The sequence below is a fragment of the Brevibacterium sp. 1718 genome (assembly GCF_051131255.1).
Classification (GTDB): domain Bacteria; phylum Actinomycetota; class Actinomycetes; order Actinomycetales; family Brevibacteriaceae; genus Brevibacterium; species Brevibacterium sediminis.
This window is the reverse complement of record NZ_CP186550.1, coordinates 1-115,343: the sequence shown is the minus strand read 5'-3', so window position 1 is coordinate 115,343 and position 115,343 is coordinate 1. Positions and strand designations below refer to the sequence as shown.

100 protein-coding genes and 3 tRNA genes are annotated in these 115,343 nt (G+C 65.6%); 49 read left to right on the top strand and 54 right to left on the bottom strand.

Going from position 1 to position 115,343, the window contains the following annotated elements; genetic code table 11:
* Positions 1-259 precede the first annotated feature (259 nt).
* The 3 genes from ACOZ9V_RS00515 to ACOZ9V_RS00505 all read right to left on the bottom strand — a co-directional run bounded on the left by ACOZ9V_RS00515 (position 260) and on the right by ACOZ9V_RS00505 (position 5,455).
* Positions 260-1,654 carry an NAD-dependent succinate-semialdehyde dehydrogenase gene (locus tag ACOZ9V_RS00515; protein ID WP_434592693.1) on the bottom strand — a complete coding sequence of 465 codons (1,395 nt, stop codon included), beginning with the start codon at positions 1,652-1,654 and terminating at the stop codon, positions 260-262.
* A 343-nt stretch (positions 1,655-1,997) separates the two neighbouring features.
* Positions 1,998-4,436, bottom strand: a complete 2,439-nt coding sequence (locus tag ACOZ9V_RS00510) for a transketolase-like TK C-terminal-containing protein (protein ID WP_434592690.1) — start codon at positions 4,434-4,436, stop codon at positions 1,998-2,000.
* A 2-nt stretch (positions 4,437-4,438) separates the two neighbouring features.
* The gene (locus ACOZ9V_RS00505; protein ID WP_434592687.1) at positions 4,439-5,455 is read right to left on the bottom strand and encodes a 1-aminocyclopropane-1-carboxylate deaminase; all 1,017 of its coding nucleotides are present in this window, start codon (positions 5,453-5,455) and stop codon (positions 4,439-4,441) included.
* Between the two features lie 170 nt (positions 5,456-5,625).
* Between ACOZ9V_RS00505 and ACOZ9V_RS00500 the strand changes: the two genes are divergently transcribed.
* The 8 genes from ACOZ9V_RS00500 (at position 5,626) to ACOZ9V_RS00465 (ending at position 13,151) form a co-directional block, all read left to right on the top strand.
* Positions 5,626-6,285 carry a GntR family transcriptional regulator gene (locus tag ACOZ9V_RS00500; RefSeq protein WP_434592684.1) on the top strand — a complete coding sequence of 220 codons (660 nt, stop codon included), beginning with the start codon at positions 5,626-5,628 and terminating at the stop codon, positions 6,283-6,285.
* A 143-nt stretch (positions 6,286-6,428) separates the two neighbouring features.
* Positions 6,429-7,463, top strand: a complete 1,035-nt coding sequence (locus ACOZ9V_RS00495) for an alpha/beta hydrolase family esterase (protein WP_434592681.1) — start codon at positions 6,429-6,431, stop codon at positions 7,461-7,463.
* Positions 7,464-7,546: 83 nt separating this feature from the next.
* Positions 7,547-8,260 (top strand): FadR/GntR family transcriptional regulator, encoded by a 714-nt coding sequence (locus ACOZ9V_RS00490; RefSeq protein WP_434592678.1) that lies wholly within the window; start codon positions 7,547-7,549, stop codon positions 8,258-8,260.
* Entirely contained in the window at positions 8,257-9,069 is an 813-nt protein-coding gene (locus ACOZ9V_RS00485) for a creatininase family protein (RefSeq protein WP_434592675.1), read from the top strand. The genes ACOZ9V_RS00490 and ACOZ9V_RS00485 overlap by 4 nt, the downstream gene beginning before the upstream one ends.
* Before the next feature lie 127 nt (positions 9,070-9,196).
* Positions 9,197-10,741 (top strand): AbgT family transporter, encoded by a 1,545-nt coding sequence (locus ACOZ9V_RS00480; RefSeq protein WP_434592672.1) that lies wholly within the window; start codon positions 9,197-9,199, stop codon positions 10,739-10,741.
* 339 nt (positions 10,742-11,080) lie between these two features.
* A complete protein-coding gene (locus ACOZ9V_RS00475; protein ID WP_181271166.1) occupies positions 11,081-11,695 on the top strand; it encodes a DUF6230 family protein in 615 nt (204 codons plus the stop codon).
* Positions 11,695-12,312: a DUF6114 domain-containing protein gene (locus ACOZ9V_RS00470; RefSeq protein ID WP_181271167.1), complete on the top strand. Its 618-nt coding sequence runs from the start codon at positions 11,695-11,697 to the stop codon at positions 12,310-12,312. The genes ACOZ9V_RS00475 and ACOZ9V_RS00470 overlap by 1 nt, the downstream gene beginning before the upstream one ends.
* Entirely contained in the window at positions 12,309-13,151 is an 843-nt protein-coding gene (locus ACOZ9V_RS00465) for a hypothetical protein (RefSeq protein WP_139909609.1), read from the top strand. The genes ACOZ9V_RS00470 and ACOZ9V_RS00465 overlap by 4 nt, the downstream gene beginning before the upstream one ends.
* A gap of 96 nt (positions 13,152-13,247) precedes the next feature.
* Here the strand turns inward: ACOZ9V_RS00465 and ACOZ9V_RS00460 are convergent, their stop codons facing one another.
* From ACOZ9V_RS00460 to eat, 6 genes are read right to left on the bottom strand one after another with little or no spacing between them, the layout of a single operon-like run.
* Complete coding sequence (locus tag ACOZ9V_RS00460) at positions 13,248-14,051, bottom strand: type 1 glutamine amidotransferase (RefSeq protein ID WP_181271168.1); 804 nt, start codon at positions 14,049-14,051, stop codon at positions 13,248-13,250.
* A gap of 29 nt (positions 14,052-14,080) precedes the next feature.
* Positions 14,081-14,857, bottom strand: coding sequence for a 3-oxoacyl-ACP reductase (locus ACOZ9V_RS00455; protein ID WP_139467685.1), 777 nt, complete (start codon positions 14,855-14,857; stop codon positions 14,081-14,083).
* A gap of 43 nt (positions 14,858-14,900) precedes the next feature.
* The gene (locus ACOZ9V_RS00450; protein WP_181271169.1) at positions 14,901-16,268 is read right to left on the bottom strand and encodes an aldehyde dehydrogenase family protein; all 1,368 of its coding nucleotides are present in this window, start codon (positions 16,266-16,268) and stop codon (positions 14,901-14,903) included.
* Complete coding sequence (locus ACOZ9V_RS00445; RefSeq protein ID WP_181271170.1) at positions 16,265-17,035, bottom strand: gamma-glutamyl-gamma-aminobutyrate hydrolase family protein; 771 nt, start codon at positions 17,033-17,035, stop codon at positions 16,265-16,267. Before ACOZ9V_RS00445 ends, ACOZ9V_RS00450 begins: the two co-directional genes overlap by 4 nt.
* Positions 17,016-18,434, bottom strand: coding sequence for a glutamine synthetase family protein (locus tag ACOZ9V_RS00440; protein WP_181271171.1), 1,419 nt, complete (start codon positions 18,432-18,434; stop codon positions 17,016-17,018). The genes ACOZ9V_RS00445 and ACOZ9V_RS00440 overlap by 20 nt, the downstream gene beginning before the upstream one ends.
* 47 nt (positions 18,435-18,481) lie before the next feature.
* Positions 18,482-19,918 carry an ethanolamine permease gene (gene eat, locus ACOZ9V_RS00435; RefSeq protein ID WP_139467681.1) on the bottom strand — a complete coding sequence of 479 codons (1,437 nt, stop codon included), beginning with the start codon at positions 19,916-19,918 and terminating at the stop codon, positions 18,482-18,484.
* 188 nt (positions 19,919-20,106) lie between these two features.
* Between eat and ACOZ9V_RS00430 the strand changes: the two genes are divergently transcribed.
* Positions 20,107-20,853, top strand: a complete 747-nt coding sequence (locus ACOZ9V_RS00430) for a FadR/GntR family transcriptional regulator (protein WP_219922266.1) — start codon at positions 20,107-20,109, stop codon at positions 20,851-20,853.
* A gap of 72 nt (positions 20,854-20,925) precedes the next feature.
* Positions 20,926-21,735, top strand: a complete 810-nt coding sequence (locus ACOZ9V_RS00425; RefSeq protein WP_139467680.1) for a MerR family transcriptional regulator — start codon at positions 20,926-20,928, stop codon at positions 21,733-21,735.
* A 132-nt stretch (positions 21,736-21,867) separates the two neighbouring features.
* On the opposite strand, the gene ACOZ9V_RS00420 is transcribed toward ACOZ9V_RS00425, so the two are convergent.
* Positions 21,868-22,335 (bottom strand): DUF2871 domain-containing protein, encoded by a 468-nt coding sequence (locus tag ACOZ9V_RS00420; protein ID WP_181271172.1) that lies wholly within the window; start codon positions 22,333-22,335, stop codon positions 21,868-21,870.
* Between the two features lie 145 nt (positions 22,336-22,480).
* Between ACOZ9V_RS00420 and ACOZ9V_RS00415 the strand changes: the two genes are divergently transcribed.
* Positions 22,481-22,966, top strand: coding sequence for a hypothetical protein (locus ACOZ9V_RS00415; protein ID WP_139467678.1), 486 nt, complete (start codon positions 22,481-22,483; stop codon positions 22,964-22,966).
* 115 nt (positions 22,967-23,081) lie between these two features.
* Here the strand turns inward: ACOZ9V_RS00415 and ACOZ9V_RS00410 are convergent, their stop codons facing one another.
* Complete coding sequence (locus ACOZ9V_RS00410; RefSeq protein ID WP_181271173.1) at positions 23,082-24,608, bottom strand: 8-oxoguanine deaminase; 1,527 nt, start codon at positions 24,606-24,608, stop codon at positions 23,082-23,084.
* 450 nt (positions 24,609-25,058) lie between these two features.
* Between ACOZ9V_RS00410 and ACOZ9V_RS00405 the strand changes: the two genes are divergently transcribed.
* On the top strand, positions 25,059-26,669 hold the full coding sequence (locus ACOZ9V_RS00405; RefSeq protein WP_139467676.1) for a nucleobase:cation symporter-2 family protein: 1,611 nt from the start codon (positions 25,059-25,061) through the stop codon (positions 26,667-26,669).
* Between the two features lie 165 nt (positions 26,670-26,834).
* Here ACOZ9V_RS00405 and ACOZ9V_RS00400 read toward each other — a convergent pair whose 3' ends face one another.
* The 5 genes from ACOZ9V_RS00400 to ACOZ9V_RS00380 all read right to left on the bottom strand — a co-directional run bounded on the left by ACOZ9V_RS00400 (position 26,835) and on the right by ACOZ9V_RS00380 (position 32,026).
* Positions 26,835-28,127: an HNH endonuclease signature motif containing protein gene (locus ACOZ9V_RS00400; protein WP_181271174.1), complete on the bottom strand. Its 1,293-nt coding sequence runs from the start codon at positions 28,125-28,127 to the stop codon at positions 26,835-26,837.
* A complete protein-coding gene (locus tag ACOZ9V_RS00395; protein ID WP_434592659.1) occupies positions 28,124-29,047 on the bottom strand; it encodes a hypothetical protein in 924 nt (307 codons plus the stop codon). Before ACOZ9V_RS00395 ends, ACOZ9V_RS00400 begins: the two co-directional genes overlap by 4 nt.
* 172 nt (positions 29,048-29,219) lie before the next feature.
* Entirely contained in the window at positions 29,220-29,897 is a 678-nt protein-coding gene (locus ACOZ9V_RS00390; protein ID WP_139467674.1) for an HAD family hydrolase, read from the bottom strand.
* A gap of 151 nt (positions 29,898-30,048) precedes the next feature.
* Complete coding sequence (locus tag ACOZ9V_RS00385; protein WP_181271176.1) at positions 30,049-30,798, bottom strand: M50 family metallopeptidase; 750 nt, start codon at positions 30,796-30,798, stop codon at positions 30,049-30,051.
* Between the two features lie 121 nt (positions 30,799-30,919).
* Positions 30,920-32,026 carry a Gfo/Idh/MocA family protein gene (locus tag ACOZ9V_RS00380; RefSeq protein WP_229664023.1) on the bottom strand — a complete coding sequence of 369 codons (1,107 nt, stop codon included), beginning with the start codon at positions 32,024-32,026 and terminating at the stop codon, positions 30,920-30,922.
* A 202-nt stretch (positions 32,027-32,228) separates the two neighbouring features.
* Here ACOZ9V_RS00380 and ACOZ9V_RS00375 point away from each other — a divergent pair, with 202 nt between their 5' ends.
* The 3 genes from ACOZ9V_RS00375 to ACOZ9V_RS00365 are packed head-to-tail and all read left to right on the top strand — an operon-like array spanning position 32,229 to position 34,588.
* Positions 32,229-33,143 (top strand): PhzF family phenazine biosynthesis protein, encoded by a 915-nt coding sequence (locus tag ACOZ9V_RS00375; RefSeq protein WP_181271177.1) that lies wholly within the window; start codon positions 32,229-32,231, stop codon positions 33,141-33,143.
* Positions 33,140-34,111: a methyltransferase family protein gene (locus ACOZ9V_RS00370; RefSeq protein ID WP_181271178.1), complete on the top strand. Its 972-nt coding sequence runs from the start codon at positions 33,140-33,142 to the stop codon at positions 34,109-34,111. Before ACOZ9V_RS00375 ends, ACOZ9V_RS00370 begins: the two co-directional genes overlap by 4 nt.
* 45 nt (positions 34,112-34,156) lie before the next feature.
* The gene (locus ACOZ9V_RS00365) at positions 34,157-34,588 is read left to right on the top strand and encodes a YdeI/OmpD-associated family protein (protein WP_181271179.1); all 432 of its coding nucleotides are present in this window, start codon (positions 34,157-34,159) and stop codon (positions 34,586-34,588) included.
* On the opposite strand, the gene ACOZ9V_RS00360 is transcribed toward ACOZ9V_RS00365, so the two are convergent.
* Positions 34,589-35,014 (bottom strand): VOC family protein, encoded by a 426-nt coding sequence (locus ACOZ9V_RS00360; protein WP_181271180.1) that lies wholly within the window; start codon positions 35,012-35,014, stop codon positions 34,589-34,591.
* A gap of 98 nt (positions 35,015-35,112) precedes the next feature.
* Here ACOZ9V_RS00360 and ACOZ9V_RS00355 point away from each other — a divergent pair, with 98 nt between their 5' ends.
* Positions 35,113-35,595 carry a MarR family winged helix-turn-helix transcriptional regulator gene (locus tag ACOZ9V_RS00355; RefSeq protein WP_181271181.1) on the top strand — a complete coding sequence of 161 codons (483 nt, stop codon included), beginning with the start codon at positions 35,113-35,115 and terminating at the stop codon, positions 35,593-35,595.
* Between the two features lie 81 nt (positions 35,596-35,676).
* Here ACOZ9V_RS00355 and ACOZ9V_RS00350 read toward each other — a convergent pair whose 3' ends face one another.
* The 4 genes from ACOZ9V_RS00350 to ACOZ9V_RS00335 all read right to left on the bottom strand — a co-directional run bounded on the left by ACOZ9V_RS00350 (position 35,677) and on the right by ACOZ9V_RS00335 (position 39,844).
* A complete protein-coding gene (locus ACOZ9V_RS00350) occupies positions 35,677-36,150 on the bottom strand; it encodes a VanZ family protein (protein ID WP_434592651.1) in 474 nt (157 codons plus the stop codon).
* An 80-nt stretch (positions 36,151-36,230) separates the two neighbouring features.
* On the bottom strand, positions 36,231-36,698 hold the full coding sequence (locus tag ACOZ9V_RS00345) for a VanZ family protein (protein WP_229664022.1): 468 nt from the start codon (positions 36,696-36,698) through the stop codon (positions 36,231-36,233).
* Positions 36,699-36,841: 143 nt separating this feature from the next.
* Positions 36,842-37,921: an NAD(P)-dependent alcohol dehydrogenase gene (locus tag ACOZ9V_RS00340; RefSeq protein WP_172173058.1), complete on the bottom strand. Its 1,080-nt coding sequence runs from the start codon at positions 37,919-37,921 to the stop codon at positions 36,842-36,844.
* A gap of 132 nt (positions 37,922-38,053) precedes the next feature.
* Positions 38,054-39,844: a bifunctional 3'-5' exonuclease/DNA polymerase gene (locus ACOZ9V_RS00335; protein WP_181271183.1), complete on the bottom strand. Its 1,791-nt coding sequence runs from the start codon at positions 39,842-39,844 to the stop codon at positions 38,054-38,056.
* Positions 39,845-40,005: 161 nt separating this feature from the next.
* Between ACOZ9V_RS00335 and ACOZ9V_RS00330 the strand changes: the two genes are divergently transcribed.
* Positions 40,006-41,379 carry an FAD-binding oxidoreductase gene (locus ACOZ9V_RS00330; protein ID WP_181271184.1) on the top strand — a complete coding sequence of 458 codons (1,374 nt, stop codon included), beginning with the start codon at positions 40,006-40,008 and terminating at the stop codon, positions 41,377-41,379.
* Here ACOZ9V_RS00330 and ACOZ9V_RS00325 read toward each other — a convergent pair.
* Entirely contained in the window at positions 41,361-42,632 is a 1,272-nt protein-coding gene (locus ACOZ9V_RS00325; RefSeq protein ID WP_181271185.1) for an MFS transporter, read from the bottom strand. The genes ACOZ9V_RS00330 and ACOZ9V_RS00325 overlap by 19 nt on opposite strands.
* A gap of 193 nt (positions 42,633-42,825) precedes the next feature.
* Here ACOZ9V_RS00325 and ACOZ9V_RS00320 point away from each other — a divergent pair, with 193 nt between their 5' ends.
* The 9 genes from ACOZ9V_RS00320 to ACOZ9V_RS00280 all read left to right on the top strand — a co-directional run bounded on the left by ACOZ9V_RS00320 (position 42,826) and on the right by ACOZ9V_RS00280 (position 51,953).
* Positions 42,826-43,383 (top strand): TetR/AcrR family transcriptional regulator, encoded by a 558-nt coding sequence (locus ACOZ9V_RS00320; RefSeq protein WP_181271186.1) that lies wholly within the window; start codon positions 42,826-42,828, stop codon positions 43,381-43,383.
* Between the two features lie 127 nt (positions 43,384-43,510).
* Positions 43,511-43,945 (top strand): YciI family protein, encoded by a 435-nt coding sequence (locus tag ACOZ9V_RS00315; RefSeq protein ID WP_181271187.1) that lies wholly within the window; start codon positions 43,511-43,513, stop codon positions 43,943-43,945.
* A 10-nt stretch (positions 43,946-43,955) separates the two neighbouring features.
* Entirely contained in the window at positions 43,956-45,209 is a 1,254-nt protein-coding gene (locus ACOZ9V_RS00310; protein WP_181271188.1) for an RNA polymerase sigma factor, read from the top strand.
* A gap of 84 nt (positions 45,210-45,293) precedes the next feature.
* Positions 45,294-46,256, top strand: coding sequence for a mevalonate kinase (mvk, locus tag ACOZ9V_RS00305; RefSeq protein ID WP_181271189.1), 963 nt, complete (start codon positions 45,294-45,296; stop codon positions 46,254-46,256).
* Complete coding sequence (gene mvaD, locus ACOZ9V_RS00300) at positions 46,253-47,269, top strand: diphosphomevalonate decarboxylase (RefSeq protein WP_181271190.1); 1,017 nt, start codon at positions 46,253-46,255, stop codon at positions 47,267-47,269. Before mvk ends, mvaD begins: the two co-directional genes overlap by 4 nt.
* On the top strand, positions 47,266-48,396 hold the full coding sequence (locus ACOZ9V_RS00295; protein WP_181271191.1) for a phosphomevalonate kinase: 1,131 nt from the start codon (positions 47,266-47,268) through the stop codon (positions 48,394-48,396). The genes mvaD and ACOZ9V_RS00295 overlap by 4 nt, the downstream gene beginning before the upstream one ends.
* Positions 48,386-49,546, top strand: a complete 1,161-nt coding sequence (fni, locus tag ACOZ9V_RS00290) for a type 2 isopentenyl-diphosphate Delta-isomerase (RefSeq protein WP_181271192.1) — start codon at positions 48,386-48,388, stop codon at positions 49,544-49,546. The genes ACOZ9V_RS00295 and fni overlap by 11 nt, the downstream gene beginning before the upstream one ends.
* Positions 49,543-50,646, top strand: coding sequence for a hydroxymethylglutaryl-CoA reductase (locus tag ACOZ9V_RS00285; RefSeq protein WP_434592641.1), 1,104 nt, complete (start codon positions 49,543-49,545; stop codon positions 50,644-50,646). Before fni ends, ACOZ9V_RS00285 begins: the two co-directional genes overlap by 4 nt.
* The gene (locus tag ACOZ9V_RS00280) at positions 50,643-51,953 is read left to right on the top strand and encodes a hydroxymethylglutaryl-CoA synthase family protein (protein WP_181271194.1); all 1,311 of its coding nucleotides are present in this window, start codon (positions 50,643-50,645) and stop codon (positions 51,951-51,953) included. Before ACOZ9V_RS00285 ends, ACOZ9V_RS00280 begins: the two co-directional genes overlap by 4 nt.
* A gap of 179 nt (positions 51,954-52,132) precedes the next feature.
* Here the strand turns inward: ACOZ9V_RS00280 and ACOZ9V_RS00275 are convergent.
* Positions 52,133-52,216, bottom strand: a tRNA-Leu gene (locus tag ACOZ9V_RS00275).
* Positions 52,217-52,763: 547 nt separating this feature from the next.
* On the opposite strand from ACOZ9V_RS00275, the gene ACOZ9V_RS00270 reads away from it, so the two are divergent.
* The 7 genes from ACOZ9V_RS00270 (at position 52,764) to pknB (ending at position 62,436) form a co-directional block, all read left to right on the top strand.
* Positions 52,764-53,624, top strand: coding sequence for a DUF3662 and FHA domain-containing protein (locus ACOZ9V_RS00270; RefSeq protein ID WP_181271195.1), 861 nt, complete (start codon positions 52,764-52,766; stop codon positions 53,622-53,624).
* Entirely contained in the window at positions 53,621-54,130 is a 510-nt protein-coding gene (locus ACOZ9V_RS00265) for an FHA domain-containing protein FhaB/FipA (protein WP_181271196.1), read from the top strand. The genes ACOZ9V_RS00270 and ACOZ9V_RS00265 overlap by 4 nt, the downstream gene beginning before the upstream one ends.
* The gene (locus ACOZ9V_RS00260) at positions 54,127-55,551 is read left to right on the top strand and encodes a protein phosphatase 2C domain-containing protein (RefSeq protein WP_181271197.1); all 1,425 of its coding nucleotides are present in this window, start codon (positions 54,127-54,129) and stop codon (positions 55,549-55,551) included. The genes ACOZ9V_RS00265 and ACOZ9V_RS00260 overlap by 4 nt, the downstream gene beginning before the upstream one ends.
* Positions 55,551-57,146, top strand: a complete 1,596-nt coding sequence (locus ACOZ9V_RS00255; RefSeq protein WP_181271198.1) for an FtsW/RodA/SpoVE family cell cycle protein — start codon at positions 55,551-55,553, stop codon at positions 57,144-57,146. The genes ACOZ9V_RS00260 and ACOZ9V_RS00255 overlap by 1 nt, the downstream gene beginning before the upstream one ends.
* On the top strand, positions 57,143-58,612 hold the full coding sequence (locus ACOZ9V_RS00250) for a peptidoglycan D,D-transpeptidase FtsI family protein (protein ID WP_139909578.1): 1,470 nt from the start codon (positions 57,143-57,145) through the stop codon (positions 58,610-58,612). Before ACOZ9V_RS00255 ends, ACOZ9V_RS00250 begins: the two co-directional genes overlap by 4 nt.
* Positions 58,609-60,429, top strand: a complete 1,821-nt coding sequence (locus tag ACOZ9V_RS00245) for a protein kinase domain-containing protein (protein ID WP_181271199.1) — start codon at positions 58,609-58,611, stop codon at positions 60,427-60,429. The genes ACOZ9V_RS00250 and ACOZ9V_RS00245 overlap by 4 nt, the downstream gene beginning before the upstream one ends.
* A gap of 117 nt (positions 60,430-60,546) precedes the next feature.
* The gene (pknB, locus tag ACOZ9V_RS00240; protein ID WP_181271200.1) at positions 60,547-62,436 is read left to right on the top strand and encodes a Stk1 family PASTA domain-containing Ser/Thr kinase; all 1,890 of its coding nucleotides are present in this window, start codon (positions 60,547-60,549) and stop codon (positions 62,434-62,436) included.
* A 91-nt stretch (positions 62,437-62,527) separates the two neighbouring features.
* Here pknB and ACOZ9V_RS00235 read toward each other — a convergent pair whose 3' ends face one another.
* From ACOZ9V_RS00235 to ACOZ9V_RS00220, 4 genes are all read right to left on the bottom strand, one after another.
* Complete coding sequence (locus tag ACOZ9V_RS00235) at positions 62,528-63,040, bottom strand: GyrI-like domain-containing protein (RefSeq protein ID WP_139467643.1); 513 nt, start codon at positions 63,038-63,040, stop codon at positions 62,528-62,530.
* 159 nt (positions 63,041-63,199) lie between these two features.
* Positions 63,200-63,844 carry an anthranilate synthase component II gene (locus tag ACOZ9V_RS00230; protein ID WP_181271201.1) on the bottom strand — a complete coding sequence of 215 codons (645 nt, stop codon included), beginning with the start codon at positions 63,842-63,844 and terminating at the stop codon, positions 63,200-63,202.
* Positions 63,841-64,008, bottom strand: a complete 168-nt coding sequence (locus ACOZ9V_RS00225) for a hypothetical protein (protein WP_167443994.1) — start codon at positions 64,006-64,008, stop codon at positions 63,841-63,843. The genes ACOZ9V_RS00230 and ACOZ9V_RS00225 overlap by 4 nt, the downstream gene beginning before the upstream one ends.
* Before the next feature lies 1 nt (position 64,009).
* Positions 64,010-65,155 carry a class E sortase gene (locus ACOZ9V_RS00220; RefSeq protein WP_229664021.1) on the bottom strand — a complete coding sequence of 382 codons (1,146 nt, stop codon included), beginning with the start codon at positions 65,153-65,155 and terminating at the stop codon, positions 64,010-64,012.
* A gap of 264 nt (positions 65,156-65,419) precedes the next feature.
* On the opposite strand from ACOZ9V_RS00220, the gene ACOZ9V_RS00215 reads away from it, so the two are divergent.
* Positions 65,420-66,142, top strand: a complete 723-nt coding sequence (locus tag ACOZ9V_RS00215) for a cell division protein CrgA (RefSeq protein WP_181271202.1) — start codon at positions 65,420-65,422, stop codon at positions 66,140-66,142.
* Positions 66,143-66,573: 431 nt separating this feature from the next.
* Here the strand turns inward: ACOZ9V_RS00215 and ACOZ9V_RS00210 are convergent, their stop codons facing one another.
* The gene (locus tag ACOZ9V_RS00210; protein WP_181271203.1) at positions 66,574-67,275 is read right to left on the bottom strand and encodes a rhomboid family intramembrane serine protease; all 702 of its coding nucleotides are present in this window, start codon (positions 67,273-67,275) and stop codon (positions 66,574-66,576) included.
* Between the two features lie 38 nt (positions 67,276-67,313).
* Positions 67,314-67,856: a peptidylprolyl isomerase gene (locus ACOZ9V_RS00205; protein ID WP_139467639.1), complete on the bottom strand. Its 543-nt coding sequence runs from the start codon at positions 67,854-67,856 to the stop codon at positions 67,314-67,316.
* A 175-nt stretch (positions 67,857-68,031) separates the two neighbouring features.
* Between ACOZ9V_RS00205 and ACOZ9V_RS00200 the strand changes: the two genes are divergently transcribed.
* Complete coding sequence (locus ACOZ9V_RS00200) at positions 68,032-68,772, top strand: hypothetical protein (RefSeq protein WP_229664020.1); 741 nt, start codon at positions 68,032-68,034, stop codon at positions 68,770-68,772.
* A gap of 204 nt (positions 68,773-68,976) precedes the next feature.
* Here ACOZ9V_RS00200 and ACOZ9V_RS00195 read toward each other — a convergent pair whose 3' ends face one another.
* Together ACOZ9V_RS00195 and argS are read right to left on the bottom strand one after the other, a co-directional pair.
* Positions 68,977-70,263 (bottom strand): MFS transporter, encoded by a 1,287-nt coding sequence (locus ACOZ9V_RS00195; protein ID WP_308423771.1) that lies wholly within the window; start codon positions 70,261-70,263, stop codon positions 68,977-68,979.
* Complete coding sequence (gene argS / locus ACOZ9V_RS00190) at positions 70,260-71,999, bottom strand: arginine--tRNA ligase (RefSeq protein ID WP_181271204.1); 1,740 nt, start codon at positions 71,997-71,999, stop codon at positions 70,260-70,262. Before argS ends, ACOZ9V_RS00195 begins: the two co-directional genes overlap by 4 nt.
* Before the next feature lie 87 nt (positions 72,000-72,086).
* Between argS and ACOZ9V_RS00185 the strand changes: the two genes are divergently transcribed.
* A complete protein-coding gene (locus ACOZ9V_RS00185; RefSeq protein ID WP_229664019.1) occupies positions 72,087-75,413 on the top strand; it encodes a S41 family peptidase in 3,327 nt (1,108 codons plus the stop codon).
* Positions 75,414-75,638: 225 nt separating this feature from the next.
* Here ACOZ9V_RS00185 and ACOZ9V_RS00180 read toward each other — a convergent pair whose 3' ends face one another.
* The gene (locus ACOZ9V_RS00180; RefSeq protein WP_229664018.1) at positions 75,639-76,277 is read right to left on the bottom strand and encodes a hypothetical protein; all 639 of its coding nucleotides are present in this window, start codon (positions 76,275-76,277) and stop codon (positions 75,639-75,641) included.
* A gap of 226 nt (positions 76,278-76,503) precedes the next feature.
* Between ACOZ9V_RS00180 and ACOZ9V_RS00175 the strand changes: the two genes are divergently transcribed.
* The 5 genes from ACOZ9V_RS00175 (at position 76,504) to ACOZ9V_RS00155 (ending at position 81,865) form a co-directional block, all read left to right on the top strand.
* Entirely contained in the window at positions 76,504-77,337 is an 834-nt protein-coding gene (locus ACOZ9V_RS00175) for an enoyl-CoA hydratase-related protein (RefSeq protein WP_181271206.1), read from the top strand.
* A gap of 62 nt (positions 77,338-77,399) precedes the next feature.
* Positions 77,400-78,545, top strand: a complete 1,146-nt coding sequence (locus ACOZ9V_RS00170) for an acyl-CoA dehydrogenase family protein (RefSeq protein ID WP_181271207.1) — start codon at positions 77,400-77,402, stop codon at positions 78,543-78,545.
* Positions 78,546-78,686: 141 nt separating this feature from the next.
* Positions 78,687-79,451 (top strand): SDR family NAD(P)-dependent oxidoreductase, encoded by a 765-nt coding sequence (locus ACOZ9V_RS00165; RefSeq protein ID WP_181271208.1) that lies wholly within the window; start codon positions 78,687-78,689, stop codon positions 79,449-79,451.
* Positions 79,452-79,545: 94 nt separating this feature from the next.
* Positions 79,546-81,240, top strand: a complete 1,695-nt coding sequence (locus ACOZ9V_RS00160) for an AMP-binding protein (protein WP_434592622.1) — start codon at positions 79,546-79,548, stop codon at positions 81,238-81,240.
* Positions 81,230-81,865 carry a TetR/AcrR family transcriptional regulator gene (locus ACOZ9V_RS00155; protein ID WP_181271210.1) on the top strand — a complete coding sequence of 212 codons (636 nt, stop codon included), beginning with the start codon at positions 81,230-81,232 and terminating at the stop codon, positions 81,863-81,865. The genes ACOZ9V_RS00160 and ACOZ9V_RS00155 overlap by 11 nt, the downstream gene beginning before the upstream one ends.
* Here ACOZ9V_RS00155 and ACOZ9V_RS00150 read toward each other — a convergent pair.
* The 3 genes from ACOZ9V_RS00150 to ACOZ9V_RS00140 all read right to left on the bottom strand — a co-directional run bounded on the left by ACOZ9V_RS00150 (position 81,862) and on the right by ACOZ9V_RS00140 (position 85,242).
* The gene (locus ACOZ9V_RS00150) at positions 81,862-82,863 is read right to left on the bottom strand and encodes an IS481 family transposase (RefSeq protein WP_434590937.1); all 1,002 of its coding nucleotides are present in this window, start codon (positions 82,861-82,863) and stop codon (positions 81,862-81,864) included. The genes ACOZ9V_RS00155 and ACOZ9V_RS00150 overlap by 4 nt on opposite strands.
* Before the next feature lie 310 nt (positions 82,864-83,173).
* Positions 83,174-83,974, bottom strand: a complete 801-nt coding sequence (locus tag ACOZ9V_RS00145; RefSeq protein WP_434592618.1) for a family 1 encapsulin nanocompartment shell protein — start codon at positions 83,972-83,974, stop codon at positions 83,174-83,176.
* Positions 83,971-85,242, bottom strand: a complete 1,272-nt coding sequence (locus ACOZ9V_RS00140; RefSeq protein ID WP_181271212.1) for a Dyp-type peroxidase — start codon at positions 85,240-85,242, stop codon at positions 83,971-83,973. The genes ACOZ9V_RS00145 and ACOZ9V_RS00140 overlap by 4 nt, the downstream gene beginning before the upstream one ends.
* 186 nt (positions 85,243-85,428) lie before the next feature.
* Between ACOZ9V_RS00140 and ACOZ9V_RS00135 the strand changes: the two genes are divergently transcribed.
* From ACOZ9V_RS00135 to ACOZ9V_RS00120, 4 genes are all read left to right on the top strand, one after another.
* A complete protein-coding gene (locus tag ACOZ9V_RS00135) occupies positions 85,429-85,893 on the top strand; it encodes a DUF488 domain-containing protein (protein WP_181271213.1) in 465 nt (154 codons plus the stop codon).
* Positions 85,890-86,408, top strand: coding sequence for a DinB family protein (locus ACOZ9V_RS00130; RefSeq protein WP_181271214.1), 519 nt, complete (start codon positions 85,890-85,892; stop codon positions 86,406-86,408). Before ACOZ9V_RS00135 ends, ACOZ9V_RS00130 begins: the two co-directional genes overlap by 4 nt.
* A gap of 83 nt (positions 86,409-86,491) precedes the next feature.
* Positions 86,492-87,142 carry a TetR/AcrR family transcriptional regulator gene (locus ACOZ9V_RS00125; protein ID WP_434592613.1) on the top strand — a complete coding sequence of 217 codons (651 nt, stop codon included), beginning with the start codon at positions 86,492-86,494 and terminating at the stop codon, positions 87,140-87,142.
* On the top strand, positions 87,139-88,446 hold the full coding sequence (locus tag ACOZ9V_RS00120; protein ID WP_434592610.1) for an MFS transporter: 1,308 nt from the start codon (positions 87,139-87,141) through the stop codon (positions 88,444-88,446). The genes ACOZ9V_RS00125 and ACOZ9V_RS00120 overlap by 4 nt, the downstream gene beginning before the upstream one ends.
* A 12-nt stretch (positions 88,447-88,458) precedes the next feature.
* Here ACOZ9V_RS00120 and ACOZ9V_RS00115 read toward each other — a convergent pair whose 3' ends face one another.
* Positions 88,459-88,953 carry a winged helix-turn-helix transcriptional regulator gene (locus ACOZ9V_RS00115; protein ID WP_181271217.1) on the bottom strand — a complete coding sequence of 165 codons (495 nt, stop codon included), beginning with the start codon at positions 88,951-88,953 and terminating at the stop codon, positions 88,459-88,461.
* A gap of 76 nt (positions 88,954-89,029) precedes the next feature.
* Here ACOZ9V_RS00115 and ACOZ9V_RS00110 point away from each other — a divergent pair, with 76 nt between their 5' ends.
* Entirely contained in the window at positions 89,030-90,394 is a 1,365-nt protein-coding gene (locus ACOZ9V_RS00110) for an MFS transporter (protein WP_434592607.1), read from the top strand.
* Between the two features lie 18 nt (positions 90,395-90,412).
* Here the strand turns inward: ACOZ9V_RS00110 and ACOZ9V_RS00105 are convergent, their stop codons facing one another.
* The gene (locus ACOZ9V_RS00105) at positions 90,413-90,790 is read right to left on the bottom strand and encodes a VOC family protein (RefSeq protein ID WP_434592604.1); all 378 of its coding nucleotides are present in this window, start codon (positions 90,788-90,790) and stop codon (positions 90,413-90,415) included.
* A gap of 101 nt (positions 90,791-90,891) precedes the next feature.
* Here ACOZ9V_RS00105 and ACOZ9V_RS00100 point away from each other — a divergent pair, with 101 nt between their 5' ends.
* A complete protein-coding gene (locus ACOZ9V_RS00100) occupies positions 90,892-92,265 on the top strand; it encodes an aldehyde dehydrogenase family protein (RefSeq protein WP_181271220.1) in 1,374 nt (457 codons plus the stop codon).
* Between the two features lie 139 nt (positions 92,266-92,404).
* Here the strand turns inward: ACOZ9V_RS00100 and ACOZ9V_RS00095 are convergent, their stop codons facing one another.
* The 3 genes from ACOZ9V_RS00095 to ACOZ9V_RS00085 all read right to left on the bottom strand — a co-directional run bounded on the left by ACOZ9V_RS00095 (position 92,405) and on the right by ACOZ9V_RS00085 (position 94,393).
* Entirely contained in the window at positions 92,405-93,142 is a 738-nt protein-coding gene (locus ACOZ9V_RS00095; protein ID WP_181271221.1) for a DUF4097 family beta strand repeat-containing protein, read from the bottom strand.
* A 46-nt stretch (positions 93,143-93,188) separates the two neighbouring features.
* Positions 93,189-93,824, bottom strand: a complete 636-nt coding sequence (locus ACOZ9V_RS00090) for a TetR/AcrR family transcriptional regulator (protein ID WP_434592600.1) — start codon at positions 93,822-93,824, stop codon at positions 93,189-93,191.
* A gap of 122 nt (positions 93,825-93,946) precedes the next feature.
* Positions 93,947-94,393, bottom strand: a complete 447-nt coding sequence (locus tag ACOZ9V_RS00085; protein ID WP_181271223.1) for a MarR family winged helix-turn-helix transcriptional regulator — start codon at positions 94,391-94,393, stop codon at positions 93,947-93,949.
* 168 nt (positions 94,394-94,561) lie between these two features.
* On the opposite strand from ACOZ9V_RS00085, the gene ACOZ9V_RS00080 reads away from it, so the two are divergent.
* A complete protein-coding gene (locus tag ACOZ9V_RS00080; protein ID WP_139467614.1) occupies positions 94,562-95,776 on the top strand; it encodes an MFS transporter in 1,215 nt (404 codons plus the stop codon).
* A 13-nt stretch (positions 95,777-95,789) separates the two neighbouring features.
* Here ACOZ9V_RS00080 and ACOZ9V_RS00075 read toward each other — a convergent pair whose 3' ends face one another.
* The 5 genes from ACOZ9V_RS00075 to ACOZ9V_RS00055 form a co-directional block, all read right to left on the bottom strand.
* Entirely contained in the window at positions 95,790-96,464 is a 675-nt protein-coding gene (locus ACOZ9V_RS00075) for a metal-dependent transcriptional regulator (RefSeq protein WP_139467613.1), read from the bottom strand.
* A 10-nt stretch (positions 96,465-96,474) separates the two neighbouring features.
* Positions 96,475-97,782, bottom strand: a complete 1,308-nt coding sequence (locus tag ACOZ9V_RS00070) for a sodium:proton exchanger (protein WP_434592595.1) — start codon at positions 97,780-97,782, stop codon at positions 96,475-96,477.
* Between the two features lie 140 nt (positions 97,783-97,922).
* Positions 97,923-100,484, bottom strand: a complete 2,562-nt coding sequence (locus ACOZ9V_RS00065) for an excinuclease ABC subunit UvrA (protein ID WP_181271225.1) — start codon at positions 100,482-100,484, stop codon at positions 97,923-97,925.
* Between the two features lie 145 nt (positions 100,485-100,629).
* Complete coding sequence (locus ACOZ9V_RS00060; RefSeq protein ID WP_434595451.1) at positions 100,630-102,078, bottom strand: MDR family MFS transporter; 1,449 nt, start codon at positions 102,076-102,078, stop codon at positions 100,630-100,632.
* A gap of 249 nt (positions 102,079-102,327) precedes the next feature.
* Positions 102,328-103,200, bottom strand: coding sequence for an endo alpha-1,4 polygalactosaminidase (locus tag ACOZ9V_RS00055; RefSeq protein ID WP_434592592.1), 873 nt, complete (start codon positions 103,198-103,200; stop codon positions 102,328-102,330).
* A 188-nt stretch (positions 103,201-103,388) separates the two neighbouring features.
* Here ACOZ9V_RS00055 and ACOZ9V_RS00050 point away from each other — a divergent pair, with 188 nt between their 5' ends.
* Positions 103,389-103,982, top strand: coding sequence for a CHAP domain-containing protein (locus ACOZ9V_RS00050; RefSeq protein ID WP_434592589.1), 594 nt, complete (start codon positions 103,389-103,391; stop codon positions 103,980-103,982).
* 82 nt (positions 103,983-104,064) lie between these two features.
* Here the strand turns inward: ACOZ9V_RS00050 and ACOZ9V_RS00045 are convergent.
* The 9 genes from ACOZ9V_RS00045 to dnaA form a co-directional block, all read right to left on the bottom strand.
* Positions 104,065-104,137: transfer RNA gene (locus ACOZ9V_RS00045), tRNA-Ala, on the bottom strand.
* A gap of 171 nt (positions 104,138-104,308) precedes the next feature.
* Positions 104,309-104,382: transfer RNA gene (locus tag ACOZ9V_RS00040), tRNA-Ile, on the bottom strand.
* A 149-nt stretch (positions 104,383-104,531) separates the two neighbouring features.
* Positions 104,532-105,392: a DUF3566 domain-containing protein gene (locus tag ACOZ9V_RS00035; RefSeq protein ID WP_229664213.1), complete on the bottom strand. Its 861-nt coding sequence runs from the start codon at positions 105,390-105,392 to the stop codon at positions 104,532-104,534.
* Positions 105,389-107,956 carry a DNA gyrase subunit A gene (gene gyrA, locus ACOZ9V_RS00030; protein ID WP_139909532.1) on the bottom strand — a complete coding sequence of 856 codons (2,568 nt, stop codon included), beginning with the start codon at positions 107,954-107,956 and terminating at the stop codon, positions 105,389-105,391. Before gyrA ends, ACOZ9V_RS00035 begins: the two co-directional genes overlap by 4 nt.
* A 141-nt stretch (positions 107,957-108,097) precedes the next feature.
* Positions 108,098-110,095: a DNA topoisomerase (ATP-hydrolyzing) subunit B gene (gyrB, locus tag ACOZ9V_RS00025; RefSeq protein ID WP_139467608.1), complete on the bottom strand. Its 1,998-nt coding sequence runs from the start codon at positions 110,093-110,095 to the stop codon at positions 108,098-108,100.
* Positions 110,096-110,314: 219 nt separating this feature from the next.
* Entirely contained in the window at positions 110,315-110,827 is a 513-nt protein-coding gene (locus ACOZ9V_RS00020; protein ID WP_101546518.1) for a DUF721 domain-containing protein, read from the bottom strand.
* Positions 110,824-111,960 (bottom strand): DNA replication/repair protein RecF, encoded by a 1,137-nt coding sequence (recF, locus tag ACOZ9V_RS00015; protein WP_172173137.1) that lies wholly within the window; start codon positions 111,958-111,960, stop codon positions 110,824-110,826. Before recF ends, ACOZ9V_RS00020 begins: the two co-directional genes overlap by 4 nt.
* The gene (dnaN, locus tag ACOZ9V_RS00010) at positions 111,961-113,100 is read right to left on the bottom strand and encodes a DNA polymerase III subunit beta (RefSeq protein WP_172173149.1); all 1,140 of its coding nucleotides are present in this window, start codon (positions 113,098-113,100) and stop codon (positions 111,961-111,963) included.
* 557 nt (positions 113,101-113,657) lie between these two features.
* Positions 113,658-115,343, bottom strand: a complete 1,686-nt coding sequence (dnaA, locus tag ACOZ9V_RS00005) for a chromosomal replication initiator protein DnaA (RefSeq protein WP_181272177.1) — start codon at positions 115,341-115,343, stop codon at positions 113,658-113,660.

The following is a 115,343-nucleotide window of genomic DNA, read 5'->3' as shown; positions in this document are numbered from 1 at the left end:
GAGAGGCGTTTCAGACTCTGAGATTCACGGTCGCTCGCCCCTGCTGCCCGCGAGCGGATGTCTCCTGCGGGTGGATTCACCGCGACATCCGCGCAGAGTTCGAGGTGGATCCACCCGCAGGGAACACCCCGGCCCATGCAGAAAGGGCTGGCCCACATGCAAGACCATGAAAAACGGGCTGGGTGTCGAGAAACGCATGCGCACACGCGTTTCTCGACACCCAGCCCGTTTCTCGACGAAGGCTGAGGCCAAACCCCAGTCAGTCAGCCACGTAGTACATGCGCTTGTTGACGAACTCATCCATGCCGTAGGGGCCGAGTTCGCGGCCGAAGCCCGAGCGCTTCGTGCCGCCGAACGGGATCTCCGCACCCTCTCCGGCAGGGGTGTTGACGTTCGACATGCCGACATCGAGGCGCTGAGCGAGCTTCGCGGCACGCTCCTCGTCCTTGGCGAACACCGCGCCGCCGAGGCCGAAGCGCGAATCATTGGCCAGGGCCAGTGCTTCGCCATCGCTGCTGACCTTGTACACGGTGGCCACGGGGCCGAAGAGCTCTTCGCGGTAGGCGTCCATCTCCGAGGTGACTCCGGTGAGCACGGCCGGCGAGACGTACGCGGATCCGTCGGTGGCGAGCTCGCCGCCGACGAGGGTCGCACCCTGCTCGACGGCACGGTCGAGCTGCTTGCGCAGGTTCTCGGCAGCCGAACGCGAGGACAGGGGCGAGTACTTGCCGTCGCCCGCCTCGGCGGGGGTGCCCTTCTCCCAGGACTGGGCGCGCTCGGTCAGACCGGACACGAAGTCGTCGTAGATGTCGTCCATGACGATCATCCGCTTGTTCGCGTTGCAGACCTGGCCGGTGTTGTACAGGCGGGTGCCCCATGCGGTGTCGACGGCCTCGTTCATGTCGTCGGTATCGAGGATGATGTACGGGTCGGAGCCGCCGAGCTCCAGCACGGCCTTCTTGAGGTACTTGCCGGCCGTGGCGGCCACGGCCGATCCGGCGCGCTCGGAACCGGTCAGGGACACGCCTTCGACGCGGTCGTCGGCGATGATCGTCTCGATCTGCTCGTGCGTGGCGTAGATGTTGGAGTACACGCCTTCGGGGATGCCGGCTTCCTTCATGATCTCGGCGATCTTCGCCGAGGAGCGGGGGCAGATCTCCGCATGCTTGAGGATGATCGTATTGCCGAGCACGAGGTTCGGTGCGGCGAAGCGGGCGACCTGGTAGTAGGGGAAGTTCCAGGGCATGATGCCCAGCAGCGTGCCGACGGGGCGGCGCTGGATGAAGGCCTTGCCGCCGGACATCGATTCGATCGGCTCGTCGGCGGCGAACTTCGGTCCGTTGTCGGCGTAGTAGTTGAAGATCGCCTCGCAGAACTCGGCCTCTTCCTCACCTTCGGCGGTGGGCTTGCCCATCTCCTCGGCGATGATCTTCGCGAGCTCTTCCTTGCGCTCGCCGAAGAGAGCGGCGACCTTGTTGACGATCGCGGCGCGTTCCTCGATCGTCTTCTCGCGCCAGCTCAGGTAGCCCTTGTGTGCGGATTCGAGGACCTGCTGGACCTCTTCGTCGGTGGCATTGTCGAACTTCTCGACGACTTCACCGGTGGCCGGGTTCTCGACACGGTAGCCGCCTGCAGCACTGCCTACGTTGCTCATTCCAGACTCCTTTGACTTGTGCGCGCCTGTTGGCGCCGCTGAAGCAATTGCATACCTGTTTGCCGCCCGAATCGACGGAATGCGTATGCCTGCCACCCACGCTATCAATACGTGACCCGCGCAACAAGTGCCGAAACCTGGGGGAATCCTCAGTCCCCGATCGTCCGTGGCCCCCTCGCCGAGGCGGTGCGGATTCCGAATCGGTCACGACGAAATCCGAACCGCGCTCGCGAGGAGAGAACTCCGGCCTCGATCGGGGACCACCCTCCTCGGCGAGGGGCCCGCTCCGGTCCCTGTTCATCGAACCAGAGGACCGAAACGGTTCACCTCGCGTCGCGGGAACTCACCGCCCCACGAGGTCGAGTCCGGCGCGCACGATGGAGTCCGTGTCGATCCCGTGGATCGCATAGGCCTCCCCCACCGAGGATGCCTGACCGAATTCGGTGACCCCGAGGTTCCGTGTGCGGTCCCCGCGCACTCCGGAGAGGAACGCGAGAGTGTGCGGGTGCCCGTCGAGGACGGTGACCAGCGGTGCCGGATGTTCTGCGGGGAAGAGTTCGTCGGCGATGGCCGAGCGGACACTCGAGCGGACCCGAGACCGATCCTGCACCGACCGGAACACCTTCGACGGTGAGCTGAGGCAGACGATTCCCGCCCGCACACCCAGGGATTCCAGTCGGGCCGCCGCCGCGATCACCTCGGTCATGATGGCCCCGGCGCCGACGAGGGTGACCTCGTCCTCGGCGGCCGGTCTCGTTGTCAGCCGGTAGCCGCCGGCGATGACCTGATCACGGCGGCGTTCCCGCAGCAGCGGATCTTCGGGCACATCTGCGAGCTCCTGCGCTACCGGTCTCGTCGTCAGTCGGAAGTAGGCGGAGTCGCCGTCCGGGTCGGCGAGTTCGCGCAGCGCTTCGAGCAGGGTCCACTCGAGGTCCTGGGCGAAGGCCGGCTCCCAGCTCGTCAGGCCCGGGATCTCCAAGGTCACCGACGGTGTGTTGAACGACTGGTGGGCCCCGCCTTCGGGCGCAAGCGATACCCCTGAGGGCGTGCCGACCATGATCGAACGCCCACCCGCGTAGAGGCTGAAGGTCCAGGGCTCGAGAGCACGGTTGATGAAGGGATCGTAGATCGTGGCGATCGGCAGCAGCGGCTGTCCCCAGCGCTGCCCGGTCGATCCGAGCTCCCCGGCCAGGGAGACGAGATTGACCTCGGCGATGCCGAGTTCGATGTGCTGTCCGCTCGTGCCCTCCTGCCACCGCAGCACCCGTTCCCGATCGTCGGAGAACCAGTCATGCCGGCCCGCCGGTGACCAGATTCCGGTCTTGTTGATCCATCCGCCGAGGTTCGTCGACGTCGCGACGTCCGGCGACAGGGTCACAACCCGCTGGGCCACCTCGGGGGCGACGTGCTTGAGGTCGGAGAGGAACCGGCCCAGCGCCGCCTGCGTGGAGATCTGCGGTCGCGGAGTGAATCCCAGCTCGGCAGGCACTGCGGCCACGGCATGGTCGGTGACCGGCTCCCGTCGCAGCCGCCGCGCGGTTTCGGCACAGAACCGGCCGGCCGGGGTGTCCGGAGCGAAGGCGACCCACGGATCGTCCAAGTCCATCCCCGAGGCGGCCGCGAGCTCGCGCATCTGCGCTTCGGTCAGCTGCGCGGCATGGTTGCCGGGATGGCCCTCCGTGGCCAGCCCCTTGCCTTTGATCGTGTAGGCGAAGACCACCGTCGGCCGGTCGTCGTCGATCGCGTCGAACGTCGACACGAGCTGGCCGAGGTCATGTCCACCCAGGTCACGGATGAGGGAGGCGAGACCGTCCGCGTCGAAGCCGTCGATGACCGCGGACAGGGCGGTCGCCTCGGTGTCGGTGAGTCCCGTGAGCAGCCGGTCGTGGATCTCGGACGGGTGGGCGCGCAGCAGCCGCTGGTATTCGGGATTGGGCATCTGCACGAGCCGCTTCTTGAGCGCCTCGCCGCCGGGGGCCGCGAACACGGCTTCGAGTCGGCGCCCCCACGGGCAGGTGAGCACCTGCCACCCGGCGGCATCGAACATGCCCTGCAAACGGCGGATCTGGACGTCGGGGATGACCCGGTCGAGCGACTGCCGGTTGAGGTCGACGATCCACACGATCTCGCCGAGGCTGCGCACCTCCGGATCGATGATCGCCTCCCACACCGCCCCTTCGTCCATCTCCGCGTCGCCGAGCAGGGAGTAGAACCGGCCGACTTCCGGGGTCTCGGGGAACCGGTCGGAGACGTAGCGGTGGGACAGGGCTGCCCAGATGGGAGCGGTCGCGCCGATGCCCACGGATCCGGTGGAGAAGTCCACCGTGTCCGGGTCCTTCGTCCGCGACGGGTAGGGCTGGAGTCCCCCGCGGCTGCGCAGGGTGTCGAGGAATTCCTCGCCGAGGTCGCCGAGCAGATAGTTGATCGCGTGGAGGACGGGCGAGGCATGCGGTTTGACCGAGACGCGGTCGATGGCGCGCAGTCGGGTGAACCACAGCGCCGTCATGATCCCGGTCATCGAGGCCGACGAGGACTGATGGCCGCCGACCTTGACCCCGTCCGGGTTGACCCGGCCGCGGTTGGCACGGTCGATGATCGAGGTCGCCAGCCACAGTACGCGCTGGGCGATCTCGTCGAGGATCTCATCATCTCCCGAGGTCGAGGCGCGCAGCGGACGGTCGTTCGTCCCCGGCGGGCTGACCTGCAGGGAGGTCTCGAATTGGTGGCGGTCCGTGTCCTGTGCGGTCGACTCCTGTGCTGTCGGCTCCTGTGCGGTGCTCATCGTCAGAAGATCGAGGAGTAGGCGTTGAGTGCGAGCTGTCCGCCGAGGTGGGCGTAGAGGACCGTCGAATCCGCCCCGATGGTGCCGTCTCCGACGAGGTCGAGGAGTCCGGCCATCGACTTGCCCTCGTAGACGGGGTCGAGGATGACGCCTTCGAGCTGGGCGGTGGTGCGGATCGCGTTCACGGTCGTCTCGTCGGGGATGCCGTAGGCCGGGCCTTCCCAGCCGGTGCGGATATCGACGTCGTCGGCGGTGATCTCACGCCCGAGGCCGATGAGTTCGGCAGTGGTGTTCGCGATCCTCTTCACCTGGTCGCGGGTCTTCTCGATCGTGGCCGAGGCATCGATGCCGATGACCTTGCGCTTTGGTCCGCCGGCGGCTTCGAGGGCGGCGAATCCGGCGATCATTCCGGCGTGCGTCGAGCCGGTCACGGTGCACACGACGATGGTGTCGAAGAAGACGCCGAGCTCCTTCTCCTGTTCGGCGACCTCATAGGCCCAGTTCGCGAAGCCGAGTCCGCCGAACTTGTGCTCGGAGGCGCCGGCCGGGATCGGGTAGGGCTTGCCGCCTGATTCTTCGACCTCGGCCAGGGCGTTCTCCCAGCTCGAGCGGATGCCGATGTCGAATCCGGCCGAGTCGAGGCGGACGTCGGCTCCCATGATGCGCGACAGTTCGATGTTGCCGACCTTGTCGTTGACCGGGTCCTCCCAGTCGACCCAGCGTTCCTGCACCAGGCGCGCCTTCAGTCCAAGGTGAGCGGCAACGGCGGCGACCTGGCGGGTGTGGTTGGACTGGTAGCCGCCGATGGACACGAGAGTGTCCGCACCCGAGGCGAGAACGTCGGGAACGATGTACTCGAGCTTGCGGGTCTTGTTGCCGCCGAAGGCGAGTCCTGAGTTGACGTCTTCCCGTTTGGCCCAGACACGGGCCCCGCCGAGGTGGTCGCTCAGTCGCGGGAGCTCGTGCACGGGGCTCGGCCCGAAGGTGAGTGGGTAGCGTTCGAAGTCGGTGATGGCCATGATGTCCTCTGTTCTCTGGTGCGTTCGCTACGGGCGACCGCTCTCTCGTGCGATGTGTCCTGGATCGCAATATGCAATATATTGCATTCTGCTGGTGGTTACAATGAGTCAGAGTTCGAGTCCCATCCCGCGGGACGAGACCTGCCCACTCAGAGACAAGGTGACCGAGCGTGCCGATCCCCACGGATTCCCCCGCCCCGCAGCGCAGCCTGCTGCGCGATGACGTCTATCGGTCGATCCGCGACGCCATCGTCCGCGGCCAGCTCGCCCCCGGCGAACAGCTGCGCGATCAGGAGCTCGGCGCCTGGCTGCAGGTGTCCAGAACTCCTGTGCGCGAGGCGCTTCAACGTTTGGCACAGGCCGGACTCGTCGTGGCGGAGCCGGGCCGGATGACGCGCGTGGCCCCAGAGGATCCGGAACTCATCCTCGCGGCCCGGCAGATCGCCGCCGAACTCCACGGCCTGGCGATCGACCTCGCCTTCCCCGCCCTCGACGCGGCGGCGCTGGGTGAGATGGAGCAGGCGAACGGCCGATTGAGCGCGGCCCTCGCAGTCGGCGACGCCGAGGCGGCGATCGCCGCCGATGACGATTTCCACGAAGTGGCCCTCACCCGATCCGGCAACCCCCTCATTCCCGATCACCTCGAGGTCGTCACCGCCACTCTGCGCCGAGCGGAGTTCCTGCACTTCGAATCGGTGAAGGGATCGGCCTCACCGGAGCAGCACACCGAGATCATCGCCGCCATCCGCGCCGGTGAGCATGCGCATGCCGTCGCACTGACGAAGGCGAACTGGTCAACCATCGAAGGGGATTCGCCGCAGACGGCCTGAGTCGAACACCTTCCGACCGCGGATTCCGAATCGGCAACACCACTGCCTCCTCGACGACGCCACCGTCATAGCCAATTCATTTAGTCATCTGATGACTTGTGCTAGAGTCCTCACCACGATCACCGACGATCAAAGGACTGACGATGTCATCAATGACGAAACGCATCACGACCACCCTGCTCGCGACCGCCGCGAGCGCTGCTCTGCTGACGGGTACAGCTGCAGCCCCAGGAATGGCCGCCACCGCACAGACCGCACAGACCGCGCCTGCGGATTCTGCCGCCGCTCAAACCATCGGCAAGAAAGCATCGACAATGCCGGCCGCCCCGTCGGCCGGCTGCGGCACCGAGCAGAAGCCCGGCAACGACGAGAAGACGATCTCGACGGAAGACGGCGAGCGCAGCTACCGGATCAACATCCCGCGCGACTACGAGCTTGAGACTCCCCTGCCGCTCGTCCTCGGGTTCCACGGCAACGGTTCCGACGGCGCCGAATTCCAGAACTACACGGGGCTGCCGACCCTGCCCACGATCACCGTCTTCCCCGACGGCGACCTCAATGACGGCAAACGTTCCTGGCAGGGTGCTCCTTACGCCAGCGGTGCCGATGACGTCACGTTCGTCGCCGAGCTGCTCGATTCGATCGAATCCGAGCACTGCATCGACCTCAATCGGGTCTATGCCACCGGCAAGTCGAACGGCGGCGGCATGGTCTCCGTCCTCGCCTGTCACCTGCGCGATCGCTTCTCCGCATTCGCTCCCGTCGCCGGCGCCTACTATCCGCAGTCGACGGAGGGCTGCGATTTCTCGACGCCCACACCGATGCTCGCGATCCACGGCACCGGGGACGCGACAATGCACTACGAGGGCGGCCACCGTCAGGGCGAGGACTACCCGGGAGTCCGCGAGTGGATCCAGCCATGGGCGGAGGCCTCCGGCTGCGCGAGAACGAAGGAACGCCAGGTCGGCCGCAAAGGCGAAGACGTTGTGCGCACCCAGTGGACGCGGTGCGACGCCTCCGTCGAGCTCTACACCGTCGCCGACGGCGGCCACGTCTGGCCCGGTGAGGTCGTCTACAGCGGAGGCGGATACGTCACGAAGAACTTCTCGGCCACGAGCACGGTCTGGGACTTCTTCCGCAGCCACCCGGGAACAACGCAGGGGCCCACCCAGAAGTGACCAACCAGGCCCGCCCCAGAAGTGACCGTTGACACACATCACGCAAAGTGATTAGATGACTTAAACACTTGAAGGAGAGCACCATGACGTCCACCGTCGGACTCGTCGAACGCCTCACTCGCGAAATCGTCGACACCATCCGCACCGAGAACCTCCAGCCCGGGCAGACCCTGCCCTCGGCGAAGGTCCTTGCGGCACGCTTCGAGGTCACCGTTCCCACCGTCCGGGAGGCCCTGCGCCGGCTCGAGGCCACGGGTTCGGTCGAGCTCAAGCACGGATCGGGCACCTACGTCCGCGAAGCGATCAACCGCCGCATCCTCGACAACCCGCACTATGTGCCCGTCGATCTCGCGGCGGCCATCGAGCTCCTCGACGCCCGCATCGCGATCGAGCCCGGAATCGCCGAGCTCGCAGCGACGGTCCAGGCTGCGGATGCCGTGGCCTCCATGGAGTCCGCGCTCGACAATGCCCTCCAGGTCGAGACCGCGGTCCCGGCCGGTCATTTCCACGTCGAACTCGCTCGCGCCTCGGGCAACCGCGCTCTGCACGAGATGCTCGTGTCCCTGCTGGCCATCCATTCGCGGACCCAGCAGGCTGCGCGCACGAGCTATGACCGCCTGCGCGACCACGACGAACACGCGGATATCCTCGATGCGATCCGCCGCGGCGACGGCTTCGAAGCCTCCCACCGCACCCGCAAGCACCTCGAGGCGATCAAGGCCGCCGTCCTCGCCGACTGGGCTGACGATACAGACCAGACCGGTGATGCCGACATCATCGGAGGATCCCAGCGATGAGCCGCCCGACGATCTCCGAGATCCGCCCGCATATCCGCGACTACGCCGAACTCACCTCTTTGGAGGTCGAACTCGCGAAGGATCGAAACAGCCTGCTCGTCCTGCCCGTCGGCGCCTGCGAACAGCACGGTGACGGACTTCCTCTGGGCACCGACAACATCCGAGCCGCTCACGTCGCACGCGCAGTCATCGACGCGCTCATCGACGGCGATCAGGTTCGGGCGGGCAGCGCCTTCGTCCTGCCGAGCATCGACTACGGGGTCTCCCCGCATCACCGCTTCCTGCCCGGCACGATCAACATCGGTCCGCAGCTGTTCATCGACCTCGTCTCCTCGATCGTGCGTCAGCTCGCCGATGCCGGATTCGACAGACTCCTCGTCATCACCGGCCACGGCGGCAACCTCGCCGCGCTCGGCGTGGTCCAGCAGTCCCTGCTCGCCACCCATCCGGACTTCGTCTTCGCCTATGCTCCGGTCTCAGCATTGGCCACCGAGGCGACCGCCCAACTGCCGCGCACCGAGGTCAGCGGCCACTGCGGAGAGTCCGAAACCTCGCAGATGCTCGCCATCGACGAATCCCTCGTCGACTCGGGCCACCTCAACTCCGGCGCCACCCGGCTCGACGATCTCGACCCACGTGCCCGACTCTCACGAACGAAAACACCGTCAACAGCGGTGACATTCGACCGCTACGCCGACAACGGCGTCCTCGGCGATCCGCGGACCGCCACGGCCGCGGCCGGGGAGGACATCCTCGGCGAGGTCGTCGACCGACTCGTCGCCTACTGTCAGGAGCTGCAGAGACTGTGACACCCGCTTCTCACTGACCGGCCGCTCGGCCCGCACCCCACCACAGAACACCCGATTCCAGCGCCGTAATCACCGTGCCCTGGTGGACCCTGCCCGAAAATCCCGCCTGGACTCTCAGGAGCTCACAATGAAACCGACCCAGACCACCGATACCGTGCAGACCGACGAGCAGGAGAAGCTGCCGCTGGTCATCCGCGCCCTCAACGTCATCGAAGTCGTCGGCAACAAGCTGCCGAACCCCTTCTGGCTGTTCTGGATCCTCGCAGCCATCCTCGCCGTATTCAGCCTCGTCCTCTCCCTCGCCGGCGCGGGAGTCGAAGATCCCGGCACCGGGGACTGGACCCCGGTGAACAACCTCCTCAGCGGCGACGGCATCGCCATGGCCGTGAACACCGCGCTCGACGCCTACGAGACCTTCCCACCACTCATCACGATCATGGTCGTCATCATGGGCGTGGCCCTGGCCGAGCGCACCGGCCTGCTGTCGACGGCGATGAAGGTCTCGATCGCCCGCGTCCCGGCCGGACTCATCGTCTTTACGGTCGCGTTCATGGGCACGGTCTCCCACGTCGCCTCGGCGGCGGCCTATGTCATCCTCGTGCCGCTCGGCGGAATGGTGTTCAAGGCCGTGGGCCGCTCCCCCGTCCTCGGCGTCATCGTCGCGTACACCTCGATCGCCTCCGGCTACGATGCCAGCCCGATCCCGACGCCCAACGATGCGATCTTCGCGGGCATCACGACGGCCGCAGCGAACATCATCGACCCCGACTACATCGTCACCCCGATCGGCAACTGGTACTTCAACATCGCCAGCTCCGTCCTGCTGGCCATCGTCATCACGATCGTCACCGAGCTGGTGCTCATGAAGCGCGACAACCTCGAAGCCGACGAGGATGCCGAACACGAAGACCTCGTCATCACCGACAAGGAGCGCAAGGCCCTGCGCCTGGCCATGTTCGCCGTCATCGCTGCGGTCATCGCCATCGTCGTCCTCGTCGTCCCAGACGGCGCGCCCCTGCGCGGCGACGGGCCCTTCGGCGAGTCGCCGTTCCTCACCGGAATCGCCTTCCTCATCGCCATGCTCTTCGGCATCGGCGGCATCGTCTACGGCTTCCGCGAGGGCACCATCGAGACCTGGTCGGACGTGCCGAAGCTCATGGGTCAGGGGCTCGCCTCGATCTCCGGGGTCCTCGTCCTCTTCTTCGCCATCGCCCAGTTCCTCGAGTACTTCGAGTGGACGAACATCGGCATGCTCGTCTCGGTCTCCGTGTCCGAACTCTTCACCGGCCTCGGCCTGCCGACGTGGGTGGTGTTCATCCTCGTCCTGCTCGTGCTCTCCGTCGTCAACGTGCTCATCACATCCGGTTCGGCGATGTGGGCGATCATGGCCCCGGTCATCGTGCCGCTGCTCATGCTGCTCGAGGTGCCGCCGGAGACCTCACAGGCGATCTTCCGCATCGCCGACTCGGGGTCGACGGCCATCACCCCGATGAGCCCGTACTTCATCCTCGCACTCGGCTTCATGCAGAAGTATCAGAAGAGCGCCGGCATCGGCACGCTCGCCTCGCACACCCTGCCCTTGGCCGTGTGCATGACGATCAGCTGGAGCCTGCTGTTCTTCCTGTGGTGGGGTCTGGGCATTCCGCTCGGTCCCGATGCGCCGGTGCGCTGAGTGCGTCGATCCAGCTGAGTTTTGAAAGTTTTGTTCACGAACGACTTCCCTTCGGATTCCGTCGTCTCGGGCGGGGCCGACGGGGCGTCGCTCGTGGTTCAGATCTCTCCCACGGCTGCCATTGACGCATCGTCTGACCTGGGCCGATGATGAACGCGATGATCCGACAAGACTGCTTGGAACCTGGCCGCACGACCGTTCGCACCCGCGCCCTTGCGAGCCTCGTCGACAAAAGATGTTGACGCTCAAACTTCACCCGCGATACTGTCGGGTAACACCCCGTAGTAACTTACGTCACACGCTGATGCCCACCAAGCCTTCGGTGGTCAAGGAGGATCAATGAAGTTCCGCAATCCCAGCCTCATCCGCAGGCTCGTCTCATCCCATGCCGGTCGCATCGCCATGGTCGCAATTCCCACGGGTGTCGTCTCAGCCATGCTCATGGGCGGGGTGGCCCAGGGCGCGGTGCCGGTCTCGTTCGCCATCTCCGGCACTCAGTTCAAGATTGCCTCGTCGCAGCTCGAGGGAACCGGATTCTCCCAGTACAGCGGAGTCGCCAAGGACGCCGAGGGCGGCGAACACGCCGTCGTCACCGCGAACATCAAGGATGCGACCCTGGAGAACCTCTGCCAGTCTGCCGTCCAGGAGACTCCTCTGGGCAAGGTGGGCATCCTCATCAAGGCCGGCGGAAAGGGCACCCCCGCCTCGGCGAAGGATCTGCAGATCGGCATGACCGGCCTCAAGGGCGACGCGGAATTCAAGAACATCCGCATCGGCGTCGATGCCTCCGACGTCAATACGAAGGCCAAGGGAAGCAAGGGCGACTTCGCCCAGGATTCCGACACCATCTCGATCGAGGACCTCAAGCAGGATTCCTGGTCGACCACGGCCTCGGTCTTCACCCTCAAGGACATGTCGCTGAAGCTCACCGACGGATCTGAGCAGTGCGACTGATGAGGGACTCAGCAGCCAACGGGCAGCCGACCGATGAACGGGGGGCCGCCGAACAGGAGGACACCGTGCAGAAGACGAGCCTGCTTGCGCTGTCCCGGCGGAGTCGACGCGCCAACGAACAGAGCGACCACACCGAATCCGGCGTCGAGACGGCAGAATTCGCCGTCCCGGCGCCGGAGACGGGGGATGCTGACAACAGCGAGGGAGCCGAGATGACCGAAGGCGCCGAGAAGAAGCGCCAGGGGTTCAAGCACTGGCGTCGGCAGCGGCCCTTCATCGGAGGCGTGCTTGCCGTCCTCGGCGGAATCGAGCTCTTCTTCTCCGGTCAGCTGGACCTCGGCAATATGCAGATCCAGTTCGGCATCGAGGGTCTGCAGGCGACGGTGGTTCCGATCGCCATCGTCGTCCTCGCTCTGCTGTCGATCTTCCGTCCCACGCATCATGTGTTCTACGGGATCATCGCTCTCGTCCTCGCAGTCTATTCACTCATCGGAGTGAACCTCGGCGGGTTCATCATCGGCATGCTGCTGTCCACCATCGGCGCGATCCTCATCGTCGCATGGATGGGACCGCGTGGGCCGAAGGAGTCCGAAGCCGCTGAGGGGGAGACTGCATGAGGGCACCCAGCCGCCGCACGGCCTCAATCCTCGCGGCAGCTGTCCTGATCCTCCCGACGACTCTCGGGGCGGGTTCGGTCGCAGCCGCCCACTCGTCACCGCTGTGCTCACTCGTGGGCACCTGCGATGACGAGGATTCCGCAAAGGCCAAGGACTCCGCACCTGCGGGGAGCCTGTCGCCCGGAATGCCGGTGAAGCCCAGTGATCCACCGACGTCGGATCCCTCGCTGCCCGCACCGGGCCCCACGGATGAACCGAGCGAGGAACCGACGGAGGAGCCGTCCGACGAACCTACGGATCCGGGTGGTCTGGGACTCGATGAGCCCAGCGACGACCCGACCGAGGACGAGGATGATGACTCGGAGAAAGAGGGCAATGGTGAGTTCCCGTCCGATGCACAGATGGATGAGAACGCACCGGTCTTCACGAAGACTCCGGCCGCAATGGGTTCGGAAGGACTCTCGTTCAAGGGCCTGAAGGGCATTTCGTTCGTCTCGGTGCCCACCGCTGACGGCGGGTCCATCGTGACTCTGAAGCTGCAGGCCGAAGAGATTTCGATCGAAGGCTTCTCGCTGACGGTGAAGCCGCCGGACGAGGAGTATGGACTGGTGACGACGGCCGATACGATGACGCTGAAGGGCGATGTCACCGTGTACATCGGCTCGATCACCGCCACGACGAAGGACGGAAAGTCGCTCACCCTGGGACCGGAGACGCCGCCGCCCATGGATGACGTCGAACCCGGATTGCTGCGAGTGACGATGGGGCTCGTCGGCTCGACCGCCGATGGGATCTACTACACCAACACCGATCAGAAGCTCAAGAAGGCCGAAGACTGACCCACCATCGCCGAGGTGGTTCCTCCTTCACCGTGAGGAGGAACCACCCGACGGGCCAGGCTCAGACCAGAAAGGCCAGGCCCGAAGGCCGCGGACTCAGTCCGCGGCCTTCGGGCTTTGCTGTCTGCATTCCGGCTTGCTTTCCCGGCCTACCCGACCCCGGCTGGCCAGGAATTCCACGAAGGCACTGGCCAATCGCCTGCCGTTGTCGACGAGTGCTGCGTCGTGAGCCTCGACCTCAGCGATGATCGAGTCCTCGGTCTTGCCGGCCGGCAGGGCCAGGTCATTGCCGTCCAGCCAGCGCGCGATCTGCGCGGCATCGGTCTCCGGGTGGAACTGGGTGCCCCACGCGAATTCGCCGAGGCGGAAAGCCTGGACCGGGGCGTCGGAACCGGTGATCAGGAGTTCGGCTCCGGGCGGCAGCGCCATCTCCTCCTGATGGAAGAGCACGGAGGGCAGCGACTCCCCTTCAGTCTCCCCAGCACCGGTTGAACCACCACCGGCCAGCGCCCCGAACACCGGGTCGGATGCCCCCGCCGAGGTGACACCCAGTTCGTAGATCCCGATCTGCGGGTGCGCCCGCCGCCAGATCGGAGCATCACCTGCGACGGCAAGCATCTCCCCGCCGAGGCAGATGTTGAGGCTAGGGAACTCCCCCGCGATCGACCGGCGAAGCAGATCCCTGACCTCGGGGAACCAGGGATTCTCATCGTCCTCGGTGGGCCCCGCGGATCCGCCGAGGACGATGAGCGCGTGGAACGCACCGAGCTCCGGGATGACCTCGCCGAGGTACGGACGGGCCACGACCACCTCGGCGCCGGCTTCGATCAGCCATTCGCCGAACCTCTGCGGTCCAGTGCCACGTTCGTGTTCGATGGCAAGGATTCTCACGGAAGTCATGGCCCCATCTTCTCACCCTCCGTGCGCCTCTATTCGGCGGTGACGTAAGCCGAGGAGATGCCGCCGTCGACAGTGAAGGTCGAGGCGTTGACGAAGGAGGAGTCGTCGCTGGCGAGGAAGGCCACGGCGGCAGCGATCTCCTCAGGTTCGGCGAAGCGCCCACCGGGGCAGTGGACGAGTCGCCGCTGCGCCTGCACGGGGTCCGAGGCGAAGAGCTCACGCAGCAACGGGGTGTTCACCGGTCCCGGGCACAGTGCGTTGACGCGGATGCCATCCTTCGCGAACTGGACGCCGAGCTCACGGCTCATCGACAGGACTCCGCCTTTCGACGCCGAGTAGGAGATCTGCGAAGTCGCCGCTCCCATGAGCGCGACGAACGACGCCGTATTGATGACCGACCCCGATCCCTGCTTGACCATGTGCTCGAGGGCGTACTTGCTGCAGAGATAGACGGAGGTGAGGTTGACCGTCTGCACCCTCGCCCAAGCCTCGATGTCGGTGGTGAGGATCGAATTGTCGTCGGTCGGGTTGATGCCTGCGTTGTTGAAGGCGACGTCGACGCGTCCGAAGTGCTCGACAGAGCGGGCGAACAGGTTCTTCACCTCCTCCTCATCGGCTACGTTGACTCGCACGAAGAGTCCGCCGAGCTCGTCGGCGACCTCGGGTCCACGCACTTCGTCGAGGTCGCCGATGACGACCTTCGCGCCTTCTTCGGTCAGACGGCGGGCACTGGCGAGTCCGATGCCCGAGGCACCGCCGGTGATGACGCAGATCTTGTCCTTGAGTCGATTTGCCGCAGTGGTCATGATTCTCCTGATGATCGTGGTGATGAGGTGGCAGGTGGATGGGTCAGAGCGCTGGCCGGGTCGCGAAGAAGACGTTCTTGACCTCGGTGAATGCGGACACGGCGTCGGGGCCGAGTTCGCGGCCGAGTCCGGACTGCTTGAATCCGCCGAACGGGGTCGAGTAGCGGACCGAGGAGTGCGAGTTCACCGACAGGTTGCCGGCCTCGACTCCGCGGGAGACCCGCATTGCCCGGTCCAGATCGTTCGTCCAGATTGAGCCGGAGAGTCCGTATTCGGTGTCGTTGGCGATGCGCAGGGCATCCGCTTCGGTATCGAAGGGGACGACGGAGAGAACGGGGCCGAAGATCTCCTCGCGGAAGTCGGCCGTCGCTGTGTCGGGCGGGGTGAGCACTGTCGGCGGAAACCAGAAGCCCGGGCCTTCGGGGGCAGAGCCGGTGAAGGCCACCTCGGCGGCAGCCACATAGCCGGCGACCTTCTCCCGGTGAGCTGCAGTGACCAGCGGACCCATGTCCGTGTCCTCGCGGCTCGGATCCGCACAGGCGAAGGACCCGACGGAGGATTCGAGTGCGGCCATGAAGTCGTCGTAGATCCCGCGCTGGACGAGCAGCCGGGACCGGGAGCAGCAGTCCTGGCCGGAGTTGTCGAAGACGCTTCCGGGGGCGGCGGCCGCGGCGGCCACGACATCGGCGTCGTCGAAGACGATGTTCGCGTTCTTCCCGCCGAGTTCGAGAGTGAGGTTCTTCACCTGCGCTGCACAGCCGGCCATGATCCGCTTGCCCACCTCGGTGGATCCGGTGAAGACGACCTTGCGTACGGCCGGGTGGGTGACGAAGCGCTCCCCGACGACGGATCCCTTGCCGGGGATGATCTGCAGAACACCCTCGGGCAAGCCCGCTTCGAGGGCGAGCTCGCCGATGCGGATCGCGGTCAGCGGCGTGATCTCGGCGGGTTTGAGGACCACGGTGTTCCCGGCTGCCAGGGCAGGGGCGAAGCCCCATCCGGCGATCGGCATCGGGAAGTTCCAGGGGACGATGACACCGACAACGCCGAGCGGTTCGGCGAAGGTGATGTTCACTCCCCCGTCGACGGGGATCTGCCGACCGAAGAGCCTCTCCGGCACCGCTGCGTAGTATTCGAGGACGTCGCGGACGTTGCCGGCTTCCCATCGGGCGTTCCCGATCGTATGTCCGGCGTTGGCCACCTCGAGCCGGGCGAGCTCTTCGTTGGCCGCGTCGACCTTGTCGGCGAAGCGCCGCAGGAGCCGGGCGCGATCGGCGGGGGCGACGGCGCGCCAGGATTCGAAGGCCCGCGCCGCCTTCTCTATCGCCCGGTCCGTCTGTTCGAGGTCGGCGAGTTCGACGTCGGCGATCGTCTCTTCCGTCGCCGGGTTGATGACCGTGTAGGTGCTCACTTCGGTGCTCTCCTTGTTCCTCTGTCTGTCGCGTGTCGTCGTGCCGCTTGAACGAGGGCACGGACGACTCGGTCGTCATCGGGGTCGTGTTCGGGATGCCATTGGACGGCGAAGAGCCATCCTCCGTCAGCCGGGTCTCCTGTCTGATCCACGGCCGGGTCCGGTTCGATGGTCTCGACGAGTCCCTCGGGACTGCGGCCGGTCGCACGCAGACCGGCGCCGAGGCGGTCGATCCCCTGATGGTGATAGCAGGGTGCAGTGGTCGCCTCGCCGAGGATCTCCCTGGCCCGTGACCCTGCTTCCGTGGTCACCGTGACCTCGCCGTAGACGCCGGGGGCCGGCTGATAGTCGGAATGTCCGAGCGACTCCGGCAGATGCTGGATCAAGGTGCCTCCGGCGGCGACGTTGATGACCTGCATCCCGCGGCAGATGCCGAGCACAGGCAGGCGGCGTCGCCGCGCGGCCGCCAGGAGCATCATCTCGCTCGAGTCGCGGAACGGGTGGGACACGGTCGTTTCGTGCGGATCCTGACCGTATTCGGACGATCCGACGTCGGCTCCTCCGGCCAACAGCAGGCCGTCGACACGGTCGAGGGCCGCAGGGGCCTGTCCGTGGGGCGGCAGCAGCACGGGGATCGCCCCGGAAGCGGCGACCATGCGCACATAGTCGCCCGGGATGAGAGCCGCCTCGGTGTCCCAGACTCCCCACTGGGCCTGCTGCATGTAGCAGCTGATGCCGATGACGGGGTCAGAGTCGTTCGAACCCACGGAGCCTCTCCCAGTCGGTGACAGTCGCGTTGTAGGCCTCCAGTTCGATGTCGGCCGCGTGGACGTAGTGGCGGACGACGTAGTCGCCGAACGCGTCCTCGGCGATCTGCGATCCGTCCAACCGGTCGCGGGCACCCTGGAGGGTGGTGGGCAGTCGGGAGGCACCGGCGGTGTAGGCGTTGCCTTCCGTGATCGCGGGCAGTTCGAGGCCTTTCTCGATCCCGTGGAGTCCCGCCGCGATGAGAGCCGCAGTGGCGAGGTACGGGTTGAGATCGGCCCCGCCGACTCGGCATTCCACGCGCAGGGAGGGTCCCGAGCCGACGACGCGGAAGGCGCAGGTGCGGTTGTCGAAGCCCCAGGCGACCGCGGTCGGTGCGAACGAACCTTCGACGAAGCGTTTGTACGAGTTTATGTTCGGGGCGAAGAAGTACGTGAAGTCCTCGATGCAGGCGAGCTGACCGGCGATGAACTGCTCCATGAGGGTCGAGAACCCATGCTCGCGGTCACCGGACATGACCATATCGCCCTCAGCCGAGCGGAAGCTCAGGTGGATATGGCACGAGGAACCCTCCTTCTGGTCGTATTTGGCCATGAAAGTGATCGATTTCCCGTGCTGGGCGGCGATCTCCTTCGCCCCGTTCTTGTACACCGCGTGGTCGTCGCACGCCTTGAGGGCGGGCTGGTAGCGGAACGTGATCTCGTGTTGGCCGAAGTTGCATTCGCCCTTGGCCCCTTCGACGAAGAGCCCGGCCCCGGCCATCGAATTGCGGATGTCGCGCAGCAGAGGTTCGACTCGGGCGGTGCCGAGGAGGGAGTAGTCGACGTTGTACTGGTTCGAGGGCGTAACTTCGGTGTACTTCGAGGCGAAGGCTTCTTCGTAGCTCGAGTCGAAGGTGATGAACTCGAGTTCGGTGCCGACATGGGCGCTCAGCCCATGGTCGGCAAGGCGGGCGAGCTGGCGCTTGAGGATCTGACGTGGGGAGGGCGCCACCTCGGCGCCGGTGGTCGTCAGGAGGTCGCAGTTGACCATCGCACTGCCCGGCTGCCAGGGCAGGAGGCGCAGGGTCGCAAGGTCGGGCTTCATCACCATGTCGCCGTATCCGGTCTCCCAGGAGGAGACCTCGTAGCCGTCGACGGTATCCATGTCGACGTCGACGGCGAGCAGGTAGTTGCAGCATTCGGAGCCGTGGTCCATGACGTCTTCGAGGAAGAACTGGACGCCGAGTCTCTTGCCCTGCAGGCGACCCATGTGATCGGTGATGGCAACGACCACGGTGTCGATCGTGCCCTCGGCGGCGAGTCGGCGGAGTTCGTCGACGGTGAGCGGTTCGGCCTGGATCGACCCTCTGGAGGTCCTCTGCTCCGAGGTGGGCGAGGTGGGTACCGGAATCTCGGTCATGCGGCGTTCCTTTGCTGTGCGGGGTGGTTGAAGGTGGGTCGTGCGGGCTACTTGAGGCCCTTCTCGGCGGCCTCGATCTGTGCAAACTCCTCTTCCGGTGCGCTCGCGACGAGGTGGTGGCGGGAGTAGAACCAGAAGTAGGCGAGCGCGATGAGGAAGACTCCGGCGGCGATGCCGGCGGCGAGGATGTCGACGAAGAAGGTGGCGATGACGGCCACCGATGCGAGTACGAGGGCGATGGAGGTGGTGACGATGCCGCCGGGAGTGCGGTAGCCGCGGGGCAGATCGGGTTCCTTGACGCGCAGGCGGATGTGGGAGAGGTTGAGCAGGACGTAGGAGACCGTGGCACCGAAGACCGCGACGTTGAGGAGGACTCCGCCGTTGCCGTCGACGGCGATCGCGAGGATGAAGCCGATGGTGCCGGGGACGATGAGGGCGAGGACCGGGGTCTTGCGTTTGCCCGTCAGGGACAGCCACTTGGGCAGGTAGCCGGCGCGCGAGAGGGCGAAGAGCTGACGAGAGTAGGCGAAGATGATCGAGAAGAAGCTCGCGATGAGCCCCGCCAGGCCGGCCCAGTTGACGAAGGTCGCAAGGACGGAGTTCTCGCCGTAGATCGTGCGCAGGGCTTCGGGCAGCGGATTGTCCGATTCCCCCATCGCCGAGGCGCCTGCGAGTCCGGGGACGAGGAGGAGCATGAGGGCGCCGAAGACGACGAGCACGGCCATTGCCGTGATGATGCCGCGCGGCATGTCCTTCTTCGGGTTCGCCGATTCCTCGGCGGCCAGCGGGACGCCTTCGACGGCGAGGAAGAACCAGATACCGAAGACGAGCGAGGCGAGCAGGCCGGAGATGCCCATCGGCATGAATGCCGATGACCCGAGGGCGCCGGTGGGTTCGATGTCGAAGAGATTGCTGGCATCGAAGTGGCCGACCGCGGCGACCACGAAGACGATGAGGGCGATGACCGCGACGGCGGTGATGACGAACATCAGCCGCAGGGCCTCACCGACTCCCCATAGGTGGATTCCGATGAAGACCGCGTAGGCGACGAGATAGATCGTCCAGGTAGGCACCGATTCGGGCAGAATGCCGAGCGCCTGGACGTAGCCGGCGATGAAGGTCGAGATCGCGGCCGGAGCCATCGTGTACTCGATGAGGATCGCCATGCCGGTGGCGAATCCGCCCAGCGGGCCGAGCGCTCGGCGGGCGAAGCCGTAGCCTGCACCGGCAGTCGGCAGAGTGGAGGAGAGTTCGGCGAGGCCGAAGACCATGCATACGTACATGAGTCCCATGAGGAGAAAGGCGATGAGCAGGCCGCCCCAGCCGCCTTCGGCCAACCCGAGGTTCCAGCCGGAGAAGTCTCCGGAGATGACGTAGGCGACGCCGAGGCCTGCGAGGAGGATCCAGCCGGCCGCGCCCTTCTTCAACTGTCGCTTCTCGAGGTAGTGCTCATCGACATTGCCGTATTCGATGTTCTTGCTCATGGCTGCCCCTCGGGGTTCTGGTGAGTCTCGATCTCGTCGTGGTCGAACAGTCGCCCAATGGATCGTTACCAGACCATTAGACTGAGACGAATGTAATCTGACTCACAGACGACTGTCAAGGATTTTCCGCGAGAGTGGAAGAATCAACGAAGACGAGTTGAGTTGCGAGACCAGGAGAGGAGGCAGACTTGGACAGAGCAGAAGAGCCGGGCGGCCCAGGGACCGCGGGCAGCCAACCCCGCCCGGGAGGCAAGCATGCGCGCGGCGGAAATGTGTTCGAACATACGATTGCGGAGCTGCTGCGGGCGATCCGTCTCGGCAAGTACCTCGTCGGCGACAAACTGCCGGCCGAGCGCGAACTCGCCGCCCAGATCCGGGTCTCGCGGGCGACCCTGCGGCAGGCGCTCATCGAGCTTCAGACTGCGGGCATCGTCACTTCCCGTCGCGGTCGCTATGGCGGCACCTTTGTGACACGACTGCCGTCCGCCGACACCGATGAGCGCATCGACCCCGGCGAGCTCGATGATGCCGTCCGGTTTCGCTTGGTTCTCGAGACAGCCGCGGCCCGCATCGTCGCCGAGCAAGACCTCTCTCCGAACGAGGTCGCTGCCCTGACCGCAGCGGAGACGGATTGTCGTACGGTGTTCGCCTCCGCCGAACAGTTCCGCGTGCTCGATGCCAGATTCCACCTCATGATCGCCGAACTCACGCACATGCCGTCACTCATCTACGCCTCAGCGAGCACTCGCGATCGGGTCAACGCCCTGCTCGACCGGATCCCCTTCATCCATACGAACGTCGAGCACTCCTGCGATCAGCACCGAGAGATCGTCGACGCCATACTCGCCTCTGACCCTGATCGTGCCGCCGATCTCGCCGCACAGCATGCGGAAGGCACCGAGAAGCTGCTGCGCGGATTCCTCGAACAGAGGTGAGACCAGCGGCGAATGCTCTTGAACCTGACACCGTGTCAGGTGGTGGACTGTCGATGACGACGAGGAGAGCACATGAGGATCGGTGAATTCGCGCAGCTGGGGCAGGTATCGGTGCGCATGCTCCGCCACTATGAGTCGATGGGTCTGTTGGCTCCGGATTCGGTCGAACCGTTCTCCGGACACCGCAGCTACACGGTGGCGCAGCTGCCGCGCCTCAACAGAATCATGGCGCTCAACGCCCTGGGGATCTCGCTGCGGAAGATCGCCGAACTGATAGACGCCGACCTCAGCACGACCGAGCTGACCGGCATGCTCAATCTGCGTCGTCATCAACTGCGAGCCGAGCAGTCGGCTGCAGCCGCGAAGCTGGCCGAAGTCGAATTTCGGCTGGCACTCATCGAAGGGACTGCTATGAACCATCCGGACTGCATCATCAAAGAACTGCCTGCAGAGAGGGTACTCGGACAGACGGTCGTTCTCGGCGAGCCGCCGTTCGACACTTCTGAGATCGGACCGCTGTTCGGCAGTGTTGCCGACCGTCTCGCGGAAGCGGGGATCCGACACGCAGCCGGCGTCGGCATCTACTCCGACGCCGGACACGGGACCGAGGTCACCTGCGGGTATCGCACGGAAACAGCTCAGGATCTTGCGGATCTGCAGGTCACAGAGCTGGAGGCGTGCACTGCGGCGACTCTCATCCACGAGGGGTCGATGAGCCGCATCGGCGCCGGCTGGCAGCACCTTTCCAAGTGGTGCATCAGTCAGGGGTATTCCCTGACCGGCCCGTGCCGCGAGGTCTACCTCGAAACAGGTCACGACACCGCAGACGAATCCGACCAAGCTGGATGGATCGTCGAGCTCCAGCAGCCGATCATCGTGTGACGGTGACGTCCGAGGGAGCGGGGTTCCATTCCCTCATTCAAGGCGAACCGCGTCTGTCGGTTCGTGTACGGATCGACAGTCTCGGTTCGCCTTGAACGACGCTGCGGAACCGCCTCGGCGACGGTGTCCCGGTCAGCGCGACGGCGAAGTCGCCTCCGCGCCTTCGGTCACAGCCTTATCGGCTACAGCCTTGCCGACCACGACCTTCTTCCGCAGGGCGAGGAAGAACAGGACGAGGCTGACGGACAGGGCGATGTGACCGAGGCCGGCGATTCCGGCGATCATGGCGTTCGACTCTTCGCCGAGGACGGTGAGCGAGCCGTGCCAGACCATCATTGACGCGGTGAGGATCACGCCGACGTTGTAGAGCCAGAAGAACCACGAGAACAACTTCGTGCCGGAGAGTCCGAACACCTTGTCGAGGGCGAGGACGATGAGAAGGACGATGAAGCCGAGTGTGAGCAGGTGGGTGTGGACGAGGCCGAGCTGCGTGAACTCGCCGGAGGGGAAGTCGTTGGCCTTGGTGAACTCGCGGTAGAACAGTCCCGAGAGGACGCCGATGATCATGTACGTGAACGCTGCATTGAATATCTTCTTCATGCTTCCACTTCATCAGCACGCGGGCGCGGTTTCCTGACCCACAGGATTGAACTGCATCCCCAACTTTCGATTGATGTTCCATCACACAGGGTCCTGAGGCCCCGAAAATCGGTTCCGGAGCTCGTGATCCCGCTAGCCTGGAGGCATGGCCATGGAGAACTTGCTCGCGAAGATCGACCGCCTCGCCGGCGGCAGGAAAGCCGGAATCGTCGTGCCCTCGGACGGCCTCGCACACCCGAAGACCAAACGCGCCTTCGCGTGGATCACCTGGCTGCTCGTGTTCGAACTCGTGCTCGGCTTCGGAGCCGTGGTCTACGCAGTGCTCATCGCCCGGGCCGGGGAACCGGTGCCGTTCGCCGTGTGGATGCGCACGATCGTCGTCCTCGGCATGACCGTGACCCTCTTCTACTTCTTTTGGCGCGCAACGAAGGGCTTCTACTGGGGATACCAGCGCCTGCGCCTGTTCACGCAGATCTTCCCCGTCATCACCCTCGTCATGGCCGCGATCCCCGGCCTCTACCCGGTCTGGATGATCACCGAGCAGATCGTGTTCAGCCTGGTCATGATCGGCGTCGGCGACTTCCTCACCGGCGACCACCTGCGCGAGGTGTTCCGCAAACCCGAGGACTGAGCGGGCGGCATCCTCCTCGTGCCCGGGCCGGTACCGGAGGCCCATCGGATGAGGCCCCGGACCACGACCACCGAGGCGGCACCCGCCCACCACGTCATCCGACCTCAGCCGGAACTCACCCTGCAACGAGGCGGCGCGCCTCCTCCTGATGCGCAGCGATGAGCGCTTCTTTGTCGAGCGCGTGCCCGTTCGCGCCGATGGCGTGGCCGTCGACGACCCGCCACTGACCGCCGACCATCACGCGATCGGCCTTCTCTGCACCGCAGAGGACGAGTGCGGGGATCGGGTCGTGCGATCCGGAGAAGGCGAGGCCGTCGAGGCGGAACATTGCGAGGTCGGCCTGCTTGCCCACCTCAATGGTGCCGAGATCGTCGCGTCCGAGTGCCGCCGCCGATCCCTTCGTCGCCCAGTCGAGGACGCGGCCGCAGGTGACCGCCTCGGCGCCGTAGCGCAGACGTTGGATGTAGAGCGCCTGCCGGACCTCGCGGATGAGGTTCGAGGCGTCATTCGACGCGGATCCGTCGACACCGAGTCCGACGTTGACTCCGGCGTCCTCGAGTTCGACGGCGCGGGCGATTCCCGAGGCCAGCCGCATGTTCGAAGTCGGGCAGTGGGCGACGGAGACCCCGGCGGCGCCGAGGCGGCCGATCTCCGAATCGTCGAAGTGCACACCGTGCGCCAACCAGGTCCGCTCCCCCAGCCAGCCGACGGATTCGAGGTAGTCGACGGTGCGCAGGCCGAAGGTCTCGCGGCAGAAGTCCTCTTCGTCGATGGTCTCGGCCAGGTGGGTATGGAGGCGGACATCGAGTTCCGCAGCGAGTGCGGCGGATTCGCGCATGAGCTCGGTGGTCACGGAGAACGGGGAGCACGGGGCGAAGCCGATCTGGATCTGAGCGCCGGGCCCACGTTGGTGGTAGGTCTCGACGAGACGGCGGGAATCGTCGAGGATGACCTCCGAGTCCTGGACGGTCTGCTGAGGGGGCAGTCCGCCGTCGTCCTCGCCCAGTGACATCGACCCGCGAGTCAGCATGGCACGCATGCCGAGTCTCCGGACGACGTCGACCTGGATGTCGATGGCCTCGTCCATGCCGGTGGGGAACAGGTAGTGGTGGTCGGCGGCGGTCGTGCATCCGGATTCGAGGAGTTCGGCCATCGCCACGGTCGTGGCGAGTTCGAGCGCGCGCGGGGTCAGCCTGGCCCAGACCGGATAGAGGTTCTGCAGCCATCCGAACAGCGGCAGGTCGGCGACGGGCGCCCATGCACGGGTCAGCGTCTGGTAGAAGTGATGATGGGTATTGATCAGCCCGGGAGTGATGACATGCGCTGAGGCGTCGATGACTTCGAGGGCAGCCGTGTCACCGGCGGTTCCGCCGGCCCCGGATGAAGTGGGTTCGCCACCGGCGGGAACGAGTTCCACGATAGTTCCCGTGGCGGGGTCGATGACGATTCCCCGCGCCGCCCGGTTCGGATCGACACCGACACCGAGGTGGACGGCCAGCGGATCGCGCAGCCACAGTCGCGCGGTCGATGTGTTCCCGGAAGCCGGGGAGTTCCTCGATGCGCGGTCTCCCGTATTGAATGAGCTTCCTGGTGCCGAGAAGCTTCCTGCTGACGGTGTGCCGGTTCCATTGCTGTCGGTCATCGTGTCGCCTTTCCCTCTTGAACCGTGCGCGTCGAGCGCGCACTATTGGTCAGTGGCGACAGAACTGGGGCTGACGCCACCAGCTCAGGTTTTCCGGCGTCTGCTGCTCCGCCGGTCGGTATCCCATCCGGGATCCCCGACTGTACCCACCTATCGGCGAGACGGTACGATGATCCAAAACCATCGAACTGAGCGAACGTTCAGTAGATCGTCGGGGGATGAGTACACGACTGCCGTGAACTCTAGCATGTGCCGCGGGTCACTAAAATGGCTTGCGGCGAAAATGGTATTCCTTTAGAGTTTTGCGATAAGGAAATTTCCTTTCGCATAACGGAATTATGCAACCGATCCCTCGGTCGATCTGATGCCCGCTCGGACGCTACACCGGCCACTGAGGTCGGTCAGTCACAGTGAGGTCTTCGCCCGAGGACGCACTCAATGGAGAGATAGATGTCGGTATCCCATCAGTCACCCAGCAACGACCGCAAGTCCGCGGTCGCGAGCAAGCCGGCCCGTCCGGAGGACGAACGGCTTCCCGTCGGCAGTTCCTTCGCCTACGGTCTGCAGCACGTGCTCACTATGTACGGCGGAATCATCGCCGTTCCCCTCATCATCGGCAATGCCGCCGGTCTCGACGGCAACGGCATCAGCCTCCTCATCGCCTCCTGTCTGTTCATGGGCGGTCTGGCCACGATCCTGCAGTCGGTCGGTGTGCCGTTCTTCGGCTCGCAGCTGCCGCTGGTCCAGGGAGTCTCGTTCGCCGGCGTCGCGACGATGACGTCCATTCTGGCCGGCGGCGACGGCCTGCCTGCGGTCTTCGGATCGGTGCTGGTCGCCTCGGTGATCGGCCTGATCGTCGCCCCGGCCTTCGCACTCATCGTGAAGTTCTTCCCTCCGGTGGTCACCGGCACGGTCATCACCACGATCGGTCTGTCACTCATGCCCGTGGCCGCAGGCTGGGCCATGGGCGGGGATGCCGAGGCCGCCGACTACGGCAGCATGCGCAATATCCTCATCGCCGTGGTCACCTTGGCCATCGTGCTCATCCTCAGCAGGATTCCCGTTGCGGTGATCTCCCGCCTGTCGATTCTGCTGGCCATCGTCATCGGCACCATCGGCTGCCTCATCTTCGGCTGGGCCGATTTCTCCCATGTGCTCGATCGCGGGATCTTCGCGTTCCCCGAGCCGTTCGCCTTCGGTATGCCGACATTCTCGGCCGCGGCAATCATCTCGATGTTCATCGTCATCATCGTCACCTTCGCCGAGACTACGGCGGACATCATCGCCGTCGGAGAGATCGTCGATACGAAGGTCGATTCCAAGCGCATCGCATCGGGCCTGCGCGCTGACATGCTGTCGTCGGCGGTCTCGCCGATCTTCAACTCCTTCACCCAGTCGGCATTTGCGCAGAACGTCGGCCTGGTGGCGATCACCGGCGTGAAGTCGCGCTTCGTCGTCACGGCCGGTGGTGCGATCCTCGTCGTTCTCGGCCTGCTTCCGGTGATGGGCGGGGTCGTTGCGGCGGTCCCGACTCCGGTTCTCGGCGGCGCGGGCATCGTGCTCTTCGGCACGGTCGCCGCGTCGGGCATCCGCACGCTGTCGAAGGTCGAGTACGAGGGCAACCTCAATATGATCATCGTGGCGGTCTCGCTGGCCTTCGGCATCATCCCGGTCGTCGAGCCCGACTTCTACAATGCCTTCCCGGATTGGGTCGGCATCATCCTCCATTCGGGCATCTCCTCGGCCACTCTCATGGCCGTGCTGCTCAACCTCGTCTTCAACCACATCGGAGTGAAGACGAAGGACCGTTCTGATCGGTCGGTCTTCGTGGCCGGCACCGGACGAGTCATCCGCAAGGAAGAGCTGCAGCGACTCATCGACAACGAAGCCATCCTCTATGAAGGCGATACCGTCAAGGACGGCAAGATCGTCGATTGCAACGGAGAAGAGGTTCCGGTCGTCACCGAGGAGCAGCACGAGAAGGTCGTCGACGCCGCCCAGAAGGGTGAGGTTCGCACCCAGGAAGACGTCCGCCGCCTCATCGCCGAGGACGGTAACTGAGGCCAGATACGCCAACTGGACCCGGATACACCGAACGGGCCCCGGCCGCCGTCTGCGAAGGCGCGCGTCCGGGGCCTCGTGCGATTTCGGGCTGCAGTCAGATCGGGCTGGTCGTCAGAACGGGCGGGCCGTCAGAAAGGGTCCGCCGTCAGAACGGACCCGCCGTCAGAACGGGGGAGGATCTCCGGAGTCCCAATAGTCGTTCCACGGGGACTCCCGGCCGACGCTCAAGACGGGCTTGGCGCCAGCGGTCGGGGCACACTTGTCCCCTCGTTCCCTGGAGCCTGGTTCGGAGTCCCTTGGCTCGGAGGCTACTGGTTCGGAGCCCCCTGTTGCGGTGTGGCCCTCTGGTTCAGGAGGGCGAAATGCATCCGTATTGTCGAGTCGTCCGGCTGGGCCCAGATTTCCGACGTCGCGAAGCTGCTCCGCGTCGACGGGATTCTGCCGGTCGAGCAGATTCGGCAGTTGGTCATAGTTCTCCACCTGTCGAGCGTGCTCGGCGTTGATTGGGTTGTCCGGTGGATACAGTGTTGCGACGACTCCGCGGGTGAAGGAGTACTCCACTGCCCCGTCCTCGGTCATTCGGACCGCGAGCCTGCGGTCGGTCTTGGCCTGGTGGTCGGGTTTGCACAGCGGGTGGAGGTTTTCGAACGTCGTCTGACCGCCTCGGGCCGGATCGGCATGGTCGAACGGAATGATGTGATCGACTTCCGAGGTCTCCGCTCGTCGGGTGCAGCCTGGAGCGGTGCAGGACTGCCATCTGCCGACCAAGGGCGCGCGCACGGCTGCCGGGATGTGGTAGCTGCGCGAGCGGGCATCGATCGGTGTCCCGGTGGCGGGATCGGTGAGGATCCGGTGCCAAGTGGGGCTCTCGCCTGCGAGCGCACGTGCCGCGTCGGGCGGCACCGGGGTGCCGTCGGAGAACGTCCCCGGGAGCTCCGACTTTCCCACCGCGGTGAGGTAGGGAACCGTCACCATCATCTTCGTCTGCTCTCGCACCCACTGCCCGTGGGTGGGCATGACGAGCTTGATGGTGGTCGTCACCTCGACGCCGGTGTTGGCGGTCGCTTCCGCTTCACTCTGCGCCTCCTGCACGGCACGATCGACCGCGGCTGCCGTGATCGGAGCCGTGGAGTCGGATTCGTCGGCGACCGAGGAGTCCGAGCCGTCGGCGGCTTCGAGAGCGATCTCGTTCGTGGTGGTCTCACCGGTCATGGTGTCGTGCGTCGTCACGGCGATGCTCATCTGCGGGGTCGCTCGAGTGGCGATGTCGAACATGAGGGCGGCGATGCTGTCCTGGTCGGCGACCTCGAGGCCGGCGGTGCTCTCTTCGGAGAGCGCCGAGATGTTGCCGTTGCGGATCGCTCGGGCGAATGCTTCGATGCGCAGGTAGAAGGCGTTGAGTTCCACGGCGGGTCCGGACAAGGTCACCGAGGCGGTGCCGTCGGGGTAATTCATGATGTCGACCCGGCGACGCTTCTCGGCCAGTTCGGTCGGTCGTCGACCGGGACGAGTGCCGCGATCTTGAGGTTGAGCGACTTCTTGAAGGTCTCCATAGTGATATCGGCACGGCGGTCGCCCAGGTAGGCATCGAGACGGGGCAGATATTCGAAGGCGACGTCTTTGATGGCACGGGTCGCTGCAAGTACGTGTTCGATCGTGAATTCACCGGCGAGGCAGCGCTGCAGGAACTTCGGCAGTCCGAACGCCAGTGTCACGGCGTTCGTGATCTCGTTGTAGGCACCGTTGCTCGTCGAGCCGAGGACCGTGGTCAGCTCGGCGATCTCTTCGCGCGTGGCGATGTCGTGGACCCAGCTGTTGAAGGATTTGTGCAGTCCGAACTTGGGGAAATTCGGAAGCGGGGCTGCCGGCGGAGCCAGTGGCTGCTCGACGATGCTCTCCCCGGTTTCGCCGTCGTCGGTGGCAGTGCCGGTGGAGGAAACAGCATCATCAGACCCGTCGAGAGCGCGGTCTTCGAGAACGAAGCCGGTGGATGTCCACGGGTCCACGAAGTCGTCCTTTTCAGGCAGCAGTCCGTCACGTGCCGTGATGAAGCGGCCGGCCGTTTCGGTGAACGTTGCGTGATAGTAGATCTTGTCGCCCTCGGCGTAACGGAGCTTCTCAATGACATCGGTCAGAAACAGTCCCGCGATGGCCTGGAATTCGGCGAGGCGAACTCCCGTGCTCAAATGAGCCAGACTGACGACCACGGCCATCGGCGAATCGGGTTCGACGTCGAGACGACGGGGTGAGTCGGGGCCGATCAGAGGAACCTGAGGTGACGAAGAGAGGTCTGCCGATGTCGCGGGTGAACCGGAGACTGATTCATTCGAGGCACGCTCGAGACCGTTGTTGCCCGGATCCTGAGGATCCTTCATCGATCTCGCCGCCTTTCACGTCGATGTGAATACCTTGACTCTATTTTACTCCCAAGGAGAAGAAATGAAGGTCACAACTCGATTACGAAAAGAATCTCTGCGAGTTTGGGTGCTGTTTGATGTATTTTGATGATGGAGTTTTGCCCCAGCCGAGGCTCGGCGAGCCAGGAACCTACTCAGTCAGCAGGCCGGGCAGCTGGTCCATCGCGTTGAAGGTCTCAGCGGCACCCGCTGCCAACAGCGTTTCCGCGCTCTGATGAACCGGAGAATCCGGGCAGAACCCGAGCACACGGGATCCGGCCGCAGCGCCGGCGATCACGCCGGTGGGGGAATCTTCGATCACGGCCGCCTCGGCGGGGTCGATCTGCAAGGATTCGGCTGCTGCCAAATAGACGTCCGGGGCGGGCTTCGAGTTCGGCTGCTCCATGCCGGAGAAGATCCGACCCTCGAAGGCATCGAACAGGCCGATCTTGCGCAGCTGCAGCTCGATCTTCGGACGATCCGCTCCCGAAGCGCAGGCGATCCTGCCCGGGTAGCTCTCGGCGATGCGGTGAACGGCATCGACGACCCCCGGAATCGCTTGGAGGGAGGCCTCGAGCTGGGCATTGCGCCGCCGCCGGAACTCCTCCATCCACTCCGCGCCGATGCGGAATCCGGTGTGCTCCTCGATGACATCAGCCTCATCGCGGAGCATCTTGCCGACGAATCGCGCAATGCATTCCTCGGCGCTCAGCTGCCAGCCGAGCTCCTGCAGCATCTGGTGGAGGACGCCGTTCGTGATGCTTTCGGAATCGACGAGGACTCCGTCACAGTCGAAGAGGACAGCGGAGAATTTCGGAAGTGGGGCCATACTCCGATTCTGCCACCCGGCACTGACGCGGAATCACGGGCATCCACGCCGGCTCGTCCCTGAATCTCGCGGACCCGACACTGCCGCTGTCACACCGTGCCGACCGACACCGTCCCTGCTGCTCCAGCTCAGGAAACGAAGAGAGTCCCAATCAGACCGCGCCGACCGACACCGCCGTATACAGCACCCGCGCGGTGGCGAGCGCGCAGACGATGATGACCAGCGCAAACAGCGTCAGCCAGGCACCGGCGGGCAAGGCCGAGCCCAGCGCGAGGATATAGGCATCGGACTGCTGCACATGGCGCCGGCGCGTATGGACGCGGATGACCTTGACTAGGTCCTTGAGCGACCCGATCGTCAGCGCCGTGCCGAGCGCGGCGACGAAGACCGAGATCCACTCCAGCGGCAGGAAAACGACGACGAGCTGCGCCGCGATCGCCGTGATCACGGCAATGACCGCGCCCGCGAAGTTCCGGATGAAGATGAGCGCGACCAACAGGATCAGCGCGCCCACAGACAGTGCCAAGGGGGCCCAACCGAAGGCCGCCGAGGTGGCCAGGACGAGTCCGAGCACGCCCGGAGCCGGATATCCCCAGAAACCCGCCCATGTGGCGGAGAAGCCGACTCGGCCGAAGGAGTTCATCTGCCCCGAATGATCGAAGTTCAGCGAGATCCCCTTGACCACTCGTCCCGTCATGAGCGCGGCGAATGCGTGACCGAGTTCGTGGATGAAGGTCACGAACAGTCCGAAGAACCTCCAGATCCCCGGAGTCAGGGTCACGACCAGGGGCACTCCGATGACGAGCACGAGCCCGAGGACGTCGAGCTCGAGCCCGTCCTGCCGCCCGAAGCCCGAGGTGATGGCATCCCACCACGTCGCCGTTGCCTGCTTGAAGTCCATAGCGGCCCAGTGTACGAACCGCTCCTGAGCGGGACCCTCAGGACCTCCTCAGCGATTCGGGAGGTCGGGACTCCTATGACTCAGGCGGTCAGAGTGCCTATGGTTCGGCAGATCGCGGTGCCTAGACGGCCAGCGGCTCTACATCGACCCAAGAACGTTCGTGTACCGACCGCAGCACGGCCTCAGTCACGAGCACGGCTCGCACCCCGTCTCGCAGAGTCGGCAGCCCCTCCGGTCGCTCGCCGGCGAAGTAGGCATAGGAGTCGGCGACGAAGCCGTTGAACGCATCCTGGTATCCCTGCGGATGGCCGGCCGGGACCATACACAGGCGCGCGGCATCGGCGGACAGGAAGTCGGGATCGCGGACGAGGAGGCGGCTGTCGGCGCGCTGACCGAACCACAGCTGCTCGGGCCGCTCCTGCTCGAAGCGCATGCTCGCCTCGGTGCCGGCGATCTCCACTGTCAGCCCGTTCTTGCGTCCGGGAGCCAGCTGAGACACCAGCAGCGAACCGATGGCGCCGCCGGAGAACTCGACGGTCACGGCCACAGTGTCCTCCGTGGTCACCGCGGCACCTCCTCGGCGTGGATGAACGGTTCTCGTGGTCGCCACCAGGGACGATATCCGATCATCGACGATGAACTCGATGAGGTCGACGAGGTGGGAGCCGATATCGGCGAAGGCCCGCGACGGGCCGCCGCGTTCGGAATCGACACGCCAGTTCTCGTCGCCCGAGCCGAGCAGCCAGTCCTGGAGGTATCCGGCGTCAACGGTCAGCAGCGTCCCGGCCTGACCCTCGCGGAATCGGGCGCGGGCCTCACGCACCATCGGGTGGTAGCGGTAGACGAATGGAACGGTCCCAAGCAGACCAGCTTCGTCGGCGCGGGCCAACACGGCACGCGCGGCCGTCGAATCAGTGGCCAAGGGCTTCTCGCAGATGATGTTCGATCCCGCGTCCAGCGCCTGCAGGGACTGCGCGGCGTGGACCTCATTGGGAGCGCAGATGTGGATCGCGTCGAGGGTGCGGCCGAGCAGTGCGTCGGACGCAGTCGAATTCTCGAAGCCGAGCTCGGCCGCCGCTTGTGCCGATCTCTCCGGCCGCGACGATGCGACCGAGTCGAGCACGGCTCCGGCCGACCGTGCGGCTCGACTGTGGACGCGGCCCATGAACCCGCCGCCGAGCATTCCGATGCGGAGACCCCGTCCCCGCGCATTGTCATCTGAGGGCATGCCTCATTATGCAATCACCGGTCGCACCGAGTCGACCGCATCCATCCGCACCGAGTCGACCGAACCGCCGCCCTCCGCGGCTGACACCCCCGCGCCACCGGGGGCCAATCCACCGGCGCTCCGGCCTGGGCCTTTACACTGTGAGAAGCGCCCGCGCAATCCCCCGCTCGCAGCGTGGTCCGCAACTCGCGAAGGAGTGTCATTGTCACAGCACCGTCGTTTCGCCCAGGTCGATGTCTTCTCTGCCGTGCCCTTCCACGGCAACCCCGTGGCGGTCATCGTCGACGCCGATGGCCTCGATGAGGAGCAGATGGCCCGCATCGCGAACTGGACGAACCTGTCCGAGACCACCTTCATCCTCCCGCCCGCCGACCCAACAGCCGACTATCGTCTGCGCATCTTCACCCCGCATCGAGAACTGCCCTTCGCCGGCCACCCCACGCTCGGTTCGGCCGCGGCCTGGCTCGACGCCGGCGGCGCCCCGAAGCACACTGACCGCATCGTCCAGGAGTGCGGTGCCGGCCTCGTCGACATCCGCAGATCCCCTCGCCGAGGCGACCCGACCGACCGAATCAACTCGACCGACCCGACCGACAGCACCGACCCAAGCGGCGATTTCTCCGAGACCCTCGCCTTCGCCGCCCCCGATCGACTGCGCTCGGGACCGCTCGACGATGCCTACGTCGACCAGATCGCGGTCGCCCTCGGCGTCGATCGTGCCGAGATCCTCGGCCACCAGTGGGCCGACAACGGCCCCGGCTGGGCGGCCGTGCGACTGTCCAGCGCCGAACAGGTACTCGCGCTCACCCCCGACTTCTCGGCCATCCCCGATGCGAAGCTCGGCGTCCTGGGCGCCCACCCGGAAGGATCAGACCACGAATACGAGATCCGGGCCTTCGTGCCCGGAGTCGGCGTCGCCGAGGATCCGGTGACCGGCAGCCTCAACGCCTCCGTCGCCCAATGGCTCGTCGGCGAGAACCTGGCTCCGAACAGCTACACCGCGACCCAGGGAACCGCCCTCGGCCGCTCCGGAGTCATCTCCATCACCGCCGAGGACGACGAGATCTGGGTCGGCGGAGACACGTCCATCTGCATCCGCGGGACGGTGCACACATGAATCGACATCTCACCGAAGTGAACAAACCGAAGAAACGACTGCGCATCTTCCACGGCCGCATGTACTTCGCCCTCCAGGCCCTCGCCGGAGCGGCTTGGTGGCTGGGCACCGCGATGATTCCCGGGGTGGCGGACGCGACTCTCGGCGGCATCGATCCGCTGCTCATCGCGATCGTCGACATTCCGCTGTTCGTCATCGGTTCGGCCCTGGCTGCACTCAACTTCCGCTGGGCGGTGTGGATCGCCACCGGGTGGACCGTGCTCGTGGCGCTGGGCATGGTCATCTACGCAACCGCCACCACCGAGGCGGGACTCGGCGCCGTCCTCATGATCCTCGCCGCACTCGGCAGCCTCCTTGCCGGTGTGCTCATGATCGTCGGCCGCATCCCGTCCGAGAAGCTCCTGGTCGGACCCTTCGCGTTCCACAGTTCGCATACCCGCATCCGGTCCCGCCTGCTGGTGCGGACCACCATCCAGATCGTCGTGTTCTGGGGCGTGTTCCTCATCATCATCCCGGTCATCATCAATGCCTTCGAAGACCGCTGGAACCTCGCCTACAAGTTCCCGATCCTCCTGGTCGTCGTCGGCTTCGCCCTGCTCGCCGTCTCCAGCGTCATCGGCGTCTGGTCGGCCCGCGCGATCGCGAACTTCGGCTCCGGCACCCCGCTGCCCTCGCAGATGGCCCACCACCTCGTCGCCCGCGGCCCCTACGCCTTCGTCCGCAATCCGATGGCCATCGCCGGCGTCGTCCAGGGCATGGCGATGGGTCTGCTCATCGGTTCGTGGCTCGTCGTTGTGTACGCGCTCATCGGCTCACTTCTGTGGAACTGGCTCATCCGCCCCCACGAGGAGACCGACCTCCTGGAGCGCTTCGGCGACGAATACCGCGACTACGCCAAGCGCGTGCGCTGCTGGTGGCCGACCTTCTCGACCGCCGAAACCGCTCCCGACCTTGTCGACGAGGACTGATCGGCCTACGCTCGGTCAAGACCATCCACTCACCGAGGAGGCCGCATGGTCACGTTCACCCCTGAACTCCTGAAACTCGGCAACAACGTCGGCATCGAAGTTCCCGAGGACATCGTGCTCGGCTTCGGCGTGGGCAAGCGGGTCCCGGTCATCGTCACGATCGAAGGCTATTCCTATCCCTCGACGACCGCGGTGATGGGTGGGAAGTACCTGCTCCCGCTCGCCAAGGAGCACCGGGAGAAGATCGGCGTCGCCGGCGGTGAGACCCACGAGGTGACGCTGACACACGACACCTCGAACCGGGAGACCCCGGTTCCCGATTCCCTCGCCGAGGCGCTCGCCGCCGCCGGTGTCCGCGCGGCGTTCGATGCGCTCGCACCGTCGAAGCGCAAGGAGCATGTGCGGCAGGTGACCTCGGCGAAGGCCGAGGAGACCCGCGATCGCCGGATCAAGAAGATCGTCGACTCGCTCGAGTGATCACCCTGCGTCGTGCAGGGTCACCGCATAGCCGTCGGGATCGGCGAAGGCGAAGGTCAGCCCGAAGGGGCTGGGAGCGGGCGCCCGGAGGATCTCCACCCCCGCCTCGGCGAGGGAATCATGCAGCGCCTGCGCATCATCGCACTTCAGCCACAGTGCCACCCCGTTGCCCGGACGGTCGCCGGAGTCGAGGTCGACGCCGGGCAGCGGCTCGCGCACGGCGAAGGGGATCGGCGAAGTCGTGAAGACGACCGCTCCGGGAGGGGCAGCCGGGGCACGGGTGAGGCCGAGCCGCGATTCGTAGAACTGTGCGGCCGCTTCCACGTCTCGGACCTGCAAGGCGATGAAGTCCGGACCGCTCACGGTGCCGGTCTCCTCGGTGCTCGTGGTGCCGGCTTTCACTGTATCGGTCGTCGATGCATTCATGTTCGTTCCCTTCTCTCGGCATCCCTCCCTTTCATGGAGAGCCGCCTTTGTCACATGTCAGTATCCTGACATCGATAAATGTATGTCAGAATACTTACATGAGTCAAGGGTCAGAGGATCACAATGCGGGAACCTGCGAAGAGCCGGTGGAACTCGAGTCGCTGCTCGGCTATCAGCTCAAGCATCTGCAGTCGGCGCTACGGTCGACAATGGACGAGACGCTGCGGCCGTTGGAGCTGACCACCCCGCAGTACAACTGCCTCGAACAGCTGCGCCGGAGGCCGGGAGCGTCGAATTCCGAGCTCGCGCGCGGCGCCTTCGTCACCCGGCAGACGATGAATACGCTGGTGCGCGGCCTCCAGGAACGGGGACTGATCACGAGGCCGGCCACGGCCGAATCCGGTCGAGTCCTGCCCACACGTCTCACCTCGGCAGGCGTTGAGGTGCTCGATCAGGCCGTCTCCCGCGTCGAGGCGGTCTCCGCTCGCATGGTCTCGCCGCTCGACGATGAGACTCGGACGATAGTCACCGAGGCGCTCCGCCGGTGCATCGCGGCCCTCGAAGAAGCCGAGGACGGCTGAGGGCCGGGAGATCGAGCGGTCACCGATAGGACGACTGGAAGACCGGCGGACAACCAGGGCCCTGGACCGATGTGATCGGACCTACACCGGCGCGAGCTCCTTGTCCGATTCCCTCCTCCTCGACCGTTTCGGCCATGCGGCCAGGCAGCACAGGCCGAGGATTGCGCCGATGCCGGCGCCGAGAGTGTTCGTGACGAGATCGCTGAGCGTGGCGAAGCGGGACTGAGTGAGCACGGTGCCTTGGAAGATCTCGATGGCGGCGCTGAAACCCGCGCCGAAGAGGAATCCGAGCCACCAGCGTCGGCGTCCGAAGTGCAGGGCCGCGAGGAATCCGAAGGGAATGAACATCGCCACATTGCCGAGCTTCTCGACCCGTTCATAGGTCAGCCAGGCGGTCTCCCGGTGAGCGGCGAAGAGGTCGAGTGCGTGCCCGATGAGAGTGTCCGGACCGGTGCCCATCTGCTGCGGGGTCAGCGTGATGGCGGCGATGAAGAGTGTGTAGAGGACGGGAAGAGCCAGCGGCGCACCGACTGTGCGCTGATCACGATCGGTCATCACCGCCCAACTTACGACCGAATCCTGGGCACATCCTCAGATGCGGATATGACCCGGCTCTCACCGGACCTCACGATCTGTCAACGAACCTCATGGTCGACGGGAACGACGTCCGTCCTCGGCGGCCAGATCCTCATGACGATGAGTCCGACCACAGCCCCGATGCCGGCACCGAGGCTGTTCGTGACGAGATCGCTGATCGTGGCGAAGCGCGTAGGTGAGAGCAGGGTCGCCTGAGTGCCCTCGATGAGGCACGTGAAGGCGATGCCCGCGACCCAGCCGACCCACCAGCGGCTGCGGCCGCACTGGAGGGCCACAAGCAGGCCGAAGGGAATGAACATTCCGACGTTCGCGAGCTTCTCGAGGATGTCAAAGCTGATCCATGCGGTCATCCGGTGGGAGGCGAGGAACTCGAGCAGTCCTGCGATGAACGAGCCGGGGCCTGTGTCCATCTGGTTGGGTGTGAGCGTGACGAGGCCGATGAAGACCGTGTAGAGGATGAGCAGCGCCAGGGGCACCGTCCGCAGCTGTCGCCTCGTGCCCGTCATCGCTCCCCTGTCCCTCGACCCGGTCTCATTGTGCCCGCCTGCGGCATGAGGGTCGAGGGATTCCCGCATCGATTGCGGGAATCACCCCGACCATTGCGGTCTCACGCCCGGGATTCAGACGAGGCGGATCCAGACGAAGTGCGTCAGGCGACGGCCTCGACGTCATCGAAGCTCGCGGTGTCGATGACGACGCGGAACTGCACGTCTCCGGCCACGACCCGGTCGTAGGCGGCGTCCGCCTCGGTGACGGGGATCGTCTCGATCTTCGCGGCGATGCCGTGTTCGGCGCAGAAGTCGAGCATCTCCTGGGTCTCGGCGATGCCGCCTATGTTCGATCCGGCGATCGCCTTGGCCCCGCCGATGACGGCACCGAAGGAGAACTCCTGCTTCTCCGGCGGGAGGCCGACGACGGCCATGACCCCGCGCGGCCCCAGCAGACGCAGGTAGCGGTTGACGGGGATGTCGGCGCTGATCGTGTTGAGGATGAGGTCGAACTCGCCGGCGTGGTCGGAAAAGAAGTTCTCGTCGGTGGTGGCGAGCATCCGCTGCGCGCCGAGTTCCAGTGCCGCTGCTTCTTTCTTCAGTGTGCGCGAGAGGACGGTCACCTCGGCGCCCATGGCCGCGGCGATCTGCACACCCATGTGGCCGAGTCCGCCGAGTCCGAGCACGGCGACCTGCTTGGGAGCGCCGTTCTTCTTCTCACCGGCGCCCCAGCGGTTGAGCGGTGCATAGGTGGTGATGCCCGCGCACAGCAGCGGGGCGGCGACGTCGAAGTCGAGCGCATCGGGGATCCGGCAGACGAAGCGTTCGTTGACGACGACCTTCTGTGCGTATCCGCCCTGGGTGATCGTGCCGTCGACGTCTTCGACGTTGTACGTTCCGACGTTGCCGTTCAGGCAGTTCTGCTCCTGACCGGCCCGGCATTCCTCGCACTCGCCGCACGAGTTGACCATGCAGCCCACGCCCACGCGGTCGCCGACCTTCCAATCAGTGACATCGGAACCGACGGCCTCGACGACGCCGGCGATCTCGTGGCCGACGGTGAGCGGGAAGTGCGCCTCGCCCCATTCGTTGCGGATGGTGTGGATGTCGCTGTGGCAGATGCCTGCAGCCTTGATGTCGATGACGACGTCATCGGGTCGGGGATCCCGGCGTTCGATCGTGGCCACGCGGAACGGCTGATCCGCTCCCGTCTTCTGCAGTGCCTTGACGCTGATGCTCATGTGATCTCCTTGGACTTGCGTATCCGTTGCTGGGCCACATCGTCCAGCGCTTGCGGCTCGCAGTCTATTCCATGCACATGGACTTATTCTTCGTAGATCCGCTCAGTCCTTCATTCGGCCCCATCGAACGGCTCAGTCCTTGATCGCGCGCTCACCGATGCTCAGGTCGAGGGGGAAATCGACGGGGGCATCTCCGAACAGCAGTCGACCCGCCGAGGCGGCCGCCGCCCTGATCGCCTCCGCCGCCTCCTCGGCCTGCTCGGTCGGGGCATGGACGATGACCTCATCGTGGAGGAAGAACACGAGGTGAGCACGGCGGGCGAACACCGGCCCCGAGGCGGCCGCCTCAGATGTGTCCTCGATCTCCGGAAGCCGCGCCAGGCGCAGCCGCAGGTCGGCCAGCCAGGCCAGCGCCCATTCGGCCGCTGTGCCCTGAACGACGAAGTTGCGGGTGAATCGTCCCTGGTCGCCGGCGGCCCGCCTGGCCCGCTGCTCATCGGCACCGGTGGCGTCGAAGCGGTTCGCCGCCCTCTGCAGTCTCTGCCACCCCTCGCCGGGCGGCGGGGAGGTCCGTCCCAACCAGGTGGATACGACTCCTCCCTGTCGTCCCGCCTCGGCGGCGGAATCGACGAGGTGCATGGCGGCGGGGAAATTCTGCCGCAGACGCGGCACCAGGGCTCCGGCCTCCCCGGTCGTCGATCCGTACATCGCCCCGAGCACCGCGATCTTCGCCTCCTGCCGGGTGGCCACGACGCCGGCGTCGACGAGCCCGGAGTAGAGATCGCGGCCGAATCCGGCCGCGGCCATCGCCCGGTCTCCGGACATGGCGGCGAGCGCACGGGGTTCGAGCTGGGCGACATCGGCGGAAACGAGCCGCCATCCCTCGTCGGCACGCAGGGCCGGACGCAGCTGTCGCGGGATCTGCAGGGCCCCTCCCCCGCTGGCCGCCCACCGTCCGGTGACGACCCCGCCGGGCACGTACACGGGTCGGTACCGTCCGTCATCAACCCATTCGTCGAGCCAGTGCCAGCCGTTGGCGCTCAGCAGCCGCGCCATCTTCTTGTACTCGAGCAGGGGCGCGATCGCCGGATGTTCGCTCGTCTGCAGCTCCCATTTCGAGGTCGAGGCGACATTGATGCCGGCATTGCGCAGCGACGCGAGCAACCGGTTCGGCGAATCGAGGTTGACCCGCGGATCCTCAAGGGCCGCGCGGACTTCCTCGGCCTTGGACAGCATCTTCTGAGGCTTCCCGTCCCGGATCGGCCGGGGACCGAGCAGTTCGGTCAGTATCCGATCGTGTTCGGCTTCGTCCCAGGGCACCCCTGCCGCACGCATCTCTGCGGCGACGAGTCCTCCCGCCGATTCCGCGGCCAGCAGCAGCCTCAGGCGTCCCGGATCGCTCGCGGTCTCGATCGCCGCGGTCTGCCGGACATGTTCGGCCAGGGCCGCCTCGAGGTCGTGCGGAACCTGTGGGATGAATCCGCGACCGGCATCGACGTCGAAGAGAGCGGCCGCCTGTTCGGGTGCGGCGGCGTCGGCGGGCGCGGCGTCCCATTCGTAGGCGGCGCGCACCGCCTCCGGTGCGGTGACGAGTTCGGAGCGGGCGAGGATCGCATGAGCCAGACGCAGATCATGGCAGCGCTCGAGGCTCACCCCGGCCGCGAGCAGCGGGGGGCACCATTTCGCGGTGTCGCTGAGGACCCAGCGAGGGCGGGCTCCGCCCGGTTCGCTCGGATCTCCCCCGGCTCCGCCCTCACGGTCACGGACGAAATCGGGCAGGTCCGCCTCGGCGAGGTCGATCCGACCGATCTCCCGACCTGCGCTGTCGAGGTCGGCGATTCCGAACCGCTGCCCCTCGAACCCGGTTCCGGGCACGGTTCCGAACACGCAGGCGGCGGGCCGCTGAGCGGGGGCGGAGGTCATGGATCCAGCCTACGCCGCGGGCTCGCTCGGACAGTCGCTCGGACGATCTCCCGCTCTCCTGTCCGCACCCTGGCCCTGGCCGCCTGCCGCGAACGTGATCCTGGTAACGTCGAGAGCGAACTCCGGGTGCCGAACTCCGCTCGAAAGGTCAGACACACAACATGGACGTTGTCTCCTCCCTCACCTCCGCTCTGCCGGCCGAAGCCGTCATCACCGATCCCGATTCGATGGACGCCTACCGCTGGGACCGTGCGAACGACCCCGATGCCGGGGTTCCTGCCGCCGTGGTCCGGGTGAGAACCACCGAGGAGGTGCAGACGGTGGTCCGCATCGCCGCCGAGGCGAAGGTCCCGATCGTGCCCCGCGGCGCCGGATCCGGCCTGTCGGGCGGCAGCTCCGCGATCGCCGGCGGAATCGTGCTGTCCCTGGACAAGATGCGCGAGATCAGCATCGATCCCGTCACCCGCATGGCCACGGTCCAGCCGGGCGCCTTCAATGCCGAGGTCAAGGCCGCCGCGGCCGAACACGGCCTGTGGTACCCGCCGGACCCCTCGTCCTTCGAGTTCTGCTCCATCGGCGGCAACATCGCCACGAACGCCGGCGGCCTGTGCTGCGTGAAATACGGTGTGACCACGGACTATGTCCTCGGGATGACCGTCGTCCTCGCCGATGGTCGGGCGGTCAAACTCGGCGGCCCGAGGCTCAAGGACGTCGCGGGTCTGCCGCTGACGAAGCTCTTCGTCGGTTCCGAGGGGACCTTGGGCGTGATCACCGAGGTCACCCTGCGGCTCATTCCCGCCCAGCTGCCCCCGACGACCGTCGTCGCGATGTTCCCGAAGCTCGCCGATGCCACGAACGCCGTGCTCGAGATCGCGAAGGCCATGCGACCCTCGATGCTCGAGTTCATGGACAAGCCCTCGATCAACGCCGTCGAGGATGAGCTGAAGATGGGGCTCGACCGTGAGGCCGAGGGCATGCTCGTCATCCAGTCCGACGAACCCGGCGAGCACTGCACTGTGCAGGCGAAGATCATCGAGGAGATCTGCAACAGCAACTCTGCCTCAGAGTGCTATCTCACCGCCGACCCCGACGAGGGCGAAGCCTTCGTCACTGCCCGCCGGATCGCGATTCCGGCCGTGGAGAAGAAGGGGGCGCTGCTGCTCGAAGACGTCGGCGTTCCGCTGCCGAAGCTCGGCGACCTGGTTCTCGGCATCGAGAAGATCGCGGCCGACCGCCAAGTGACGATCGCCGTCATCGCGCACGCCGGCGACGGCAACACGCATCCGCTGCTCGTCCTCGATCCCAAGGATGAGGAACAGCAGAAGCGCGCGCAGATCGCCTACGGCGAAGTCATGGACCTGGCCACGGGGCTGGGCGGGACGATCACCGGTGAGCACGGCGTCGGCCGACTCAAGGCACCGTGGCTCGCGCCCTACCTCGGCGAGGACGTCATGGAGCTCAACCACCGGATCAAGCAGGCCCTCGACCCGGACAACATCTTCAACCCGGGATCGGTCTACACCGGACTCGTCTGAGGTTCCGGCCGGGGTTCGCGGCGCAGCAGCGGCGCGAGGGCGAGCACGATCAGCAGCACGCCCATGGGGATGAGCAGAGCCGTCCGCAGCCCCCAGTGGTCCCCGACCAGACCGAGCGCGGGCGGTCCGACGAGGAACGCAAGGTAGCCGATCGTCGAGACCGCGGCCACCCGTTTGGCCGGCTGCGCGCCCGAGGCACCTGCCTCCGACAGTGCCACCGGAAAGCCGAGCGAGGTTCCGAGCCCCCAGAGGAGCACGGCGGCAGCGGCGACGATCTGACTGTCGACGAGGGAGGCCAGGCCGATTCCGAGGAAGCCGAACGCCGCGCTGACGAGGAGCACATTGGCGCGACCGAAACGCTGGACGATGCCGCCGCCGAGGAAGCGGCCGATCGTCATCGCCGCCGCGAAGATCGCATAGACGCTCGAACCGAGCGCGGGGTCGAAGCCGTGCCCGTCGACCATGACCAGCGGCAGCCAGTCGTTCGCGGTGCCCTCGGCGAGGGCCATCCCGAGCACGATCGCACCGATGACGATCAGCCGCGGGTCCCTCCACACCGAGGCGGTGCCAGCCGGCCGTGGACTCGACTCGGGACCTGAACCGGGGGCCGCCTCGGCGAGGTCCCCTGACACGGCAGCGTTCCGGCCCGTCCCCGCGGGGACGTGGCGCATCGCCGGCACTATGACGACGACGCCGAGGATGCCGATGAGGAGGAGGTGGACGAGAACGGGGAAGTCGGCGGCGGTGGCGAGGATCCCGATGACGGCGCCGATGACGGTGCCGAGGCTGAAGAAACCGTGGAGGCCCGGCAGGAAAGGGCGATCGAGATGCTTCTCGAGTTCCGCCCCCTCGACGTTCATCGCGACCTCTCCAGTACCCATGCCGAGTCCGAAGACGACGAGACCTGCGGCGACGACGAACGACTGCGACCAGGCGGCGCCGAGGCCGATGATGGGCATGCTCGCGATGACTCCGAGCGTGCCGAGGCCGATGATCGGTCGCGCCCCGAAGCGGCCGACGAGCGGCCCGGAGGCGAGGATTCCGAGCATCGACCCGATGGAGAGTCCGAAGAGGACGAGGCCCATCCGTGCCGTACTCGCGTCGAGGACGTCACGGATCGACGGGGTGCGGGTCACCCACGAGGCGATGGTGATGCCGGGGAGGAAGAAGAGTGCGAGCAGGGACAGACGGCGAGCGCGCAGGGTCGAGGAGCGATTCGTCGCGGGGGTCGGCACGGCCTGCTCTTCGGACATCGGATCATCTCCTCATCGGTGTGCACTGTGCTCAGGCGGACAGCCCTCGGATCGGTGTACGGATGTACACACATTGATCAGTGTACAAATGTACACTCTCAGTTGTCCGTCTGTCACAGCTGACAGATCTGTCGCGGGAGTCAAGAACCGACCGCACGGACTGATCACGGGATTCGACGAAGGAGGGGGCCGAATGAGTGCACGCAGCGGAGTGCCGAACGACCCCGGCCGCCGGGAACGGATCATCGCGGCCGCCCTCGAGCTCATCCTCGACGACGGCGTCGCCCGGGTCTCCCACCGCGCCGTCGCAGCACGCGCGGACGTCCCCCTGGGGTCGATGACCTACCACTTCACCAGCATCGACGAGGTGATCACCGAGGCGTTCCGTCGGCTCGTCGACAGACTCTCCGGCCGCTACCGCGCAGGTCTGCACGAGGCGGCGACCCCCGCCGAGGCGCGCGAGGCCGTCGTCGAGATCATCTGCGGCGATACCTTCGCCTCCCCTCGGGAGATGGCGGGGATCTTCGAGCTCTACTCCTATGGGCGCAGCTCCCCCGACTCCGCCGAGCTCGCCGCCTCCTGGATGGGCATCAGCGCGGCCGCGCTGACCGAACACTTCACCCCCGACGCGGCTCACGCAATCGATGCGCTCATCGAGGGATGGACGATCCATCACCATCTCGACGGCAAGGCACCCGACCGGGAACTCGTGCGCGCGGCGGTGACCGCGCTGACCTCCTCAGCACTGTAGAGACTTCCTCGGCATGGCATGACAGTTTCAGCGATATTCTGAGCACAGCTGTCGAATCGGCGTCGATTCGATCGTCTTCTCTGTGAGCGACCGAAATCCGGCCGCCGCACACAGAACGGAGCGAACCATGCGCTACTCACTGATCTTCCACGCACCCGAGCCCGGAGCCGACGGCCCCGCCCCCACCGAAGAGGACTTCCGGGAGATGATGCGCCTCATGGACGACTTCGGCCAGGCGCTGACCTCGGCCGGGGTCGTCGTCGCCTGGGAGATGCTCGCACCCCACTCCGAGACGAAGACCGTGACCCGCAGGACCGGAGAAGTCGTCATCGAGGATGGGCCCTTCGCCGCGGCGAAGGAGGCCCTGGCCGGGGTCGTCGTCATCGACGTTCCTGACATCGAGGCGGCCCTGGCCTGGGCCGAGAAGTTCCCCGGCACGAGCTACGGCACCATCGAGGTCCGACCCGCGGCGACTTCGTTCGTCGACGGCGCCTGGACCCGACCGGGTGACGAGCCGACTCGACCCGGCGACTGCCCGTCCCTCCCGGGCGGCTCCTCCTGATCGCTCGCCGATGATCGAGTATGCCGATCCTGCCGAGCGCGCGATGATCCTGTCCGAGGACGGCTGGGGCAGGATCATCGCGCTCATCGCGGCCGCCGATGGTGATATCTCCGGCGCCGAGGATGCGCTGTCCGCGGCGCTCGAACGTGCCGTGACCGCGTGGCGGGCCCACGGACCGCCCGCCAACCCCGAGGGCTGGCTCTACCGGGTGGCTCTCAATGCCCGCCGGGACGTGTGGAGATCGGCGGCGGCACGGACCTCGACGGCCCTCGATGAGGAGACGATCGACCGCATCGACGCCGGCACCGACCCTGCCCATCACGACCCTGACGCCCTGCCCGACCGCCGGCTCGAACTCCTCGCCGCCTGCGCCCACCCGGACATCGATCCTCCCGCCCGGCCGCTGCTCATGCTCTCGGCGGTGATGGGGATGACGGCAAAACAGATCGCGGCGGCCATGGCACTGCCCGCCGCCACCGTCTCTGCCCGTCTGACCAGGGCGAAGAAGCGCGTTGCCGGTCTCGGTGTCGCCTTCGGCAGTCCCGACCGTCTCGACCTCGAGTCCCGTCTGCCCGATGTGTTTGAGGCGATCTACGGGGCATTCGCCATCGAATGGGCTCAGGCGGCCGCGCAGCCGCGGGAGGGCATGATCGGCGAGGCCCTGTACCTGTCCCGCCTCGTGGCCGAACTCTGCCCCGGTGACGGCGAATCCCACGGACTGGCCGCCCTCATCCACCTCTCCGCAGCCCGGTTCCCCGCTCGTCGCAGCGACGACGGACGATTCGTGCCCCTGTCCGACCAGAACCCGGACCGCTGGGACGGAACTCTCACGGAGGCGGGCGAGCGCCACCTCGTCGAGGTCCACCGCTGCGGACACGTCGGCCGATTCGGGCTCGAGGCGGCCATCCAACTCCTCCATATGGCCGGAATCCGCACCGGATCCACGGATTGGCCGATGCTGCTGCGCCTCCACGACGATCTCGCGCAGGTGGCCCCGAGTCTCGGCGGGTCGGTCTCCCGAGCGGCCGTCCTCGCCGAGGTCGACGGCCCCGAGGCGGGACTGGCCGCTCTCGACGCGCTGGGCTTCGACCCGGACGGCCAAGACGATAAGCGCGTCTCCGCCTTCCAACCTGCCTGGGTGCTGCGGGCTCATCTGCTCACCCGCCTCGGCCGCACAGACGAGGCGGCCACCGCCCGCCGGCGGGCGCTCGACCTGACCACCGACCCGGCCGAACGCGAGTACCTCTCGGCAGGACTCACCTGAGACGGACGTCACCTCGTCTTCGGGATGGGCGGGGGTACGGCATATGATGGTGAAATCAATCCACAGACTCCGAAACCATCCTGCATGCACAATTCCTCTCAGACCGAACCCGCCCAGGGCACATCCCAGGGCTTCGCCCACGCAAAGGCGATCCTGTTCGGCGAACACGCGGTTGTCTACGGCTCTCCGGCCGTCGCAGTGCCATTGCACGGGCTCGGAGTCCAGACCGATATCCGCCGGTCCCCGCATCAGGAGACCCGGATCGAGAGCCAGCTGTTCTCCGGAAATGCGCAGACCGCTCCGGAGCCGATGGGCCCCGTCGTCGCCGGTCTCAACGCCGCGCTGAAGGCCGTGGGAAATCCCGACGCCGAGGTGGAGCTGCTCATCCGTTCGGCGATCCCCCACAGCCGGGGCTTGGGTTCGAGTGCAGCCGTGGCCACCTCCGTGGCCCGCGCGGTCGCGAACCTGCATGCGACGGTCTTCGACGAGAACACCCTCCACGAGATCGTGCAGGCGGCCGAGACCGTCGCCCATGGCCGACCCAGCGGAATCGACGCCTGGGCCGTGGCCAAACCCGCCCCCATCCGCTTCCAGACCGGTTGCGCCCAGACCATCGACGTCGGTCAGCGCCTCGTCTTCGTCCTCGCGGACTCCGGTCATCACGGGTCCACCGCCGAGGCGGTCGGAGGGGTCCGTGCCCGCCGTGACGCCGATCCTGTGCGCATCGGAGGGATGATCGACCGTCTGGCCGAGATCACCGATTCCGCCGTCGACAACATCCGCTCCGGTGATCGTCGGGCGATCGGCACGCTGATGAACGAAGCCCATGGACTGCTCGGCAGCCTCGGTGTGTCGACCCCGACCCTCGATTCCCTCGTCGACGCCGCCACCGCGGCCGGAGCCTGGGGTGCCAAACTCACCGGCGGCGGACTCGGCGGCTGCGTGCTGGCCCTGACCGAGGACGATGATTCGGCCGAAGAGCTCGCCGAGGCCCTGCGCAAGGCGGGAGCACCCCGCACCTGGACGACGGAGGTCAGACCGACATGAGAACGACGACGGCGCGGGCCTACCCGAACATCGCCCTGGTCAAGTACTGGGGCAAGGCCGATGAGGAGCTCATCCTGCCTGCTGCGGGCAGTCTGTCGCTGACCCTCGACCATTTCGAGACCACGACCACCGTGGTGCCCGCCCCGGACGCCGAGACCGATGTCCTCGAACTCGACGGCGCACTCGCCGATGCCGGTCAGACGGACCGCATCTCCACCTTCCTCGACCATGTCCGTGACCTGGCCGGACGCGATGATCGGGTCCTCGTCCGGTCCCGCAACTCCGTGCCCACGGGTGCCGGTCTGGCCTCCTCGGCGTCGGGCTTCGCAGCTCTGGCGACGGCCGCCGCCGGGGCCTTCGACCTCGACCTCGCACCCCGCGATCTCAGCCGGCTGGCCCGCCGCGGTTCGGGGTCGGCCTGCCGCTCGATTCCCGACGGCATCGCCGTCTGGCACGCCGGCGACGACGCCTCCTCCTTCGCCGAGACCGTTCCCGCTCCGGATATGCGGATGATCATCGTCACCGTCAACCGGGCCAGGAAGGCCGTGTCCTCCCGCGAGGCGATGCGCCTGACCGCCGCCACCTCTCCCTTCTACTCCGGCTGGGTGTCCTCGACCGAGGACTACCTCGAGCAGATGGTCGCCGCGTGCGCGGCCGGGGACTTCACCCGCATCGGCGAGATCACCGAATCCCACGCCCTGCGCATGCACGGACTCATCCAGTCCACCGTGCCGCCGATCCGGTTCCTCAATCCGACCAGCCACGCGATCTTCGACGCCGTGGCCGAAGCCCGCGAGTCGGGGATCGAAGCCTATTCGACCGCCGATGCCGGCCCGAACGTCGCCGTCATCGTCCGCCCCCATGACGCCGAGGCGCTGGCCGAGAAGCTCTCCGGCTTCGGCGACGTCCGCGTCGTCGGACCCGGACCGGGAGCCCACCTGCTCACCGCCGCCGACGCAGTCCCGCCCGCAGACGCAGTGAACCCGGCTGCGGGTGAGGGCAGCCGGACATGATCGAGACCCGGGCACCCGGCAAGCTGTTCATCGCCGGCGAGTACGCCGTCGTCGAGCCCGGACAGCCCGCCGTGCTCATCGCCGTCGACCGGTGCATCACCGTCCGGCTGACCGAGAGCGAAGGCGCCGGCCGCATCCATTCGAGCGAATACGGTCAGGCTCCCGTCGTGTGGCGGCGCGAAGACGACGGTGAGCACATCATCGTCGACGAGCGCCCCTTCGACTATGTGCTCTCGGCGATCTCCACCGTCGAAGAGCTGCGCTCCGGCCGTGGTGCCAGCCCCCGCTACTTCGATCTCGAGATCTCCAGCGAACTCAATGACTCGGACGGCCGGAAGTTCGGTCTCGGCTCCTCAGCGGCGGTGACGGTGGCGACGATCGCCGCGCTCGATGAGTTCTATCGCCTCGGGCTGACCCTGACCGAACGCTTCAAACTCGCCGTCCTGGCGACCATCGCGATCTCCACAAAGGCCTCCGGCGGCGATCTTGCCGCGAGCACCTTCGGCGGCTGGATCCGCTACTCCTCCCCCGACCGTGCGGCCCTGCACGCTCACCGCGAGGCCCACGGGGTCGTCTCCGCCATGAGCTGCTCGGAATGGGCCGGCTGCTCGGCCAGACGGGTCACCCCACCAAGCTCGCTCGACCTCCTCGTCGGCTGGACCGGATCACCGGCGTCGACCGAACATCTCGTCACACGGGTCCACACCCCGCGCGAGCGGACGGACGAATCCTCCTCCGAATCGTCCCCGGCAGCGCAGAAACCGCGCCCGCTCGTGTCCTTCGCCGCCGAGTCGCACACGCTCGTCGACGATCTCGTGGCGGCCTTCGACGCCGACGATGCCGAGGCGAGCCTGACCACGATCCGCGCCGTGCGTGGCCTGCTGCGGCGGCTGAGCGACTCCACGGGCAGCCTCATCGAAACCGAAGCCCTGCACGACCTGTGCGAGATCGCCGAAACCCACGGGGCCGCAGCGAAGCCCTCGGGAGCCGGCGGCGGTGACTGCGGAATCGCCCTCGCTCACCCCCACACCGAAGCACAGACCATTCTCAGCGGCTGGGAAGCCGCCGGAATCCGACCCCTGGACCTCGGTGCCCACCGAGAGGAAGGCGAGATCGATGAGTTCTGAGACCCCGGCATCAGTTGAGACACCGGAGACCAAGGCCTCACGGGCCTCCCGCAAGGACGACCACGTGCGCCTCGCCTCGGCGCAGCAGACGGAAGGCCCCCGCCGCACCGACTTCGACGACCTCGAATTCGTCCACCATGCGCTCTCGGGCACGAACCCCGAACTTGTCGACCTCAGCGTCGAACTAGGCGAGTGGACCTGGCCGACACCCTTCTACGTCAACGGCATGACCGGCGGCACGGAGACCACGGCGAAGATCAACCGGGACCTGGCCATCGCCGCCGCCGAGACCGGTCTGCCCATGGCCTGCGGATCGATGAGCGTGGCCCTCGACGACGCCGAGGCCGCGAAAGGCTTCACCGTTATCCGCGAGGAGAACCCGGACGGCTTCGTCATGGGCAACCTCGGTGCCGGTCGCAGCGCCGATGATGCCCGCCGGGCCGTCGAGCTGCTGAACGCCGATGCCCTCCAGCTGCACATCAATCCGGTGCAGGAGACCGCGATGCCCGAAGGCACCCGCGACTTCTCCACCTGGCTGTCCGGACTCGAGGACATCGTCGCCGCCTGCCCCGTGCCCGTCGTCGTCAAGGAAGTCGGATTCGGACTCAGCCGCCGGACCCTGCGGCTGCTCGCCGATATCGGGGTCCAGTACGCCGATGTCTCCGGCGCCGGAGGCACAGACTTCCTGCGCATCGAGAACGATCGCTCACCGGCCGATGACTTCTCCATGCTCACCGGCTTCGGCCAGTCCGCCCTGGCCTGCCTGCTCGACGCCCCATCCGAGTGGACTACCGAGACGACGATGGACGACGGCGTCTCGAACCGCGTGCTCCTGGCCTCCGGCGGCGTGCGCAACCCCTATGATGTCGTGAAAGCACTGGCCTGCGGTGCTCGCGCCGTCGGCGTCGCCGGCACGTTCCTGCAGACCGTGCTCGACCACGGACCGGACGGGCTCGTCGATCTCGTGCGCACCTGGCAGACTCAGACCTCGGCTCTGTTCGCCCTGCTCGGGGCGCAGCGGTCCACGGACCTCACGGCCACGGACCTGCTCACGCGGGGCCGCCTCGGCGAGTTCGCCCGCCTGCGCGGAATCGACGTCACCGCGCTCTCGCACCGATCCGACGTCCTTTCGAGGAGGAATCAGCTGTGAATCAGCAGACCACGATCACCGGGATCCCCACCACGTGGGTCGGTCCCCTGCGGGTCAGCGGCGAAGCGCTGGCGCCGAGTGGCACCCACACCGAGGTGGCTGTGCCCCTGGCAACGTACGAGACCCCGCTGTGGCCCTCCGTCGGCCGCGGGGCATCGATCTCCCGTGAGATCGAGGGTGGGATCCGCACCGTCATCGTCGATGAGCGGATGACCCGATCCGTGCTGTTGGTGGCCGAATCAGCGATCGGCGCCGAGGCGGCCGCGCAGGCCATCCGTCACCGCACCCGCGAACTCGAAGCCGTCGTCGAAGCCGGATCCGGCCACTGCCGGCTCATCGAGATCCACCCCGAGATCGTCGGGAACCTGCTCTTCGTCCGCTTCGCCTTCCGCACCAACGACGCCTCGGGCCACAATATGGTCACCCAGGCGTCGGATTCGCTCATGGACACCATCCTGTCCTGGCAGCTGGGCCTCGACTACGGCTCGGTGTCCGGCAACTACTGCTCGGACAAGAAGGCCACCGCGGTCAACGGGATCCTCGGACGCGGACGCAATGTCGTCGCCGAGATCGTCCTGCCCCACGAGGTCGTCGATCGTCGCCTGCGCACGAGCGCTGAGAAGATGGTCGAACTCGTCGTGCGCAAGAACCTCGTCGGATCGACGATCGCCGGAGCCCTGCGTTCGGCGAACGCGCACTATGCGAACATGCTGCTCGCCTTCTACCTGGCCACCGGTCAGGATGCGGCGAACATCGTCGAAGGTTCGCAGGGCATCACCTATGCGGAGAACCGCCCCGAAGGCCTGTACTTCTCGACGACGCTGCCGCACCTCATCGTCGGCACCGTGGGCAACGGCAAGGACCTGCCGCATGTCGATGAAGCGCTGGAGCGTCTGGGCTGCCGGGAGGATCGTGAGCCGGGAGCGAATTCGCGTCGACTGGCCGCACTCATGGCCGCGACCGTGCTCTGCGGTGAGCTCTCTCTGCTCGCCGCTCAGACGAACCCCGGTGAGCTGATGGACACTCACCGTCAGATGGAACGCAAGGCTGATGAGCAGCTCGCTGCCGAGACTCAGCGAGAGGACGGCGAGGCCGCATGACATCACACACTGCTGCGGGCACTGTATCGATCGGCATCGACGACATCGAACTGGCCACGAGCCATCATGTCGTCAGGCTCGATGACTTCGCCGAGGCGAACGGCACCGATCCGAACAAGTTCCGCCTCGGCCTCGGCCAAGACGAGTTCAGCTTCCCGGCACCCGATGAGGATGTCGTAACCATGGCCGCCGCTGCCGCCGCGCCCATCATTCAGCGCAGCGGTTCCGATGGCATCCGCACGATGCTCTTCGCCACCGAATCGGGAATCGACCAGTCGAAGGCCGCCGGCATGGCCGTGCACTCTCTGCTCGACCTGCCGTCGCAGATGCGCGTCGTCGAGGTCAAGGAAGCGTGCTATTCGGCGACCGCAGCCCTGCAGGCCGCCGTCGGCATCGTCACCCGGTCACCGGGTCAGCGCGTGCTCGTCATCGCCTCGGATGTGGCCCGCTATGCCCTCGATTCTCCGGGTGAACCGACCCAGGGTGCCGGTGCCGTGGCGATGCTCGTCTCGGCGGATCCGAAGCTGCTCGAGATCGAACCGGTCTCGGGCCTGAACTCGGCCGATGTCGATGACTTCTGGCGCCCGAACGATTCGACGACCGCGATCGTCGACGGGGCCCTGTCGGTCACCGCGTACCTCGATGCGCTCACCGGAGCGTGGACCGATCTGGCCGCGCAGGGCGGACCGGCCATCGCCGAGATCGACCGTGTGCTCTACCACCAGCCGTTCACGAAGATGGCGAAGAAGGCGCAGGTCCACCTCGCCGGACTCACCGGTGAGGATCTCGACACGGAGATCGTCGCGGGTGTCTCCGGCGCGGGCGCCGCTGCTGCCAGTCCCGGCCCGGCTGCCGCCCACTCGGCCGCCGCCACGGACTCAGCCACTGCCGGCGCTTCCGACAACTCCGTTGCCACTGGCCCGCGCGATACGGCGCTGGCCACGAGCACTCTGTACAACCGGCGCCTCGGCAACTCCTACACCGCTTCGCTCTACGCAGGACTGTGCTCACTGCTCGATCACGATGACGATCTTGCCGGCAAGCGCATCGGGCTGTTCAGCTATGGGTCGGGCAGCGTCGGCGAGTTCTTCACCGCCCGCGTCGTCCCCGGCTACGAACAGCATTCGCACCGGCAGTCCGTCACCGAGGCCCTCGATGCCCGGGTTCCGCTGTCCATCGACGCGTACCGCGCGCTCCACGCCGCCGAGCTCTCCAGCGCCGAGGACGTCACGACCCCGAAGGTGACTGCGGGACCGTTCCGCTTCGCCGGAATCCGCGGCGGCGCCCGCCACTACGAGCGCGCCTAGGCGGCTCACCCGACACTTCACGCACTGCGTTCGGCCCAGTTTGGGGCGAACAGCCCATGTTTGAAACTGGGCTGCTCAACTCAAACTGGGCCTTTCGCGAGTTTTCAACCGACCGCAGGCACGAAGAAGCCCCTCACCTTGACCCTGACGGGACCCGGTGAGGGGCTTCTCGTTCGCCGTGCGCGAGGGGGGACTTGAACCCCCACGACCTTGCGGCCACTGGCACCTGAAGCCAGCGCGTCTACCAATTCCGCCACTCGCGCGAACAAGGTAAAACTCTAGCATCGGAGACGGCGAAACTGAAAACCGAGGAAGCCGAATCGAGGCAAACGTGTCCACCTTCACATTTTCGCCCCGCGCGGTCACTCACGCTGTGTCGCCCGCGCGGACCACGTCCATTCCGCACGGTCACTCATCGCGCATTCCACGCGGCCACTCATCTTCGCCCTTTGCAGTCAAACGCGCTCGACCCTCGCAGCCCCACGTCCTCAGCCTTCCCAGCGCCCGCCCTCGCCGCACACGGCCCCACCCGCTCGCCCCGCACTCACCCTGCGCGGCCACACACGCTCGCCCCGCACACAGACCCACCGGCACCGCGTGCACTGCCTCGATCTTCCCTGGACGCGCGCAGGGAATCCCGGCACAGCTCCGCCCCGCGAACACGCGTGACGTGAGTTGAGAGCCTCACCGCGTTAGGATTGGGTGTTGATGTGCCCAGAGTGCACGTGATCAGGACCACCTGGTCAGAGCACTCAAAGACGCTAGGCGAAGAGTTCGTCCGGCAACGGCAACACCTGATGAGGAGGTGCCATGGGGTTACTCGATCGCTTCGAGAAGGGGCTGGAGAACGTCGTCAACGGCGCCTTCGCCAAGGCTTTCAGATCCCAGGTCGAACCCGTCGAGCTCGCCGGAGCCCTGCGCCGTGAGGCCGACAACAAAGCCGCCGTGGTCTCCCGCGGTCGCACTCTGACGGCCAACCACTACGTCATCGAGCTCTCGCAGACCGACCACGACCGACTCTCCGGCCTCGAGTCCGAACTGCGCTCCGATCTGCGCCAGGTCGTCGGCGACCACGCCGTCGAACAGGCCTACAGCTTCGTCGGTCCCGTCTCCGTCGAATTCGCTCTCGCCGACGACCTCGACACGGGAATGTACCGCGTCGTGTCCTCGACTCAGCGCCCCGACGGATCCCCCGCCGCTCAGCCGGCCAACCGCGGCGGCTACGACCCGATCTCACGGGCGAATCCGATCGTCGGCGAGTCCCCGAACTCCGGTTCCCGGCCCGCGACCCCGCGCCGCACCCCCGAACCTGCCCGTTCGGCTCCGACCCCCGCCGCGACCTCGCGACCGAACCCTGCCGCCCGGCCCGCACCCGCGCGCTCAATCGAAGCCAGCGTCACCATCGACGGTCGCACGCAGATGCTGCGCCAGGGCACGAACACCTTCGGCCGATCCTCGTCGAGTTCGGACTTCGTCATCGACGATCCCGGCGTCTCACGACGTCACTTCGAGATCGTCGTCGAAGGCGACCGTGCCGTGGCCAATGACCTCGGTTCGACGAACGGCACGCTTCTGCACGGACGCAAACTGACATCGGCGACCCTGTCCGACGGTGATGTCCTCCTCGCCGGAGAGGCCGAGGTCCACTACAACGAGCGGGATGCCCAGTGAGCGAATTCACCGTCACCGTCTTCCGGTTGGCATTCTTCGTCATCCTCTGGCTCTTCGTCCTCGGAGTCGCTGGAGTCCTCCGCCGCGACATCTTCGGCCCCCGGAAGGCCCGCGCCGGAACGAAAGCTCGCCGAGGCGGCTCCAAGTCCGCCCCGCCGCCACCGTCGCGTCCGGCTCCCGCACCTCGTCCGGCGGCCGCCCCGGTCGCCCACGCCCATCCGGGCACCATCCGCATCACCGACGGCCCCTTGGCCGGGCAGACGCTGATGCTCTCGGGAGCGCCAGTGACCTTCGGCCGAGCCCCCGACAACACGATCATCATCAATGACGACTTCGCTTCCAGCCATCATGCGCGGATCTCGGCGAAGAACGGAGCCTGGATGCTCGAAGACCTCGGGTCGACGAACGGCACCATCGTCGACGGCTCGCGCATGACCGGGCCCATCCAGTTGGCCATCGGCACCCGGATCACCATCGGACATACGACCCTGGAGACCCAATCGTGACGACCGGCGGTACCATCACTCTCCGTTCGGCAGCCCGGTCTCATACCGGGCTGGTTCGTAAGAACAACCAGGACTCCGGCTACGCGGGACCCAATTTCCTGCTCATCGCCGACGGAATGGGCGGTCACGCCGGCGGAGACGTCGCCTCGGCGATCACCGTGTCCCGCTTGGCCGAACTCGATCACGAGCCCGGAGGCGAGGACGCCCTCGAAATCCTGCGGACCTCGATCCTCGAGGCCAATGACCGCATCTGCCGCGGCGTCGGCGAGCAGCCCGAACTCGCCGGAATGGGCACCACCGTCACCGCGGTGCTGCGCGCCCCCGGCAATCGCTTCGCTCTCGCCCATATCGGCGACTCCCGCGGCTATGTGCTCCGCGACGACAGACTCCAGCCGATCACCCACGACCACACGTTCGTGCAGATGCTCGTGGATGAGGGCCGGATCACCGCTGAGGAGGCCGAGACCCACCCGCAGCGCTCGGTCGTGATGAAGGTCCTCGGCGACGTCGGGGCCTCCCCCGACCTCGACCTGTCCCTGCGTGAGGCCCAGGTCGGCGACCGTTGGATGCTGTGCTCGGACGGTCTGACCGGATTCGCCGATATCGACGACATCACCCGCGTGCTCAAAGAAGTGGCCGACCCCGACGAGGCCTGCCGTCAGCTCATCGACCTGGCGCTGGCCGGGGGCGGAGCCGACAATGTCACCGTCGTCGTCGGCGATGTCCTCGAAGGCGAAGTCGAGACCACCGAAGGCGTGTCCGTCGGCTCCGTCCACCTCAACCCCCGCTACGCCGCGATCGGTGCGAACCCTGATGCCGAGGCGGCCGTGGACACCGAAGCCCATGCGACCTTCGCCGAGGATGACGTGTCCGCCGACACCGCCCCGATCCAGACCGTGGACGGCGAGGACGTCGAAGCACGGGACGGAACCACTCAGCAGCTGCGGACGAACACCGCGGCAGACGAGGAGGCCGACCTCGACGATGAGGACGAGAAAAGGTCCTACCTCGGATGGATCATCACCGCCATCGTGATCGTCGCGCTGGCCGTCGGCGGATTCTTCGCCTTTAACTACGTCAGCCACCAGTACTATGTCGCCGACGACGACGGCAAGGTCTCCCTCTACCGCGGTCTCGACACGACGCTCGGGCCCATCGAACTCAGCCGCCTCGTCGACACCACGGACATCGAGGTCGGCAGCCTCAACAGCTACTCCCAGGACCGTCTGCGCGGATCGATTCCCGCCGGGTCACGCGATGAGGCCGATCGCATCATCGACAATCTGCGCAAGGAATCCGATCGCTCCTCCGGCATGTCCGGCGATGTCGAGGACTCGACGAGTCCGAGCGACCCGGCCCCCTCACCTCCGGATTCGAAGTCTGCCGACCCCAGTGACGCCATCACCCGGGAGTCGCAGTGATGAACCAGGCTCCCTCGCAGACCGCGCGCCCCAGAACCTACCGGTTGGCCGAGCTCGGTCTCCTGATCCTGGCTATTGTCGTTGCCACTAGCTCTTACGCCCTGGTTGGACTCGGCGTCGAAGGCACGATCCCGGCCAACGTCTACGGTTATGCCGCATGGCTGGCCGTGCTCGGCATCGCCATACACATCGTCGTCTGGATCAAGGCGAAATACGCCGATCCGGTGCTCGTGCCGATCGCGGTGCTGCTCAACGGCCTCGGCCTGGCTATGATCTACCGCGTCGACCTCGGCCGCGATGAGTACCTCGGTTCAGGCATGACTCAGCTCATCTGGACATCTCTGGGCGTCGTCCTGGCCGGCCTGATCGTCATCTTCCTGAAAGACCACCGCCTGCTGAGGCGATACACGTACATCTCCGGGATGGCTGGTCTTGTCCTGCTGCTTCTGCCCCTAGTGCCCGGCCTCGGTTCTGAACACTACGGGGCGAGGATCTGGATCAAGGTTCCGCTCTTCGGGTCATTCCAGCCCGGCGAGGTCTCGAAGATTCTGCTGACTATATTCTTCGCCGGCTACCTGGTCAGCTACAAGGATCAGCTAGTCGCGGCCGGAAAGAAGTTCCTTGGCATCCAATGGCCGCGCCTGCGTGACTTGGGGCCGATTGTGACCGCCTGGGTTGCCAGTGTCGGTGTGCTCGTCTTCGAACGCGACCTCGGCACCTCGCTGCTCTTCTTCGGACTATTCGTCGCGATGCTGTATGTGGCCACCTCCAAGGCCTCGTGGATCATCCTCGGTCTCGGCTTCTTCGCAGCCGGAGCGGTCCTCGCCAGCCTCTACTTCACGCACGTCCAGCAGCGCATCGATGGCTGGCTCAATGCTCTGACTCCCGAGGTCTATAACAAAGAAGTCGGTGGGTCGTACCAACTCGTGCAGGGTCTGTTCGGCATGTCCAATGGTGGACTCATCGGCACCGGTTTAGGCGAAGGACGCCCAAATATGGTGCCCTTCGCGGAGTCCGACTTCATCTACGCAGCCTTCGGTGAGGAGATCGGCCTGGCCGGGCTCTTCGTCATCCTGCTGTGCTACCTGTTCATCTTCCAGCGCGGAATCCGCACCGCTCAGCAGCTGCGTGACGGCTTCGGCACTCTGCTGGCCACGGGCCTGTCGTTCACGATCGCCCTGCAGGTCTTCGTCGTCGTCGGCGGCGTCACGCGCCTCATCCCGCTGACGGGTCTGACCACGCCGTTCCTCGCACAGGGCGGTTCCTCGCTCATCGCGAACTGGATGATCGTCGGCCTGCTGCTGCGGATCTCGGACAATGCCAGGCGCCCCGTGGAGGAATTCCACACCGGAGTGCTCAGAATCACCGAGGATCCCGAACCCGTTCCCGCGGGTGCTCACGCCAACGACACGGCCGCCTCGGCGCGCACCGTCGACGAGGATGCCCCCACGACGAACCTGCCGCCAGCGGATTCCCGCGTGTTCGACGACGAAGCCCCGACCACGAATCTGCCACCCGCGGGCGCACGGCCCCGCGGCCAGGCACCGAACGACACCGATGCCACCGACCAACGACCCACTGGAGGTGAACGATGAAGAAGCCATTGACGCATATCGCCGTCGTCGGATTCGTCATGTTCGCGCTCCTGTTCGGGTCGACGAGCTGGGTGCAGTACGTAACTGCGGATTCGCTGAACAACAATCCGCTGAACAACCGGCGGATTCTCGACCAGCTGGCTCGTGATCGCGGTCCGATCCTCGTCGACGGCACACCGATCGCCTATTCGGAACCCGTCGACGACAAGTACAAGTACCAGCGCAAATACGGTTCGGACAACCTCGATCCGCGCGCCTACGCCTCGCTGACCGGCTACTATTCCGTCGTGTCCGGCGCCTCGGGGATGGAGCGCGCCTCCGGCGATTACCTCTCCGGCGATTCCGACGCCCTGTTCTATGACAAGGTCGGCAGCTTCTTCACCGGTGAGCAGCCGCGCGGCGCCGCCGTCGAGCTGACGATCGACCCGAAGGTGCAGCAGGCTGCGTGGGACGGTCTGGGCAACCAGAACGGCGCCGCCGTGGCTCTCGACCCGAAGACCGGGAAGATCCTGGCCATGGCCTCGACCCCGGGCTGGGACCCCAATGCTCTGGCCAGCCACGACTCGACCGAAGCCAGCCAAGCCTTCAAGAACCTCGAAGCCGCCGACGGAAAGCCCGCCTACAACCGCGCTATCGGCGGCAACCTGTACCCGCCCGGCTCGACGTTCAAGGTCCTCGTCGCCGCGGCCGCCCTGGAATCCGGCGACTACGAGCCCGATTCCCAGCTCAACGGACCCGCCACGCTCGATCTGCCGCAGACGACGGCGACGATCGGCAACTCGCATCCCGGTGCCTGCCGCAACGGGGGCAAGCCGACCCTGGCCGATTCGCTGGCCGAATCCTGCAACACCTCATTCGCCTCCTTGGGAATGGATCTCGGAGAAGACGCAATCGCGAAGCAGGCCGAGAAGTTCGGCTTCGGCGAGGATCTCGAGATCCCTCTCAATGTCACCCCGTCCTCGTTCCCGTCCGACCTCAATCCGCCGCAGCTGGCTCAGTCCTCGCTCGGTCAGTACGAAGTCAGGTCGACTCCGCTGCAGATGGCGATGATGACCGCAGGAATCGCCAACGGCGGCAAGATGATGAAGCCCCAGCTCGTCGACAGGGTGCTCAATGCGAACACCCTCGAGCCGATCTCCGAGACCCGCCCGAGCCAGATGTCCCGGCCCGTGTCCGGAGATACGGCCGACAAGCTCACCGACATGATGACCGGTGTGGTCGAGAACGGCACCGCCTCGGTGGCGAAGATGGGCGACACGAAGGTCGCAGCGAAGACCGGCACCGCCCAGCACGCCAAGGGCGCGGCACCCCATGCCTGGTTCATCTCCTTCGCCCCCGCCGACGACCCTCAGGTCGCGGTCGCGGTCGTAGTCGAGAACGGTGGAAACGCGGGCAACGAAGCTTATGGTGCGACGGTCGCAGGGCCGATCGCGAAGAACATGATGGAAGCGGTGGTCGAGAAATGAGACCCGTCGAAGGCACCCTGTTGGGCAACCGTTACAAACTCACCTCCCGCATCGCCGTCGGCGGCATGGGCGAGGTCTGGAAGGGTGTGGACTCCGTGCTCGGCCGCGAGGTCGCGGCGAAGATCCTCAAGGACGAGTACCTCTCCGAATCGACCTTCCTCGCCCGGTTCCGTGCCGAAGCCCAGAACATGGGCCGAGTCTCCGACCCGGGAATCGCCGGCGTCTACGACTACGGTGACGAGCAGGGTTCGCCCTACCTCGTCATGGAATACGTGCCCGGTGAGGCTCTGTCGGCCATCATCGAGCGCAGTGCTCCCCTGTCCGAGACCGATACGCTCTCCATCGTCACGCAGGCCGCTCAGGCCCTCGGTGCCGCACACAAGGTGGGCGTCATCCACCGTGACATCAAGCCCGGCAACATCCTCATGACCCCGGACTTCCGGGTCAAGATCACGGACTTCGGCATCGCCCGAGTCACCGATCAGGCACCGCTGACGAAGACCGGGCAGGTCATGGGCACCGCCCAGTACCTCGCCCCCGAACAGGCCACCGGAAAGGGTTCGGGACCTGGTTCCGACCTCTATGCACTGGGCATCATCGCCTATGAGGCCCTGGCCGGTCAGCGTCCCTTCACCGGAGACTCGCAGGTGGCCATCGCCATCGCCCAGGTCAATCAGCAGCATCCGCCGCTGCCGGACACGGTCTCCGAACCGCTGCGCCGCTTCGTCGACTGCCTGCTGGAGAAGAAGCCCGAACGCCGTCCCTCGGACGCGTTCAAGGTCGCTAAGGCCGCCGAGGCGCTCTCGGCCGGGGACATCGCCGGGGCCGAGGAGCTCGTGCCGCAGATGCGCCACGGAGCCGCGGCGTCCGAAGCTCTGACCCAGGTCTTCAACAACCCGGAGCCGGCAGCCACGACGAAGACCCTGCCCGTCACCTCCTCGAACGATGCGACCCAGGTGTACCCGAACGGTGCCGCCTCCGGAATCGTCGGCGCTGGTGCCGCCGGTGCCGGAGCAGCTGCGGCGAATACGGGACAGATCGATCCCAACGATCCGCAGAATCAGGATCTGGAGAAGGACAAGCAGTCGAACAAGGGCCGGGTCCTCATCTGGATCCTTGCGATCATCGCCCTCATCGCGGTCGGTTCCCTGCTGTGGTTCTTCCTCGGCGGAGGCAATGCCGAACCCGAACCGGAGCCATCGACCTCGGCGCCCACCTCGGAGGCGGCGAAGACGATCGAGATCGATAAGAACGATTACATCGGACTCACGGAATCCTCGGCGACGCAGAACCTCGAGAACAAGGGACTCGAGGTCGAGACGACCGACATCAACTCGGACCGGGCAGCCGGAACCGTTGCGGACGTCGGCGAGGGCGACAACGGTTACACCTTCGAAGAGGGTGACACCGTGACCCTCTACATCTCCGCCGGCCCCGCCGAGCAGCCCGAAGAGCCGGCCTCGGACTCCGGATCCGATTCGGGTCTGGGCAATGACTCGGAGTCGAGCTCGGATTCCGGTTCCTCATCCGATTCGCAGGATCAGGGTTCGAACTCCGGTGACAACGGCTCGTCCTCCGATCAGGACTCCTCGAGCTCGTCGAGTTCGTCGTCGGACTCCGAGACCTCGAGCGAATCGGACTCCTCATCGTCGACGGACACGTCAGGCGAGTCGGATACCGCGAGCTCCGGCGATTCGGCCGACACCTCCGGCGGCTCCAACCCGAACAGCGGCAATAACGGAGCGGGCAGTAATTCCGGCTCGGCGAGCAGCTCGGAGGCCGGCGGCAACCAGAACGGAAACAACGGCAATGACTAGACAGTGATCGATACAGAGCAGCGATTACGAGAAGCGAAGAGTTTGAGATACTGAAACTCGACCCGGTTCAGGTGAGAATGAAGCCTGAAGCTCGGGTGAGACAAGCGGAGGACATACATGAGTGAACCCAAGGTGCTGTCGGGGCGTTACGAAGTTCGTGCGCTCCTCGGCCGTGGGGGCATGGCAGAAGTGCATGAGGGCGTCGACAATCGTCTCGGCCGTCGCGTGGCCATCAAACTTCTGCGCTCCGATCTCGCCCGCGATCCGTCGTTCCACACCCGCCTCAAGCGCGAGGCCCAGTCCGCGGCCGGTCTCAACCATCCCGGAATCGTCTCCGTCTACGATTCGGGTGAAGAGGAATTCGTCGAATCCGGCGGCTCGTCGGTGTCCGTTCCGTTCATCGTCATGGAATACGTCGAGGGCCAGACCCTGCGCGAAGTCCTCAATGAGCACGGCACACTCACCGTCGACGAGGCACTCAACGTCATCGCCGGGGTCCTGGCTCCGCTCGAATACTCCCACCGCAACGGCATCGTCCACCGCGACATCAAACCCGCGAACGTCATGCTCACCCCTGAGGGTGACATCAAGGTCATGGACTTCGGCATCGCCCGGGCGCTCAAGGACAATTCGGGACTGACGCAGACCCAGTCGGTGGTGGGCACCGCCCAGTACCTCTCCCCCGAGCAGGCCCGCGGCGAAGTCGTCGACGCCCGTTCCGACCTGTACTCGACCGCCTGCCTGCTCTACGAGCTGCTGGTCGGTCGTCCCCCGTTCGTCGGCGATTCCCAGTTGGCCGTGGCCTACCAGCACGTGGGAGAGACTCCGCAGCCGCCGAGCTTCTATAACTCGAACATCCCACCGGCCGTCGACCGGCTCCTCCTCCACGCTCTGCTCAAGGACCGCGACGCCCGCTACCAGGACGCCTACACCTTCCGCGAGGACGTGCTCGCCGCCCGCGACGGCCGTCCCATGAGCTTCGAGGACGATGTCGAGGCCACGCAGGCGTATCCGATGATGGCCCCGCCCATGACCGCTCCGATGGCTCATGCCAACGAGGCCGAGCCCACTCCCGAAACCGGGCCGGTATCGGCGATCATGACCAATCAGGAGGAGCGTCCTCCGCAGAAGCGGTCGCGCGCCTGGGTCTGGATCGGCAGCATCTTCGTCCTCCTCGCCCTGGCCGCCGTGGCCCTGTGGGTGTACGAGATCAACAAGCCGCCGGAGGTCATCGAGGTTCAGGTCACGGATGTGGCGAACATGGACGCCGATGAGGCCGAATCCGCGCTCATCCAACAGGGCCTGCGAGTCGACCGCGACGAGAAATACAGCGCAGAGGTCGATGAGGGCAAGGCGATCGAAACCGACCCGCCGGGCGGTCAGACCGTGGAGAAGGACAGCGTCGTCAAGCTGATCATCTCCTCGGGCCCCGAGTCCGTGAAGGTCCCCGACGTCTCCGGCAAGACCGAGGAGGAGGCGCGGAAGATCATCAACGACGCGAAGCTGCAGGCCGGCACCCATATCCCCCAGAATTCCCCGGACGTTGAGAAGGGCGTCGTCATCGAGACCAAACCCGGCGACGGTCAGGAAGTCGACGTCGATTCGAATGTCGATCTCGTCGTATCCTCTGGCATGGTCGAGGTCCCCGATGTCACCGGCCAGAGCGCCGAGGAGGCCTGCAAGACCCTCGAGGGCGATGAGTACCAGCTCAAGTGCAAGACCGAAGAGGTCGAGACCGCTGACCACGATGAGAAGAAGGTCTTCGAACAGTCCGCGACCGGCGGAAGCGACGTCAAGCAGGGCTCGGAGATCACCGTGAAGGTGGCCAAGAAGCCACCGGAGCCGGAGCCGTCGCCGTCGATCCCGTCGGTCCCCGGTGGAATCCCGACCGCTCCCGGCGACGACGGCGGAGACAACGGAGACGAAGGCGATAAGGACAAGAAGGACAAGGATTCGATGGGCGGAGGGCTCTTCGACAACTGGTCCGAAGGCATCATCGGCAACTGAGCTCTCAGCGCACAGCGGCCGGGTCAGTCATCGACTGACCCGGCCGCTGTCGTCTCCGGTGTGTGTCTGTGGACGTCGGTGACGCCGTTCCTCACTCCAAGGTGAGGAACAGATCGGTGCGCATATCGGCGGGATCCGCCTCGGGGCTGGGTTCGGTGACATAGAGTTCGATGAACGGCAGTCCCGGACGATGCCCGGCCGCCACCGCGTCCTTGAGCAGCTGCGCCCAGGATTCCCCGAGGCCATCGTATCCGCCGAGGTGGCTGCGCACGGCCATGGAGCCGCCGGGCAGCTCCGCGGGGATGACGATATGACCGCCGGCGATCGGCTGCGCATTCGTCAGCCCCGCCGAGGTGGGGATCCCGACCTGCAGATCCACCGTTTCGCTCGGCTGTCGAGTGTAGAGGGCGAAGGCCGGTCCCGCGGGTTCGAGGCCCGCTTCGGAGAGCACGGGGAAGAGACCGGAGAACGTGGCATCGAAGAGTTCCGGCAGGTCTGACATGTGCACTTCACGCGCCTCGACGACCGCCGCCGGAGTGGCAGGGACCTCGATGACGGTGAGTTCGGTGAACGGTTCGTCGCGCAGATAGGTCGGTTCTGACATCGTCGGTGTCTCCTGTTCGTCGGCAGTGCACGGCTCCTGAGGCCATGCACGGATCCCGGCGCGGATTCGGATCATCTGAGCACAGGGATCACTGTGCTCACGATCATAACGATGAGCCGCCTCGGCGAGAACCCTGAGAACAGGGATCGGCGGGAATTCTCAGGCGATCGCGGTCGCCAGCGGCGACATGCCTGCCGCCGCCTGGGCGGCGCCTTCGAGACCGCACACCTCGAGCCAGTTGCCGAGCATGAGGTATCCGTGTTCTGTGAGCACGGACTCGGGGTGGAACTGGACGCCGAACATGGGCTTCTCCCGGTGTTCGATGGCCATGACGATGCCGTCGTCGGTGCGGGCGGTGACGGCGAACTTCTCGAGGTCGAGGGTCTCGTCGACGATCGCCAGCGAATGGTAGCGGGTAACTGTCAGCGGACTCGGGCAGCCGAAGAAGATGCCTTCGCCGTCGTGGGTGATGACCGAGGTCTTGCCGTGCATGAGCACGGGAGAATGGGTGACCTCGGCGCCGAACACCTCGCCGAGTGCCTGATGGCCCAGGCAGACGCCGAACACGGGCATGCCAGCTGTCTCCGCCCAGGACAGAAGGGGCGGGCAGACCCCGGACTCAGCGGGCACGCCGGGGCCCGGGGACAGGAGCACGCCGTCGTAGGTGCTCACGGTCTCCGCGATCGCGGAGGCGGAGATGTCGTCGTTGCGGACGACGTCAACATCCGCGCCGAGCTCACGCAGATAGGACACGAGCGTGTAGACGAAGCTGTCATAGTTGTCGATGACGAGGATCTTTGTCATTGTCCGCCTTCGGTCACTGTGGCGTTGTTGAAGGGCATGTACGGGGCGATCACGGGGAAGACGTACTGCATGAGCAGGAGGACGACCGCCGCGATGAGGATGAGGGCGAGGATGAGCTTGACCACCCAGTTGCCCGGGAGGATCCGCCAGATGAATGCGTACATATCAGGCACCGCCGTTCTTGCTGACCTTGTCATAGGCCTTCGAGTCCTTGATGTTGTCCGGTGCTCCGTCGCTGGCCGGCGTCCAGTCCGTGAGTTCGGCGTAGGCGACGTAGCGTTCCCGGGCGGAGAACATCGGGTTGCAGGCCGTCATCGTCAGGATCCGGTCCTTGCCCTTGAAGTCGGGTGCGTCGGGCACGGGCGAGAGCACTTCGACGGCGTCGGGGAGGATGATGTCGAAGTTGCGGAAGGTGTAGGTGTAGAAGCCGTCCTTCGTCTGGACGATGATCTCATCGCCCGGGCGCAGGTTCGCGATCTGGTTGAGCGGCTTGCCGTAGGTCACGCGGTGGCCGGCGATGGAGAAGTTCCCGACTTCGCCCGGCATCGCCGAGTTCGGGTAGCGGCCCACGCCCATCCGGTTGAGCACGGGTTCGAGATCGACGCCCTCGGCGACGGTGCGGTAGTAGTCGTCGCCGAAGCGCGGGATGTAGAAGATGCCGAAGGCCTCGTTCTTGCCCACGGGATCGGAGACCACGGGCTCGTCCGGGTCATCGGGCAGCTCGTTCGGATCCTGGTTCGCCCAGTCCTGAGTGAGTTCGTCGGCGAGCACTTCGTTGTCGCGGTTGGCCTGGATGTCCGTCCACCACAGCTGCCAGACGACGAAGAGGATGAGGACGAGACCGGCCGTGATGCACAGTTCGCCGAAGGTGCGCACGGTCCCGCGGATCGGACCGAGCGGTTCCTTCTCCACGGGCTGACGTCGCCGCTGACGGCGGGTCTGAGGCCGGCCCTGCGGTTGAGGTGCGGCCTGAGGTTGGTGTTGATCTTCGCCGAGGTGGCCATGCGTCTGCGGTCCACCGTGACCCTGCGGGACCGCGGGCATGGCCTGGGTGGCCTGAGCGTGCGTCGAATGGGGCTGTTCGTAGACGGGCGGGGCGTCGGAGTAGACGGCGGTCGGTTCGCCCTGGGCCGCAGCGGCTTCGGCTTCCCTGCGTCGCAGCTCGCGTCGGCTGGGCAGCGGCTGATCGCCGCCGGCACCGGAACCACCTGCAGACTGATCGGCGGAGTGACCGAGCTGCTGGTCACCGTAGTCAGATGGAGCCTGCCGTCTCTGAGCAGGACGGATAGTGGGTCGCGAGGGCGGATTCACGCCCGGCTCGTTACCCGAGGAGGAACTATTCACCACTTCTGCTCCGTGACTGTCACTGCATTGTCGGGGGCCGTCGAAGAAGACAGGCGGGGACACCCCTATGCACTTTATCCTATGAGAATCATCGTCCGGGGCGCGCTCGGGGCGCTTTCAGGGTAGTCGGAGTTTTTCACTGTGACCCCCGCCCCGAGTAGACTGGTCTGCGATCGTCCCCAACCATTCATTCGGCGACCCCAACGACGGTCGGCCGACAAAGGAGTACTTGTGGCCAAGTCCAAAGGACGCCCCCAGCGCACTTCTCGCACTTCGTCGGCGGCCAAGGCGAAGCAGGCCGAATCCGCAGAAACGGTCGAAGCGACCGAGATCGAGGAACTCGAGACCGAATCGCTCGACACCGATGTCGCCGAAGCTGCCGACACCGAGTCGGATGCGACGGAGTCTGCTGCGGATGACCTGAAGGACGATTCCTCGGATGAGGACGCAGAGGACTCCGAGAAGGCTTCCGCGAAGGACTCAGCGACCGCGGCCGCCGGGAAGAAGGACAAGGCGTCGACGGACGAGAAGTCGGCCACGAAGTCCGACTCGGCCAAGGATGCGAAGTCGGCCAAGGATGCGAAGTCGTCGAAGACCTCGGACTCCAAGACCTCAGGATCGAAGGCCTCTGATTCCAAATCATCGGCCTCCAAGACAACCGGCTCGAAAGGTGCGGCCGCCAAGCGCACGGCCCGGTCGGGCAATCCCGCCAAGCGCCCCCAGGGTCGCAAGACGGCGAGCTACACCTCGACCTCGGGCCAGCAGACCATCAAACCGAACCCGAGCTGGTTCCTGCCGGTCCTCATCGGCCTCCTGCTCATCGGTCTGATCTGGCTCGTCACCTTCTACATCACCCAGGGCGCTCTCCCCGTCGAAGCGTGGGGCAACTGGAACATCCTCATCGGCTTCGCCTTCTTCGTGGCGGGTCTGATCATGTCCACACGCTGGCGGTAGCCGACCCCGGCCGCAATCGCTGACGATTGTCTGGTCGATCCGCGGTGATTCTGAGCTCGGAATCACCGCGGATCGACCAGGCAATCTGCATTCACCGGTCCACGCTCGCACCAGCAGCGGCGCCCCGCTCGCACCGGCAACGGCGCCCCGGCATCGACAATCCACAAGCGCCGAGTTATACCCAAGCCGGGTGCGTCGCTTGTGGAAAACTTAATTTAAGCCTCTGACCAGGCTAAACACACAGGTGTAAGTTATCCACGTTGTGGATAGAGCTTGTGGACAAAGAATTTTCCACTGCAGAGTGCACACAAAACGGCTTTTGTCTGGTAAAAGCCTGATAGCGCCTGTGCGACTTCGCCCAGCAGACGAAAACGTCGCACTCTGCGACTGAGTCCAGGGCCTCAGCCGAGTTCGGAATTCGAGCTCCTAGCTCAGGGCAGGGCTGAGAGGCCGGCCAGCTTCCACGCTCCGCCGGCCGCCAGGAGCACCACCAGACCGACCGCGGTCGACGTGAACACGAGCGTCCGTGAGCGCTGTGGCCCGAGCAGCCCCGCACACCCGAGCACGAACCCGGTGAGCAGACCGCCGAGGTGGGACTCCCAGGACACGCCCGCGACGAGGAATCCATAGCCGAAGTTGAGCGCCACGAACACGAGCACCCCGGCGATGTTCCGGTCGAGCCGACGGGTCGGGGCCAAGAGGACACCGACGATCGCGAACACCGCACCCGAAGCACCGATATGATGCGTCACCCAATCGACGCCGAGGGGATCGGCCAGCAGGAGCACCATGGCCGAACCACCCGCAGTGCCGATGATGTAGACGGCCAGGAACTTCCAATGCCCCAGCGCCCGCTCGACGAAGGATCCGAAGAAGAACAGTCCGATCATGTTCGCCAGCAGATGGAACGGTGAGGGCTCCTCGTGGACGAGGGCGACCGTGAGCACCCGCCACGGCTGTTCGATCGTGAGTGCGGGAACGAAGCTCAGTCGGCGCAGCAGGTCGAGGCCGGGAATGAGCTCCGCGAGGAACGCCACGATGGTGACGATGAGGAGTATGCGGGTGATCAGCGGCGGGGATGCAGAGAGGGCCCGGCCGGTTTCCCGTGCCGAGCCCTCCTCAGGTGTGTCCATCACACCATGGTACTCAGTGGTCCTCTACGGACAGTGACTCACTTCGCGGTGACGTCGACCTTCTCGATGACGACCGGCTCGACCGGCTTGTCCATCGCAGCGGTGCGCACACCCTCGATCTCGTCGACGACCCGCTGCGAGGCTTCATCGGCAACCTCCCCGAAGATGGTGTGCTTGCCGTTGAGCCAAGGGGTCTCGGCGGTGGTGATGAAGAACTGCGAGCCGTTGGTGCCGCGTCCCATCTGCTTGCCGGCATTGGCCATGGCCAGCAGGTACTTGCGGTCGAACTGCAGTTCGGGGTGGATCTCGTCGTCGAAGGTGTAGCCGGGTCCGCCGGTGCCGGTGCCCAGCGGGCAGCCGCCCTGGATCATGAAGTTCGAGATGATGCGGTGGAAGCCGAGTCCGTCGAAGAACGGGCGCTTGGTCGGCTCGCCGGTCGAGGGATCGGTGAACTCACGCTCACCCTGGGCGAGTTCGACGAAGTTGGCCACGGTCTTCGGAGCATGATTGCCGAAGAGGTTGATGGTGATGTCACCGTGGTTGGTGTGCAGGACTGCGGTATGTGTCGAAGCTGTAGTCATGCCTTCATTCTTCCACGCCGAGGCGGCGAATGCAGTTTCGCACCAGGTCCATTGCCCAACCTGTCAGGCGATCCGCAGACAATTCGATGACATCCGCTGTCCACAGGGTTGCCCCTAGGCCGTAGACTGGTCAATGATCACCTGACCACCGACATCTAAGGATTGGGAACTGTTTATGTCGAAGAAGCCCACTCGAGATCAGCTCACTTCGAAGCTCGATTCCGCGAAGCAGACGTCGCTCCGAGTCCTGGCAGATGCCAGCGAGAACGCGGCCCCTAAGCTGCGTGAGGCCGCAGACAAGGCTCGCCCCCAGGTCGAGGCGCTGGCCGGCAAGGCCGAAGAGTTCGCTGAGAAGGCGCGTCCGCAGGTCGAAGCTCTCGCCGACAAGGCCAATGATCGGGTCCACGACTGGGCCGACAAGCTCGAGTCCTACCGCCCCGAAGCCACCGAACGCGCCGGCAAGTTCGCATCGAACGCCGCGACTTCGCTGTCCGCTGCCGAGACCCCGAAGCTCATCGATGACCTGGCTGTCCGCCTCACCGGTGACAAGAAGGCCATGAAGAAGGCACGCAAGGCTCTCGCCAACGCCGGCAAGCGCATCGAGAAGGACACCGCCCGCAAGTCCGGTGGCGGAAAGGCCGCACTTGTGTGGACCCTCGTCATCGGTTCGGCCGCCGGAATCGGCTACTACGTGTGGAAGAAGGCCCAGCCGGTCGAGGATCCCTGGTCGACCCCGCTGCCGAACAACCGTCCCGCCGATGCCCGTCCGGTCGGTTCGACCCCGGCTTCGCGCCAGGCCGCGGCCACCGAGGTCTCGCAGACCGCTGTGCCCTCGACCAAGGCTGAGGCCGCGGACGAGGTCCCCGCACCGAAGCCGGCCGTCAAGCCTGCCGAAGGCTCCGACGCCAAGCACTGAGTCACTGACGACTGATCAGTGACGCTGTTCAGTCACCAGGCGAATCCACGGATTCGCATGACCGTCACCGAGGCGGCCCACCGTTACGGTGGGCCGCCTCGGTGTTTCTGTGCGCGCCGACTCCTTATTGCTACCTGACGGCGGCCCAGCAACCTGGCGCGAGGTTGCTGGGCCGCCGTCAGGTAGTAATTAGGGAGGGCAAGCCTATTCGGGGTCGAGGACCTCGCGCCCACCGCGGGGGAAGCCTCCGGCACGGCGGGCGGCCACGAGACCGGTGATCGTGAATGCGAGGGTTGCGGTGAGGATGAGCAGCAGCGGTGCCGTCCACCCGCCGGTCGCGGTGTTGAGCCAACCGGCGAACGGCGGAGCCAAGGTCGCTGCGAGGTAGCCGCCGAACTGCACGCGCGCCGATGCTGACGCGGTCTGGGCGTCGCTGCCGGCGGTGCGGGCGATGATCGAGAAGATCGCGGTGAACCCGCCGCCCTGGGCGATGCCGCCGGTGGTCGCCCACAGCCAGTACGAACCGGGTGCTGCCAGCAGACCCACGGGCAGCGACAGCCAGAGGACTGCGACGATCGCCACGGGCACCCACGGCTTCGTCTTCACGGCCAACAGCGGCACTCCGAAGGCGCCGAGGATCGCCGCGATCTGGAACAGGGACGCCGTGCCTCCGGCGGCGGTCGGGGCGAGCCCGATCGTGTCGCCGAGGTAGCTCGGCAGCCAGGTCGTCGTCACGTAGTAGGCAGTCGACTGCCCGGAGAACGTGATGATGAGCAGGGCGATGATCACTCGGAAGGAGGCGGGAGCCTCGGCCCACGACTGCTTCGCAGCGGGGGCGGCCGCCTCGGCGAGGGAAGGGTCAGTGGAATCGACGGCCTCCGCGGCAGCGCGGGCGGCCTCCCCCTCGCGGCGCACGCGCACGCGGATGAGCACCATCCAGAAACCGAGCCCGGCCAGGGCGAGAACGCCCCAGGCGGCCAGGGCCCACCGCCAACCGAACGCCGCGGCCAGTGGGCCCGTGCCGATGAGGGTGGCCATCGACCCGACGTTCATCATCGCCGAGTACAGGCCGGTGACCATCGACACCTGTTCCCACGGGACCTCGCGACGGATGATGACGGGCACGACGATATTGCCCAGGGTGATCGCGAGCCCGATGATGCCGGTGCCCACGAGCACGAGCCAGGGAGGGCCGACCGACCGCAGAACTGTGCCCAGCAGGACACCGGACAGACAGGCGAGAACCGTGGCTTCGGCCCCGAGGCGGGTGATGAACTTCCCCGCCAGCGGCGTGGCCAGCGCAAACAGCAGAACCGGCAGTCCGGTGAGCAGACCGAGTCCGGCCGCGCTGAATCTCGTGCCCTCCTGGATGTCGGGCAGGATCGCCGTCGGCGCGATGATCGGGGTGCGCAGGTTGAGGGCGAGGATGACGATGCCCAGAACGATCCAGGGCAGCATCCTCTTCGCGGAGGGCAGGTGAGGTGAACTCACATCCGCTCGGGAACGCGGATGCCGAGCACCCCGAGACCGGCCTGGAGGACCTCGAGCACGATCGCCGAGAGCCGCAGACGGGAGTCGCGCAGCTCTTCGGTCTCGGCGATGAGCACCGGGCACTGCTCGTAGAACGAGGTGAAGGCCTGGGCGAGATCGAACAGGTAGGTGCACAGGCGGTGGGGCGTCGACCCGGCGGCCACCTCGGTGACCACATCGGCGAAGCCGAGGATCGACAGGGCCAGCTCACGCTCGGCCGTCTCTCCGAGACTGATCGCAGCGTTCGCGACCTGGGAGGCATTGACGCCTTCGGCCTCGGCCCTGCGTCCGATCGAACGGATGCGGGCACCGGCGTACTGAAGGTACGGGGCGGTGTTGCCGATGGGGGCGAGCATTCGGTCGAGGTCGAAGGTGTACGAGGTGTCGTGGGCGACGGAGAGGTCGGCGTACTTGACCGCACCGATGCCGACGATGCGCGCAACCTCATCGGCCTCCTCGGGGCCGAAGTCCACGTGTGATTCTGCCAGAGTCGTCTTCGCCCGGGTCACGGCCTCTTCGAGGAGTTCGGCCAGGCGCAGCGGGGCACCGGAACGGGTGCGCAGGATCTTGCCGTCGGATCCGAGCACATTGCCGATCTTCACGTGTTCGGGGCTGAAGGTCTCCGGCAGCCAGCCGGCCGCGCGGGCGACGGTGAAGACCATTTCGAAGTGCATGGCCTGCGGGGTGCCGACGACGTAGAGCGCCCGGTTCACACCGAGGTTGATCGCCCGGTTGCGGACGGCCGCGAGGTCGGTCGTGGCGTAGCCGTAGCCGCCGTCGGACTTGCGGATGATGAGCGGCAGGGGTTCGCCCTCACGACCGGTGAAGCCTTCGGGGAACACGCACAGCGCTCCATCGGAGATCGTGGCCAGGCCCTTCGCCTCGAGCTCGTCGCAGACCTCGGCGAGCATGTCGTTGTAGGTGGACTCTCCGGCGAGGTCGGCGTCGGTGAGGGTGACGTCGAGGAGGGAGTAGATGCGGTTGAAGTACTCGCGGGAGTAGCCGACGAGCGTCGTCCACAGGCCCAGGGTCTCTTCGTCGCCGCCCTGGAGTTTGACGACGCGGGACCGGGAGCGTGTGGCGAAGGCTTCATCGGAGTCGAACTTCGCCCGGGCCGCCTGGTAGAAGGCGTTCGGGTTCTCGGACACTTCGGAGGCCTCGTCGGAGTCGACTCCCACATCGAGGAGGTGCTCGATGAGCATGCCGAAGGGGGTACCCCAGTCGCCGATGTGGTTCTGGCGGATGACCGTGTTGCCGAGGAACTCGTGGGTGCGGGCCAGGGCGTCGCCGACGACGGTGGTCCGCAGGTGCCCGACGTGCATCTCCTTGGCCACATTCGGGGCCGAGTAGTCGATGGCCACGGTCTGCGGGGCATCGTTTTCCGGTGCCGCTGCGGCGCCCCCCGCTTCGAGGGTGGAGGCGAGGAACTCCGGGGTGAAGGTGAGGTTGATGAACCCGGGTCCGGAGATCTCCGGTGCCTCGCACACGCCCTCGAGGTCGAGGTTCTCGACGATCTGTGCGGCGATATCGCGCGGCTTCGACTTCAGCTCCTTGGCCAGCGGCAGGGCCACATTGGCCTGGAAGTCTGCGAACTGGCTGCTGCGGATGACGGGGTCACGTCCGGCGAAGTCCTCACCGAAGGCCTGGGTGAGGGCGGCGGCGAAACGGTCCGTGAGCACAGAAGTCAGAGATGGCATGTGCCCATTCTATTGCCGGGTGCAAGTTGCCTGGGCATCGGTTCCGGCCCGCGGTCGCCGCACTGTCGAGCTTGTAATGTGGGTCACGTGACTTATCTTCGCTATCCCCATATCCAGTCCGATCTCATCACCTTCACCGCCGACGACGATGTCTGGCTCGTTCCCTCCGCCGGCGGCCGCGCCTGGCGGCTGACCTCCGATCATGCGCCGGTCCGGTCACCGAGGATCTCACCCGACGCAGCGCACGTCGCGTTCGTATCGTTCCGCACCGGCCAGGCGGAGCTCATGGTCGCCGAGGTGGCCACCGGGTCCCTGCGTCGGCTCACCTGGTTGGGGTCGAGCGCGATGACGATGCTCGGGTGGGCCGATGCCGCCCATGTCCTCGTCGGCGCGAATGCCGGGGAGTTCGAGGTCCGCAACCATGTCGTGAAGTCCGTGAGCCTCGACGGCGAGGTCGATCGGCTGTCGTTCGGTCGTGCCTCGGGTCTGGCCCGGCACCACACGGGAGTGACCGCTCTGTCGACGCCGTTCTCCCGTCCGCCCGCGCACTGGAAGCGCTACCGGGGTGGGACTGCGCCGAGGCTGTGGCTCGATCGAGTCGGCAGTACGAACGCTGCCGGCATCGGAGATGGATCCGGGGCCCGGTGGCAGCGGCTGCTGCGCGAGGACGAGGCCTCTCTGACCGACCCGCTGTGGGTCGGCGATTCGCTCGTGTTCACCTCGGACCGGGCCGCGACCTTCCCTCACCATGCCGATGAACAGGCGAACCTGTGGATCATCGACGGACTGGCCACCTCGGCGAGTTCGGGTGATGACTCGGTCGAACCACGGCAGCTCACGCACCAGTCCGAGGCCGAGGGCTATGTCCGTGACGCCACGACCGACGGCACCCGCATCGTCTGGCACTCCCGTGGGGAGATCAGGATCCTCGACAGCCTCGACGCCGAGGTCCGCACTCTCGCGGTGACTCTGCCGGGGACTCAGGTGCAGCCGCTCAGTCTCGACCCGAAGACCGGGCTCAACCACATCAGCCCCGACAGAGAAGGCAATGCCTCGGTGGTGGAATGGCGGGGCAAGACCTTCTGGCTCGCCCACCGCGAGGGCCCGGCCCGGGCGCTGTGCGCGGATTCGTCGATCCGCACCCGCGAACCTCTCGTCCTCGGTGACACCGGGTTTGCCACGTACATCACCGACGTCGAAGGGGAGGACGCGATCGAGGTCGCGTCCGTGACCGGGGACAAGCCGCCTCGGCGAATCGGGGCCGGAGCCCTGGGACGGGTCCTGCACCTGAAGGCGGATCCGGCGGGGAAGATGCTCGCCACGATCTCCCACGACGGGTCGATCCGGACCGTCGATGTGGGCAATGGTCGGACGCGTCTGGTCGGGCATTCGGGACACGGCGAGGCGCGCGATCCGCGGTTCTCACCCGATGGGAAGTACCTCGTGTGGTCGCAGCCGACGCAGGGTGAGGAGCTGCTCGCGCAGCTGATGATCGCCGAGGTGAAATCGGATCGCGAGGCCCAGCCGCTGACGACGGGCAAGTTCAATGACTTCTCGCCGACGTTCACCCGTGATGGGAAGTTCGTCGCTTTCCTCTCTGATCGCACCTTCGATCCCTCGTACAACCAGCATTCCTTCGATCTGTCGTTCAACGGCGTCACCCGACCGTGGCTGCTGCCCTTGGCCGCCGATGAACCTGCGCCCTTCGGACCGAGCGCCGGCGGATGGGCGATCAGCGAGGTCACCGAGGAGGCGAAGTCCGAGCGCGGTCGCGGGGACAAACCCGCCGCCACCGTCGAGGTCGAGCTCGAGGGAGCTGAAGAGCGCATCGTGCCGTTCCCGGTCGCCTCGGGGGTCTTCCGGGATCTCGAATCCGCTGAGGGAGGACTCGTCTGGCTGCGCACCGGCGACGTCGAAGCCGGTGAGCTCGGCACCGGACGGGCCGGAGATGCCGGTGAGAAACCCGCCGAGGTGGTCCAGTACTTCGACTTCGCCAAGCGGAAGGTCAGCACCGTCGTCGACAAGGCCGACGAGTATGAGATCTCCGGAGACGGCAAGCTGCTCGTCGTGCGCAGCGACGGTGCGATCAGCGTGGTCCCGGCGAACCGGAAAGTCGAGGCCGACGATGATGACAACATCTCCGTCGATCTCTCGCGTCTGCGATTCGAGCTCGACCGCCGGGCCGAATGGCTGCAGATGTTCGAGGAGAACTCCCGGATCATGCGCGATCACTATTGGCGCGAGGACATGAACGGGGTCGATTGGGAGTCGGTGACGCTGCGCTGGCGTGCTGTGGCCGCCAAGGCGCTGACTCATGACGACCTCGTCGACGTGCTGTGGGAAACCGTGGGCGAGCTCAACACCTCCCACGCCTATGTCAGCCCGCCTTCTGGGCTCGGCGATGGGTCGATGAAGCTCGGATTCCTCGGTGCGGATCTTGAGCGGAGCGCTGAGGGTTGGACGATCTCTCGCATCCTTCCCGGTGAGAGCAGTGAACCGGGGGCGAGGTCGCCGCTGCGCCAGGCCGGAGTCGGAGCGCAGCCCGGCGATGTCATCGTTGCTGTCAATGGTCAGCCCGTCGACGAGGCGGCCGGTCCCGCCGCTCATCTGCAGGGGGCCGCGGACACGATCGTCGAGCTGACTCTGCGCCGCGGTCGCAAGGACCGCGCGGTCGCCGTGATTCCACTGCCCACCGAGGAGAAGCTGCGCTATCAGGATTGGGTGCGCTCCCGCCGGGAGTATGTGGCCGAGAAGTCATCCGGCCGCATCGGCTATGTGCATGTCCCGGACATGACCTCCTACGGGTGGGCGCAGATGCACCGGGATCTGCGGCAGGCCATGGGCTGCGAGGGCGTCATCGCCGATGTGCGGTTCAACCGAGGCGGGCACACGAGTGCTCTGGTGGCCGAACGCTTCGCCGATCAGGTGGTTGCCTGGGGTGCGGCTCGCAGCTATGACCAGATGGACCGGGACCCCGAGGATGCTCCGCGCGGCCCGGTGGTGTTCGTGGCCAATGAGTTCTCCGGCTCCGACGGCGACATCATCAACGCGCGCGTGCAGGCCAAGGGCATCGGCCCAGTGATCGGCGTGCGCACGTGGGGCGGAGTCGTCGGCATCGACGGTCGCTACGATCTCGTCGATGGCACCGGAGTGACGCAGCCGCGCTATGCCTTCTGGATCGAGGGCAAGGGCTGGAGTGTGGAGAACTATGGAGTCGACCCCGATATCGAGGTCGAGCACGATCCCGGTCAGCTCTTCGCCGCCGACGATCCGCAGCTCGACCGCGCCATCGCCGAGGTGTTCGCCGGGCTGCAAGCCCATCCCGCCGCCCAGGCTCCGGAGTTCCCACCCCCGCGCGTGCAGCCGCTGAAGAAGGACGGCGCCGGGGTCCCCGAAGCCCCCGCCGAGGACTGACCCACCAACCCCTCCACCTGCCGGTAGGGCTTGGCCCCGCCACCTGCCGACGACCGCACTGCGTTCCAGCCATCAGTTCGCGTCCTGATGGCTGGAACGCAGTGTGGTCACGGGCCCAGCCACCTCGTGCAGCTTCATCGACTTTTGATCCAGTCATCGGGAGAAAACTCGATGACTGGATCAGAACCCGATGACGAACCGAACGAAACTCGATGCGTGCCGGCTCTACCGCTCGGTCGGGGTCAGGGCCCACACGGCGAAGGCGAGCAGCACGAATCCCGAGATGACGCCGCTGATGACCGGGATGAACGCCGGAGCCGCCGCGAAGAAGGCGATGAACCCGCCGATTCCGCAGAGGGTCACGACGGTGGCGAGCACGTGGAAGCGGTCGAGCCCGAACACGCGGCCGAGCGCATAGAAATGAGTGCCGACGACCACGGCCACCCACGCCACTCCGAGCTCCGGATGGCCGAGGCTCGTGAGCAGTCGGGCTCCGGCGAACAGGAGAACCGCCTCGATGAGCACGATGATCCAGTAGGCGCGACCGAACGGCGGTTCCCGACGACCACGGGTCCCCGATTCGCCGAGGCGGCCGCCTCCACCACGGTTCCGCAGCAGTCCGCGAACCGCGAGGACCGCGATGCCGGCGAAGACGATGACGCCGACCGCGATAACGAGTGTGCGCCCCAGGGTCGAGAACTGGCCGGTGTTGATGATGAGGAACAGCAGCCCGAAACCAGCGCCGATGAGCGCCCCGATCTCCGCACCGTCCGCTGTCCGCCGGGTGCTGAGTCCTGTCTTGTGGTCCGGGTCGGGTGCTTCTGCGGTCATCGTCGTCCGTCTCTCGTCGTCATCGTCAGTCACTCCCGACCCATTGCCGGGAGTTCGGATCGGCCGACACCTGAGCAGTGCATTCTGTCGGCACCCTTGCCGGCAACATTCTTCCACCAGTGCACCGTCGCTCCGATGCGGACGGACGAAACTCGGCGAACTCACAAGAATCTTCCGGCACCGCGACTCTTGACCTCGTTCATGAACTGATGTTCACTAGGTGTGAACATAGATTCATTTTTCGTTCGAGGAGGCAACGATGCCAACATCCACCAGCCCGACTCAGCAGACCGCAGCCACGGATTTCGACGACATCCTCTACGTGGTGGAAGAGACCTTCGCGGTCATCACGATCAACCGGCCCGATTCCTTCAATTCGTTCCGGTCGCAGACCGTCGACGAACTCATCGAAGCCTTCACTCTCGCCTGGGGCGACAACCGCGTCCGTTCGATCATCCTCACCGGTTCCGGGCAGAAGTCCTTCTGCGCCGGCGGCGACGTCAAACAGAAGGCGCAGACCGGCGACTACGGCCCCAGCCGCTACGGCATGTTCCGCATCTCCGAACTCCACAAGGTCATCCGCTCGGTGCCGAAACCGGTGATCTCCGCGGTCAACGGTGTCGCCATCGGCGGCGGAAACGTGCTCACCACCCTCTGCGACATCACGATCGCGGCCGCACACGCGCGCTTCGGCCAGGCCGGCCCCAAGGTCGGATCCTTCGACGCCGGCTACGGTTCGGCTTTCCTCGCCCGGGTCATCGGTGAGAAGCGCGCCCGTGAGATGTGGTACTTCTGCGAACTCATCGACGCACAGAAGGCCGAATCCTGGGGCCTGGCCACCGAAGTGGTCGACGCCGACGAACTCATGCCCCGCGCCAAGGAACGCGCCCGGGCCCTCGGTCTCAAGGCACCGACGGCGCTGCGCTTCCTCAAGCAGTCATTCAACGCCGATTCCGAGATGCAGACCGGCTTCACGAACCTCGCCATGAGCGCCCTCGACCTCTACGCGCACTCCCCGGAATCACACGAAGGAGCGGCCGCCTTCGCGGAGAAGCGCGATCCGGACTTCAGCCGCTTCGACGGCGCGTACTGACCCCCGGCGCCTCGCCGGCACAGATCCCACCTGCACAGACCCTGACAGCACAGAGGATTCCCGTGGACACGACTCTCACCCCCGATACCCAGACCCTGCTCGATGCGGCGGCCGGATTCGAGGAGCGGCTCATCAGCGAGGCCCGCGAACGCGAAGCCGCCGGCCGCATCGGTGCCGATATCACCCGAGAGATGGGCCGTGCCGGTCTCATCGCCCCCGAACTGCCGACCCACCTCGGCGGGACCGGACTGACCAAGGTCACCGCGGGTCTCGTCACCGAGGCCATCGCCCGTGGAGACCTCACCGTCGCCTATATCCAGGTCGTCGGATCCCTCATCGGACAGGTCATCGCCCGCAATGCCAGCACCGAGGTGGCCGCCCACTACTGCCGCCTCATCACAACCGGTGACGAAACGGTGGCCATCGGACTCTCCGAACCCGAGGCTGGTTCGGACGCCGGAAACCCCTCGACCACGGCCCGACGGGACGGCGACGACTGGATCGTCAACGGCACGAAGTCGATGTCGCTGGCCATGACCTCGACGGCAACGGTGATCTTCGCCCGCACCGACCCCGAGGCGGGGCGCGGAAAGGGCATCTCGGCGTTCCTCGTCGACCTCGACGCCCCCGGAGTCACCCGGAACCCCATCATCGACATGGGTCAGGCGGCCGTCGCTCGCGGCAGCGTGGACTTCACCGATGTCCGTGTGCCCGCCGACCACCTCCTCGGCGAGGTCGGTGGAGCATTCACCCAGGTCATGCAGGGATTCGACTTCTCCCGAGCTCTCATCGGACTGCAGTGCACGGGGACTGCGACGCGCGCGATCGAGGATGCCTGGGCCTACGCCAAGGGACGTGAGGCCTTCGATCAGCCGCTGTCGAAGTTCCAAGGGGTCTCCTTCCCCCTGGCCGAGGCGGAGACGAAGATGGCGGCGGCCCGACTGCTATGCCTGGACACTCTGCGCCTCGGCGACGAGGGCCACCCGCACACCTCTCAGGCTGCCATGTGCAAGTGGTGGGCCCCGCTCGAGGCCTACCATGCGGTCCATCAGTGCCTGCTTCTGCACGGACAGAACGGCTACAAACAGGACCGGGACGTCGAGAAACGACTGCGCGACGTGCTCGGCATGCAGATCGGCGACGGCACCGCCCAGATCATGAAGCTCATCATCGCCCGCAACTCCGCCGGTCGCGAATACGCCCCCTGACCGGGTGGAACACCGGCCGACCGGGACGAACACCGGCCGACCGGGACGAACACGGGCCGACCGGAGCGAACACCGGTCGACCGGAGCGAACACACCCACCTGACGACGCAGCATCAGACACACGACTGGAAGGACACCACCATGTCAGCACCCACTCAGACCGCACCTCTGACCGATCGCATCATCATCGTCACCGGTGCCGCCTCCGGAATCGGCAAGGGAATCGCGACCCGCCTCGCCGCCGACGGCGCCACCGTCGTCGTCGCCGACCTCGACGCACAGACGGCCGCGAACACCGCCTCGGCGTTGGGGCATGATTCGATCGGGCTCGCCGCCGATGTCACCGACCGTGCGGCCGTGGACGCCATGATCGCCGAGGTGGTCGAGCGCTTCGGACGCATCGACGTCCTCGTCAACAATGCCGGCTGGGACAAGGTCGAACCGTTCATGGAGTCGACGCCGGCGACCTGGCAGCGGGTCATCGCGATCAACCTCCTCGGCACGCTCAACTGCACGCAGTCGGCGGCCGAGCACATGATCGCAGCCGGATCGGGATCCGTCATCAGCATCGGCTCGGACGCCGGCCGGGTCGGGTCGAGCGGGGAAGCCGTGTACTCGGCGGCCAAGGGCGGGATCATCTCGTTCACGAAGACCTTCGCCCGCGAGGTCGCCCGACACGGGATCACCGCGAACTGCGTGTGCCCCGGACCGGCCGACACGCCGCTGTTCGCCGAGATCTCCGCGGACAATCCGAAGCTGCGAACCGCACTGGAGAAGGCGATTCCGATGCGCCGGCTCGCCCGTCCCGAGGACCTCGCGAACGTCGTGGCCTTCTTCGCCCGTCCCGATTCCGCCTATGTCACCGGCCAGACTCTGTCCGTCTCCGGCGGACTGACGATGGCCTGAGCATCACAACCGTCGCCCGGCGGCGACAGTTGTCAGCACGACCACCAGCTCCACCCGAGTCACAGGTACGACACCAGAGCAAAGGAGCCCTGCTATGCCCACCCGATTCGAGACCACCCTGACCGACTCCCTCATCGAGGAATTCACCTCATCCGGGGACTGGAAGAACCAGACCCTCCTCGACCACCTCGAGCACTGGAGTGCACAACGACCTGACACGGTCGTCACCCGCGATCCCTACGGTGCCCACACCTATGCCGAGCTCAGCTCGGATGTCGACACCTGTGCCCAGGCGCTCGTCGACCTCGGGGTCGAACCCGGCGACGTGGTGGGTGTGCAGCTGCCGAACTGGTATGAATGGCTGGTCATCCACCTCGGTGCGATCAAGGCCGGCGCTGTGACCAACGGCCTCATCCCGATCTATCGGGACCGCGAGATCGGGCATATGGCGAAGAAGGCGTCGGTCTCGGTGCTCTTCGTGCCCAATCGCTTCCGAAAGTTCGACTATCCCGATATGGTCGACCGACTGCGTCCGAGCCTGCCGGAGCTGCAGCACACGATCGTCCTCGACACCCCTGGCGAGGCGACCTTCGACGGTCGGGACGGCTTCGAGAGGTGGACGGATTTCCTGGCTCGAGGGGAACGCGACTCAAGCTCGGACGGTTCACGGTCGGCCGCCTCGGCGATCGAATCCATCGCTTGGGACGGCCGGCGCCCGGACCCCAATGATGTCGGACTCATCCTCTTCACCTCGGGGACGACGGGCAATCCCAAGGGTGTGATGCACACGCACAACAACGTGCTAGCGGCCTCGCTGCCGTGGCCGGATCACCTGGGCCTGGACGAGGATTCGGTCATCCACATGGCCTCGACCTTCGGCCATCTCACCGGCTACATGTACGGAGTGTGTCTGCCTCTGCTCATCGGCGGTTCGGGCGTGTTCCAGGACGTGTGGAACGGCGAGGAGTTCGCCCGACTCGTCGCCGAGCACGGAATCCAGCACACATCGGGGGCCACTCCGTTCCTCCACGATCTGCTCGAGGTGGCGAAGTCGACGCAGCACGACCTGTCCTCCCTCAAGCACTTCTGCTGCATGGGCGCCCCGATTCCACGCGTCATGGTCAATGAGGCGCGCACGCTGCTTCCGGAGCTCAACGTCTTCGGCGGCTGGGGACAGACGGAATGCGGGCTGGTGACGATGACGGCGCCGGGCGATTCGGAGGAGAAGGTCACGAGCACCGACGGACGAGCACTGGGCTCGATGAAGGTCCGCATCGTCGATCCCCTCGGGGAACCCGTGCCCGCGGGCGTCGAAGGAAGAATCCAGGTCACGGGCCCATTCCTGTTCGTCGGCTACCTCGATGAACCGGAGCAGACGGCAGACGCCTTCGCAGGCGTTTGGCTCGATACCGGAGACCTCGCCGAAATGGATGCCGAAGGCTTCATCCGGATCGCGGGGCGGTCGAAGGACATCATCATCCGCGGCGGCGAGAACATCCCGGTGGCCTATATCGAGAACGTTCTCTACGAACATCCCGCGGTCTCCCAGGTCGCAGTCGTCGCGGTGCCGCATCCCCGGCTGCAGGAGATCGCGTGCGCAGTCGTGACCCTCAACGAGGGCCACAGCCTGACGATGGACGAGCTGCAGGAGTTCTTCGACGCGAAGGGAGTGGCCAAGCAGTACTGGCCCGAGGCCCTGCAGTGCCTCGACGAGTTCCCTCGCACGCCAAGCGGTAAGATTCAGAAGTTCAAGCTCAGAGAGGAAGTCGCCGCCGAGCATGTCAGCTGAATCCGAAGACCTCAACGCGATCGTCCGCGGTGCCCGCGCGGAATTCCGAGAGCGGCAGATCGTCGACGCCGCCGTGCGTCTGATGCAGGAGAAGGGCACTCATTCGGTGTCCATGCAGGCGATCGCGAGGTCCGGCGGGGTCAGTGTCGGACTGCTGTACAAGTACTTCTCGGACAAGGAGCAGATCGTGCTCGCCGCGATCACCCGCGTCCTCGAGGAGTTCCGTCTCCGTGTCCCTTCCGCCATCGCCGAGGCGGCCGAACCCGTGGACAAGGTCATCGCCGCGTTCACGGAGTTCTGCCGCATCGTCGGTGAACAGAGACATGCGGTCGTGCTCACCTATCAGGTCTCCAGGGCACTGTCGAAGGACGGACTGAAGTCGATCCAGGACCAGGAGCTCGAGACCCTCCAGCCCCTCGTCGACGTCGTCACCGCCGCCGTCGAAGCAGGCGACCTGCGTGGTGTCGATGCTCAGGTGCTCGGGCACGACCTCATGTCGATCGCCCATATGTGGGCGCTCAAGTACTGGTACTTCCAGCGGATCGGGCTCGACCTGGAGACCTATATCGACCGGCAGGTGCGCACGCTTGTGCTGAGCAACCTCAGCGAGGCTGCCCGCCGCTAGGTGTACTTCCCCGTGAGGTTGTGAACACGAGCTGATGGTGTGAGTCCGCCAATACCGGTATGGGGTCGATGGAAATTATAGTCATGGACCCACGCCTCGTAGGCCGCTGCACGCTCGGCTTCGCTGGCATACACCCTCGTATAAGCCCACTCGGCATCGAGAGTCCGGTTGAATCGCTCGACCTTCCCATTCGTCTGTGGTCGGTAGGGTTTCGTTTTGCGGTGTTTCACACCCTCACCAAGAGCCTCCGCGAAGGCCCGAGAACGGTAGCAGGATCCGTTATCGGTCATCACTGCCGTGACCTGAACACCGATACTCGCGAAGAACTCGTCCGCACGCCGCCAGAACCCGGACGCAGTATCCTTGCGCTCATCATCGAGGATCTCGGAGTACGCGACTCGCGAGTAGTCATCGACAGCGTGGTGAAGGAACCGGTACCCACGCGAGCCCGCAGCTCCGGCCCGGGCGGCACGACCTCGATGGGAGCCGACTTTCCTGTCCTGAGCTGACCCACGCCCATGAGCACGCCACCCGCCCCCGTCGGGGATCCGGCCCTGCTTCTTGATATCGACATGGACCAGGCGCCCGGGAGCCTCGACCTCGTAACGGATCGGGGCCGGCTTACGCACCGGCAGCCCGGTCATCTGGTCGACATGAGCCAACAACGGCATCTGGTACCGGTTCAGGACTCGACCGACAGTCGAGCGTGGGATGTGAAGGTGGTAGCTGATCCGGTGCGGACCCCACCGCCGAGTGATCCGCAACGCGAGGATACGTCGTTCCCGTTTGGTCGACAGTCGTGCAGGGCTGTGGTGTGGTCGGCTCGAGCGGTCGTCGAGACCATCGCCTGCACGGTGTCGACGCACCCATCTGGACACTGTTGCCGATGAGACTTGGAAGCGTTCGGCGACTCGGCGCTGGGACCATCCATCATCGATGACGAGAGCGACAAGGCGGCGTCTGCCCTCGATGGTCAGTGGTGCGTTACGGTGTGTCATGAAGACCTCCGGGACTCGATCATGAGTGTGGTTACCCATATCGGTATCGGAGGTCTTCGTTGTGTTTCAACTACCGTTCACAACGTGTCGGGGAAGTACACCTAGGCCACCTCGTGGGGAGTCATCGACTTCTGATCCAGTGATCGCAATATAACTCGATGACTGGATCAGAACTCGATGTGCAACCGTACAGAACCCGATGATTCAGGGGACAGAACCCGATGCCTAGGCAACTGCGGCCCTCTGCTGTGCAGCGCGACCTGGGGGCTGCGCCGCGACTCCGCAGGCGCAGCAGTTCACCGAGCCGGGCTCAGGGGTGCAGGGGGACGCTCGATTCGTCGGTGAGCGCGAGGAAGCCGAAGGTCTCCTGCAGGTACAGGTCGACTGTCTCACTGTCGTGGCCGCTGTAGCCGATCGACAGGTCCTGGCCGAGGTGGAGTTCGTAGTCACCACCGCGGGTGGACACGAGCAGGGCACCTTCGAGCGCCGGCGCCCAGACGATCTCCCCGGCACCGAGCTGGCGCGAGAGGTGATCGCGGATCGGGAAACCGTGGTCGGTCGACTCGGAGACCTTCGTGTATTCGGCCTCCGACAGCAGCAGGCTGTAGGGCCCGTCGACACCGGCCGTGCGCAGACCGGACAGCGCCTGCGCCACCGCGTCCGCATAGTCCTCGACCGCATCGGGCAGGGTCACGGCCGCGTTCGACGAGTTCGGGACGATGCCGCCGATGCCTGCGGAGTCGAGTCCGTGGAGGATAGCTCGGTCCTCGGCCAGGGCGATCGTCGTCGCCGCGTCCTTGATCGGCTGCCAGTCTGAATCGCCGGAGCCGCGCGCAACATCGTCGATGGCCTCACGCGTGACCGTGAAGGGGGCGCGCGGTTCGACGAATTCCTGCACGATGCGCTGTCGAATGTGCAGACTCGACGAATACGACTGCACATCCTTGATATGCCCCGTGGTCACCGAGGAGGTCTCGAAGCCGGTCGGCCCTTCGACGTCGACGATGCGCCGACCGGCGATATTGCGCTTGAAGGTGCGCCGAGCCTCTTCCTCGATCTCCGCCCAGGCCGGGCCGGTGATGGGGGCGAGTTCGCGATAGAGATTGTTCACTGTCGTCTCCTATTCAGGCTGCCGATTCCCAGGCTGCCGTCCGTGGGTGCTGAGGGGTCTGCGTCTGTCGGGTCATCGCTGTCTGTCGGGACATCAGCGAACGAATCATCGTCCGATTCGCCGTCGCTGTCCGATCCGTCGACCTTCGCCGAGGCGGCTCCACCGATCCCGAGTCCCGCCTCGGCGAGCTCCCCGTCGGGATCGTCGAGGAAATCCTGGGACGGGACGAAGAACAGCCCGCCGGTCAGCGCGGTCGAGAAGTCGAGGATCCGGTCGTAGGTGCCCACCGGATCTCCGATGAACATGTTCTCAAGCATCTGCTCGGTCGTCGTCACGTCCGCGGCATAGGCGATGAAATAGGTGCCGTATTCCCCTGATCCGACGGATCCGAAGACCATATTGTCGCGCACGATCTCCCGGTCGTTGCCGTCCTCGTGCTCGATCGAGTTGAGCACGAGGTGCGAGTTCGGGGCCTTGTCCTCCTCGGCGAATTCGACGTCGGAGAGTTTGTGCCTCCCGAAGGCCGCTTCCTGCTCCTCGACGCTGAGTGCGTCCCAGGCGGACATGTCGTGTGTGTACTTCTGAACGATCACAAAGGTGCTGCCCGGATAGCCCGGGGAGCCATCGCCGGGAACGGATCCTGGCCCGGAATCTCCGGCAACGGCGGCAGCGACATCGGGTCCCGCCTCGGCGGAATCCAGGACGGAACCCGGGCCGGAATCCAAAACGGAATCCTCAGCGACGTCATCCGGGTGGCGCAACACGGCGTCGACGGCACCCTGATCCTCGGGATTCTCGGTGCCGTCGACGAAGCCGAGGATGTCGCGTTCGTCGAAATAACGGAAGCCGTGGACTTCGTCGGCGACGTCGACGGCACCCTGCAAAGCATCGCCGATGAGTCGGGCGAGTTCGAAGCACATGTCGATGCGGCGAGCGCGGATGTGGAACAGCAGGTCACCTGGGGTGGACGGCGCCGTGTGGACGTCTCCGCGCTGTTCGATGAACGGGTGGAGACCCCGGGGGCGGGGCGCGGTGAACATCCGGTCCCAGAGGTCGGCGCCGATACCCGTGACACAGCTGAGGTCGGCTTCGCGGGAGCGGAAGCCGACGGTTCGTGTCAGCCCTGCGATCTCGGACAGGAAGTCCTTGGCTCTGCTCTCGAATCCGGGGCGGACAGTGAGGACGAGGAAGATCGCAGACGGCGACGGCGGAACCAGCACCCGTTGCGGACTCTTCCCATCGGGGAATGCCTGCTGCCAGACGGTCACTGCATCATCTCCTCCGCTCGCGGATTCGGCGCGGTGCACCTCGGGACACCAAGGTGACCTGCGTCTCGGAGTCTCCGCTTCACCAGGCGCGATTGGCCACGGTGCCAGCGCCGAAGGTCGACGGGGCACTGCCGCTGTATCCGCGTCGTAGACTCGAAGGGAAGCGAGCGAAAGGAGCGTCAGCCGATGTCCGAGAAGAAGAGCTCCACACACGTGGTCCAGGTCCGCCGCATCTACGACGAAGCACAGAAGTCCGATGGGACCCGGATCCTCGTCGACCGAGTCTGGCCGCGCGGGGTGAGCAAGGACAAGGCCGAACTCGACGACTGGGTCAAGGACGTCGCGCCCTCGACCGAGCTGCGCAAGTGGTACTCCCACGATCCGGAGAAGTTCGACGAGTTCGCTCGCCGCTTCCGCGAGGAACTGAAGAGCGATGATGCCGAGCAGGCCCTCGAGGAGCTGCGCGGGCTCGCGCAGAGGGGGACTCTCACCCTGCTCACCGCGGCCAAGCGCGACGACATCAGCCAGGCCACCATGCTCGCCGAGATCCTCAATGACGGCAAGAAGACGAGTGGCACGAAATCGAGCGGCAAGACAACCGGAACCACCAAGTCCGGAAGCAAGAAGTCGAGCAGTAAGGACGGCGAATGAGCGAGATCACCCCTGACGCCCGCGACTGGACCGATGTCCTCGTCGGCGGCTGCTCCGAATGCGGCTTCACCGGCCATGAAGATCCGACCGGCGTCCCGACCACCCTCGCCGAGGCGGCCGCCACCTGGCAGACGGTCCTGACCAGTGCCGACGCCACCGAACGGCGCAGTCCGAACCGATGGTCGGACGTCGAATACGCCGCCCATATGCGCGATGTCCTCGACGAATTCCGCCGCCGCACCGAGCGCATGCTGGCCGAGTCCGACCCGACCTTGGACAACTTCGATGGCGATGCGGTCGCTCTCGAATCCGATTACGCCCACGCCGATCCCGCCGAGGTGGCCCCCGCCCTCCGCGCGGCCGCCGAGTCCTATGCCGGCCTCCTGTCCCAGGTCAGCGGGGAGGAATGGGAACGTCGCGGCTTCCGCTCCGACGGTCACGCCTTCACCGTCGCCTCACTCACGCTCTACGGACTCCACGAAGTCCGGCACCACCTCGGCGACGTCGGGGCCTGAAAACACGACCGACACGGGGGGGGTCGGGGCAGCCGATCCGAAATTATTGGACACGTTTGTCCAAAATGCTTTAGTCTCGTCACGTGGGCAGGAAGAAGAGTTTCGACGAGCAGTCGGTCATCGATGCCGCCATCGCCGTGTTCAGCGAGCACGGCTATGCGGGAACCGATGTCGGACGGGTCTGCGAACGCGCGAACATCGGCCGCTCGAGCTTCTACAACACCTTCGACAGCCTCGACGCCGTCTTCCTCCGCGCCCTGCGTGACTATACGGCCACGGGCATCCCGCTCAGAGAGGAACTCGAGCGCAGCCTCGAGCCCGCTCCCGTCCTGCTCATGCACCGCCTCCGCGGCGAGCTGAAGAAGCAGTGCGACGACGAGAACCGGACCGGGTGCCTGTCGGCGAACACGGCCGCCGAGCTCGGCCGCGAAGTCGATGTTGTGTGCTCGATCCTCGACCCCGACCGCAACGCGTGGCTCGACACCTACTCAGGCATCATCGAGCGCGGTCAGACCGCGGGCCATATCCTCGCTGACATCGACCCCCGGATCCATGCCCCACTCATCCACAGCGTGCTCGCCGGCCTGCGCATCGCCGCCCGCGTCATGACCACAGAGGACGTCCTCGCCCAAGCCCGAGCCTTCGTCGCAGGACTGTGCACTCCGGCCGGCAGGGCCACCCTCGAGACCGAAGGTGCCCCAGGTGCCTCGACGAAAGGCAGCCCCACCCCATGACCACTTCGACACCGCCTTCCCTCAGGCCTCGGGTGCCTGGTCAGGTCTATCTGTTGGCCGCCGTGATCTTCTGCCTCGGCACTAGCGAGTTCATGATCGCCGGAATCCTCGAACCCTTGAGCGCTGACTTGAGCGTGACGATCCCGCAGGCGGGCCTGCTCATCACCGGTTTCGCCGTCGGCATGATCGTCGGGGCACCGGCCATGACCCTGCTGACGCTGACCCTGCCCAGGCGGGCGACGATGATCGTCATGATCATCGGCTTCTCCTCCCTCCACATCCTTGCAGCGCTGTCACCGAGCTACGGACTGCTCATGGCCTCAAGGGTGCTGTCTGCCTTCGCCTGCGGCGGGTTCTGGGCCGTCGCCGCCGTCCACACCTCAGCCATCGCTCCCGCCGCCGTACAGGGCCGTGCACTCGCCAGTCTCGTCGGCGGACTCACAGTAGCCAACCTCGTCGGAGTGCCGATGGGAACATGGATCGGCACCCAGTTCGGGTGGCGGTCGACCTTCTGGGCGGTCGCCCTCGTCACTGCACTGGCCGCAGTTCTCATCGCCGTGACCACCCGGTCGGACGCGAAGCCCACCGACCCAGCGAAGCCTGCCGACTCAGCGAAGTCCACCGACCCAGACGAAGCAGAATCACCCACTCCCGCCGAGGCGGCTCCCGGCCTGCGCACTCTGCTCCGCGCCGAGATCGCCGCGTTCAAGGGACCCCGAATCTGGTTGGCCCTGGGCACGACGGCGCTGTTCCAGGCTTCGGTGTTCGCGTCCTTCTCCTACTTCTCGCCGCTGCTCACTCAGGTGGCCGGACTGTCCGCGGACCTCGTTCCCGCAGTCCTCGCGGCCTTCGGCGTCGGTGCCTTCATCGGTGTCGTCGTCGGCGGGCGCTTGGCCGATAGGGACATCTTCGGCAATATCGTTGGCAGCCTCACGGCACTGACTCTCAGCCTCGGCGCCCTGTGGCTGGTCGCGGACAACGCAATCCTTGCCGTCATCATGATCGTCCTCGTCGGCGCCAGCGGTTTCTCCATCGCCGGGGCGCTCAATGCCCGCGTCTTCCAGATCGCGACTCAGGCACCGACCCTGGCCGCCAGCGTCAACACTTCGGCCTTCAACGTCGGCAATGCGCTCGGCCCGGCCGTCGGCGCCTGGGTCATCGCAGCCGGGCTCGGCTTCCCCGCCACGGTCGTCGCCGCCATCGTCCTCGCGCTCGCTGCACTCGCCGTAGTGGCCGTGGCGATCCGCGTCGAACGGACGTGGGCAGGGCGATCCGAGCCCACCCTCGCCGAGGCGGCCTGCTAGTCCCAGCGGGACTCAGCTCAGAGTCCCGGCCGGCTGCAGCCGTTCGCGCACGTCCTTCCACGGCTTGTCCCAGGACATGTCCTCCGGCAGCAGCACTTGACCGCAGGCACTGCACACCTCGCCCTGAGTCGTCTCGGCGCCGCAGGCTTCGTGGATGAGTCCCATATGGCCTCCGCCGGCAGGCAGTTCGGTGTGCTTCTCTGCCCACAGGGACAGCTGCTGCAGGATCGGCAGCAGATCGGCGGCGGCCTCGGTGGCCGCATACCCCTGCCGGATGCGCGCCCCGTCGGCGTAGTCGACCTTCGTCAGCAGCCCGGCCCCAAGCATTCCGGACAACCGCCGGCTGAGCACGGCTTCGGAGATTCCGAGATTCTCACGCAGCTGGTCAAAACGCCCACGACCGTGGAGGACATCGCGGACGATGAGCAGCACCCACGGATCGCCGAGCACGTCGAGCGACCGCTTCACCGGACAGAACTCCTGCGACCAATCCGAACGCAAAGCCATCACGACTACCTTTCTTCGACGAAGTCTGCTTATACTTCCTCCAGTATAACTTCTTTGAAGAAAGCCCGAGGGATCGATGTCGACCACTCCACCCGCGCAGCGGAGGCACCGCCGCATCCACCCCGCCTGGTGGGTCGCCGCCGTCGCCTTCATCGCCCTGCTCGCCGCCGCCGGATTCCGGGCTGCTCCCGGAGCGCTGATGGTCCCGCTCCATGCGGACTTCGGGTGGTCGATGAGCAGCATGTCCCTGGCCGTGAGTGTGAACCTCCTTCTCTACGGGCTCACCGCTCCCTTCGCTGCAGCGCTCATGGATCGCTTCGGCATCCGCCAGGTCGTGGCGGCCGCTCTGGCTCTCGTCGCCCTCGGCGCCGGAGGCAGCGTGCTCATGACCGCCTCCTGGCAGCTGCTCATCTTCTGGGGCGTCCTCATCGGGCTGGGCACCGGTTCGATGGCCCTCGTCTTCGCCGCGACCATCGCCGATCGCTGGTTCGTCGCTCGCCGTGGTCTCATCATGGGCATCCTCACGGCCGGATCGGCCACGGGCCAGCTGATCTTCCTGCCGCCGGTCGCCACGATCGCCGAGTCCACCGGGTGGAAGCCGGCATCCCTACTCATCGGCATCGCGGCGATGGCCGCCGTGCCGCTGGTCTGGTTCGTCCTCCGCGATCATCCTTCCGACCTGGGCGTTCTGCCCTATGGTGTAGCTGATGCGAGCACGGAGAGCACGACCGAGCCTGAGGGCGACACCCCGACCAAGGCGGAGTCCGCTCCGACCACCCCCGCCGAGCGCCGCGGCGCAGGCGCCGCCCGACGCGCCTTCGCAGGTCTCTTCTTCGCCGCCCGTCATCGCTCGTTCTGGGCTCTGGCCATCGCCTTCGCGATCTGCGGCGCGACGACGAACGGACTCATCGGCATCCACTTCATCCCCTCGGCCCACGACCATGGGATGCCCGCCTCGACGGCAGCCGGCCTGCTCGCGGTCGTCGGGATCTTCGACATCGTGGGCACCGTGTTCTCCGGTTGGCTGACCGACAAATTCGATCCCCGGATCCTCCTCGTCGCGTACTACACGTTCCGCGGGGTCGGCCTGCTGCTTCTGCCCTGGCTGCTCTCGGACACTGTCCACCCGAGCATGATCCTCTTCATCGTCGTCTACGGCCTCGACTGGGTCGCGACGGTCCCGCCGACGGCCGCTCTGTGCCGGGAAATCTTCGGTGACAACGGCACCATCGTCTTCGGCTGGGTCTTCGCCGCCCATCAGATCGGTGCGGCCGCCGCTGCCTTCGCCGCCGGAGCCGTCCGTGACGCCTTCGGCGAGTACACCTACGCCTGGTGGGGCGGCGCGGCCATGTGCGTCATCGCCGCGGTCCTGTCGTTCGCGGTCAGACGCCGTCTGATCGATGATCGCGGGGAACCCGCCACCGCCGAGGCGGCCGCCTAGACCCAGCTCAACCGAGGTTCACCCCTGCTCTTCCGGTTCCCACAGCTCGATCCGATTCCCTTCGGGATCGGTCACCCAGCCGAAGCGTCCGATTCCGTCCATCTGCTGGGTCTCGTCGTCCACCTCGGCGCCGGCTTCGCGCAGCTGCGCGATCATCGCGTCGAGGTCGGCGACGCGGAAGTTCAGCATCGTCTGCTGCCGGTCCTGGTCCTCCGGCCGCGTCCCGAAGTAGTCGGTGTCGGCTCCGAACATCGCCATCACGGTCGGTCCGGCCGGCTGCCGCCACAGCCCGTGATCACCGAAGTCGACGCCGAGGAAGTCGCGGTACCAGGCCGTCATCGCCTCGGGGTCGGCCGCCCGCAGGAAGTATCCGCCGATTCCATTCACTCTCTCCATGGATGAATGGTAATCCCAGGCATGGACTCAAGTGTCGCGGAATGTCGGGAGACTGTAGTTTGTTACAGGGCACAGATCGTCAACCCGTGAAAGGACGTTCCATGAGCAAGTTCGCTGTCACCAATGCCAACACCGGCGAAGTCGAGGAGGAGTTCGCCTCTGTTCCCAAAGAGGAGATTCCCGCCTACATCGATCGTGCCCATGAGGCACATCTGGCGTGGAAGGAGACGCCGCTGCATGAACGCGCGGCGATCCTGCGCAAGTTCGCCGATCTCGTCGATGAGAATGCCGATGAGATGACCGACATCATCGGTCGTGAGATGGGCAAGATCAAGAAGCAGGGCCTCGGCGAGGTCGACAAAGTCGCCCGCACCGCCCGCTGGATGGCCGACAACGCCGCCACCCATCTGTCCACGACCCACCTGGCCGCCGCCGGCGCGGCCAGCAGCTATGTCGAGCACCAGCCGCTGGGCGTGCTGCTGGGCATCATGCCGTGGAACTTCCCGTACAACCAGATCGCCCGCTTCGTGCTGCCCAACCTCATGGTCGGCAACACGATCATCATGAAGCAGGCATCGATCTGCCCGAAGTCCTCCCAGTACTTCGAGGACCTCCTCACCGAGGCGGGACTGCCGAAGGGCGTGTACCAGAACATCTACCTCGACTCCTCCCACGCCGAAGAGGTCCTCAAGGACTTCCGCGTCAAGGGCTTCTCGCTCACCGGTTCCGAGGGTGCCGGCGCGTCTGTGGCCGCGATCGCGGCGAAATACTACAAGCGCGCGGTCCTCGAGCTCGGCGGAAACGACCCGGCCGTCGTCCTCGACTCGAAGGACGTCTCCTCGGTGGCGCAGAAGCTCGTCGGGATCCGTCTGGCGAACGCCGGCCAGGTCTGCACCTCGCCGAAGCGCATGATCGTCGTCGATGAGCTCTACGACGAATTCGTCGCCGAGGCGGTCAAGGCCGCCGAAGCCATGAAGATCTCCGACTTCGACGACCCCGAGGTCGGCATGGGACCCGTGTCCTCCGAAGGTGCTCGCGACGAGATCATCGAGATGATCGAGAAGGCCGTGGCCGATGGTGCGACCCTGCACACCGGCGGCAAGAAGCTCGACCGCCCCGGCTGGTTCATGTCCCCGGCCGTGCTCACGGACATCGACCCGCACTCGGACCTCGGCTGCAACGAGCTCTTCGGCCCGGCCGTGATGATCTACCGTGCCAAGGACGAGGAGGATGCTCTGCGTCTGGCCAATGATTCCGAGTACGGCCTCATGTCCTCGGTGTGGACCGACGATCTGGAGAAGGGCCAGGAGTTCGGCAAGAAGATCAACGCCGGCATGACCCTGATCAACAGCCACATGGAGTCCGGACCGGAGTACCCCTTCGGCGGCATCAACCGCTCCGGCTACGGCCGTGAGAACGCTCAGTGGGCGTTCCAGGCGTTCACCAACGAACACCTCATCCGCGTCCACGCCTGATCAGGTGTGAGACCTCAGGTTCACCCCTGAGAACCCAATCACCGAGGTGACCGGACGGTTTCACGACAGAACGAGCCCGCCGGGCAGCGACATGATCGCTGTTCGGCGGGCTCGTCCTCGTCTCTGTGATCCGATCATCTCACTCGAGTGAGATATCCCCATTGCCGGTGGTGACCTCGACGGAGTGCGGGCTGTCGGGATCTTCAGACAGCGAGTTCGACTCCGCACCGTTATCAGTTCTCAGTGATACGGCGTAGGTCCCACTGGGCAACGAGGTGCTCACAGCACCATTGTCGGTCGTCACCCTCAGACTCGACGGCGCTTCATCGAACGTCAGATCGACCGCCCCGTTCTCTGCCCGTGCCGAAACATTGTCTGAGCTCAGACCGCTGGCGTGCTGGTCACCATTCGTGCTCCTCAGCGTCAGATCGCCGGCAATGTCCGTCGCCGATATCCCGCCGTTCTCCGTCGCGATCGACACCGGCTTGTCGAAATCCTTTACAGACACCTCTGCATTATCGGCTTGCAGTCTCACCGCCGCGGACTGCGGGATGACCACTTGGTAGCGCACCTCGCACGAAGCGAGGAATCCGCAGTCCGTGGACAAGGTGAGCTCGTCGTCTGCGATCGCCCATGTCGCCTGCCCCGCCTTCCCGGTGAACCACCTCGTCACTTCGACTGCGTCGACATCGCCGGGCCGCAGAGCGATGTCACCCCCGGACTCCATGACAATACCCAGATCATCGCCGCCTATCCGAAAAGAGCGACTTTCGGGATCGACTGCGTCGAGCGAAGGTCCGCAGGAGCTCAGCCCGATCGCACCGAGAACCACCACGCTCGACAGTGCAATAGCCTTCGACCATCTCTGTACGTTCATTTCGACTCGCTCCTCGTCATGTGTCCTGCCACCGACACCATCGTCGTCAACTCCGCCGTTCGGATTCGGAGTGTGTGATCGCTTCGATCAGGGCGGCAATGGCCCGTTTGATCGCAGTCGAATCAACCTGCTCCGGGTCCGCCAGATGCTCCATCGACAGCCCGTTCGTCAGACAGTGCAGGACAAGAGCCGCCACACCGGGATCGATTGAGAGCTCCAGGCCGCTCCGTGCAGCGACCTCACGGATAGCACGCTCGGCGGCCTCTCGCTGTGTTCGCCGTAACGGCCCCCATGACTGTCTCGCTGCGGGGTCCCGTGCGGCTCGTGCCGCGAATTCGAGGCCGAGCCGACCCCGCTGCTCGTCCTCCGTGATGCTCTCTGCGACGACGCCCGCCACGAAGGCCGCGACTTCGTCTGCCGATCTCGCGGGAGCCTGCAGCAGTCGGTCTCGTTCGCTTGTGGAGCGGTCCTCGAGGACGGCAGCGAAGAGTCCCTGCTTGCTTCCGAAGTTCGAATAGACGGCACCCTTGGTGAATCCGGCTCGCAGCGCGATGTCGTCTACGGTCGCATCGGAGTAACCGGACTCGGCGAATGCCTCCGCGGCTGCGGCGATGAGTCGCCGTCGGACCTCGGACCGCGGGATGCGTTTGGCGACTTCTCGGTCGTTCTGCGGCTGGTGCATGCCGATACATTACAGTACTTTCAGTACTGAATACTAGAAGTATCCAGTTTGCCAACGGCTCACCCAGGATACTCGCAGTCTCACAGCAAAGAATCTTGGGCCGAGCTGCAGCCCATCATGGCTCAGACGACCGACTCGGCATAGAGGGCCGACACGAGAGGTGCGAGCTCTGGCATATCCCGTGCCTCGTCAAGAGCGAATTCGAGCACACTGTCATGCGTCGGATGGGCTTCGGCGAGCAGCGTCTCACCGGCAGGGGTGAGTTCGGTGTAGATGCCGCGACGGTCGTCGGCACAGAGCACACGAGTGAGCAGCCCGCGGTCCTCGAGGCGGGTGACCAGCCGCGTCGTCGCGCTCGATGACAAGGCGGCAGCGCGGGCGAGCTGCCGCATGCGCATATGCCAGCCGTCCTGCCGGCTCAGCGCATCGAGGACGGTGAATTCGACCACGGAGAGGTCGTGCTCGCGCTGCAGGCTGCGTTCGAGCTCGACCTCGATGAGTCCGTGCAGAGCAGCGAGCGTGCGCCAACCCTTGGCCCGGATCTCCACCGCGTCGTCCCTGATACCCACGTCATTCTCCTTGTTCTCGACGTCTCTCAAGGATACACCACTTGCGCGGATAAGACGCGTGTGCAACTATATTCATTGCGTCTGCAACTACTGCATACGCGCCCTATTGCACACGCACGTGATTTCGCGACCGCGGAATCCGCTCCCCACCGAAAGGTCTGCACCACCATGCCGCTCGCACTGCTCGCTCTCGCCATCGGCGGGTTCGGAATCGGACTCACCGAGTTCGTCATCATGGGCCTTCTACCCGAGGTGGCCGCAGACTTCGCGGTCTCCGAGACCGTCGCCGGCTACCTCATCTCCGGCTATGCCCTGGCCGTGGCGATCGGAGCCATCGCGATCACCGTGGCGCTGAGCCGGGTCAATCGGAAGACGGCTCTCATCGGCCTCATGGTCCTCTTCATCATCGGCAACGGACTCTCGGCTCTCGCCCCGAGCTACGAGATGATGATGGTCGGTCGCATCGTCGCGGCACTCTGCCACGGCGCCTTCTTCGGCATCGGCGCGGTCGTGGCCGCTTCCCTGGTGCCCGCGAACCGTCAGGCCGCGGCGATCTCGATGATGTTCGCGGGTCTGACCACGGCAAACGTCCTCGGAGTCCCCTTGGGCACCTTCCTCGGCCAGGCCGCCGGATGGCGGTCGACCTTCTGGACCATCGCGGTCATCGGCATCATCGCCCTCATCGGCATAGCCGTCCTCGTCCCCTCGATTCCGGCACGATCGGACGCGGCCTCGGGCATCCTCGGCGAATTCCGCATCTTCGCCTCCGGTCAGGTGTGGGCGTCGATCCTCATCACGATCCTCGGCTACGGGGGCATGTTCGGAGCCTTCAGCTATATGGCGTTCACGCTCACCGGAGTGACCGGCTTCTCCAGCGCCGCCGTCCCATGGCTGCTCGTCCTCTTCGGAGTCGGCCTCTTCATCGGCAACATCCTCGGCGGTCGGGCGGCCGATAAGAACCTCGGGGCGACCCTGCTCACCCTGCTCATCGGTCTCGTCGTCATCCTCGCCGTGTTCTCTCTGATCGCCGAGAACAAGGTCGCCACGATCATCGCGCTGGTGTTCATGGGCGGGTTCGGCTTCGCCACGGTTCCGGCCATGCAGATGCGCATCATGCGCCACTCCGGCGACGCGCAGACTCTCGGGTCGGGAGCGAACATCGCGGCCTTCAACGTCGGCAATGCCTTCGGGGCGTGGGTCGGCGGACTGACCATCGCCTCGGGCCTCGGCTATACCTCACCGCTGTGGGCGGGTGCGCTCGTCACCGTCGGCGGGCTCATCACCCTCCTCATCGCCGGACGCGCGCGGGGAGGGGAATTGCGCCAGAAGGCAGTAAACACCGAGGCCACCGCGGATCCCGAGTGGGAATCGCAGTCGGTCTGAGGCTCTGTCTGCCTCAGCCGAGGCCGGGACCGACGCGGATCGCGTCGGCGGCGTCGAGGGCGAGTTCGATGTTCTCGTCGCCGACTCTGACCGCGATCGCCGAGGCGGCCGAGCTGATCGATCTCACCTGCAGCTTCGTGCCGATGACGATTCCACGATCGGTGAGGTAACGCAGCAGTTCAGGCGACCGGTCGGAGACGCGCACGACCTCGACCTCGACGCCCGGGGCGGTCTCCTGCAGCCGCCGGCTCGGGAAATCGGCTGTGTGCCCGTCGGCATCGGGAATCGGATCGCCGTGCGGGTCACGCTGCGGGCTTCCCAACGCTGCGTTCATCCGTTCGAGCACGAGATCGGAGACGGCATGTTCGAGTCGATCCGCCTCGTCATGGACCTGATCCCAGGTCAGCCCCAGAGCCTCGACGAGGTAGGACTCGACGATGCGGTGGCGTCTGACGATCTCGACGGCGATCTGCCGGCCCACATCGGTGAGCACGATCTGCCCGTAGGGTTCGTAGTCGATGTAGCCGTCGCGAGCGAGCTTCTTGAGGTTCGCCGACACCGTCGAGGCGGTCACTCCCAGCTGTTCGGCCATCTCGGTGGTGGCGGGGCGACCGCCGGGCCATTCGTAGGCCTTCCAGATGAGGGTGACATAGTCCTCGACCATGCGAGTGACAGAGGGGCGCGGCATGATCGTCATTCTACGCGCGGGTACCGGTCGACTTCGGGTCGGCGGACATTGTGACGGGCGGTTCGCGCTCCGGATCGGCCGCCTCGGCGGGGTCTGCACCGTCGTCACTGCGCTGCGGTCTGCGGAACGGGGCAGCGAGCGTGGGGAGGATGTCACTGCGGTGGAGGATAAGGAAGACGATCGCCAGCACCGCTTGGATCGCGGAGAGGACATAGCGGCCGGAGGTGTCCGTGACGAAGAACTGCACCCCGAAGAGCGCGGCGAGTCCCAGCGCTGGTGCCCAGTGGAAGCGCAGGGCCAAGATGATCGCCACACCGAGGAGGGTCTGCGTGGCCGTGAGCGTGAACTCCTCGATCTGCCGCCCGTCCAGAGGCAGCCCGAGACCACCCCCACCCGCGAAATGCGCGATCGGCAGGGAGCCGACGAGCAGGCTCCATTGGTTGACCTTCGAGGCGATGAGTGTGCCGATGGCGGCCCCGCCCATGCCGCGCAGGGCGAACATTGCTGCGATGATGAACTCGGGGGCCTCCGAGGCCAGCGGGGCCAGCCACTGGACGAGGAAGTAGCTGTCGATGCCCAACGCCGAACCCGAGGCCACGAGCGCCTCGGCGAACGGTTCGGCAGACAGCAGGATGATCGCTGCCGAGACGACGAACATCGTCACCACCGTGATCCGACGGGCCTTCTGCGGCATGGCGACGATGAGAGCCGCGGCGCCGACGAACTCCTCTTCGTCATCGCCGGCGGCCTGCCCGGCCCGCCACAGATAAGCGACGAAGATGAGCACGAGGGCTGAGCCGAACCAGATGGGGATGCTGCCGAGCAGCGGAATGGCGAAGGCGATCACACCGAGGATGACGAGGAAGCCGATGTCCATCCGGCTGCCCGAGTCGATGTGCAGGGAATGCTGGAAGGGGGACTTCGTCCGCTTGGCCATGCGGCGGGCGACGAGGAGGGCGATGATGACGACGAGCGGCCACCCGAAGCCGAGCAGAAGTCGGTTCGATCCGGTCATATTCGCCGCCGCGAAGTGCAGGTAATCCGGATCCGTTCCGGAGCGGAACGCGTAGTAGAGGTCCACGGCGTATTCCGGGAGGACCGCGATGAGGGCGAGCAGGGCGATCGCGAGAGCACCCGAGATGTCCTTCTGCGCCGCCTCGGCGGCCCAGGCCAGGAGGAAGGCGGCCGCGACGATGGCGGCGCCGAACGCGAGGAGCTCGAGAACCGAGGCGAGTTCGATGCCGGTGATGCGCAGCACCACGGCGGGTGCGGCGATGACGAGGCAGATCGCGATACGGCGGATGATTGCGGTGGGCATATCTCAAGACTTCCCGCCGCGAATCGGGTGTGTCTACGCACAACTGAGACTTAGACGTCTCCAACAATTGCGGCGGGCCCCGGGATCCGCTTGTTTCTGGGGATCACACGGCCCGTTGAAACGGGTAGGTGTGCCTCAGATCACCGGAGTTCGGAGAGTGCCGCGGCGAGGTATTCTGCAGACGGCCCCTGCCCGGCGTCGACGATGTCGGCGGGGGCGCCGGTCGCCACGACCCGGCCGCCGTCATCACCGGCGCCGGGGCCGAGTTCGACGACGTGATCGGCGACTGCCACGACGCGCATATCGAGTTCGACCATGATGACCGTGTTGCCGGCGTCGACGAGGGTCTGCAGGTGTGCGACGAGCCGGTCGGCATCCGCACAATGCAGTCCGGAAGTGGGTTCGTCGAGCACGTAAAGGGTGTCACCGCGCTGGGAGCGCTGGAGCTCGCTGGCGAGTTTGACCCGCTGCGCCTCGCCGCCGGAGAGCTCGGTGGCGGGTTGGCCGAGGCGCAGATAGCCGAGGCCGACGTCGATGAGTGCGGTCAGGGAGCGCATGATGTCGAATTCGCCGGTGAAGAAGTCGTGGGCTTCCTCGACGCTCATCCCCAGGATCTCGGCGATATTGCGTCCGCGCCACAGGATCTCCAGGGTGCTCGATTGGAAGCGGGTGCCGTGGCAGTCGGGACACTCGGTGTAGACCGAGGGCAGGAACAGCAGCTCGACCATGACCAATCCTTCACCTTCGCAGGTGGGGCACCGTCCGCCGGCGACGTTGAAGGAGAAGCGACCGGGCTTGTAACCGCGCTCTCTGGCCTCAGGCGTCTCGGCGAAGCGGCGACGCACATGGTCGAACAGGCCCGTATAGGTGGCGACGTTGGACCGGGGCGTGCGGCCGATGGGCCTCTGATCGATGCTCACCACCCGTCGGATCCCGGTGAGTTCCCCGGTGACGGTGCCCTCAAGCTCCTCGGGTTCGTCAGTGAGCAGGAGCTCGTCATCATCGGACGCGGGTTCATCAGCAGTTGTGGAGGTGCCCAGTCGGTCGCCGACGATGGCCGGGAGCACCTGGCTGACGAGGCTGGACTTGCCCGAACCCGATACTCCGGTCACGGCGGTCAGCGAGCCCAGCGGCAGATCGAGGCTGATGTCGTGGAGATTGTTGCGGCGGATGTTCTCAAGGTGCATCCAGCCTCGCGGCTGCCGGGGTTCGTGGGGTTCGAGTCCACGTCCGCCGAAGACATAGCCCCTGGTCACGGATTCGTCGATCTCGGCAAGTCCGGCCGTAGGTCCGCTGTAGAGGACGTCTCCGCCGCGTTCGCCGGCGCCGGGTCCGATGTCGACGAGCCAGTCGGCATGGCGCATGATGTCCACGGAGTGTTCGACGACGAAGAGGCTGTTCCCGCGGTCCTTCAACCCGTCGAGGATGCCCAGCAGGGCATCCACGTCCTGCGGGTGAAGGCCGGCGGAGGGTTCGTCGAGCACGTAGACGACGCCGAAGAGGTCCGAGGTCAGCTGAGTGGCCAATCGCAACCGCTGCAGCTCACCTCCGGACAGCGTCGGTGTGGTCCGATCGAGTGAGAGGTACCCGAGACCGAGATCGACGATCGGCCGGAGCCGATCGATGAGACCCTCGCCGAGGCGGACGAACGCGGCGAGCTTGTCCGCAGCCGGGTGGTCGTCTGCCTCCGTAGCCGCCTTCGCCGAGGCGACCTCATCGCGGAGGACGGACATGAGTTCATGCAGCGGCAGCGCGGAGAATTCGGCGATGTCGAGACCGGCGATCGTCACCGACAGAGCGTCGGGTCTGAGTTTCTTTCCGTGGCACACGGGGCAGGGACCGGCACTGAGGAATTCGGCGACGCGCCGTTTCATCCCGGCGCTCTTCGTGTTCGCAAACGTGTCGAGCACGTACTTCCGGGCTCCGACGAAGGTTCCCGAGTAGGTCGGTTCGGCGCCTGCTGCGATCGCTTCGCGCGCCTCGTCCAGCGTCAGCCGGGAGTGGACGGGAAGGTGCGGAGTCTCTTCCGTGTAGAGGATCCAATCGCGGTGTTCGCGCGGCAGGTCCTGCCAGGGGACATCGACGTCGTAGCCGAGAGCGACGAGCACATCGCGCAGCTGGTGGCCGTGCCAGGCCTTCGGCCAGGAAGCGATGGCGCGCTCCCGGATCGTCAGCGTCGGATCCGGGACCATCTTGTCCTCGGGCACCTCGTAGACGCGGCCGATTCCGTGGCATTCCGGGCAGGCACCTTCGACGGTGTTCGTCGAAAAATCCTCGGCCAACAGCATCGACTGCCCCTCCGGGTACCGTCCCGCCCGTGAGTAGAGCATGCGCACGAGGCTGGACACCGTGGTGATGCTGCCGACGCTCGAGCGTGCGCTGCGCCCGCCGCGCTGCTGCTGCAGGGCGACTGCCGGCGGCATTCCCGTGATCGAATCGACGTCGGGGACCCCTGCCTGATCGATGAGCCGGCGGGCATACGGTGCCACGGATTCGAGGTAGCGGCGTTGGGACTCGGCAAAGAGGGTGCCGAAGGCCAGGGAGGATTTGCCCGATCCGGACACTCCGGTGAACACGACGAGCGCATCCCGGGGCACGGTGAGATCGACGTTGCGCAGATTGTGTTCCCTGGCCCCGCGGACTCGCACGTCCGGCTGGATCTCGGTCGAGGATGTCGGAGCCGAGGGCACAGAGGAGGTCATGAGGTCACCGTACCAAGGTCGGGACCTCCGATCACCGAGGTGGCCGACAACAGAACCCCTCGTTCCGGGAAATTCGGAACGAGGGGTTCGATGTGCCTCAGTCGACCGCTGTCATGGGCCGACCTTTATTCGGCGGGGCCGACCGTCATTCGACGGGGCTGGCCTCGGTCGGTTCGACCACCTCGGCGGGGTACTCTTCCTGGTCCTCCGGCTTGCGGATGAAGAACGCGAGGACGATCGGGACGATCGCGATGACCGTCGCCAACAGGAACGCGGCGTGACCGCCGGGGGCACCCGCCTCGGGGACGGACTTGCCCTCCGCCTGACCCGAGTGCAGGGCCGCGGAGTAGATCGAGATGAGCAGCGCGGTGCCGGCTGCTCCCGCGACCTGCTGCAGGGTGTTGAGCGCTGCCGAACCATGGGAGTACAGGTGGCGCTCCAGCGATCCCAGCGAGGCGGAGAACAGCGGGGTGAACGATGCGGCCAGGCCCAGTGACATGACGATCTGGACGATGATGAGCAGCCAGATCGGCGTTCCCACGCCGGCCGTCGAATACGCGAACATCGAGGACGCGATCATGATCGTGCCGGGCACGAGGAGCGTCTTCGGTCCGCGGGCGTCGTAGATCCGCCCCATCACCGGTCCGAGCAGACCCATGATCACCGAACCGGGCAGAAGCACGAGACCGGACTGGGTGGCACCGAGTCCGACGACGCTCTGCAGGTACAGCGGCAGCAGGGAGAAAGTGCCGAACATGGACAGTGCGACGACGGCCATGATGATGACCGAGAAGACGTAGTTCCGCGAATTGAACACGCGCAGGTCGAGCAGGGCGCGATCACCCTTCTGCAGGACGAGCTGACGCCATACGAAGAGCGCGAGGAAGACGACTCCGCCGCCGATCGTCGCCCACGCCAGGGTGCTCGTCGATCCGCCGCCTGCCTCACCGCCGTGGCCTCCGCCGAACTGGCTGAGGCCATAGACGATGCCGCCGAAGGCGAAGACGGACAGAACGATGGAGATGACATCGATCGGGGCGTGCGTCGACTCGCCGAGGTTGGTCATCCACTTCGCGCCGAGTGCCAGTGCGATGAGCGCGATGGGCAGGATGATGCCGAAGAGCCAGCGCCAGCCCAGCGAATCGAGGACGATGCCCGACATCGTCGGTCCGATGGCCGGGGCCAGCGAGATGACAAGGCCGACTCGACCCATCATCCGACCGCGCGAATGCGCCGGGACCACGTTCATCATCGTGGTCATCAGCAGGGGCATCATGATGCCGGTTCCTGCGGCTTGGACGATCCGTCCGATGAGGAGCAGCAGGAAGCCCTGCGAAACGAGGCAGATGAGGGTGCCCGCAGAGAACAGGATCATCGCGGCCAGGAAGATCTGGCGGGTGGTGAAACGCTGCAGGAGGAAACCGGTCGTCGGAATGACGACGGCCATGGTGAGCATGAAAGCGCTGGTCAGCCACTGGCCGAGCTCCGGAGGGATGTCGAGGGCCTTGTTGAGTTCGGGAATGGCGATGGCCATCGTCGTCTCATTGAGAATGGCCACGAAGGCAGCCACCAGCAGCAGCCAGATGACCTTCATACCGGCGGGGTCGATGGTGTCGTTATGCTGTGTCTGCGCGTGTGCGGGTGAGCTGTCGCTGGACAAGACGGTGCTCCGTTCGGATGTGTCTGAGGGGCCCGGGATGTGGGCGGAGGTCGCGCGCAGATGCCGAATCGACGCGCAGACGAAAGTGTCAACAGCATCTCAGACTAACGTATTCCCGAATACCTCCGACAGTGGGGAGAACCCGAAATCGCGGCGATCTTCGTCACTGCTCGCTCGGTCTCCTCAGCAGGTGTCGTATCGGTGGCCACGATCGCCGGCTGCGACGAGATCGCGGTCGCGCAGGATCATCCGCGGCGGACGATCCGGGACGGTGCAGACGTCGGCGAAGTCCAGCCCCGCCTCGGCGAGGGTGTCGGGATATTCGATGGCGAGGACACGGTCGCCGTAGATCTCGGTGTACGCAGTGCATTCGTCGAAGGCGGCGCATTCCTCGGCCACGGCGAAGTCGAAGCCGAGCTGAGAATGAGCGGTGTCGGCGAGCTCAGCGGCGTTCTTCTGTGCGACCGACAGACCATGGGCGTGGGCACGGTCGACATACGCGGCCGCGAGTTTCAGGGCACCGGTTCGGTCGATGTCGGGGAATCGGTCGGCCGTGTCGAGATTGTCGATCTCCACGGCGTCGAATCCGGATTCGGCGCAGCCGTCGATGACGGGGCCGATGACATCGAGGATCTGGGATCGTCGGTCTGCGGTCGAGGGGTCGAGGATGTGTTCGTCAGGCCAATCCGGGTCGACGACCAAGTCACCGACGGCATCGTGGAGCAGCAGGTCAGCGTGGTCGCGCCAGTCCGCAGCCTCGTCAGGTTGGGTCTGGAAGCCGTTGACGTAGCAGACGGAGTAGGCCCCGGTCAGCGGCGCGGCACCCGCGTCGCGGACGACGATATCGATGCGGCCCCGCGAATCCGGCAGCGAATCATAGGTTCCGCCGAGCTGGTAGTCGAAGGCTCCTGACGTCGGCAGCGAGGGAGCTCCTGAGGTCGGCATCGTCGATGGCGGCGAAGCGTTCGCTGAACAGCCGCCCATTGTCACCGCAATGCCGATGGCGACCGCGGCCGCCATCCACCGCGGTGGAATCGGGCTAAGCAGAGGTCTCATGGAAACACTGTAGACGGAGGCGGCCGGCATCGATGTCGCGGCGGAGTTCACACTCTCTTCGATTCGACGTATCGGATGTTCACTTAAGCGCTGTTAACGTCGGCAGAGGAAACGACCCGTCACCGAGGCGGATCGTCTCCTGGAAAGTCACTACCAGTCACACAGTCAAGCGGAACGAACGGATGAGAATGACTCTGAAGAACGTCACCACGAAGACCATGACAGCTGCGATGATCGCCGGAGCCGCCGTGCTCGGCTCCAGTTCGATCGCCTCCGCCGCCCAGCCGGCGGCACAGCCCGCCGCTTCCGCGGGAGCCGCCTCCGCCGCAGCCGAGAACTCGGCTGCGGACTCCGGCACCGCCTCGGCGAGCCCGGAGGCGGAGAAGAAGTTCTCGAACATCGGAGACTTCCTCAAGCACTACAAGGGCCAGTCGCTGGCGAACTCGCAGGGCGGCTACCAGGGAGAATGCGTCAGCCTCATCTCCCGGGCCCTCGAAGAGGTCCACGGCGTCGACCACGGAGCGTGGGGCAACGCCGTCGACTATCAGGCAGGCGGCTCCGGCGGTGACAAGATGAAGGCGAACGGCTTCACCTGGCACACCGACCAGAAGTTCAAGAACGGCGACATCCTCGTCTGGGGCGACGGCGACAACACCACCTCCTACGGTCACATCGGCATCTACTACGAAGGCCAGGTGTGGCACGAGAACTTCAACGGCGACCGCAGCCTGCACACCTATGACGGCCTCATCGATGGCTACTTGGGCTACTGGCGCGCCTGATAGGTTTTCGCAACGACGAAGGCTCCGAACCACATTGGTTCGGAGCCTTCGTTTTACGAGTGCTGTCTCAAAACTACTCGAGTGGAGGTAAGGGGACTCGAACCCCTAACCCTCTGCTTGCAAAGCAGATGCGCTACCAATTGCGCCATACCCCCGAAACGGGTTCACACCCTCACACCGAGTCGGTGTGTTCGGACCATTCGGCTTGGGCACTCTGGTTCTGGTGCCGCCACCCGAAGAACACTCCCAGTCCCACTAACGTGAGACCGCTGAGAATCCATCTTCTCATGATCCTCCTCGAAAGGAAATCCTGTTGTGACAGGACGTGGGCCTACCTGGACTTGAACCAGGGACCTCTTCGTTATCAGCGAAGCGCTCTAACCGCCTGAGCTATAGGCCCTCATCGGGTGAACCCGAAGTAAAACAATACCCATCGACCGCAGCTAAACACAAATCGACGCCCAGTGACCCCTCTCACACCCTCCCAGAACTACCTGACGGCGGCCCAGCAACCTCGCGCGAGGTTGCTGGGCCGCCGTCAGGTAGCAATTAGTCGTCGGTGAGGGTGAGGCTGAATCCGCCGGCGATGAGGGAGCCGATGTTGTAGATGAAGGCCGCAAGCGTCGACAGCGCCGTCATCAGCACGATGTTGATGACCGCGATGATGAAGCCGGCCGCGACGACCCGGCCGAAGCCGAAGATGCCGACGATCCGCTCGGCCGACTCTGCGCCGGCGAGCTCGCTCATCGTCGATTCGAGGCCGCTCATCACACCGGTCGCCTGCAGCACGACCCACAGGACGATGAAGGCGACGATCGTGGCGATGCCGATCGCCACGGACATGAGGAACGACATCTTCATGACCGACCACGGGTCGACCGCGGAGACGGTGAGGCGGACGGTGCGGGGGCCTTTCTTCTTCTTGCCCTTCCCGCTGTCGACCATGTTCTTCACACCCATCTTCACGCTGCCGGAGCTCGCGCGGACGGTGTTCGCGGCATTTCCCATCACCGAGGTGGCGCCGCGGTTGCCGCCGCCCGATCCCTGGGAGCCCGATCCCTGTGAACCGGAAGTCGGTGCGCCGGATCCCTGCGAACCGGTCTGAGCACCCGATCCCTGAGATCCGGTGTGTGCCGACGGCGTCGAGCCCGCCGAGGGTGCCCGGTTGGGCTTCGGCGAGGCCTTCGGAGCGGGAGGTGCGACGACGGTGGCGTTCTGGCTGTTCGGTCCCGAAGAGCCGCGACCGGGGCCGGATCCCTGTTTCGCGCCGGTTCCCGACCCGGAGTTCGAGCCTGAACCGCTTGCCGCAGCCGACTTGTCGTCCGACTTCGACGATCCGGCCGTCAGACGGGTCGAGCCGCTCGACGTGCGTATGATCTTGCCTGAGCCTGGCTGTTTGCTATCGCTCACTCTTCCACATCCTCGTTGCCGGTCTGAGGCTCTGCGACCTCACCTTCCGGGACTTCGGCATCGTCTTCGCTTTCGATCTCGTCTTCGACCTCGGCTTCGGGCCCACGGGTCACTGCGATAATACGATCTTTCTTATCCGGTTTCGCGAACACCACACCCATGGTGTTGCGTCCCTTCGCCGGAACTTCATCGATGCTCGACCGAACGATCTTACCGCGCTCCATGACCACGAGGACCTCCTCACCGTCTTCGACGATGAGTCCGCCTACCAAGTCTCCGCGCTGTTCGGTGATCTTCGCAACCCGGATTCCCAGACCGCCGCGCCCCTGCAGACGGTACTCGTCGACCGGGGTGCGCTTGGCGAACCCGGCTTCCGTGACGACGAAGACGTAGGTGTCCGGCCGAACGACGTCCATCGTGAGCAGCTCGTCGTCGTCCTTGAACTTCATACCTGTGACGCCACCGGTGACTCGGCCCAGGGGACGGATCGACTCGTCATCGGCGGCGAAGCGGATCGACATGCCCTTGCGCGAGATCAGCAGCAGGTGATCCTCAGCACCGACGATGCGGGCCGAGACCAGCTCATCGGGCTGACCCTTGTATTCGCGCAGGTTTATGGCGATGACACCGCCGGTGCGGTTCGAGTCGTACTCGCTCAGGCGGGTCTTCTTCACCACACCGGAACGAGTGGCGAGGATGAGGAAGTCGGCTACGTCGTAGTCCCGGATCGACAGCACCTGTGCGATCGTCTCACCTGGTTGGAGGGCGAGCAGGTTCGCTACGTGCTGGCCCTTAGCGTCCCGTGAGCCTTCTGGCAGCTCATAGGCCTTCGCCCGGTACACGCGACCGGTGTTCGTGAAGAACAGCAGCCAGTTGTGGGTCGAGGTGACGAAGAACTGTTCGACGACGTCGTCGCCGCGCAGTGCCGCGCCCTTGATGCCCTTGCCGCCACGGTGCTGGGCCCGGTAGAGGTGAGTCTGGGTCCGCTTCGCGTAACCGCCGCGGGTGATCGTGACGACGACCTCTTCCTCGGGGATGAGGTCCTCCATGGACACGTCTCCGTCGAATCCGGCGAGGATCTTCGTCCGGCGATCGTCACCGTAGCGCTCGACGATCTCGTCGAGTTCCTCGGACACGATCTCACGCTGGCGAGCCGGGGTTGCCAGGATGTGGTTGTACTCGGCGATCTGCTGCTCGATCTTCTCGGCCTCTTCCTGGATCTTCAGTCGCTCCAGTGCGGCCAGCCGGCGCAGCTGCAGGTCGAGGATCGCATTGGCCTGGAGTTCGTCGACCTCGAGCAGCTCCATCAGTCCGCTCCGCGCCTCGTCCGAGGACGGGGAGCGGCGGATCAGGGCGATGACCTCGTCGAGGGCGTCGAGGGCCTTGAGGTAGCCGCGCAGGATATGCGCGCGTTCCTCGGCCTTGCGCAGACGGAACTGCGTGCGACGGACGATCACTTCGATCTGGTGCTTGACCCACAGACGCAGGAAGGAGTCGATGCTCAGTGTGCGCGGCACGCTGTCGACGAGGGCCAGCATGTTCGCGGAGAAGTTCTCCTGCAGCGACGTGTGCTTGTACAGGTTGTTGAGCACGACCTTGGCCACGGCATCGCGCTTGAGCACGATGACCAGGCGCTGACCGGTGCGGCCCGAGGACTCGTCGCGCAGGTCGGCGATGCCGGCGACCTTGCCGTCCTTGACGTAGGAGGCGATCTTCGCAGCCAGGGTGTCCGGGTTGACCATGTACGGCAGCTGAGTGACGACGAGGCAGGTCCGGCCCTGGATCTCTTCGACCTCGACGACGGCGCGCTGGGTGATCGATCCGCGACCGGTGCGGTAGGTGTCCTCGATGCCCTTGCGACCGAGGACCGTCGCGCCCATCGGGAAGTCGGGTCCCTTGACGATGCCGAGGAGGGCCTCGAGCGCCTCTTCCTTGCTCGCCTCCGGGTGGGACAGCAGCCACTGTGCGCCCTGGGCGACCTCACGCAGGTTGTGGGGAGGAATGTTCGTGGCCATACCCACGGCGATGCCTGCCGAGCCGTTGACCAGCAGGTTCGGGAACCTGGAGGGCAGGACCATGGGTTCCTGGTTGCGGCCGTCATAGTTGTCCTGGAAGTCGACGGTGCCTTCTTCGATGTCCCGGACCATCTCCATGGCCAGGGGCGCCATCTTGCACTCGGTATAACGCGGTGCGGCCGCTCCGTCGTCGCCCGGGGAGCCGAAGTTGCCCTGACCGGCCACGAGCGGGTAGCGCATCGTCCACGGCTGCACGAGGCGGACCATGGCATCGTAGATCGCCGTGTCACCGTGCGGATGGTACTGGCCCATCACGTCGCCGACGACGCGCGAGCACTTGGAGAAGTTGCGGTCGGGGCGGTACCCGCCGTCGAACATCGCGTAGAGCACGCGGCGGTGGACGGGCTTGAGTCCGTCACGGACGTCGGGCAGGGCACGTCCGACGATCACGCTCATCGCGTAATCGAGGTACGACCTCTGCATCTCGAGGTTGAGATCAACCTGTTCGATCCGGTTGATTTCTGTTCCGATATCGTTCTCGTCGGCCAATGTGGGCTCTTCCCTTGTGTTCGAACCGTGTCCGGCTGGATCTCAGCCGTGTGCGGCGGCGATTGGTGCGTGCAAAGAATGGGGGCGGTGCATCCGGTCTCCCACCCTCACCGAGGCGGCTGCCCCGGTGAAGACGGACGATCAGATATCGAGGAAGCGGACGTCCTTCGCGTTCTCCTGGATGAAGCGGCGACGCGAATCCACGTCATCGCCCATGAGGACGGTGAAGATCTCGTCGGCGACGATCGCATCGTCGAGCGACACCTGCTTGAGCAGCCGGTGGTCGGGATCCATCGTCGTCTCCCACAGCTCCTCGTAGTTCATCTCGCCCAGACCCTTGTAGCGCTGGATCGCGAGATCCTTGGGCAGTCGCTTGCCGGCGGCCCGCCCGGTCTCGAGCAGTCCGTCGCGTTCCTTATCGGTGTAGGCGAACTGGTGCGGGGCGTTCGACCACTTGATGCGATAGAGCGGCGGGGTGGCGAGGTAGACGTAGCCGTGCTCGATGAGCGGCTTCATGTACCGGAAGATCAGCGTCAGCAGCAGGGTCGTGATGTGCTGACCGTCGACATCGGCGTCGGCCATGAGGACGATCTTGTGATAGCGCAGCTTCTCGAGATCGAACTCCTCACCGATGCCGGTGCCGAAGGCCGTGATCATCGCCTGGACCTCGTTGTTGCCCAGCGCACGGTCGAGTCGAGCCTTTTCGACGTTGAGGATCTTTCCGCGCAGCGGCAGGATAGCCTGAGTGTTCGGATTGCGGCCCTGAGTCGCCGAGCCGCCGGCCGAGTCACCCTCGACGATGAAGACTTCAGAGATCGACGGGTCCTTCGACTGGCAGTCCTTGAGCTTGCCGGGCATACCCGAAGACTCGAGCAGTCCCTTGCGGCGAGTGGCCTCACGAGCCTTGCGAGCGGCCAAGCGGGCCTGGGAGGCCTGCAGCGCCTTGCGCACGACGTCCTTGGCCTGGGCCGGGTTCGACTCGAACCAGTGTCCGAGTTCGTCGCGGACCACGCGCTGGACGAAGCCCTTGACCTCGGAGTTGCCGAGCTTCGTCTTCGTCTGCCCCTCGAACTGGGGATCGCCGAGCTTGACGGAGATGACGGCCGTGAGACCCTCGCGGATGTCATCGCCGGTGAGGTTCGGGTCCTTGTCGCGCAGCAGCTTCTGGTCCTTCGCATACGCATTGACCAGCGAGGTCAGAGCCGTGCGGAAGCCCTCCTCGTGGGTGCCGCCCTCATGGGTGTTGATGACGTTGGCGTAGGTGTGGACGGACTCGTTGTACGACGTCGTCCACTGCATCGCGATCTCGAGCGCGAGAGTCTGTTCGCCTTCTTCGGCTTCGAAGACGATGACATCAGGGTGGACAAGATCGGCCTTCTTCGTCGAGTTGAGGTACTCGACATAGTCGAGCAGACCGTTCGCGTACTCGTAGGTGACGGTGCGCGGCTTCCACTCGGTCGCCTCGTCCTCATCGATCTGGACATCGTCGTCATCGACTTCGTTGTGGCGCTCATCGGTGAGGCTGATCTTCAGGCCCTTGTTGAGGAAGGCCATCTGCTGGAAGCGCGCACGGAGGTACTCGTAGGAGAAGTCCGTGGTCTCGAAGATCGAGCCGTCCGGCCAGAAGGTCACGGTCGTGCCCGTCTCATCGGTGGCTTCGCCGCGCTGCAGTTCGCCGTTGGGCACACCACGGTCGAAGTCCATCGTCCACACGTAGCCGTCGCGCCTGACCTCGACCTCGAGTCGTTCGGACAATGCGTTGACGACGGTCGAACCCACACCGTGGAGACCGCCTGCCACGGCGTATCCGCCGCCGCCGAACTTACCGCCGGCGTGGAGGATCGTGAGGATCACCTCGACGGTCGGCTTGCCTTCCGTCGGGTGCATCGCCACCGGCATTCCACGGCCGTCATCGGCGACACGGACGCCTCCGTCGGCGAGGATGGTGACCTCGATATGATCGCAGTAGCCGGCCATCGCCTCGTCGACCGAGTTGTCGACGATCTCCTGAACGAGGTGGTGGAGACCACGTTCCGAGGTCGAACCGATGTACATGCCGGGCCGTTTCCGGACTGCCTCGAGACCCTCGAGAACAGTGATGTCGCCGGCATCATAATGAGGCTGATCCTCGGTCGTCATATGACTCCTTGTTCGGATGGTCGCTATCAGCTCCCCATTCTACCGCGCCGCACGCTGAAATGCCCGTAAGCGGCCTGTGAAGGCATATTTCCCGAATTTTCGTGCCGCAGATGTACCCCCGGACAGGTGAGGTAGCGGCTATGGCCGTTTAAGGCCCTCTGTGTTCTTCTCAGAAATACAGGGATTCTTCCCGGAATTTCGCCGAGGCGGCTGCCCACTTCACCCGAATGTGTCCCGGGGTCCGCGGCCGGCCACCGATCGTCGACCGCGTTTGAAGCTGCGTCCCTGTGGCCCCTTGATCTCGATCTCGGTGATCGTCGCCGAACCCAGCCCTTCCTCGAGTCTGCGCAGGATCGTCGGTTTGAGCACCCGCAGCTGGGTCGCCCAGGTCGTCGAGTCTGCGGCGATGACGAGCAGGGGAGGAGAGAAGTCGACGGGCGTCGCGTGCTGGGCCACCTGGGGTCCGACGAGGTCGGGCCACCGGCCGAGCACCTTGCCGATGTCGAGTGAGGACGACCAGCCGCGGTCCGTGATGAGCGACCCGAGCACGGATGACACGGTCTTCGGGTCACGGCCGTCACGACCCGATCCGGAGTAGACGGCTTCGCCGCGCAGGCGGGAACGGCGACGGCTGCGGACGAACTTCGCTTCGGTGACCTCCATCCGTCGGACTCGGTCGAGGGCTTCGAGTGCGGCGACGGGAGTGGAGTAGTCCCGGTCGATGCCGCTCATGATGCGCCGCTCTGCAGAAGTCGGGACTGGTCGATCCGGATTCCTTCGAGACCATCGGGCAGATCGGAGTCGACGGCCGCGGTGATGAAGACCTGTTCGGCCGATGTCACTCTGGACGCCAGACGCTGACGCCGACCGGTGTCGAGTTCGGCGAAGACGTCATCGAGGACGAGGATCGGCTGTTCAGCGGCGCTTCCGGCATCGGCGGAGAGCAGATCCCACCCTGCCAGCTGCATGGCCAACGCCAGCGACCAGGTCTCTCCGTGAGAGGCATAGCCTTTCGCCGGATGGGTTCCGATCATCAGGGACAGATCATCGCGACCGGGTCCGTGCAGGGTCAGTCCGCGCTCGATCTCAGTCGTGCGGCGACGATCGAGGGCCGCCAGCAGCAGCTCCTTGCAGTCGGCAGCGGATGCTGCCTGCGAGTAGTCGATGCGCGAATCGTAGGCGATGTGGGCGCCTTGCCGTTCCAGTCGGGCATCGGCTGCGATATAGGCGAAGTTCGTCTGCAGCGGCTCGACGATATCGGCGAGGATCCGCTGTCGCCCGAAGACGAGTTCGGCAGCGGAGTCCGCGTAGGCCATATTCCAGATGTCGAGTGTCGCCTCGAGGCCGGGATCGCGGTCCTCGCGGAGCCGTTTGAGCAGAGCATTGCGCTGTTTGAGTGCCCGTTCGAAGTCCGTGATGATCGAAGCGAAGCGCGGATTGCGCGCCACGACGAGCGTGTCGATCCACGACCGGCGTTCGGCCGGTTCACCGCGGACCAGACTGAGATCCTCGGGAGCGAAGACGACGCAGGAGACGAGGCCGAGGATGTCCTTGAGCTTCACCGCATTGCGGTTGACCCGGGCCCGGTTGGCACCTTTGGCCTGGATAGTCACCTCGACGGTGGCATGCCGCTGATCCCGGTTGACCAGTGCGGACACCGTTGCGGCCGGGCGCCCCTCGAGGACGAGCGGAGCGTCGAAGGCCACCCGATGGGAGCGCTGATGAGCGAGGTATCCGATCGCCTCGACGATATTGGTCTTCCCGGTCCCATTGTCGGCCACGAATGTGGTGACTCCGGGTGAGAACTCGAGGTCGAGCTCTGGATACGACCGATAGTCACGCAGGGAGAGTCGGGATATCCACATTCAGATGCGCGTGGGCATGAGCAGATAGCGATAGGACTCGTCGGCAGGACCGTCGAGTTCCTTCTGCCCGGAGATGATGACCGGCTTCATCGGCTGCGTGAAGGAGAAGTTCACGTACGGGCTCTCGACAGCGGCGAGACCTTCGGCGATGTAGTGCGGGTTGAAGCCGACGGTGATCTCGTCGCCCTGGAGGGTGGCTTCGACGGCTTCGGAGGCCTGAGCGTCGTCACCGGTGCCGGCGTGGAGGGTGAGCATGCCGTCGGTGACCTCGAAGCGCAGCGGGGTGTTGCGTTCTGCCACGAGTGAGACGCGGCGAACGGCTTCGCGCAGCACGGCGGTCTCGACGATGGCATGGATCGGAACCGAATCCGGGAACAGAGACCGGACCTTCGGGTACTCGCCCTCGATGAGCAGCGAGGTGGTGACTCGACCCGCCGAGGTGAAGGAGATGAGGTCCTTGCCGGCATCGGTGCTCAGGCCGATCGTGACATCGCCGCCGAGGGACTTCGAGACATCGGAGAGCGTGCGTCCGCGCAGCAGAGCCACGGCCGAGACGTCGGGGCGTCCCGGGTTCCAGGTGAACTCGCGAACGGCCAGACGATAGCGGTCGGTGGCGAGCATCGTGACTTTCTCGCCCTCGATCTCGACTCTCACGCTGGTGAGGATCGGCAGGGTGTCGTCCTTCGAGGTCGCGATCGTGACCTGTGAGACGGCGTTCTGGAACTCACCGGCCGAAACGGTGCCCGAGTCGTCGGGGATCTGCGGCAGCGCGGGGTATTCGGCCACAGGCATCGTCATGAGTGAGAAGCGCGAGGATCCGCAGGTCACGTCGACCTTCGCATCGATCTGTTCGAGAGTGACCTCTTGGTTCGGCAGAGCCTTGGAGATGTCGGCGAGCAGACGCCCGGAGACGAGGACCGTTCCTGCGGAGGCGACGTCGGCAACGATCTCGACGCGGGATGAGACTTCATAGTCGAAGACGGCCAGACGCACTGTGCCGCCGGCTTCGGCGGTGATGAGAATACCGGTGAGGACCGGAGCGGAAGGACGGTTGGGCAGAGTCTTGGTCGCCCAGGCAACAGCGTCAGCGAGAACGTCGCGATTGACTTTGAACTTCAAGGGGGATGCTTCCGCGTTCACTTTACTCCTTCGGGGTGGCCACCCGACCTGCACTGGGCATCTGGCACGAGATTCCGGGTTGCGAGTCGCAGGCTCGATACTGCTCGGAAAACTTTACACAGCCTATCCGATTTGTGCCCACCTCAGGAGTGCCGGCCGAAAAGGGATGCCAGGGGTGCTCAGCGAGCGAATCTCGCATTCGAGAATCAGCCGAGATCCTGTGTTCGAATATTCTGCAGGTCCGAGACTCTTTCAGTCTCGAGCTTGTGAGCTCGAAGCTCATCCACCGCAGCAGTCGGTGGCGGTCGCCCTCTTAAGAGTTGAATTCACTTGGTAGAAGTATCAGCACCTGTGGAGACTGTGGACAGGTGCCGCTTACCCCAGAGTAATCAAGGGTTCTGAGCCATTATGAGCTTGTGGATGCCATGTGCACCGCGACCGAGGCGTCGGTGGGCGCTTGGGTAAACACAAGCATGTAGTTCACATCTTTCCACCCGTGGAGCAGTTCTGTCCACCGTTCTGTCCCCAAGCTGTGAGCAATTGTCCCCAGGGTTATCCACAGATGTGTATGACGTCTTCTATAGGCGGTGCTGTTGTTTAATGCGGTTTGTGAGTTCGGTGACCTGGGTGTAGACGGCCCGTCGTTCGGCCATCTGAGTTCGAATCTTCTTGTTCGCGTGCATCACGGTGGTGTGATCGCGTCCACCGAACGCCTGTCCGATCTTCGGCAGGGAGAGGTCGGTGAGCTCGCGGCACAGGTACATGGCGATCTGCCTGGCCGTCGTCAGCGTCCTGGACCGGGAGGTTCCGCACAGGTCATCGAGGGTGAGGCTGAAGTAGGCAGCGGTCTGGCCCATGATGTCCGCGGCCGTGACCGCAGGGGTGTCATCGGGGGTGATGAAGTCCTTGAGCACGGTCTCGGCCAAGGAGACGTCGATCTGCTGATCGTTGAGGTTGGCGAATGCCGTGACCCGGATGAGAGCGCCTTCGAGTTCGCGGATGTTCGAGGACACACGGGAGGCGATGTATTCGAGGACATCGTCGGGAACATCGAGCTGCTCGGCTGCGGCCTTGCGGCGTAGAATCGCGAACCGAGTCTCCATATCCGGCGGCTGCACGTCCGTGAGCAGACCCCATTCGAATCGGGAGCGCAGCCGCTCTTCGAAGCCCTTGAGCATCTTCGGCGGCTGATCGGAGGTGATGACGACCTGTTTGGCCTCATTGTGCAGAGCGTTGAACGTATGGAAGAACTCTTCGACGGTCGCATCCTTGCCCTGCAGGAACTGGATGTCGTCGATCATGAGGATGTCGACCTCACGGTAGCGGCGCTGGAATGCCGGACGCAGAGCATTCGAGGTTTTCGATGAGCCGATCGTATTGATGAAGTCGTTGACGAACTCTTCGCTGGAGACGTACTTCACTCGGATCTCCGGGAACAGCTGAGTCGCGTAGTAGCCGATCGCATGGAGCAGATGGGTCTTGCCCAATCCCGAGTCCCCATAGATGAACAGAGGATTGTAGGCCTTGGCCGGTGCCTCGGCGACAGCGAAGGCCGCTGCATGGGCGAACCTGTTGGAAGCGCCGATGACGAAGGTATCGAAGGTGTACTTCGGATTGAGCTGAGCGACGCCGGGAGCATCGACGGGCGGGCCCATCGGGGCGGCGGTCGCCTCGGCGATCTTCATCTCACGGTCGGTCATCCCGGAATCGTCGGGAGCCTGAGGCTGCGAGGCGGGCGTCTGCGCTGCCGGCGGTGCCGATGCCTGCGCCTGCGGCATCTGGGTGTCCGAGGTCTGCGCGGCCGGCTGGCCCTGGTTTGGCTGGGCGGATTCGGGCGTCGAATGATCGGCGGGGACCGGTCGGACCGGTTCGGCCGCCTCGGTGGGGATGGGTTCCGGCGATTCCGTCGCCGAGGTGGAGGTGGCCGGATCGATGGGAACCTGAGTTCCCGGTGTCGGCTCTCCGATGAGTTCTTCGAAGCGGATCGGCACGTCGAGCTCGGGATCGACGACGAAGCCGAATGTCACTTCGAACCCGAGGACCTTGGAGAACTCCCTGGTCAGGGGGCCGAGCAGTCGAGTCTCGATGGTGCGGCGGGTGTGTTCTTCGCGCACGGCGAGAAGGATGAGGGCATTGTCGACGAGGGCCTTCGGCACGGCGAGGGAGAGGAATCCCTTCTGGTGCGACGAGAGGTCCGGGTCCTTTTCCAGGTTTGAGACCACCGTGTGCCAGCGGCTGATGAGCTCATTCTTGGAATTCGACAC

Coding starts and splice junctions, on each gene's coding strand:
- ACOZ9V_RS00515 (WP_434592693.1), bottom strand. CDS start 1,654: ATGAGCAACGTAGGCAGTGCTGCAGGCGGCTACCGTGTCGAGAACCCG.
- ACOZ9V_RS00510 (WP_434592690.1), bottom strand. CDS start 4,436: ATGAGCACCGCACAGGAGCCGACAGCACAGGAGTCGACCGCACAGGAC.
- ACOZ9V_RS00505 (WP_434592687.1), bottom strand. CDS start 5,455: ATGGCCATCACCGACTTCGAACGCTACCCACTCACCTTCGGGCCGAGC.
- ACOZ9V_RS00495 (WP_434592681.1), top strand. CDS start 6,429: ATGTCATCAATGACGAAACGCATCACGACCACCCTGCTCGCGACCGCC.
- ACOZ9V_RS00490 (WP_434592678.1), top strand. CDS start 7,547: ATGACGTCCACCGTCGGACTCGTCGAACGCCTCACTCGCGAAATCGTC.
- ACOZ9V_RS00485 (WP_434592675.1), top strand. CDS start 8,257: ATGAGCCGCCCGACGATCTCCGAGATCCGCCCGCATATCCGCGACTAC.
- ACOZ9V_RS00480 (WP_434592672.1), top strand. CDS start 9,197: ATGAAACCGACCCAGACCACCGATACCGTGCAGACCGACGAGCAGGAG.
- ACOZ9V_RS00475 (WP_181271166.1), top strand. CDS start 11,081: ATGAAGTTCCGCAATCCCAGCCTCATCCGCAGGCTCGTCTCATCCCAT.
- ACOZ9V_RS00470 (WP_181271167.1), top strand. CDS start 11,695: ATGAGGGACTCAGCAGCCAACGGGCAGCCGACCGATGAACGGGGGGCC.
- ACOZ9V_RS00465 (WP_139909609.1), top strand. CDS start 12,309: ATGAGGGCACCCAGCCGCCGCACGGCCTCAATCCTCGCGGCAGCTGTC.
- ACOZ9V_RS00460 (WP_181271168.1), bottom strand. CDS start 14,051: ATGACTTCCGTGAGAATCCTTGCCATCGAACACGAACGTGGCACTGGA.
- ACOZ9V_RS00455 (WP_139467685.1), bottom strand. CDS start 14,857: ATGACCACTGCGGCAAATCGACTCAAGGACAAGATCTGCGTCATCACC.
- ACOZ9V_RS00440 (WP_181271171.1), bottom strand. CDS start 18,434: ATGACCGAGATTCCGGTACCCACCTCGCCCACCTCGGAGCAGAGGACC.
- eat (WP_139467681.1), bottom strand. CDS start 19,918: ATGAGCAAGAACATCGAATACGGCAATGTCGATGAGCACTACCTCGAG.
- ACOZ9V_RS00425 (WP_139467680.1), top strand. CDS start 20,926: ATGAGGATCGGTGAATTCGCGCAGCTGGGGCAGGTATCGGTGCGCATG.
- ACOZ9V_RS00420 (WP_181271172.1), bottom strand. CDS start 22,335: ATGAAGAAGATATTCAATGCAGCGTTCACGTACATGATCATCGGCGTC.
- ACOZ9V_RS00415 (WP_139467678.1), top strand. CDS start 22,481: ATGGCCATGGAGAACTTGCTCGCGAAGATCGACCGCCTCGCCGGCGGC.
- ACOZ9V_RS00410 (WP_181271173.1), bottom strand. CDS start 24,608: ATGACCGACAGCAATGGAACCGGCACACCGTCAGCAGGAAGCTTCTCG.
- ACOZ9V_RS00405 (WP_139467676.1), top strand. CDS start 25,059: ATGTCGGTATCCCATCAGTCACCCAGCAACGACCGCAAGTCCGCGGTC.
- ACOZ9V_RS00400 (WP_181271174.1), bottom strand. CDS start 28,127: ATGAATTACCCCGACGGCACCGCCTCGGTGACCTTGTCCGGACCCGCC.
- ACOZ9V_RS00395 (WP_434592659.1), bottom strand. CDS start 29,047: ATGAAGGATCCTCAGGATCCGGGCAACAACGGTCTCGAGCGTGCCTCG.
- ACOZ9V_RS00390 (WP_139467674.1), bottom strand. CDS start 29,897: ATGGCCCCACTTCCGAAATTCTCCGCTGTCCTCTTCGACTGTGACGGA.
- ACOZ9V_RS00385 (WP_181271176.1), bottom strand. CDS start 30,798: ATGGACTTCAAGCAGGCAACGGCGACGTGGTGGGATGCCATCACCTCG.
- ACOZ9V_RS00380 (WP_229664023.1), bottom strand. CDS start 32,026: ATGCCCTCAGATGACAATGCGCGGGGACGGGGTCTCCGCATCGGAATG.
- ACOZ9V_RS00370 (WP_181271178.1), top strand. CDS start 33,140: ATGAATCGACATCTCACCGAAGTGAACAAACCGAAGAAACGACTGCGC.
- ACOZ9V_RS00365 (WP_181271179.1), top strand. CDS start 34,157: ATGGTCACGTTCACCCCTGAACTCCTGAAACTCGGCAACAACGTCGGC.
- ACOZ9V_RS00360 (WP_181271180.1), bottom strand. CDS start 35,014: ATGAATGCATCGACGACCGATACAGTGAAAGCCGGCACCACGAGCACC.
- ACOZ9V_RS00355 (WP_181271181.1), top strand. CDS start 35,113: ATGAGTCAAGGGTCAGAGGATCACAATGCGGGAACCTGCGAAGAGCCG.
- ACOZ9V_RS00350 (WP_434592651.1), bottom strand. CDS start 36,150: ATGACCGATCGTGATCAGCGCACAGTCGGTGCGCCGCTGGCTCTTCCC.
- ACOZ9V_RS00345 (WP_229664022.1), bottom strand. CDS start 36,698: ATGACGGGCACGAGGCGACAGCTGCGGACGGTGCCCCTGGCGCTGCTC.
- ACOZ9V_RS00340 (WP_172173058.1), bottom strand. CDS start 37,921: ATGAGCATCAGCGTCAAGGCACTGCAGAAGACGGGAGCGGATCAGCCG.
- ACOZ9V_RS00335 (WP_181271183.1), bottom strand. CDS start 39,844: ATGACCTCCGCCCCCGCTCAGCGGCCCGCCGCCTGCGTGTTCGGAACC.
- ACOZ9V_RS00330 (WP_181271184.1), top strand. CDS start 40,006: ATGGACGTTGTCTCCTCCCTCACCTCCGCTCTGCCGGCCGAAGCCGTC.
- ACOZ9V_RS00325 (WP_181271185.1), bottom strand. CDS start 42,632: ATGTCCGAAGAGCAGGCCGTGCCGACCCCCGCGACGAATCGCTCCTCG.
- ACOZ9V_RS00320 (WP_181271186.1), top strand. CDS start 42,826: ATGAGTGCACGCAGCGGAGTGCCGAACGACCCCGGCCGCCGGGAACGG.
- ACOZ9V_RS00315 (WP_181271187.1), top strand. CDS start 43,511: ATGCGCTACTCACTGATCTTCCACGCACCCGAGCCCGGAGCCGACGGC.
- ACOZ9V_RS00310 (WP_181271188.1), top strand. CDS start 43,956: ATGATCGAGTATGCCGATCCTGCCGAGCGCGCGATGATCCTGTCCGAG.
- mvk (WP_181271189.1), top strand. CDS start 45,294: ATGCACAATTCCTCTCAGACCGAACCCGCCCAGGGCACATCCCAGGGC.
- mvaD (WP_181271190.1), top strand. CDS start 46,253: ATGAGAACGACGACGGCGCGGGCCTACCCGAACATCGCCCTGGTCAAG.
- ACOZ9V_RS00295 (WP_181271191.1), top strand. CDS start 47,266: ATGATCGAGACCCGGGCACCCGGCAAGCTGTTCATCGCCGGCGAGTAC.
- fni (WP_181271192.1), top strand. CDS start 48,386: ATGAGTTCTGAGACCCCGGCATCAGTTGAGACACCGGAGACCAAGGCC.
- ACOZ9V_RS00280 (WP_181271194.1), top strand. CDS start 50,643: ATGACATCACACACTGCTGCGGGCACTGTATCGATCGGCATCGACGAC.
- ACOZ9V_RS00270 (WP_181271195.1), top strand. CDS start 52,764: ATGGGGTTACTCGATCGCTTCGAGAAGGGGCTGGAGAACGTCGTCAAC.
- ACOZ9V_RS00255 (WP_181271198.1), top strand. CDS start 55,551: ATGAACCAGGCTCCCTCGCAGACCGCGCGCCCCAGAACCTACCGGTTG.
- ACOZ9V_RS00250 (WP_139909578.1), top strand. CDS start 57,143: ATGAAGAAGCCATTGACGCATATCGCCGTCGTCGGATTCGTCATGTTC.
- ACOZ9V_RS00245 (WP_181271199.1), top strand. CDS start 58,609: ATGAGACCCGTCGAAGGCACCCTGTTGGGCAACCGTTACAAACTCACC.
- pknB (WP_181271200.1), top strand. CDS start 60,547: ATGAGTGAACCCAAGGTGCTGTCGGGGCGTTACGAAGTTCGTGCGCTC.
- ACOZ9V_RS00235 (WP_139467643.1), bottom strand. CDS start 63,040: ATGTCAGAACCGACCTATCTGCGCGACGAACCGTTCACCGAACTCACC.
- ACOZ9V_RS00230 (WP_181271201.1), bottom strand. CDS start 63,844: ATGACAAAGATCCTCGTCATCGACAACTATGACAGCTTCGTCTACACG.
- ACOZ9V_RS00225 (WP_167443994.1), bottom strand. CDS start 64,008: ATGTACGCATTCATCTGGCGGATCCTCCCGGGCAACTGGGTGGTCAAG.
- ACOZ9V_RS00210 (WP_181271203.1), bottom strand. CDS start 67,275: ATGGACACACCTGAGGAGGGCTCGGCACGGGAAACCGGCCGGGCCCTC.
- ACOZ9V_RS00205 (WP_139467639.1), bottom strand. CDS start 67,856: ATGACTACAGCTTCGACACATACCGCAGTCCTGCACACCAACCACGGT.
- ACOZ9V_RS00200 (WP_229664020.1), top strand. CDS start 68,032: ATGTCGAAGAAGCCCACTCGAGATCAGCTCACTTCGAAGCTCGATTCC.
- argS (WP_181271204.1), bottom strand. CDS start 71,999: ATGCCATCTCTGACTTCTGTGCTCACGGACCGTTTCGCCGCCGCCCTC.
- ACOZ9V_RS00175 (WP_181271206.1), top strand. CDS start 76,504: ATGCCAACATCCACCAGCCCGACTCAGCAGACCGCAGCCACGGATTTC.
- ACOZ9V_RS00165 (WP_181271208.1), top strand. CDS start 78,687: ATGTCAGCACCCACTCAGACCGCACCTCTGACCGATCGCATCATCATC.
- ACOZ9V_RS00160 (WP_434592622.1), top strand. CDS start 79,546: ATGCCCACCCGATTCGAGACCACCCTGACCGACTCCCTCATCGAGGAA.
- ACOZ9V_RS00155 (WP_181271210.1), top strand. CDS start 81,230: ATGTCAGCTGAATCCGAAGACCTCAACGCGATCGTCCGCGGTGCCCGC.
- ACOZ9V_RS00150 (WP_434590937.1), bottom strand. CDS start 82,863: ATGACACACCGTAACGCACCACTGACCATCGAGGGCAGACGCCGCCTT.
- ACOZ9V_RS00135 (WP_181271213.1), top strand. CDS start 85,429: ATGTCCGAGAAGAAGAGCTCCACACACGTGGTCCAGGTCCGCCGCATC.
- ACOZ9V_RS00130 (WP_181271214.1), top strand. CDS start 85,890: ATGAGCGAGATCACCCCTGACGCCCGCGACTGGACCGATGTCCTCGTC.
- ACOZ9V_RS00120 (WP_434592610.1), top strand. CDS start 87,139: ATGACCACTTCGACACCGCCTTCCCTCAGGCCTCGGGTGCCTGGTCAG.
- ACOZ9V_RS00115 (WP_181271217.1), bottom strand. CDS start 88,953: ATGGCTTTGCGTTCGGATTGGTCGCAGGAGTTCTGTCCGGTGAAGCGG.
- ACOZ9V_RS00110 (WP_434592607.1), top strand. CDS start 89,030: ATGTCGACCACTCCACCCGCGCAGCGGAGGCACCGCCGCATCCACCCC.
- ACOZ9V_RS00105 (WP_434592604.1), bottom strand. CDS start 90,790: ATGGAGAGAGTGAATGGAATCGGCGGATACTTCCTGCGGGCGGCCGAC.
- ACOZ9V_RS00100 (WP_181271220.1), top strand. CDS start 90,892: ATGAGCAAGTTCGCTGTCACCAATGCCAACACCGGCGAAGTCGAGGAG.
- ACOZ9V_RS00095 (WP_181271221.1), bottom strand. CDS start 93,142: ATGAACGTACAGAGATGGTCGAAGGCTATTGCACTGTCGAGCGTGGTG.
- ACOZ9V_RS00090 (WP_434592600.1), bottom strand. CDS start 93,824: ATGCACCAGCCGCAGAACGACCGAGAAGTCGCCAAACGCATCCCGCGG.
- ACOZ9V_RS00080 (WP_139467614.1), top strand. CDS start 94,562: ATGCCGCTCGCACTGCTCGCTCTCGCCATCGGCGGGTTCGGAATCGGA.
- ACOZ9V_RS00075 (WP_139467613.1), bottom strand. CDS start 96,464: ATGCCGCGCCCCTCTGTCACTCGCATGGTCGAGGACTATGTCACCCTC.
- ACOZ9V_RS00070 (WP_434592595.1), bottom strand. CDS start 97,782: ATGCCCACCGCAATCATCCGCCGTATCGCGATCTGCCTCGTCATCGCC.
- ACOZ9V_RS00065 (WP_181271225.1), bottom strand. CDS start 100,484: ATGACCTCCTCTGTGCCCTCGGCTCCGACATCCTCGACCGAGATCCAG.
- ACOZ9V_RS00060 (WP_434595451.1), bottom strand. CDS start 102,078: ATGAAGGTCATCTGGCTGCTGCTGGTGGCTGCCTTCGTGGCCATTCTC.
- ACOZ9V_RS00055 (WP_434592592.1), bottom strand. CDS start 103,200: ATGAGACCTCTGCTTAGCCCGATTCCACCGCGGTGGATGGCGGCCGCG.
- ACOZ9V_RS00050 (WP_434592589.1), top strand. CDS start 103,389: ATGACTCTGAAGAACGTCACCACGAAGACCATGACAGCTGCGATGATC.
- gyrB (WP_139467608.1), bottom strand. CDS start 110,095: ATGACGACCGAGGATCAGCCTCATTATGATGCCGGCGACATCACTGTT.
- ACOZ9V_RS00020 (WP_101546518.1), bottom strand. CDS start 110,827: ATGAGCGGCATCGACCGGGACTACTCCACTCCCGTCGCCGCACTCGAA.
- recF (WP_172173137.1), bottom strand. CDS start 111,960: ATGTGGATATCCCGACTCTCCCTGCGTGACTATCGGTCGTATCCAGAG.